Annotated in this window: 120 protein-coding genes and 5 tRNA genes (1 of these 125 cut by a window edge); 35 read left to right on the forward strand and 90 right to left on the reverse strand. The window is 62.0% G+C overall.

What is annotated here, in order from left to right:
• Nucleotides 1-131 precede the first annotated feature (131 nt).
• Entirely contained in the window at nt 132-1,721 is a 1,590-nt protein-coding gene (locus DXY03_RS10850) for a photosystem II high light acclimation radical SAM protein (protein ID WP_115010433.1), read from the forward strand.
• On the opposite strand, the gene DXY03_RS10855 is transcribed toward DXY03_RS10850, so the two are convergent.
• The 3 genes from DXY03_RS10855 to DXY03_RS10865 are packed head-to-tail and all read right to left on the reverse strand — an operon-like array spanning nt 1,661 to nt 4,132.
• Entirely contained in the window at nt 1,661-2,533 is an 873-nt protein-coding gene (locus DXY03_RS10855) for a CPBP family intramembrane glutamic endopeptidase (RefSeq protein WP_115010434.1), read from the reverse strand. The two genes, DXY03_RS10850 and DXY03_RS10855, sit on opposite strands and share 61 nt — an antisense overlap.
• 4 nt (nt 2,534-2,537) lie before the next feature.
• Complete coding sequence (clpS, locus tag DXY03_RS10860) at nt 2,538-2,858, reverse strand: ATP-dependent Clp protease adapter ClpS (protein WP_115010435.1); 321 nt, start codon at nt 2,856-2,858, stop codon at nt 2,538-2,540.
• A gap of 47 nt (nt 2,859-2,905) precedes the next feature.
• A complete protein-coding gene (locus DXY03_RS10865; protein ID WP_115010547.1) occupies nt 2,906-4,132 on the reverse strand; it encodes an LL-diaminopimelate aminotransferase in 1,227 nt (408 codons plus the stop codon).
• Between the two features lie 52 nt (nt 4,133-4,184).
• Here DXY03_RS10865 and DXY03_RS10870 point away from each other — a divergent pair, with 52 nt between their 5' ends.
• The 3 genes from DXY03_RS10870 (at nt 4,185) to DXY03_RS10880 (ending at nt 9,651) form a co-directional block, all read left to right on the forward strand.
• Nucleotides 4,185-6,848, forward strand: a complete 2,664-nt coding sequence (locus DXY03_RS10870; protein WP_115010436.1) for a TIGR03960 family B12-binding radical SAM protein — start codon at nt 4,185-4,187, stop codon at nt 6,846-6,848.
• A 257-nt stretch (nt 6,849-7,105) separates the two neighbouring features.
• On the forward strand, nt 7,106-9,046 hold the full coding sequence (locus DXY03_RS10875; RefSeq protein WP_115010437.1) for an Rne/Rng family ribonuclease: 1,941 nt from the start codon (nt 7,106-7,108) through the stop codon (nt 9,044-9,046).
• Between the two features lie 5 nt (nt 9,047-9,051).
• A complete protein-coding gene (locus DXY03_RS10880; RefSeq protein WP_115010438.1) occupies nt 9,052-9,651 on the forward strand; it encodes a ribonuclease HII in 600 nt (199 codons plus the stop codon).
• On the opposite strand, the gene DXY03_RS10885 is transcribed toward DXY03_RS10880, so the two are convergent.
• On the reverse strand, nt 9,598-10,194 hold the full coding sequence (locus DXY03_RS10885; RefSeq protein WP_115010439.1) for a DUF1997 domain-containing protein: 597 nt from the start codon (nt 10,192-10,194) through the stop codon (nt 9,598-9,600). The two genes, DXY03_RS10880 and DXY03_RS10885, sit on opposite strands and share 54 nt — an antisense overlap.
• Nucleotides 10,195-10,225: 31 nt before the next feature.
• Between DXY03_RS10885 and pheA the strand changes: the two genes are divergently transcribed.
• Nucleotides 10,226-11,068 (forward strand): prephenate dehydratase, encoded by an 843-nt coding sequence (gene pheA / locus DXY03_RS10890; protein ID WP_115010440.1) that lies wholly within the window; start codon nt 10,226-10,228, stop codon nt 11,066-11,068.
• A gap of 3 nt (nt 11,069-11,071) precedes the next feature.
• Here the strand turns inward: pheA and DXY03_RS10895 are convergent, their stop codons facing one another.
• From DXY03_RS10895 to DXY03_RS10935, 9 genes are all read right to left on the reverse strand, one after another.
• On the reverse strand, nt 11,072-12,004 hold the full coding sequence (locus DXY03_RS10895) for a methyltransferase domain-containing protein (protein ID WP_115010441.1): 933 nt from the start codon (nt 12,002-12,004) through the stop codon (nt 11,072-11,074).
• Nucleotides 12,004-12,639 (reverse strand): LON peptidase substrate-binding domain-containing protein, encoded by a 636-nt coding sequence (locus DXY03_RS10900; protein ID WP_115010442.1) that lies wholly within the window; start codon nt 12,637-12,639, stop codon nt 12,004-12,006. The genes DXY03_RS10895 and DXY03_RS10900 overlap by 1 nt, the downstream gene beginning before the upstream one ends.
• A 56-nt stretch (nt 12,640-12,695) precedes the next feature.
• Nucleotides 12,696-13,016, reverse strand: a complete 321-nt coding sequence (rpsJ, locus tag DXY03_RS10905) for a 30S ribosomal protein S10 (protein WP_011363346.1) — start codon at nt 13,014-13,016, stop codon at nt 12,696-12,698.
• Between the two features lie 121 nt (nt 13,017-13,137).
• Nucleotides 13,138-14,337: an elongation factor Tu gene (tuf, locus tag DXY03_RS10910; protein WP_115010443.1), complete on the reverse strand. Its 1,200-nt coding sequence runs from the start codon at nt 14,335-14,337 to the stop codon at nt 13,138-13,140.
• 44 nt (nt 14,338-14,381) lie between these two features.
• Nucleotides 14,382-16,457 carry an elongation factor G gene (gene fusA, locus DXY03_RS10915; RefSeq protein WP_114987193.1) on the reverse strand — a complete coding sequence of 692 codons (2,076 nt, stop codon included), beginning with the start codon at nt 16,455-16,457 and terminating at the stop codon, nt 14,382-14,384.
• An 89-nt stretch (nt 16,458-16,546) separates the two neighbouring features.
• Nucleotides 16,547-17,017, reverse strand: coding sequence for a 30S ribosomal protein S7 (rpsG, locus tag DXY03_RS10920; protein ID WP_006849937.1), 471 nt, complete (start codon nt 17,015-17,017; stop codon nt 16,547-16,549).
• 41 nt (nt 17,018-17,058) lie between these two features.
• Nucleotides 17,059-17,433, reverse strand: a complete 375-nt coding sequence (gene rpsL, locus DXY03_RS10925; RefSeq protein ID WP_006850614.1) for a 30S ribosomal protein S12 — start codon at nt 17,431-17,433, stop codon at nt 17,059-17,061.
• Between the two features lie 72 nt (nt 17,434-17,505).
• Entirely contained in the window at nt 17,506-17,832 is a 327-nt protein-coding gene (locus DXY03_RS10930) for an iron-sulfur cluster assembly accessory protein (protein WP_114987195.1), read from the reverse strand.
• A gap of 34 nt (nt 17,833-17,866) precedes the next feature.
• Complete coding sequence (locus DXY03_RS10935) at nt 17,867-19,552, reverse strand: phosphodiester glycosidase family protein (protein WP_115010444.1); 1,686 nt, start codon at nt 19,550-19,552, stop codon at nt 17,867-17,869.
• 102 nt (nt 19,553-19,654) lie between these two features.
• On the opposite strand from DXY03_RS10935, the gene gltB reads away from it, so the two are divergent.
• A complete protein-coding gene (gene gltB / locus DXY03_RS10940; protein WP_115010445.1) occupies nt 19,655-24,256 on the forward strand; it encodes a glutamate synthase large subunit in 4,602 nt (1,533 codons plus the stop codon).
• Nucleotides 24,257-24,271: 15 nt separating this feature from the next.
• Complete coding sequence (locus tag DXY03_RS10945) at nt 24,272-24,580, forward strand: YciI family protein (protein ID WP_115010446.1); 309 nt, start codon at nt 24,272-24,274, stop codon at nt 24,578-24,580.
• Here DXY03_RS10945 and lipA read toward each other — a convergent pair.
• Nucleotides 24,558-25,427, reverse strand: coding sequence for a lipoyl synthase (gene lipA / locus DXY03_RS10950; protein ID WP_115010447.1), 870 nt, complete (start codon nt 25,425-25,427; stop codon nt 24,558-24,560). The two genes, DXY03_RS10945 and lipA, sit on opposite strands and share 23 nt — an antisense overlap.
• A gap of 86 nt (nt 25,428-25,513) precedes the next feature.
• Here lipA and DXY03_RS10955 point away from each other — a divergent pair.
• Nucleotides 25,514-25,587: transfer RNA gene (locus tag DXY03_RS10955), tRNA-Pro, on the forward strand.
• A 67-nt stretch (nt 25,588-25,654) separates the two neighbouring features.
• On the opposite strand, the gene cobJ is transcribed toward DXY03_RS10955, so the two are convergent.
• Both cobJ and DXY03_RS10965 read right to left on the reverse strand, forming a co-directional pair.
• Nucleotides 25,655-27,394, reverse strand: a complete 1,740-nt coding sequence (gene cobJ / locus DXY03_RS10960; RefSeq protein WP_115010448.1) for a precorrin-3B C(17)-methyltransferase — start codon at nt 27,392-27,394, stop codon at nt 25,655-25,657.
• A 69-nt stretch (nt 27,395-27,463) separates the two neighbouring features.
• Entirely contained in the window at nt 27,464-28,807 is a 1,344-nt protein-coding gene (locus DXY03_RS10965; protein ID WP_115010449.1) for a hypothetical protein, read from the reverse strand.
• A gap of 404 nt (nt 28,808-29,211) precedes the next feature.
• Between DXY03_RS10965 and psaA the strand changes: the two genes are divergently transcribed.
• The 3 genes from psaA to DXY03_RS10980 all read left to right on the forward strand — a co-directional run bounded on the left by psaA (nt 29,212) and on the right by DXY03_RS10980 (nt 34,648).
• A complete protein-coding gene (gene psaA / locus DXY03_RS10970; protein WP_115010450.1) occupies nt 29,212-31,515 on the forward strand; it encodes a photosystem I core protein PsaA in 2,304 nt (767 codons plus the stop codon).
• A gap of 22 nt (nt 31,516-31,537) precedes the next feature.
• The gene (psaB, locus tag DXY03_RS10975; RefSeq protein WP_115010451.1) at nt 31,538-33,751 is read left to right on the forward strand and encodes a photosystem I core protein PsaB; all 2,214 of its coding nucleotides are present in this window, start codon (nt 31,538-31,540) and stop codon (nt 33,749-33,751) included.
• 177 nt (nt 33,752-33,928) lie between these two features.
• Nucleotides 33,929-34,648, forward strand: a complete 720-nt coding sequence (locus DXY03_RS10980) for a DUF3598 family protein (protein WP_244272446.1) — start codon at nt 33,929-33,931, stop codon at nt 34,646-34,648.
• An 11-nt stretch (nt 34,649-34,659) separates the two neighbouring features.
• On the opposite strand, the gene DXY03_RS10985 is transcribed toward DXY03_RS10980, so the two are convergent.
• From DXY03_RS10985 to DXY03_RS11000, 4 genes are all read right to left on the reverse strand, one after another.
• Nucleotides 34,660-35,616, reverse strand: coding sequence for a cupin (locus tag DXY03_RS10985; RefSeq protein ID WP_115010453.1), 957 nt, complete (start codon nt 35,614-35,616; stop codon nt 34,660-34,662).
• A 41-nt stretch (nt 35,617-35,657) separates the two neighbouring features.
• On the reverse strand, nt 35,658-38,774 hold the full coding sequence (locus DXY03_RS10990; RefSeq protein ID WP_115010454.1) for an efflux RND transporter permease subunit: 3,117 nt from the start codon (nt 38,772-38,774) through the stop codon (nt 35,658-35,660).
• Between the two features lie 108 nt (nt 38,775-38,882).
• Entirely contained in the window at nt 38,883-39,374 is a 492-nt protein-coding gene (locus DXY03_RS10995; protein WP_011363361.1) for a photosystem I reaction center protein subunit XI, read from the reverse strand.
• 43 nt (nt 39,375-39,417) lie between these two features.
• The gene (locus tag DXY03_RS11000; protein ID WP_006851672.1) at nt 39,418-39,534 is read right to left on the reverse strand and encodes a photosystem I reaction center subunit VIII; all 117 of its coding nucleotides are present in this window, start codon (nt 39,532-39,534) and stop codon (nt 39,418-39,420) included.
• 90 nt (nt 39,535-39,624) lie between these two features.
• Between DXY03_RS11000 and DXY03_RS11005 the strand changes: the two genes are divergently transcribed.
• Nucleotides 39,625-40,092, forward strand: a complete 468-nt coding sequence (locus DXY03_RS11005) for a HEAT repeat domain-containing protein (RefSeq protein ID WP_115010455.1) — start codon at nt 39,625-39,627, stop codon at nt 40,090-40,092.
• On the opposite strand, the gene DXY03_RS11010 is transcribed toward DXY03_RS11005, so the two are convergent.
• Both DXY03_RS11010 and DXY03_RS11015 read right to left on the reverse strand, forming a co-directional pair.
• Nucleotides 40,050-41,012 (reverse strand): glycosyltransferase family 2 protein, encoded by a 963-nt coding sequence (locus DXY03_RS11010; RefSeq protein ID WP_115010456.1) that lies wholly within the window; start codon nt 41,010-41,012, stop codon nt 40,050-40,052. The genes DXY03_RS11005 and DXY03_RS11010 overlap by 43 nt on opposite strands.
• 60 nt (nt 41,013-41,072) lie before the next feature.
• The gene (locus tag DXY03_RS11015; RefSeq protein WP_115010457.1) at nt 41,073-41,801 is read right to left on the reverse strand and encodes a C40 family peptidase; all 729 of its coding nucleotides are present in this window, start codon (nt 41,799-41,801) and stop codon (nt 41,073-41,075) included.
• A 17-nt stretch (nt 41,802-41,818) separates the two neighbouring features.
• Here DXY03_RS11015 and DXY03_RS11020 point away from each other — a divergent pair, with 17 nt between their 5' ends.
• Entirely contained in the window at nt 41,819-42,733 is a 915-nt protein-coding gene (locus tag DXY03_RS11020) for a serine hydrolase (protein ID WP_115010458.1), read from the forward strand.
• A gap of 16 nt (nt 42,734-42,749) precedes the next feature.
• Here DXY03_RS11020 and DXY03_RS11025 read toward each other — a convergent pair.
• Nucleotides 42,750-42,838 (reverse strand) — tRNA-Ser (locus DXY03_RS11025).
• Nucleotides 42,839-42,875: 37 nt separating this feature from the next.
• Nucleotides 42,876-44,006: an alanine racemase gene (gene alr / locus DXY03_RS11030; protein WP_170952054.1), complete on the reverse strand. Its 1,131-nt coding sequence runs from the start codon at nt 44,004-44,006 to the stop codon at nt 42,876-42,878.
• A 69-nt stretch (nt 44,007-44,075) separates the two neighbouring features.
• Here alr and DXY03_RS11035 point away from each other — a divergent pair, with 69 nt between their 5' ends.
• Nucleotides 44,076-44,576, forward strand: a complete 501-nt coding sequence (locus DXY03_RS11035) for an HNH endonuclease (RefSeq protein WP_115010459.1) — start codon at nt 44,076-44,078, stop codon at nt 44,574-44,576.
• Nucleotides 44,577-44,579: 3 nt separating this feature from the next.
• Here the strand turns inward: DXY03_RS11035 and prfA are convergent, their stop codons facing one another.
• From prfA to rplC, 30 genes are all read right to left on the reverse strand, one after another.
• The gene (gene prfA, locus DXY03_RS11040; protein ID WP_115010460.1) at nt 44,580-45,677 is read right to left on the reverse strand and encodes a peptide chain release factor 1; all 1,098 of its coding nucleotides are present in this window, start codon (nt 45,675-45,677) and stop codon (nt 44,580-44,582) included.
• Nucleotides 45,678-45,692: 15 nt separating this feature from the next.
• Complete coding sequence (rpmE, locus tag DXY03_RS11045; RefSeq protein ID WP_115010461.1) at nt 45,693-45,944, reverse strand: 50S ribosomal protein L31; 252 nt, start codon at nt 45,942-45,944, stop codon at nt 45,693-45,695.
• A gap of 11 nt (nt 45,945-45,955) precedes the next feature.
• Complete coding sequence (gene rpsI / locus DXY03_RS11050; RefSeq protein ID WP_115010462.1) at nt 45,956-46,357, reverse strand: 30S ribosomal protein S9; 402 nt, start codon at nt 46,355-46,357, stop codon at nt 45,956-45,958.
• A complete protein-coding gene (gene rplM / locus DXY03_RS11055) occupies nt 46,354-46,806 on the reverse strand; it encodes a 50S ribosomal protein L13 (RefSeq protein WP_114987243.1) in 453 nt (150 codons plus the stop codon). The genes rpsI and rplM overlap by 4 nt, the downstream gene beginning before the upstream one ends.
• 155 nt (nt 46,807-46,961) lie before the next feature.
• Nucleotides 46,962-47,843, reverse strand: a complete 882-nt coding sequence (gene truA, locus DXY03_RS11060) for a tRNA pseudouridine(38-40) synthase TruA (RefSeq protein WP_115010463.1) — start codon at nt 47,841-47,843, stop codon at nt 46,962-46,964.
• A gap of 25 nt (nt 47,844-47,868) precedes the next feature.
• Complete coding sequence (gene rplQ / locus DXY03_RS11065) at nt 47,869-48,219, reverse strand: 50S ribosomal protein L17 (RefSeq protein WP_006851925.1); 351 nt, start codon at nt 48,217-48,219, stop codon at nt 47,869-47,871.
• 49 nt (nt 48,220-48,268) lie between these two features.
• Complete coding sequence (locus DXY03_RS11070; RefSeq protein ID WP_115010464.1) at nt 48,269-49,207, reverse strand: DNA-directed RNA polymerase subunit alpha; 939 nt, start codon at nt 49,205-49,207, stop codon at nt 48,269-48,271.
• A gap of 47 nt (nt 49,208-49,254) precedes the next feature.
• Complete coding sequence (gene rpsK, locus DXY03_RS11075; protein WP_006850182.1) at nt 49,255-49,647, reverse strand: 30S ribosomal protein S11; 393 nt, start codon at nt 49,645-49,647, stop codon at nt 49,255-49,257.
• 35 nt (nt 49,648-49,682) lie between these two features.
• Nucleotides 49,683-50,048, reverse strand: coding sequence for a 30S ribosomal protein S13 (gene rpsM, locus DXY03_RS11080; RefSeq protein ID WP_006850466.1), 366 nt, complete (start codon nt 50,046-50,048; stop codon nt 49,683-49,685).
• Between the two features lie 71 nt (nt 50,049-50,119).
• The gene (gene rpmJ / locus DXY03_RS11085) at nt 50,120-50,233 is read right to left on the reverse strand and encodes a 50S ribosomal protein L36 (RefSeq protein WP_006850859.1); all 114 of its coding nucleotides are present in this window, start codon (nt 50,231-50,233) and stop codon (nt 50,120-50,122) included.
• Nucleotides 50,234-50,279: 46 nt separating this feature from the next.
• Nucleotides 50,280-50,831 carry an adenylate kinase gene (locus tag DXY03_RS11090; RefSeq protein WP_115010465.1) on the reverse strand — a complete coding sequence of 184 codons (552 nt, stop codon included), beginning with the start codon at nt 50,829-50,831 and terminating at the stop codon, nt 50,280-50,282.
• A 52-nt stretch (nt 50,832-50,883) separates the two neighbouring features.
• Entirely contained in the window at nt 50,884-52,203 is a 1,320-nt protein-coding gene (secY, locus tag DXY03_RS11095) for a preprotein translocase subunit SecY (protein ID WP_115010466.1), read from the reverse strand.
• 104 nt (nt 52,204-52,307) lie between these two features.
• A complete protein-coding gene (rplO, locus tag DXY03_RS11100; protein ID WP_115010467.1) occupies nt 52,308-52,763 on the reverse strand; it encodes a 50S ribosomal protein L15 in 456 nt (151 codons plus the stop codon).
• Nucleotides 52,764-52,769: 6 nt separating this feature from the next.
• Nucleotides 52,770-53,414: a 30S ribosomal protein S5 gene (gene rpsE, locus DXY03_RS11105; RefSeq protein WP_115010468.1), complete on the reverse strand. Its 645-nt coding sequence runs from the start codon at nt 53,412-53,414 to the stop codon at nt 52,770-52,772.
• A gap of 14 nt (nt 53,415-53,428) precedes the next feature.
• Entirely contained in the window at nt 53,429-53,797 is a 369-nt protein-coding gene (gene rplR / locus DXY03_RS11110) for a 50S ribosomal protein L18 (protein WP_114987264.1), read from the reverse strand.
• 33 nt (nt 53,798-53,830) lie between these two features.
• Entirely contained in the window at nt 53,831-54,370 is a 540-nt protein-coding gene (gene rplF / locus DXY03_RS11115) for a 50S ribosomal protein L6 (RefSeq protein WP_114987267.1), read from the reverse strand.
• 14 nt (nt 54,371-54,384) lie between these two features.
• Nucleotides 54,385-54,786 carry a 30S ribosomal protein S8 gene (gene rpsH / locus DXY03_RS11120; protein WP_006850769.1) on the reverse strand — a complete coding sequence of 134 codons (402 nt, stop codon included), beginning with the start codon at nt 54,784-54,786 and terminating at the stop codon, nt 54,385-54,387.
• A 19-nt stretch (nt 54,787-54,805) separates the two neighbouring features.
• The gene (gene rplE, locus DXY03_RS11125) at nt 54,806-55,345 is read right to left on the reverse strand and encodes a 50S ribosomal protein L5 (RefSeq protein WP_006851706.1); all 540 of its coding nucleotides are present in this window, start codon (nt 55,343-55,345) and stop codon (nt 54,806-54,808) included.
• A 40-nt stretch (nt 55,346-55,385) separates the two neighbouring features.
• A complete protein-coding gene (gene rplX, locus DXY03_RS11130) occupies nt 55,386-55,742 on the reverse strand; it encodes a 50S ribosomal protein L24 (RefSeq protein WP_006852039.1) in 357 nt (118 codons plus the stop codon).
• Between the two features lie 2 nt (nt 55,743-55,744).
• Entirely contained in the window at nt 55,745-56,110 is a 366-nt protein-coding gene (gene rplN, locus DXY03_RS11135) for a 50S ribosomal protein L14 (protein WP_006851211.1), read from the reverse strand.
• Nucleotides 56,107-56,403 carry a 30S ribosomal protein S17 gene (rpsQ, locus tag DXY03_RS11140; RefSeq protein WP_006850241.1) on the reverse strand — a complete coding sequence of 99 codons (297 nt, stop codon included), beginning with the start codon at nt 56,401-56,403 and terminating at the stop codon, nt 56,107-56,109. The genes rplN and rpsQ overlap by 4 nt, the downstream gene beginning before the upstream one ends.
• Nucleotides 56,404-56,420: 17 nt before the next feature.
• Nucleotides 56,421-56,630 carry a 50S ribosomal protein L29 gene (gene rpmC / locus DXY03_RS11145; RefSeq protein ID WP_115010469.1) on the reverse strand — a complete coding sequence of 70 codons (210 nt, stop codon included), beginning with the start codon at nt 56,628-56,630 and terminating at the stop codon, nt 56,421-56,423.
• A 2-nt stretch (nt 56,631-56,632) separates the two neighbouring features.
• Nucleotides 56,633-57,109, reverse strand: coding sequence for a 50S ribosomal protein L16 (gene rplP, locus DXY03_RS11150; protein ID WP_006851743.1), 477 nt, complete (start codon nt 57,107-57,109; stop codon nt 56,633-56,635).
• Between the two features lie 16 nt (nt 57,110-57,125).
• A complete protein-coding gene (gene rpsC / locus DXY03_RS11155) occupies nt 57,126-57,854 on the reverse strand; it encodes a 30S ribosomal protein S3 (protein WP_011363386.1) in 729 nt (242 codons plus the stop codon).
• Nucleotides 57,855-57,874: 20 nt separating this feature from the next.
• On the reverse strand, nt 57,875-58,240 hold the full coding sequence (gene rplV / locus DXY03_RS11160) for a 50S ribosomal protein L22 (protein ID WP_114987273.1): 366 nt from the start codon (nt 58,238-58,240) through the stop codon (nt 57,875-57,877).
• A gap of 3 nt (nt 58,241-58,243) precedes the next feature.
• Nucleotides 58,244-58,519: a 30S ribosomal protein S19 gene (rpsS, locus tag DXY03_RS11165; protein ID WP_006849645.1), complete on the reverse strand. Its 276-nt coding sequence runs from the start codon at nt 58,517-58,519 to the stop codon at nt 58,244-58,246.
• Nucleotides 58,520-58,554: 35 nt separating this feature from the next.
• Nucleotides 58,555-59,418 carry a 50S ribosomal protein L2 gene (gene rplB, locus DXY03_RS11170; protein ID WP_006851794.1) on the reverse strand — a complete coding sequence of 288 codons (864 nt, stop codon included), beginning with the start codon at nt 59,416-59,418 and terminating at the stop codon, nt 58,555-58,557.
• Nucleotides 59,419-59,433: 15 nt separating this feature from the next.
• Nucleotides 59,434-59,736 (reverse strand): 50S ribosomal protein L23, encoded by a 303-nt coding sequence (locus tag DXY03_RS11175; RefSeq protein WP_006850625.1) that lies wholly within the window; start codon nt 59,734-59,736, stop codon nt 59,434-59,436.
• Nucleotides 59,729-60,364: a 50S ribosomal protein L4 gene (rplD, locus tag DXY03_RS11180; protein ID WP_114987276.1), complete on the reverse strand. Its 636-nt coding sequence runs from the start codon at nt 60,362-60,364 to the stop codon at nt 59,729-59,731. Before rplD ends, DXY03_RS11175 begins: the two co-directional genes overlap by 8 nt.
• A complete protein-coding gene (gene rplC / locus DXY03_RS11185) occupies nt 60,364-61,020 on the reverse strand; it encodes a 50S ribosomal protein L3 (protein ID WP_115010470.1) in 657 nt (218 codons plus the stop codon). The genes rplD and rplC overlap by 1 nt, the downstream gene beginning before the upstream one ends.
• Before the next feature lie 381 nt (nt 61,021-61,401).
• On the opposite strand from rplC, the gene DXY03_RS11190 reads away from it, so the two are divergent.
• From DXY03_RS11190 to recA, 6 genes are all read left to right on the forward strand, one after another.
• The gene (locus tag DXY03_RS11190) at nt 61,402-61,863 is read left to right on the forward strand and encodes an NAD(P)H-quinone oxidoreductase subunit N (RefSeq protein WP_115010549.1); all 462 of its coding nucleotides are present in this window, start codon (nt 61,402-61,404) and stop codon (nt 61,861-61,863) included.
• The gene (locus DXY03_RS11195) at nt 61,830-62,861 is read left to right on the forward strand and encodes an LdpA C-terminal domain-containing domain (protein ID WP_115010471.1); all 1,032 of its coding nucleotides are present in this window, start codon (nt 61,830-61,832) and stop codon (nt 62,859-62,861) included. Before DXY03_RS11190 ends, DXY03_RS11195 begins: the two co-directional genes overlap by 34 nt.
• Before the next feature lie 22 nt (nt 62,862-62,883).
• Nucleotides 62,884-64,524 (forward strand): AAA family ATPase, encoded by a 1,641-nt coding sequence (locus tag DXY03_RS11200; RefSeq protein WP_115010472.1) that lies wholly within the window; start codon nt 62,884-62,886, stop codon nt 64,522-64,524.
• A 102-nt stretch (nt 64,525-64,626) separates the two neighbouring features.
• Nucleotides 64,627-64,698, forward strand: a tRNA-Gln gene (locus DXY03_RS11205).
• A gap of 9 nt (nt 64,699-64,707) precedes the next feature.
• Nucleotides 64,708-65,457, forward strand: a complete 750-nt coding sequence (locus DXY03_RS11210) for an HAD family hydrolase (protein ID WP_115010473.1) — start codon at nt 64,708-64,710, stop codon at nt 65,455-65,457.
• A gap of 86 nt (nt 65,458-65,543) precedes the next feature.
• Entirely contained in the window at nt 65,544-66,668 is a 1,125-nt protein-coding gene (gene recA / locus DXY03_RS11215; protein ID WP_115010474.1) for a recombinase RecA, read from the forward strand.
• A gap of 2 nt (nt 66,669-66,670) precedes the next feature.
• Here the strand turns inward: recA and DXY03_RS11220 are convergent, their stop codons facing one another.
• The 3 genes from DXY03_RS11220 to DXY03_RS11230 all read right to left on the reverse strand — a co-directional run bounded on the left by DXY03_RS11220 (nt 66,671) and on the right by DXY03_RS11230 (nt 68,814).
• A complete protein-coding gene (locus tag DXY03_RS11220) occupies nt 66,671-67,015 on the reverse strand; it encodes a DUF1815 family protein (protein WP_114987287.1) in 345 nt (114 codons plus the stop codon).
• Nucleotides 67,016-67,084: 69 nt separating this feature from the next.
• The gene (locus DXY03_RS11225) at nt 67,085-67,333 is read right to left on the reverse strand and encodes a DUF2839 domain-containing protein (protein ID WP_115010475.1); all 249 of its coding nucleotides are present in this window, start codon (nt 67,331-67,333) and stop codon (nt 67,085-67,087) included.
• A 35-nt stretch (nt 67,334-67,368) separates the two neighbouring features.
• Nucleotides 67,369-68,814, reverse strand: a complete 1,446-nt coding sequence (locus DXY03_RS11230; protein WP_115010476.1) for a helicase — start codon at nt 68,812-68,814, stop codon at nt 67,369-67,371.
• An 83-nt stretch (nt 68,815-68,897) separates the two neighbouring features.
• Between DXY03_RS11230 and DXY03_RS11235 the strand changes: the two genes are divergently transcribed.
• Entirely contained in the window at nt 68,898-69,779 is an 882-nt protein-coding gene (locus tag DXY03_RS11235) for a prephenate/arogenate dehydrogenase (protein WP_115010477.1), read from the forward strand.
• Here DXY03_RS11235 and crtD read toward each other — a convergent pair.
• Complete coding sequence (gene crtD, locus DXY03_RS11240) at nt 69,763-71,265, reverse strand: C-3',4' desaturase CrtD (protein WP_115010550.1); 1,503 nt, start codon at nt 71,263-71,265, stop codon at nt 69,763-69,765. The genes DXY03_RS11235 and crtD overlap by 17 nt on opposite strands.
• Before the next feature lie 51 nt (nt 71,266-71,316).
• Here crtD and DXY03_RS11245 point away from each other — a divergent pair, with 51 nt between their 5' ends.
• A complete protein-coding gene (locus DXY03_RS11245; protein WP_115010478.1) occupies nt 71,317-72,204 on the forward strand; it encodes a fructosamine kinase family protein in 888 nt (295 codons plus the stop codon).
• A gap of 3 nt (nt 72,205-72,207) precedes the next feature.
• On the opposite strand, the gene DXY03_RS11250 is transcribed toward DXY03_RS11245, so the two are convergent.
• Entirely contained in the window at nt 72,208-72,594 is a 387-nt protein-coding gene (locus DXY03_RS11250; RefSeq protein ID WP_114987298.1) for a CAAD domain-containing protein, read from the reverse strand.
• Between the two features lie 64 nt (nt 72,595-72,658).
• On the opposite strand from DXY03_RS11250, the gene DXY03_RS11255 reads away from it, so the two are divergent.
• Nucleotides 72,659-73,111 carry a M67 family metallopeptidase gene (locus DXY03_RS11255; protein WP_244272448.1) on the forward strand — a complete coding sequence of 151 codons (453 nt, stop codon included), beginning with the start codon at nt 72,659-72,661 and terminating at the stop codon, nt 73,109-73,111.
• On the forward strand, nt 73,104-74,240 hold the full coding sequence (moeB, locus tag DXY03_RS11260) for a molybdopterin-synthase adenylyltransferase MoeB (protein WP_115010480.1): 1,137 nt from the start codon (nt 73,104-73,106) through the stop codon (nt 74,238-74,240). Before DXY03_RS11255 ends, moeB begins: the two co-directional genes overlap by 8 nt.
• A gap of 9 nt (nt 74,241-74,249) precedes the next feature.
• Here the strand turns inward: moeB and DXY03_RS11265 are convergent, their stop codons facing one another.
• Complete coding sequence (locus tag DXY03_RS11265) at nt 74,250-75,398, reverse strand: cob(I)yrinic acid a,c-diamide adenosyltransferase (protein WP_115010481.1); 1,149 nt, start codon at nt 75,396-75,398, stop codon at nt 74,250-74,252.
• Between the two features lie 53 nt (nt 75,399-75,451).
• Between DXY03_RS11265 and larE the strand changes: the two genes are divergently transcribed.
• Nucleotides 75,452-76,279, forward strand: a complete 828-nt coding sequence (larE, locus tag DXY03_RS11270) for an ATP-dependent sacrificial sulfur transferase LarE (RefSeq protein WP_115010482.1) — start codon at nt 75,452-75,454, stop codon at nt 76,277-76,279.
• Nucleotides 76,280-76,295: 16 nt separating this feature from the next.
• On the opposite strand, the gene speD is transcribed toward larE, so the two are convergent.
• Nucleotides 76,296-76,763: an adenosylmethionine decarboxylase gene (gene speD, locus DXY03_RS11275; RefSeq protein WP_115010551.1), complete on the reverse strand. Its 468-nt coding sequence runs from the start codon at nt 76,761-76,763 to the stop codon at nt 76,296-76,298.
• Nucleotides 76,764-76,794: 31 nt separating this feature from the next.
• The gene (gene recF / locus DXY03_RS11280; protein WP_115010483.1) at nt 76,795-77,910 is read right to left on the reverse strand and encodes a DNA replication/repair protein RecF; all 1,116 of its coding nucleotides are present in this window, start codon (nt 77,908-77,910) and stop codon (nt 76,795-76,797) included.
• Nucleotides 77,911-77,992: 82 nt separating this feature from the next.
• Here recF and DXY03_RS11285 point away from each other — a divergent pair.
• Nucleotides 77,993-78,066, forward strand: a tRNA-Arg gene (locus tag DXY03_RS11285).
• A 17-nt stretch (nt 78,067-78,083) separates the two neighbouring features.
• Here DXY03_RS11285 and DXY03_RS11290 read toward each other — a convergent pair.
• From DXY03_RS11290 to DXY03_RS11325, 8 genes are all read right to left on the reverse strand, one after another.
• Nucleotides 78,084-78,539, reverse strand: a complete 456-nt coding sequence (locus tag DXY03_RS11290; protein ID WP_115010484.1) for an N-acetyltransferase — start codon at nt 78,537-78,539, stop codon at nt 78,084-78,086.
• A gap of 6 nt (nt 78,540-78,545) precedes the next feature.
• On the reverse strand, nt 78,546-81,575 hold the full coding sequence (gene ppc, locus DXY03_RS11295) for a phosphoenolpyruvate carboxylase (protein WP_371637742.1): 3,030 nt from the start codon (nt 81,573-81,575) through the stop codon (nt 78,546-78,548).
• Nucleotides 81,572-82,714 (reverse strand): glutamate--cysteine ligase, encoded by a 1,143-nt coding sequence (gene gshA / locus DXY03_RS11300; protein ID WP_115010552.1) that lies wholly within the window; start codon nt 82,712-82,714, stop codon nt 81,572-81,574. Before gshA ends, ppc begins: the two co-directional genes overlap by 4 nt.
• Nucleotides 82,711-84,228 carry an anthranilate synthase component I family protein gene (locus DXY03_RS11305; protein WP_115010486.1) on the reverse strand — a complete coding sequence of 506 codons (1,518 nt, stop codon included), beginning with the start codon at nt 84,226-84,228 and terminating at the stop codon, nt 82,711-82,713. Before DXY03_RS11305 ends, gshA begins: the two co-directional genes overlap by 4 nt.
• A gap of 60 nt (nt 84,229-84,288) precedes the next feature.
• Complete coding sequence (locus tag DXY03_RS11310; protein ID WP_011363412.1) at nt 84,289-84,720, reverse strand: photosystem I reaction center subunit II PsaD; 432 nt, start codon at nt 84,718-84,720, stop codon at nt 84,289-84,291.
• A 102-nt stretch (nt 84,721-84,822) separates the two neighbouring features.
• Nucleotides 84,823-86,172 carry a sensor histidine kinase KdpD gene (locus tag DXY03_RS11315; protein ID WP_115010487.1) on the reverse strand — a complete coding sequence of 450 codons (1,350 nt, stop codon included), beginning with the start codon at nt 86,170-86,172 and terminating at the stop codon, nt 84,823-84,825.
• Complete coding sequence (rodA, locus tag DXY03_RS11320; protein WP_115010488.1) at nt 86,169-87,407, reverse strand: rod shape-determining protein RodA; 1,239 nt, start codon at nt 87,405-87,407, stop codon at nt 86,169-86,171. Before rodA ends, DXY03_RS11315 begins: the two co-directional genes overlap by 4 nt.
• Nucleotides 87,408-87,409: 2 nt before the next feature.
• Nucleotides 87,410-88,486 carry an Mrp/NBP35 family ATP-binding protein gene (locus DXY03_RS11325; protein ID WP_115010489.1) on the reverse strand — a complete coding sequence of 359 codons (1,077 nt, stop codon included), beginning with the start codon at nt 88,484-88,486 and terminating at the stop codon, nt 87,410-87,412.
• Between the two features lie 115 nt (nt 88,487-88,601).
• Here DXY03_RS11325 and hemF point away from each other — a divergent pair, with 115 nt between their 5' ends.
• A complete protein-coding gene (gene hemF / locus DXY03_RS11330; protein WP_115010490.1) occupies nt 88,602-89,690 on the forward strand; it encodes an oxygen-dependent coproporphyrinogen oxidase in 1,089 nt (362 codons plus the stop codon).
• Here hemF and DXY03_RS11335 read toward each other — a convergent pair.
• From DXY03_RS11335 to DXY03_RS11345, 3 genes are read right to left on the reverse strand one after another with little or no spacing between them, the layout of a single operon-like run.
• Nucleotides 89,687-90,520 carry an N-acetylmuramoyl-L-alanine amidase gene (locus tag DXY03_RS11335; RefSeq protein ID WP_115010491.1) on the reverse strand — a complete coding sequence of 278 codons (834 nt, stop codon included), beginning with the start codon at nt 90,518-90,520 and terminating at the stop codon, nt 89,687-89,689. The genes hemF and DXY03_RS11335 overlap by 4 nt on opposite strands.
• Before the next feature lie 3 nt (nt 90,521-90,523).
• On the reverse strand, nt 90,524-91,078 hold the full coding sequence (locus DXY03_RS11340; RefSeq protein WP_115010492.1) for a cofactor assembly of complex C subunit B: 555 nt from the start codon (nt 91,076-91,078) through the stop codon (nt 90,524-90,526).
• A gap of 50 nt (nt 91,079-91,128) precedes the next feature.
• Nucleotides 91,129-91,512, reverse strand: a complete 384-nt coding sequence (locus tag DXY03_RS11345; RefSeq protein WP_115010493.1) for a helix-turn-helix transcriptional regulator — start codon at nt 91,510-91,512, stop codon at nt 91,129-91,131.
• 115 nt (nt 91,513-91,627) lie between these two features.
• Here DXY03_RS11345 and DXY03_RS11350 point away from each other — a divergent pair, with 115 nt between their 5' ends.
• On the forward strand, nt 91,628-92,272 hold the full coding sequence (locus DXY03_RS11350; protein ID WP_115010494.1) for a ribonuclease D: 645 nt from the start codon (nt 91,628-91,630) through the stop codon (nt 92,270-92,272).
• A 9-nt stretch (nt 92,273-92,281) separates the two neighbouring features.
• Here DXY03_RS11350 and DXY03_RS11355 read toward each other — a convergent pair whose 3' ends face one another.
• Together DXY03_RS11355 and DXY03_RS11360 are read right to left on the reverse strand one after the other, a co-directional pair.
• Nucleotides 92,282-92,539, reverse strand: a complete 258-nt coding sequence (locus DXY03_RS11355) for a hypothetical protein (protein WP_006850096.1) — start codon at nt 92,537-92,539, stop codon at nt 92,282-92,284.
• A 19-nt stretch (nt 92,540-92,558) separates the two neighbouring features.
• Nucleotides 92,559-93,779, reverse strand: a complete 1,221-nt coding sequence (locus tag DXY03_RS11360) for a lipid-A-disaccharide synthase-related protein (protein ID WP_115010495.1) — start codon at nt 93,777-93,779, stop codon at nt 92,559-92,561.
• Between the two features lie 54 nt (nt 93,780-93,833).
• Here DXY03_RS11360 and DXY03_RS11365 point away from each other — a divergent pair.
• Nucleotides 93,834-93,904: transfer RNA gene (locus DXY03_RS11365), tRNA-Cys, on the forward strand.
• 11 nt (nt 93,905-93,915) lie between these two features.
• Here the strand turns inward: DXY03_RS11365 and DXY03_RS11370 are convergent.
• Both DXY03_RS11370 and DXY03_RS12395 read right to left on the reverse strand, forming a co-directional pair.
• A complete protein-coding gene (locus DXY03_RS11370) occupies nt 93,916-94,362 on the reverse strand; it encodes a hypothetical protein (RefSeq protein ID WP_115010553.1) in 447 nt (148 codons plus the stop codon).
• A 14-nt stretch (nt 94,363-94,376) separates the two neighbouring features.
• A complete protein-coding gene (locus DXY03_RS12395; protein WP_170952055.1) occupies nt 94,377-94,535 on the reverse strand; it encodes a hypothetical protein in 159 nt (52 codons plus the stop codon).
• A 28-nt stretch (nt 94,536-94,563) separates the two neighbouring features.
• Between DXY03_RS12395 and DXY03_RS11375 the strand changes: the two genes are divergently transcribed.
• Entirely contained in the window at nt 94,564-95,550 is a 987-nt protein-coding gene (locus DXY03_RS11375) for an aldo/keto reductase (protein WP_170952058.1), read from the forward strand.
• A 9-nt stretch (nt 95,551-95,559) separates the two neighbouring features.
• Here DXY03_RS11375 and DXY03_RS11380 read toward each other — a convergent pair whose 3' ends face one another.
• Together DXY03_RS11380 and purM are read right to left on the reverse strand one after the other, a co-directional pair.
• Nucleotides 95,560-96,192: a histidine phosphotransferase gene (locus DXY03_RS11380; protein WP_115010496.1), complete on the reverse strand. Its 633-nt coding sequence runs from the start codon at nt 96,190-96,192 to the stop codon at nt 95,560-95,562.
• 118 nt (nt 96,193-96,310) lie between these two features.
• Complete coding sequence (gene purM / locus DXY03_RS11385; protein ID WP_115010497.1) at nt 96,311-97,348, reverse strand: phosphoribosylformylglycinamidine cyclo-ligase; 1,038 nt, start codon at nt 97,346-97,348, stop codon at nt 96,311-96,313.
• A 319-nt stretch (nt 97,349-97,667) separates the two neighbouring features.
• Here purM and DXY03_RS11390 point away from each other — a divergent pair, with 319 nt between their 5' ends.
• Entirely contained in the window at nt 97,668-98,207 is a 540-nt protein-coding gene (locus DXY03_RS11390) for a septal ring lytic transglycosylase RlpA family protein (protein ID WP_115010498.1), read from the forward strand.
• Entirely contained in the window at nt 98,204-99,721 is a 1,518-nt protein-coding gene (locus DXY03_RS11395; protein WP_115010499.1) for a bifunctional pantoate--beta-alanine ligase/(d)CMP kinase, read from the forward strand. Before DXY03_RS11390 ends, DXY03_RS11395 begins: the two co-directional genes overlap by 4 nt.
• On the opposite strand, the gene DXY03_RS11400 is transcribed toward DXY03_RS11395, so the two are convergent.
• From DXY03_RS11400 to DXY03_RS11445, 10 genes are all read right to left on the reverse strand, one after another.
• On the reverse strand, nt 99,705-100,184 hold the full coding sequence (locus DXY03_RS11400; RefSeq protein ID WP_115010500.1) for a low molecular weight protein-tyrosine-phosphatase: 480 nt from the start codon (nt 100,182-100,184) through the stop codon (nt 99,705-99,707). The genes DXY03_RS11395 and DXY03_RS11400 overlap by 17 nt on opposite strands.
• The gene (locus DXY03_RS11405; protein ID WP_115010501.1) at nt 100,181-100,813 is read right to left on the reverse strand and encodes a HEAT repeat domain-containing protein; all 633 of its coding nucleotides are present in this window, start codon (nt 100,811-100,813) and stop codon (nt 100,181-100,183) included. The genes DXY03_RS11400 and DXY03_RS11405 overlap by 4 nt, the downstream gene beginning before the upstream one ends.
• The gene (locus DXY03_RS11410; protein ID WP_115010502.1) at nt 100,813-101,586 is read right to left on the reverse strand and encodes a HEAT repeat domain-containing protein; all 774 of its coding nucleotides are present in this window, start codon (nt 101,584-101,586) and stop codon (nt 100,813-100,815) included. Before DXY03_RS11410 ends, DXY03_RS11405 begins: the two co-directional genes overlap by 1 nt.
• On the reverse strand, nt 101,586-102,179 hold the full coding sequence (locus DXY03_RS11415; RefSeq protein ID WP_114987327.1) for a chromophore lyase CpcT/CpeT: 594 nt from the start codon (nt 102,177-102,179) through the stop codon (nt 101,586-101,588). The genes DXY03_RS11410 and DXY03_RS11415 overlap by 1 nt, the downstream gene beginning before the upstream one ends.
• Before the next feature lie 74 nt (nt 102,180-102,253).
• On the reverse strand, nt 102,254-102,742 hold the full coding sequence (gene cpcA / locus DXY03_RS11420; protein ID WP_115010503.1) for a phycocyanin subunit alpha: 489 nt from the start codon (nt 102,740-102,742) through the stop codon (nt 102,254-102,256).
• Nucleotides 102,743-102,783: 41 nt separating this feature from the next.
• The gene (locus DXY03_RS11425) at nt 102,784-103,302 is read right to left on the reverse strand and encodes a phycocyanin subunit beta (RefSeq protein WP_115010504.1); all 519 of its coding nucleotides are present in this window, start codon (nt 103,300-103,302) and stop codon (nt 102,784-102,786) included.
• A gap of 134 nt (nt 103,303-103,436) precedes the next feature.
• Complete coding sequence (locus tag DXY03_RS11430) at nt 103,437-104,252, reverse strand: phycoerythrobilin:ferredoxin oxidoreductase (RefSeq protein WP_115010505.1); 816 nt, start codon at nt 104,250-104,252, stop codon at nt 103,437-103,439.
• Nucleotides 104,249-104,953: a 15,16-dihydrobiliverdin:ferredoxin oxidoreductase gene (locus DXY03_RS11435; protein WP_115010506.1), complete on the reverse strand. Its 705-nt coding sequence runs from the start codon at nt 104,951-104,953 to the stop codon at nt 104,249-104,251. Before DXY03_RS11435 ends, DXY03_RS11430 begins: the two co-directional genes overlap by 4 nt.
• A complete protein-coding gene (locus DXY03_RS11440; protein ID WP_115010507.1) occupies nt 104,953-105,564 on the reverse strand; it encodes a phycobiliprotein lyase in 612 nt (203 codons plus the stop codon). Before DXY03_RS11440 ends, DXY03_RS11435 begins: the two co-directional genes overlap by 1 nt.
• A gap of 3 nt (nt 105,565-105,567) precedes the next feature.
• Complete coding sequence (locus DXY03_RS11445; protein ID WP_114987342.1) at nt 105,568-105,783, reverse strand: hypothetical protein; 216 nt, start codon at nt 105,781-105,783, stop codon at nt 105,568-105,570.
• Nucleotides 105,784-106,153: 370 nt separating this feature from the next.
• Between DXY03_RS11445 and cpeB the strand changes: the two genes are divergently transcribed.
• The 3 genes from cpeB (at nt 106,154) to DXY03_RS11460 (ending at nt 108,050) form a co-directional block, all read left to right on the forward strand.
• Nucleotides 106,154-106,708: a class 1 C-phycoerythrin subunit beta gene (gene cpeB / locus DXY03_RS11450; RefSeq protein ID WP_114987344.1), complete on the forward strand. Its 555-nt coding sequence runs from the start codon at nt 106,154-106,156 to the stop codon at nt 106,706-106,708.
• Nucleotides 106,709-106,764: 56 nt separating this feature from the next.
• On the forward strand, nt 106,765-107,259 hold the full coding sequence (cpeA, locus tag DXY03_RS11455; RefSeq protein WP_114987347.1) for a class 1 C-phycoerythrin subunit alpha: 495 nt from the start codon (nt 106,765-106,767) through the stop codon (nt 107,257-107,259).
• A 173-nt stretch (nt 107,260-107,432) separates the two neighbouring features.
• Nucleotides 107,433-108,050, forward strand: a complete 618-nt coding sequence (locus DXY03_RS11460; RefSeq protein WP_115010508.1) for a HEAT repeat domain-containing protein — start codon at nt 107,433-107,435, stop codon at nt 108,048-108,050.
• Between the two features lie 111 nt (nt 108,051-108,161).
• On the opposite strand, the gene DXY03_RS11465 is transcribed toward DXY03_RS11460, so the two are convergent.
• On the reverse strand, nt 108,162-108,184 hold the 3' end of the coding sequence (locus tag DXY03_RS11465) for a HEAT repeat domain-containing protein (protein ID WP_244272450.1). It continues 862 nt past the right edge of the window; only the last 23 of its 885 coding nucleotides appear in the window; the start codon falls outside the window, past its right edge — the gene reads right to left on this strand; it ends in the stop codon at nt 108,162-108,164.

Genomic DNA, 108,184 nt, shown 5'->3' on the forward strand with positions numbered 1-108,184 from the left:
AGGGCAGGAGAGCCCTGCCTGATCGGGAGTGTAAAGGAAGTTTGCGCTGTGTGTCGCTGGCTTGATGAAGTTGTTGTGAAGAGGTCCTACGCCCCTTTGGCGGCAGCGCTTGTTAGCGTCCCGAAAGCCTCATGGCAGCTGACGTGGCACCACAACAAGAACGGGTGTTGCTGGTGCGGCTGCCCTGCAATCCGATCTTTCCGATCGGGCCGATCTATCTCGCCGACCATCTGCACAAATGCTTCCCGGAGATGCCTCAGCGCATCCTGGATCTCGCTGCTCTGCCGGTGCTGGATGTCCATCGCGTGCTGGACGCCACAGTTGACCAGTTCCAGCCGACGCTGCTGGTGTTCTCGTGGAGAGACATCCAGATCTATGCGCCGGTCGATGGGCGGGGGGGCAATCCTCTTCAGAATTCATTCGAGGTTTTTTACGCCCGCAATCCTCTGAAGCGCCTGCATGGAGCCTGGGGTGGGCTTCAGTTAATGAGCAGTCATTACGGCGAGCTGCGCAGGAACCAGCGTCTGGTGCGTCAGGGCTTGAAACGTGCGCGCTGCCACCAGCCGGCGGCCAGAGCAGTGCTTGGCGGTGGAGCTGTCAGTGTGTTCTACGAGCAACTCGGTAAGTCTCTTCCCAAGGGAACAGTCGTGTCCATTGGTGAGGGGGAGCCGCTGCTCGAGAAGTTGATTCAGGGTCACTCCCTGGAAGGCGAACGATGCTTCGTGGTGGGCGAAAAGCCACGTTCAGGCCTCATCCATGAGCAGCCGGAAAGTCGGCCCAAAACCGCCTGCAATTACGACTACATCGCTTCGATCTGGCCCCAACTCGACTGGTACCTCGAAGGCGGTGACTTTTACGTAGGAGTTCAGACCAAGCGCGGCTGTCCCCACAACTGTTGTTATTGCGTTTACACGGTGGTGGAAGGCAAGCAGGTGCGCCTCAACCCCGTGGATGAGGTGGTGAAAGAGATGCGCCAGCTGTACGACCGCGGGGTTCGTGGTTTCTGGTTCACCGATGCTCAGTTCATACCCGCGCGGCGCTACATCGAAGACGCCAAGGAACTGCTGCGGGCGATCAAAGCCGAAGGGCTGACCGGCATTCGTTGGGCCGCCTACATCCGCGCCGACAATCTGGACCCCGAATTGGCTCAGCTCATGGTGGAGACGGGCATGAGCTATTTCGAGATCGGCATTACATCCGGCTCACAGGAGCTGGTCCGCAAGATGCGCATGGGCTACAACCTCCGCACCGTCCTGGAGAGTTGCCGGATGTTGGCGAATGCGGGCTTCCGGGATCACGTGTCGGTGAACTACTCCTTCAACGTGATCGATGAACGACCGGAAACGATCCGCCAGACCGTGGCTTATCACCGAGAGCTGGAGGCCATTTTTGGCGCTGATTTGGTCGAGCCAGCGATCTTTTTCATTGGTTTGCAGCCCCACACCCACCTTGAGCAGTACGGGTTTGATCAGGGTCTGATCAAGCCGGGTTACAACCCGATGAGCATGATGCCTTGGACGGCACGCAAGCTGCTCTGGAACCCCGAGCCGATGGGGAGCACCTTTGGCCGGGTGTGTCTTGAGGCCTTTGATCGCAATCCTGCGGATTTCGGTCGCACGGTGATGTCACTCCTCGAAAGGGATTACGGAGTGGCTTCGCTTCAGGACGCTCTTCGTGCTCCGGTGGAGGGCCGCAAGGCCTTGGCAACGGCTGTTCGCTGAATCAGCAGAAGGATCAGCAAACTGAGGATTCCGATGAGTCCGCCCAGAGGATTCGGGGAATGGCCTCCTGGTCCCACTAAGCACGGGGGGGCATTGGGCGATAGCTGAAGCAAGCCGTTCTGAAGCAGAAACCATCCAGCGACAAGCCCGCCATGCAGACCGATGCAGCCCCAAAGTGACCCCCGGTCTGATTGACGCTGTCTGGCCAGCACCATGCCCAGTAGAAAAAGGCCGACCAGCACACCACTCATGGCTCCGAACCCCAGGTTGAAGCGTGTGTGCACAAGGCTGAAGATGCTTGCCTGAGCTAGTGCTGCACGACGCGAGCCAATCATTTCTTGCAGTTCCGTCCAGAGCCAGCTGCGGAAAATCAATTCTTCTGCGAAGCCAACGCCGAAGCAGAGCAACACGGCATTCGTCAGCTGAGTTGCATCCACTTCGCCCCGCCAATTTCCCGAGCCATCGATCAGAACAACACTCGTGATCACCATCAGCAGCCCTGCGGCAATGAACAGACCCTTGAGAAGAGCAGCTGCTGGGGCGGGTTGTTCCTGTGGTTTGGCTCCGCGGATGCCCAGGGCCGCCCAAGGCCGTGGTTCGGACCACCGCAAGGCTGCCCATCGGGGCATCACCAGGAGGAACAGCACAAAACTCAGCACCGTTCCGGTGAGTGAGAGCTGATCCGTTGGAAGGCCAAGCAGCGTTAGCGGAACAGCGGCAAGCCAGCCCAGTGCATAGAGCAGAGGGATGAACAGAACCGTGGGCAGCCAGACTGGCTGAAGCAGAAGGAACCTGTTCAGCGGTTGCTGCATCGCTCTAGTTCTCAGGCTCGATGGAGCTGGTCAAGCCTTTGGATTTCAGCGTCTCGCAATAGAACTCAGCCGGTTCGATGTCGCAGACGATCACCAAGCCCACTCCAGTGTTGTGGGCCTCCAGCATCACGGCCATGCAGTCCTGCTCGCTGAGTTGAGGCACAACCTGCTGCAGGGTGGCCACCACGTATTCCATGGAGTTCACCGGATCGTTGTGCAGCAGCACCTTGTAGCGAGGCGAGCGCTTGCGAACCAGTTCCGGCGCTTTGTCCAGAACAGCTGCACCACCTGGTTTTTGGCTGGGAGAGTCCACCGCCATGGCCATTGATCCGAAGCGATTGAAATCTAAAGGCAATGCGAACGGGGAGCGGCTCACAGGGCTTTGATGCGGGCCATGGCCTCATCCACATTGGCCCGGCTGTTGAAGGCCGACAAGCGGAAATACCCCTCGCCAGCGGCGCCGAAACCGCTGCCGGGTGTGCCCACCACGTTGGCTTTGTTGAGCAGATGGTCGAAGAATCCCCAGGAATCCATGCCCTCAGGGGTCTTGATCCAGACGTAGGGAGCGTGTTCGCCGCCATAGACGGTGAGGCCTGCAGCACTGAGTTCGCGACGAATGATCGCGGCGTTCTCCATGTAGAAGCTCACCAAGGCCTTCACTTCGGCCTGACCGGCTTCGGAGTAAACAGCCTCAGCTCCGCGCTGAATGATGTAGCTCACACCGTTGAACTTGGTGCTCTGGCGTCGGTTCCACAGTCCCCAGAGTTCCACCGCTTCGCCGTTGGCCGCTTTGCCTTTCAGCCCTTTGGGCACCACGGTGAAGGCACAGCGGGTGCCGGTGAAGCCAGCGTTTTTGGAGAAGGAACGGAATTCGATGGCACAGTCCCGTGCTCCTTCGATCTCGAAGATGGAGTGGGGGAGTTCAGGGTCCTGGATGAAGGCCTCATAGGCAGCATCGAAGAGGATCAGTGCGCCATTGGCGCGGGCGTAGTTCACCCAGGCCTGGAGTTGTTCCCGAGTGGCGACGGCACCGGTGGGGTTGTTGGGGAAGCAGAGGTAGATCAGGTCGACCGGTTCACTGGGAAGCTGCGCTGCAAAGCCGTTGTCTGCTCTGATCGGTAGGTAGGTCAGTCCCGCGTAGTGACCGATCTCTCCGGCTTCCCCGGTGCGGCCAGCCATCACGTTGCTGTCCACGTACACCGGGTAGACGGGGTCCGTGACAGCCACCTTGTTGCCCTCGCCGAGGATGTCGAGGATGTTGCTGCTGTCGCACTTGGAGCCGTCGGAAACAAAAATTTCCTCGGCACTGATGTCGCACCCTCGGGCTTGGAAGTCGTTTTTGGCGATGGCCTCCCGCAGCCAGCCGTAGCCCTGTTCCGGGCCATAGCCATGGAAGCCTTCGGCGGTGCCCATCGCATCGATGGCGGTTTTCATGGCTTCACGGCAGGCCAGCGGCAGGGGTTCCGTGACATCACCGATGCCCAGGCGGATCAGCGCTGCCTCGGGATTGGCGCTGCTGAATGCTTTGACGCGTCGACCGATCTCAGGGAACAGGTAGCCCGCTTTGAGCTTGAGGTAGTTGCCGTTGACCTGAACCACGGAATCGGGAGCTATTTCTGCGGGCATCCTGCCGTGTCGGCAGCTCCATACGATGACCTCAGGAGTCAGGACATACGACGTGGTCGTCTCATCCCTGGATCACCCGGTTGATTTTCATGCCCTGGTGGACAGCGGCATCAACAAACCGGCCCGCTACATGGGGCATGAGTTAGGGGTTGAACCACGGGACTGGCAGACAGCGTCGGTTCGCTGGGCGCTCACCTACCCCGAGATCTATGAGGTTGGCTCCAGCAACCTGGGCCACATCATTCTCTATTCGATCCTCAATGCCCTCCCCGGGCAGTTGTGTGATCGCGCCTATCTTCCAGCGGCTGATCTGGCAGGCCGCTTGCGGGAACGCTCCCAGGCGTTGTTTGCCGTGGAAAGCCGTCGGCCTTTGCCGGCCTTCGACATCCTGGGTTTCAGTCTCAGTTACGAACTCGGCGCCACCAACATCCTTGAGATGCTGGATCTGGCGCAGGTGCCCATCCGCGCCGCTGATCGGGGCGACTTGCCCCTGAGTGATCCTGCAGCACCTCCTCTGATTTTCGCTGGTGGGCCCACCGCCACCAGCAATCCAGAGCCCTATGCCCCGTTTTTCGACTTCATCGCTCTGGGTGACGGTGAGGAGCTGTTGCCCGAAATCGGTCTGGTGGTGGCGCAAGCCAAAGCGGATGGATTGACGCGATCGCAATTGTTGCGGGATCTGGCCCAGGTTCCCGGCGTTTACGTGCCTGCGCTTTATGGAACGGGCGCCGATGGGGTCGCCCTCAAGCCGCTTCATCCTGATGTCCCGGCACGGGTTCTTCGCCGTGTGGCGACGCCAATGCCCCACTACGCCATGGGTCTCGTTCCCCATGTGGAAACGGTGCATGACCGTCTCACGGTGGAGATTCGCCGCGGTTGCACCCGGGGTTGTCGCTTCTGCCAGCCCGGAATGTTGACGCGACCGGCTCGGGATGTGGAACCCGAAGCTGTGATCGAGGCAGTGGAGACCGGCATGAAACAAACCGGCTACAGCGATTTCTCGCTGCTCTCCTTGAGCTGCAGCGACTATCTGGCGCTGCCGGCGGTGGGGGTGGAGTTGCGCAACCGCCTGGCGGATCAGAACGTCACGCTTCAACTGCCCAGCCAGCGGGTGGATCGCTTCGATGAAGACATTGCCCACATCCTTGGCGGCACGCGGAAAGCGGGTCTCACCTTCGCCCCGGAGGCCGGGACACAGCGACTCCGCGACATCGTCAACAAGGGCCTCACCGATGACGACCTGCTGCATGGCATTCGCACGGCCATGCAGAACGGCTACCGCAAGGTGAAGCTGTACTTCATGATCGGCCTCCCCGGTGAGACGGATGCCGATGTTCTCGGCATTGCCGAGACCTGCGTGATGCTCCAGCAGCGCTGCCGTGACCTGGGTCGGCTGAACCTGAACATCACGATCAGCAATTTCACGCCCAAGCCTCACACCCCTTTTCAGTGGCACAGCGTCTCCACGGCTGAGTTTGAGCGGCGCCAGGTGCTGCTCAAGGAGGCCTTCAGGCGTTTGCGCGGCGTGAAGGTGAATTTCACCGATGTGCGGCTTTCGGCCATGGAGGATTTTGTGGGCCGCAGCGATCGGCGCCTTGCCCCGGTGATCGAGGCGGCCTGGCGAGCTGGTGCCGGCATGGATGCCTGGTTCGAGTCGCTGGATCGCACCTACGCCGCCTGGACCGGAGCCATCGCGGATGCCGGCCTGGAGGGGCGTTACCGGGAGATGGAGGTGGGGGGCTGGAGTGCTGTGGCTGCGCTGGATCGGGAGGATCTGGAAGCGTTCTGTGCTCAGCCGCTCCCCTGGGATCACATCGACACCGGCATCGACAAAGCCTGGTTGGCGGACGATCTGCAACGGGCTCTGGCGGCGGCGGTTGTGCCCGACTGCTCCTTTGATGGTTGCAGCAGTTGTGGGGTCTGCGGCCCGGATCTCGGGCACAACGTGGTGGTTCCCGCTCCTGAGGTGCCAACCCAGGTGCCGACCCAGGCGCCGCCCAGTGACCGGGTGTGCCGGATCCGGGTGCAATTCGCCAAAATGGGATCGATGGCCCTGCTCAGCCATCTTGATCTGATGCGCATGCTGGAGCGGGCCCTGCGTCGCAGTGCACTTCCGATCAGCTTCACCGGTGGGTTTCATCCACTGCCGCGGGTTCAGATCGCTTTGGCACTTCCCCTCGGTGCTGAGGCCCAGAGCGAGTGGATGGATCTGGAATTCACCGAGGCCTTGGATCCCAACCACTTCCGCAAGACGCTTCAGCCGTTGCTGCCGGAGGGCATTCAGCTGCTGGCGGCAGGCGAGGTTCCCGTCAGTGGCAAAAGCCTTTCGCAAGAACTGACGGGGGCCATTTGGTGTTTTGATCTCGTGCCGCAGGAGCAGGACCCAACGTCATTGGACTGGAATGCGGCGGTGGATAAGCTCCTGCAGGCCACAACCTTGGTGTGGCACGACACCGATAAGAAGGGCCGCCCTCGGGAACGGGATTGCCGCCCCGCGTTGAAGGCGCTGCAGGTGACGGATCAGAACGCCAATGGATCCGTTCGGCTTCGCTTGGAAACGGCGGTGGATGAGATGGGTCGAAGCTTGCGCCCTGCTCAGATTCAGCAATGGCTGGCTGAGACCGTTGGTCAGCCCTTGCAGGTGCAACGCTTGGCGCGAGAGGCCCTGCTCCTCAGTGCGCAGTGCTAATTTGGCTACAGAACAGGTGTTTCGTCCATCGGGACCAACCTTGTTCCGGTCTTGTCTGATCCAACACGGATATCGAGGTCCACATCACGGCTTGCACGGCGGTCTTTTTTGGAACCCCCAAGCCTGAGTTATAGGAGTTCTTGCTCCGCAACCTTTTGGTCTTGCTGACCAGCTCAGATCTTTCCATCAACCCGTGAGGGAGAACCGGCAGGTTCCTCAACGGATTTGGCCCTCAATCGGGCTCAACCAGTCCTGTTATGCCCCAGCAAATTGTCATCGCGGAGCAGCTGCGCATCGCAGCAGTGCTAACCGATGAACGCGTTGATGAACTCATCGTCGCGCAGGGTCGTTATCAGATCGGAGATGTCTATTTAGGAACGGTAGAAAATGTTCTGCCAGGTATTGATGCCGCCTTCGTCAATATCGGTGAGAGTGAGAAAAACGGGTTCATCCATGTCACCGATCTTGGGCCGCTGCGTCTGAAGAAAGGTTCAGCAGGAATCACTGAACTTCTGGAGCCTCGCCAGAAGGTTCTGGTTCAGGTGATGAAAGAACCGACCGGTACCAAAGGCCCACGGTTGACCGGAAATCTTGCTCTGCCAGGTCGCTACCTGGTGCTTCAGCCCCATGGCCAGGGGGTCAACATCTCCCGGCGCATCAGTTCTGATGCAGAACGGAACCGGCTGCGTGCCCTTGGTGTTCTGATCAAGCCGCCTGGAGCCGGTCTGCTGATCCGTACGGAAGCCGACGGCATCAGCGAAGAGCTGTTGATTGAGGATCTGGAATCCTTGCTGCGCCAGTGGGAGGCGATTCAGCAAGCCGCTGAAACCGCTACACCGCCGGTGCTGCTCAACCGCGATGAAGACTTCATCCATCGGATTCTGCGGGACCACATGGGCCCGGATCTGGCCCGGGTAGTGGTGGACGATGCCGCCGCTGTGAACCGTGTGAGCAGCTTCCTTGGTGCCGAAGCCGGCAATGTGCTGGTGGAAGCCCACAGTGAACCCAGCGAGTTGCTGGAGCACTACAAGGTCAATGCCGCCATCCGCGATGCGCTGAAGCCGCGGGTTGATTTGCCTTCCGGTGGCTACGTGATCATCGAGCCCACCGAAGCACTCACGGTGATCGATGTGAACTCGGGCTCGTTCACACGATCGGCCAATGCGCGAGAAACCGTTCTGTGGACCAACTGTGAGGCGGCGATCGAAATTGCTCGCCAGCTCAAGCTTCGCAACATCGGTGGGGTGATCATCATCGACTTCATCGATATGGATTCCCGTCGTGATCAGCTCCAGCTGCTGGAGCATTTCACGACAGCCGTCCGTGACGACTCAGCCCGCCCGCAGATCGCACAGCTCAGCGAACTGGGCCTGGTGGAACTCACCCGCAAGCGTCAAGGGCAGAACATCTATGAACTGTTCGGTCGGGCTTGCCCCAGCTGTGGTGGTCTGGGCCATGTGGCCGTTCTTCCCGGCAAAGACCTGCTTCAACCTCTGGCAACGGCCACAGGATTGGTTCGCTCGGCGGCCTCTGCCCGCGCCGAAGTTGTTGCGCCCGGAGAGAGCGTTGGCAATGGCCGGCGGCGGCGCGGTGGTCGAGGGCGAGGCAGTCAGGATGCCGTCCTTCCTGTCGAGACGACCGATACCACTGCCCCTGAGGTGTCGACCCAAGAGGCTCAGGAGCCAGCGACTGCCCGTCGTCAGGACCCTGAATTGGTTGCCGTCCCGATGACCGACGAGCAACAGCAGCTGTTTGGTTGGCTGGGATTGAACCCTGCCCTGTTGCTGGAGGAGCCCCCTGCATCCGACAACGTCGTGGTCCGGGTTGTGCGTCCTGGCGAGGACGAGCAGGAGGTGCTTGAGGCGGCGCGTCAGCAACTGGCGGCCAGTTCCGGACGCCGCCGTCGTCGTGGCGGACGGGGTGGTCGTTCAGGGTCCCGCAACGGGGCGAGTCAGCCCACTGCAACTCCTGCCTCTGAGACGCCTGTTGTCGTCACTTCATCTGCCCCGGATGAGTCGGCTCCCCTGATGGTGGAGATCACCCCCTTGGAGGCGGTGACCAACCTGACGATCACCGAACCAGAACCGGCCCCCATCAGCGAACCGGCTGAGCCCGAGCCTGTGGCCGTGGCGGAAACAGCTGAGCCTGATGAGCCTCGCCGTCGCCGTCGCCGCTCCTCGGCTGTTGCCACGGTCTGAGTCGGATGACCGCGCAGGACTCCCTCCCCCTCGGGCGGGACGTGGCTGGTGTGGATGAAGTTGGTCGCGGTTGCCTTTTCGGTCCTGTGTTTGCGGCTGCTGTTGTGCTCGAAGGCTCAGCAGCTGAAGAGCTGTTGAAGGCAGGGCTGACAGATAGCAAAAAACTGTCAGCCAAGCGTCGGGCTGCTCTGGTTCCGGTGATCCAGTCGCTGTGTGTGGCATCCGGTCTGGGCCAGGCATCAGCGCGCGAAATTGACGCCTGCGGCATCCGCGTTGCCACGGAACGCGCCATGTTGCGGGCGCTGCAGCGATTGCCACAGCGCCCTGGGCTCGTGCTGGTGGATGGCAACCTTCCCCTTCGGCTGTGGCAGGGCCCGCAGCGCACGGTGATCGCAGGGGACAGCCGATCAGCGGCCATTGCTGCGGCGAGTGTTCTGGCCAAGGAGGCCAGGGATGCACTCATCCGGCGCTTATCGGCTCGATTCCCTGGTTACGGCCTCGAGCGCCATGCGGGCTACGGCACGGCGCAACATCGTCAGAGCTTGATGGCCTCAGGCCCCACGCCCCTGCATCGGCACACGTTCTTGAGGCGTCTGCTCGGTTGAGCCATTACCGTCGGTTTCCCGGCACCAGCTTCGGTAGTCGTCGATCAGTTGCTGGCCAACCCGGGCTTTGATGCCAATGAGGATGCCACTCAAGATTGATTCGCCCGTTGATTCCAGCACCCGTTTGGGGATCAGCTTCAGCAGCGATGGCTGGCTGACGCTCACCGAAAGATGGGCATGTCCCTGAAGTCCGTCGGGTGTGGACGTCAGCCGTGCTTCCAGGTTCAGGGCGAAGTCATCAACAATCCCCAGACCCTCCAGTTCGCAGTCGAGGGCCTGCATCACCAAGGTGTCGCCTTCCATGTGGATCTGGAGGGACACCACGGGTTTCACGTGGAGCTGGAAGACCTGCAGGCTGGTCACCACATAGCGGTAGCGCCCTGACTGCAGGCGGGTGAGCTGTTTGGCATCCAGCAGGGCCCCAAGGACGCGCTCCTCCTCCAGCAGGTAAGTGGGAAGCCGCTCTGCTCCGGTTCGGACAGGCAGATCAAGCTTTTGACTGGCTTCGAAGGCCAGGGGCATGGTCTTCACCTGACGCGGCATGATCTTATCGAGTCCATCCAGTGCGGCTTCGATGCCTACACGTCTCGCATTCCTTGGCCCAGTCGGGACCTATGGCGAGCAGGCCGCCCGGGTGTTGATCGAACAGGACGCTCTCGAGGATGTCCAGCTCGTTCCCTGCGTGGGGCTCCGATCGGTGGTGGAACAGCTGGCCGGAGGGCAGTGTGATGCAGCCGTTGTCCCGATCGAGAACTCGGTTGAAGGTGGGGTGACAGCGACCCTCGATGCGCTGTGGTCCCATCCGGAGCTCTGTATCCGCAGGGCTTTGGTGCTGCCGATTCAGCACGCTCTGCTGGGGAGTGGGCCACTCAGCAAAGTCACCGAAGTGCTCTCCCATCCGCAGGCTCTGGCCCAGTGCAGTGGCTGGTTGGCCCAGCATCTGCCCGACGCCTTGCAACTGCCCACCTCATCCACGGCTGAAGCAGCTCGCATGGTGGCGGGCAGTCCCTTCCGTGCTGCGATCGCCTCCCAGACCGCTGCCCGTGACCACGGGTTGGATCAGCTGGCGTTCCCTGTGAACGATGTTGCGGGCAATCGCACCCGTTTTCTGCTGCTGCGCCGTGGGCAGCGCAGTGAGCATGGCGATGTGGCCAGTCTGGCGTTCTCGCTGCATCGCAATGCGCCGGGGGCTCTCCTGGAGGCTTTGGCCTGTCTGGCTGAGCGGGGCCTGAACATGAGTCGGATTGAATCGCGACCGTCCAAACGGGAGCTGGGGGAATACGTGTTCTTTGTGGATGTGGATCTGCCGCCGGCTCCGTCAACGGCTCTGCAGGATCTGATCGCCCAGTTGCAGCCTCTGTGTGAGCATCTCGCCCATTTCGGTGCTTACCCCAGCAGCGATTTGAGCGGCTGTTGAGGATCAGCCCTTTCTGATCCGGAAGACGCCGAATTGCATCAGACCAGTAGCGAAGGCCCAGTGCATCAGCAGCAAGGTCGGCGTTTCTCTCAGGCCTTGCAGGACCGCTTTCGGTCCCAGGCTGAGCACCGCCCAGGGACGGCGGACGCCCTCGATGATGGAGTCAATCCATGAGGGGAGCGTGGCCTGGGTCCAGTCACCGGTGACGATCTCGCCACGGTTGTGCACGCTGTTGTCGAGGTTCTGGCGGAACCCCTTGATGCTGGCGAATTCAGGGTGGGCCCATTGGTTGAGCAGCTGACGCATCACCCAGCGTTCGGTTCGCGTCATGCCGCCGTCAGATGGATCCCGGCGGTTCCAGTCAGCCACTGCAAGCAGACCCCCCGGTCGCATCACCCGCAGCAGCTCATCGGCATAACGCTGCTTGTCTGGCATGTGGGGCCCGGCCTCCACACTCCAAACCGCATCAAAGCTCTGATCGGGCAGTTGAAGATCCAAGGCGTCCATCACCTGGAAGCGGCAGCTCAGGCCTGATGGGGTGAGTTGTGTGGCTCGTTCCACTTGGGCAGGGCTGATGCTGATGCCGAGAACGTTCAATCCATAATCCCGCGCCAGGATTCGGGCACTGCCACCGATGCCGCATCCCACATCCAGCACCCGGCTACCGGCGGGGAGTTGGTCCAGACCGCTCCATCGCACCAGCTCGTGGACGAAGGCTTCCTTGGCTTCGCGGAAGTCGCAGGAGCCGGGCGGGGTCCCGTAATGACCGAGATGGACATGCTCTCCCCAGAGCTGCTCCAGCAAGCGGTCTTCCGTCCAGGCGTCGTAGGCGGAGGCGACACTCTCCGACGATTCGTAGCGCCGGTCGCGGCGAAGCCACAGCGCAACTCCGGTGGCTCCAATGGCCCCGGCCACCACTAACAGAGATCCCAACATCACTTCAGATCCATCAACACAGTGCGGGCTGCCAGTTGGCGTCGGGTGTGATCCAACATTTCAAATTGCTGACTCAACCGTTCGTGGGTGTCGGTTAGTTCGAGAAGACTCTGTTGCTCCGAAGCGGCCTGATCAAGATGGGCGCTGATCCAGAAGGAGAGTTCCCGCGGTAGATCAGGCAGATCGTCAGGCAGTTCCACCTCTCGGTTCTGCAGTTTGCTGGTCAGCTGAACGACGTCATTCAAGGCTTCGCTCACCTTGTCCCGCAGGCTGTTGAGCTGGTCGGTGTCGGCCACGGGCTCATCCTCCAGCCAGCTCACCATCCCTGTTCGGTAAGGCGTTTCCCGCGTGATGTTGAGCAGCCGGAACCGCTGTTGGCCCAGCGAAACGATGTAGCTGCGACCGTCTTCGGTTGTTTGGTGCTGAAGCACCTCAGCGCAACAACCGATTTCGGCCATTTCGCCGTTTTCGGGGTTGATGCGAACGATGCCGAATCGTTTGTCGGTCTCCAGAACCGTCTGGAGAAGCATCCGATAACGCGATTCAAAAATGTGCAGCGGCAGGAGCTGCTGCGGGAACAACACGACGTCCGGCAGGGGGAACAGGGGAAGCTCCCTCACAGAAAAATCGGACACGAACGCCGTGTTGTAGGCAACTGAATCCTAGGAAAATGAAGTTCTGATCGAACGGATCAGAGCTTCACTTCGATGTCCACACCACTGGGGAGATCAAGCTTCATCAGGGCATCGATGGTTTTGGCCGAGGGGCTGTAGATGTCGATGATCCGACGGTGGGTGCGGGTCTCGAAGTGCTCGCGGGAGTCCTTGTCCACGTGGGGAGAGCGCAGAACGCAGTAGATCTTGCGTTTCGTGGGCAGGGGGATCGGACCGATCGCGGTTGCAGCGGTGTTATCGGCCGTTTCAATGATTTTCTCGCAAGAAAGATCGAGCATGCGGCGGTCGAACGCCTTCAGGCGGATGCGGATCTTCTGCTGAGCGATGGCAGTGGACATAGGAAGGGAGCGAAAAAGCTTCGAGATCGAAGCAGGACTTCAGTTGTCGAGGTTCTGAGAAATGTAGGAGATGGGGGGCTGAGCCCCTCCATCTCCTGCTGTGTGGTTCAGCTTGCGCTGATCACTCGATGATCTTGGAGACCACGCCAGCACCGATGGTGCGGCCGCCTTCGCGAATAGCGAAGCGCATGCCTTGCTCGATGGCGACGGGGCAGATCAGCTCACCGGTCATTTGGATGTTGTCACCAGGCATCACCATTTCCACGTTGGAACCGTCTTCCGCGGTGAAGGCAGTGATTTGGCCGGTCACGTCCGTTGTACGGATGTAGAACTGCGGGCGGTAGCCAGCGAAGAAGGGAGTGTGGCGGCCGCCTTCTTCCTTCTTGAGCACGTACACCTGACCCTCGAACTTGGTGTGAGGGGTGATGGAACCGGGCTTCACGAGCACCATGCCGCGCTCGATCTCTTCCTTCTGGATGCCGCGCAGCAGCAGACCAACGTTATCGCCAGCCATGCCCTCATCGAGCAGCTTGCGGAACATTTCCACACCGGTGACGGTGGTCTTGCGGGTGTCCTTGATGCCGACGATTTCGATCTCTTCGCCGACCTTGACGATGCCGCGCTCAATACGGCCGGTGGCCACGGTGCCGCGACCGGTGATGGAGAAGACGTCTTCCACTGCCATCAGGAAGGGCTTGTCCACTTCCCGCTCAGGCTCAGGGATGCTGGCGTCAACAGCCGCCATCAGTTCCTCGATCTTGGCTTCCCACTCAGCCTCGCCCTCGATGGCCTTCAGGCCGGAGACCTGAATCACGGGGATGTCGTCGCCGGGGAAGTCGTAGCTGGAGAGCAGTTCGCGGATCTCCATCTCCACCAGTTCGATGATCTCTTCGTCATCGACCATGTCGCACTTGTTGAGTGCAACCACCAGAGCGGGAACGCCCACCTGCTTGGCCAGAAGGATGTGCTCTTTGGTCTGGGCCATGGGGCCGTCGGTGGCGGCACACACCAGGATGGCGCCGTCCATCTGAGCGGCACCGGTGATCATGTTCTTCACATAGTCCGCGTGGCCAGGGCAGTCCACGTGGGCGTAGTGACGAGTCTCGGTCTCGTACTCAACGTGAGCGGTGTTGATGGTGATGCCGCGCTCACGCTCTTCAGGGGCGCCGTCGATGTCGGCGTAGTTCTGAACTTCAGCCTGACCCTTCTTGGCGAGCACGTTGGTGATCGCAGCGGTGAGGGTGGTCTTGCCGTGGTCAACGTGGCCGATGGTGCCGATGTTGACGTGGGGCTTGTTCCTTTCGAACTTCTCGCGTGCCATGGGTGTTTAAAGAATCGAGGGTTGGATTTGGAGGAGTTTAGAGATCAGGAATTGCCCTGATTCTTGGAAATGATGGCCTCGGCCACATTGCGAGGAACTTCGGCGTAATTGTCGAATTCCATCGAGAAAATGCCCCGGCCCTGGGTCATGGAGCGGAGCTCGGTGGCGTAACCGAACATCTCGGCAAGGGGCACCTTGGCCGAGATTTTGGACGTGCCGTCTTCGACGGACTGGCCCTCAACCTGACCTCGACGGGAGGACAGGTCGCCGATGATCGAACCGAGGAAATCCTCGGGAGCTTCGACCTCGACCTTCATCATCGGCTCAAGCAGCACAGGGTTGCACTTCTTGACGCCGTCCTTGAAGGCCATGGATCCGGCGATCTTGAACGCCATCTCCGAGGAGTCGACGTCGTGATAGGAGCCATGCACCAGGGTGCATTTCACATCGATGAGGGGGTATCCGGCGATCACACCGGATTCGCAGGTCTCCTTCATGCCCTGCTCGGCGGGCTTGATGTATTCCTTCGGAACGACACCGCCCACGATCTTGTTGACGAATTCGAAGCCGGAGCCGGGCTCGCCCGGTTCCATCTCGATCACAACGTGGCCGTACTGGCCCTTACCACCGGTCTGACGGGAGAACTTGCCCTCGCCACCTGCGGAACCACGGATGGTTTCGCGGTAGGACACCTGAGGTGCGCCGATGTTGGCTTCCACCTTGAACTCACGCAGCATGCGGTCCACCAGGATTTCCAGGTGGAGTTCGCCCATGCCGGCAATCACGGTCTGGCCGGTCTCGGAGTCGGTGTTGACGCGGAAGGTTGGGTCCTCTTCAGCCAGAGCAACCAGGGCCTTGGAAAGCTTCTCCATGTCGCCCTTGGTCTTCGGCTCAACAGCCACGGAGATCACCGGTTCAGGGATGAACAGGGTCTCGAGAACGATCGGATCGTCCTGGGTGCAGAGGGTGTCACCCGTGGTGGTGTTCTTCAGTCCGAGCACCGCACCGAGGTCGCCGGCACGCAGTGCGTCGACCTCCTCACGGTCGTCAGCCTTGAGCACCACGAGGCGGGAGATGCGCTCCTTCTCGCCTTTGGTGGAGTTGAGCACGTAGCTGCCCTTCTCGAGGATGCCGGAATACATCCGAACGAAGGTGAGCTTGCCGTAGGGATCTGCCATCACCTTGAAGGCGAGGGCGCTGAAGGGGGCGTTGTCGTCGGACGGACGCACCGCTTCGCTGCCGTCGGGGAGCACACCCTGGATGGGGGGAACGTCGACGGGGGCAGGGAGGTAGTCGATCACAGCGTCGAGCACCAGCTGCACACCTTTGTTCTTGAAGGCGGAGCCGCAGAGCATGGGCACCAGGCCGTGCTTGAGCACGCCCTCACGGATGCCTTTCTTGAGCTCGTCAACGCTGAGTTCGCCGGTTTCGAGGAACTTCTCGATCAGCGCCTCATCGGTTTCGGCGACGGTCTCCATCAAGGTGTTCCGCCATTCGGCCACCTCATCGGCCATGTCGGCCGGCACCTCGGCTTCTTCGATGTCGGTGCCGAGATCGTTCTTATAGATGTAGGCCTTGTTGGCAACGAGATCGATGATGCCGCTCAGCTCACCTTCAGCACCGATCGGAAGCTGGATCGGAACAGCGTTGGCCTTGAGGCGATCCTTGATCTGGCCGTGAACCTTGAGGAAGTCCGCACCGGTTCGGTCCATTTTGTTCACGAACACCATCCGGGGAACCGAATAGCGATCGGCCTGACGCCAGACGGTTTCCGATTGGGGCTGAACGCCACCAACGGCGCAGAAGACGGCGATCACACCATCCAGCACACGCATGGAGCGCTCCACCTCAATGGTGAAGTCCACGTGGCCAGGCGTGTCGATGATGTTGATCCGATGGTCCTGCCAGGACGTCGAAATGGCAGCTGCGGTGATCGTGATGCCACGCTCCCGTTCCTGGGCCATCCAGTCGGTCACGGCGGCGCCGTCATGCACCTCGCCGATTTTGTGAACCACACCGGAATAGAACAGGATCCGTTCTGTCGTGGTGGTTTTGCCGGCATCAATGTGAGCAGCGATACCAATATTTCTGACGCGTTCCAGGGGGAAGTCGCGGGCCACAGGAAATTCTCCGGGGGTGGGGCGTGAAAAGGCGGGGAGACTCTACAGGCCAGCCATGAACATCTGTGTTGATGGCTGGCCTGCGAGGCTCAGTAGCGGTAGTGGGCGAAAGCCTTGTTGGCTTCGGCCATCTTGTGGGTTTCTTCGCGCTTGCGAACGGCGTTGCCAGCCTCGTTGGCGGCATCCATCAGTTCGCCAGCCAACTTCTGGGCCATGCTCCGGCCGTTGCGGGCACGGGAGAAGCTCACCAGCCAGCGCAGAGCCATAGCGGTGCCGCGCTCCTGGCGCACTTCCATGGGCACCTGATAGGTGGCACCGCCAACACGGCGGGCGCGCACTTCCACTAAGGGGGTGGCGTTCTTGACGGCTGTTTCGAACAGTTCGAGCGGATCTCCGCCGGTGCGCTCGTTGATCAGGCCGAACGCGTCGGACAGGATCCGTTGCGCTGTCGACTTCTTGCCGTGCTGCATCAAGCGCACCACCATCATCGTGGCGAGGCGGCTGTTGAACTGCGGGTCGGGAAGAATCGGGCGCTTCTCAGCGGCGTTGCGGCGTGACATTAGGGATCAGAACTTGATGGGGATGGGGAAGAAACCGGTGATCACTCCTTCGGAGCCTTGGCGCCGTACTTGGAGCGGGACTGACGCCGGTCTTTCACGCCAGCGGTATCCAGGGTTCCGCGGATGATGTGGTAGCGGACGCCCGGGAGGTCTTTGACACGACCGCCGCGGATCAACACCACCGAGTGCTCCTGCAGGTTGTGACCGACACCGCCGATGTATGCCGTGACCTCAAAGCCGGAGGTCAGGCGCACACGAGCCACCTTGCGCAGCGCCGAATTCGGCTTTTTGGGCGTTGAGGTGTAAACGCGAGTGCAAACACCGCGACGCTCAGGGCAGGACTTCAAAGCCGGGGACTTGGTCTTGGCCTTGAGGCGTGAGCGCTCAGTGCGGATCAGCTGTTGGATGGTTGGCATCGATGGTCGGTGAGCGGTCGGACTCCCGACCTGATTCGACAATCGACCACGATACCGGGTGACGGTCCCCCCTCAAAGGCGGCTGAAGGCACTGCCGCAGGCACAGGGTTCAACCCCATCGCTGTTGCGGATCAGAAAACCACCACCACTGAGGTCGCCGCGGTAGTCCAGGCAAAGGCCTTCAAGCAATTTGAGCTGTTCTGCAGGGGCGTGCAGGGTCACGCCATCGGCCCTTGCGATCGCAACGCCAGCCAGATGTCCTGCTCGGATGCGCAGCACATGTTGTGCGCACTCGCCGGGCGTGAGATCGAGATGCATTTGCCCCGGTGTTCCCGCAACGGCCGCCTGTCGCCCAAGCTCGGCAGCAGCGGCAGCGGTCAGCCGCAGATTGGCAGCCATGCTCAGTTCCTCGGGGCCCCCACTGTCGCAGGTCTCAGAGAGGGATGAGCCCTAGGCCGTTGTGGACTCTCGGGGTGCTGCTTCGCCCATTCATCACGGTGCGTCCGGCCACCACGAGGGTGGTGGAGCTGCCGCCATCCATGTTCAAGGCATCGCGCAGCCCCAGTTGCTGGGCTGCCAGGGCTGTTTCCACAAGGGTGGGATCACTGCCGGCGGCGCCACGCAAGGTCATCAGCCACTGACCGCTCGGCCCCTGGGCCACCACCGTTCTTGGTGCCGCCAAGCTCATGAAGCCCGGGCTGAATCCCTCCTGACGTCCATTCAGCACCACGTTGCCGTTCTGCATCAGCAGTGGACCGCCGCCCAGAACATTGGGTTGTTGCGCGAGGGGGGAGAGTGATCTTTCTGTTACCTGGATCCGATCACCAGGCCGTGCTGGCAGCGGCGTGCGTCCCCGGGCCACCACCAATTCAGCGTCTTTGGGGATGGCGATGCCGCGTTGCAGGCTGTTCTTGTCGACCGTTGCTTCGACGCGGCCGCCGCGAATCAACAGTGCTTCCTCCTCGCCGCTCAGGGCCCGGTAGCGGGGCCCCCATGCAGGTGTGTAGAGGCTCAGCCCCTTCTGGACGTAGCCGCTGTTGAGGGCCATGAGGCTCCAACGGCGACCGTTGTTCACCTGCAGCGTCTGATTCAGACGCAGCCGGCCGAACTGCAGATCCCCTGAGGATCCCCAAGCGATCACACCGCGGTTCAGGATCGGACCGGACAGCCAGACCCCCTGATGCCGCACGGCCCCCAAGGGGAGTTGGTTGATCCGGTTGAAAAAGCCTCCGTTCACTGCGACCAGTGCCCCGGCGGGTTGGGAGAGCTGAGGCAGAAAACGCAGACCCTGTTGCTGCTCGGCTTTGACTAGAGGCTGAAGGGTGATGCCGAGACGGCTCAGCCGTCCGCCGGCACGGAACACGTGAATGGGTTTCACCCCCACCTTGATGGTGCGTTGCTCCAGAACGAAGCCCCGCCTCAGCCATTCGGCCACGGCTGGGTTGCGGAGGGGGAGACGTGCGCGCTGGACCGGGCGGCGACCACCGGTCTGCACACCATCCAGCACCACCCGCCAAGGGGACGCCAGGCTCAGGCTCTTCAGCTTGGTGGCTTGTCCCTTCAGCACAAGGCCGCCGTGGCGATGCAGCTGTGGCGAGAGCCCCCATGCCTTGAGTTGACGTTGCTGGGTCCGCGACAGCTTGAGCTCCAGCAAAAGGTCGCCGTTCAAGCGCTGCACCAGGGCGGGACCGTTCAGGTCCAGCACCAACCGATCGGCTGTTGAACCCTTGCCGCGGCGCAGGTTGTTCACCTTTGGTAGGGGCAGCCGAAGCTCCAGAGTGTTTTCCCTCACTTGGGCGCGGACGCCAGTCGCGGCCAGCCAGTCGCTCACTTCGAGGCCGACTTCATCACCGAGTGAACGGGTCGCCAATGCGGTCAATGCGACCGTTCGACCAAACCATTCCAGTGCTTCTCCATCGAGACGAGACACCCGCCGGAACCCCAGACGGGATTCCAGAACCTCCAAGGGCAGCCAAAGTTCCTCCGGTTCTGCGTCGCTGCCCCGCCAGAGCCAAACCGCTTTGCTGCGCTCTCTCCCGATCAGCACCTCCTCACCGCTCTGGTTCGGAACAGGGCGAAGCTCAGGCGGTGGCGCGGGAAGTGGGGCAAAGGCCAGCATGAAATGCCTTGGCGGAGAGTCGCCTGCCTAGGATCGTCCCTCGAGATGGATTCTGCAGAGCTCGAAGCTGCAGGCCCATGCGATCGTCCGGTTGAGTTCCCTATGTCTGACGCCATCCGTTCCGCTGTCTGGCCTTACTGCGACAGCCCTGCACCCGAGGTTGTTGCGGGCGAGAAGGATGCGTGTGGCGTTGGTTTCCTGGCTCAGCTCCAGGGGCAGGCCAGTCACTGGGTGCTGAAGCAGGCCCTGCGTGGTCTGGGATGCATGGAGCACCGTGGCGGTTGCGGGGGAGATGGCGACTCCGGAGACGGCGCGGGGGTGTTGTGTGAAATTCCCTGGTCGTATCTGAAAGCCGTCTGGCCCGAGGCGGCTGCAGCACGGGGCCTCGGCATGATGTTCATGCCGACCGATGCCAGCCGTCGTGCTGAGGTTCGGGGCCTGTGTGATGAAGAGGCCAAAGCCCTTGGCTTGCAGCCTCTGGGGTGGCGAACGGTGCCTGTCGACCCTGCGGTTCTCGGGCCTTTGGCTCGTGCCACAGCCCCCGTGATCGAGCAGTGGGTGCTGAATGGTGATGCCGACGACGCAAGCTTTGATGGCCAGCTGCTGCGGTTGCGGCGCCGTATCGGTGCCCGTGTGCGGGCCGCTCTGGGTGCTGAGGTGGCCCAGGACGTTTATGTCGCCTCCCTGAGCAGCCGGACCGTTGTTTACAAGGGAATGGTGCGATCCGAGGTGCTGGCGCAGTTTTACGCCGACCTGCAGGACCCACGATTTGAGGTGAGTTTTGCGGTGTATCACCGCCGTTTCAGCACCAACACCCTGCCGCGTTGGCCCCTGGCTCAGCCGATGCGGCTTCTGGGGCACAACGGCGAAATCAACACGCTGCTGGGCAACCTCAACTGGGCCAAGGCTTCAGAAGCCAGCCTCGAGAACGTCTGGGGTGAGGCGGCTGATGACCTGATTCCGGTGGTGAACCCCGCCTTCAGCGATTCCGCCAACCTGGACGCCACTCTGGAATTGATGGTGCGCAGTGGGCGGTCGATCACCGACAGCCTGATCACACTGGTGCCCGAAGCGTTTCGCAATCAGCCCGATCTCGACAGCCGTCCCGATGTGACGGCGATGTATGAATTCAACGCGGGCATTCAGGAACCCTGGGACGGCCCGGCCTTGTTGGTGTTCGCCGACGGCAAGCGAGTGGGTGCAACGCTCGATCGCAACGGGCTGCGTCCGGCGCGTTGGTGCATCACCGCTGACGGCTTCGTGATCATGGGATCGGAGACCGGCGTGGTGGATCTCAGCGGCAAGACGATTGTTCAGAAAGGTCGTCTTGGCCCGGGTCAGATGGTGGCCGTTGATCTTGAACGCGGCGAGTTGCTCGACAACTGGTCGGTGAAGGAAGACGCGGCGCAGCGCTTCCCCTATGCCGATTGGCTGCAGAAGCATCGCCACGGCGTGGCCCCCCAGCCCTGGACCCAGGACCGGCAGGTGGGTGAACTCGATCTGCTGCGGTTGCAGACCGCGATGGGGTTCACCGCCGAAGACTTCGATTTGATCATCGAGGACATGGCTGCCCTCGGCAAGGAGCCGACCTACTGCATGGGCGATGACATCCCCCTGGCGGTGCTCTCCGACAAGCCCCACCTGCTTTACGACTACTTCAAGCAGCGTTTCGCCCAGGTCACCAACCCTCCGATCGATCCCCTGAGGGAAAAGCTGGTGATGAGCCTGGAGATGCACCTGGGTGAGCGCCGGCCCGCCCTGAAGCCCCAGCCGGAAGCTGCCTCCGTCATCCATCTGGAGACGCCCGTTTTGAACGAGGCGGAACTGGCGGCCATCGGTGAGCAGGGTTTGCCTGTCAAGACGGTCTCCACCCAGGTGGCTGTGGAGTCGTGTGCGGGAGGCCTGCAACAGGCCCTCGCGGCGCTGAGCAACGTTGCCGAACAGGCGGTGCGTGACGGTGCACAAGTTCTGGTGCTGTCCGACCGGGTCGATGGCACAGGGGCGGCTGCCCCGCTGACCCCCACAACGGTGGCGATGCCGGCCTTGCTGGCCGTGGGTGCTGTTCATCACCATCTGCTGCGTCAGAAGCTGCGGCTGCAGTGCTCTCTGGTGGTGGATACGGCCCAGTGCTGGAGCACCCATCACATGGCCTGCCTGATTGGTTATGGCGCCAGTGCCGTCTGCCCCTGGCTCACCTGGGAGACCACCCGCCACTGGCTGGATCACCCCAAGACCAAGAAGCGGATCGAACAGGGCAAGTTGCCCGCCCTGGATGCCAATCAAGCCCAGGCCAACGTTCGCGAGTCGCTGGAGAACGGCCTGCGCAAGATCCTCTCCAAGATCGGAATTTCATTGCTGGCCAGCTACCACGGCGCTCAGATCTTTGAAGCGATCGGCCTGGGAGCGGATGTGGTGGAGACCGCCTTCACCGGAACGACCAGCCGTGTTGCCGGGATGACCTTGGCTGAGCTGGCGAACGAAACCCTCTCGATGCACGCCAAGGCTTTCCCTGAGCTCAACCGCAGCAAGCTCGAATTCATGGGTTTTGTTCAGTACCGCAGTGGTGCTGAGTACCACCGCAACAATCCCGAGCTCTCGAAGGCGCTGCACAAGGCGGTGGCTCAGGGCCCTGGTTACGACCATTTCTCCACCTACCAGACCCTGTTGGAGAACCGACCGGTGATGGCCCTGCGGGACCTGCTGGAGTTCAAGTTGGCTCCCACCCCAGTGCCCCTGGATCAGGTGGAGAGCGTCGAGTGCATCTGCACCCGCTTCTGCACGGGTGGCATGAGCCTGGGCGCTTTGTCCCGCGAAGCCCATGAAGTGTTGGCCGTGGCGATGAATCGCATCGGGGGCAAGAGCAACAGCGGTGAAGGCGGCGAAGACCCTGCCCGCTTCCAGATCCTCAAGGATGTGGATGGCGAGGGCCGTTCCGCTTCATTCCCCAGCATTGGTGGTTTGCGCAATGGGGACACCGCCTGCTCGGCAATCAAGCAGGTGGCTTCAGGCCGTTTCGGTGTGACGGCGGAATACCTGCGCAGCGGTAAGCAGCTGGAGATCAAGGTGGCCCAGGGCGCCAAGCCCGGTGAAGGCGGTCAGCTGCCAGGGCCCAAGGTCGACAAGTACATCGCCTGGTTGCGCAACAGCAAGCCAGGTGTCGCCTTGATTTCACCGCCGCCACACCACGACATCTATTCGATTGAAGACCTGGCGCAGTTGATCCATGACCTGCATCAGGTGCACCCCGCTGCCCCCGTGAGCGTGAAGCTGGTGGCTGAGATCGGGATTGGCACCATCGCGGCGGGTGTGGCCAAGGCCAACGCCGATGTGATCCAGATCTCCGGTCACGACGGTGGCACCGGTGCATCCCCCCTGAGTTCGATCAAGCACGCCGGTAGCCCCTGGGAATTGGGCCTCACCGAGGTGCATCGTTCCCTGGTGGAGAACGGTCTGCGCGATCGGGTTCTGCTGCGCGCCGATGGAGGCCTGAAAACAGGCTGGGATGTGGTGATCGCTGCCTTGCTGGGGGCGGAGGAATACGGCTTTGGCTCGATCGCGATGATCGCCGAGGGCTGCGTCATGGCTCGCGTTTGTCACACCAACAATTGCCCTGTGGGTGTGGCCACGCAGAAGGAGAACCTGCGCAAGCGCTTCACCGGCATTCCTGAGCACGTCGTCAATTTCTTCTGGTACGTCGCCGAGGAAGTGCGTCAGCTGATGAGCCTGCTCGGCGTCACCCGCCTCGAGGAGCTGATCGGTCGCACCGATCTGCTCCAGGCCCGCTCGGTTGATCTGGCCAAGACCAAGGGTGTGGATCTCTCCAGCCTGCTGGCCCCGATCAGCGGTGCCGAAGATCGCTCCTGGCTGCGCCACAGCGACCAGGCCCATGGCAATGGACCGATCCTTGAGGATCAGCTCCTGGCTGACGCTGAGCTGATGGCTGCCTTGGAGAACCACGGTTCCATCAGCCGCAGCATCGAGATCATCAACACCGATCGCAGTGTCTGTGCCCGTCTGGCCGGTGAAATCGCCCAGCGCCATGGCAACCGCGGCTTCAAGGGACAGCTCGATCTCACCTTCCGGGGTGCTGCAGGCCAGAGCTTCGGGGCCTTCCTGGTGCAGGGCATGCAGGTTCGTCTGGAAGGCGAGGCCAACGACTATGTGGGCAAGGGAATGAACAGTGGTTGCATCACCCTGGTGCCATCAGACGGTTGTGCTTCTCCAGGGGATCAGGTGATCCTCGGCAACACCTGTCTCTACGGGGCCACCGGCGGTGAGTTGTTTGCCCATGGCCGGGCTGGCGAGCGCTTCGGTGTTCGCAACAGCGGTGCCCGCACGGTTGTGGAGGGAGCTGGTGACCACTGCTGTGAGTACATGACCGGTGGCGTCGTCGTTGTTCTTGGCAGCACCGGCCGCAATGTCGGCGCTGGCATGACCGGTGGTGTGACCTTCCTTCTCGATGAGGAGGGGCGTGTCGCTCCTCGGGTGAACCCGGAGATTGTGGAGGTCTGCACCATCACCACCCATGAGCAGGAGTCGCTGCTGAAGGGTCTGCTGGAACGGCATGTGGCGCTCACGGGAAGTGAGAAGGCTGCTGCTCTCCTGGCCGATTGGTCTGCGGCGAAGGGTCGCTTCAAGGTGTTGGTCCCCCCCAGTGAGCGGGAGGCGATGGGATTGGCTGACAAGCAGGCTGTGGCGGCCTAGCGCCGTCCCCAGTCCGTGGCCTGGTTCGTCAAGACCGAAACCTTCACGGCCGTCGCCGCTGCCCTCTCCGTTGAGCAGCGGCGACCCACCCTGGAGGCTCACCGCCATTGGGTTTTAGAGGAAGCTGCAGCAGGCCGCCGTCTACGCAGCGGCTACCTGGTGGATGGCGATCGGCGTCCGGGAGGCGGGGGTTTGTTGATCTTTGAAGCGTCGTCCTATGCCGATGCCCTGGCGTGGGTGCAGAACGACCCGATGATCCGCGATGGCCTCGTGGACTGGCAGGTGCAGGAATGGATCCCCGTCAGCGGGGATGGCTGGCCATGAGCCGTTGCACTTCGCCGGCGTGGTAACTGCTGCGGGTGAGTGGTGTGCTGACCACCTGGAGGAAGCCCAGCTCCTTTTCGCCCACGGTTCTGTAGGTCTCGAATTGCTCCGGGGTGACAAAGCGGTCGACGGCCAGGTGCTTGGGGCCAGGTGAGAGGTACTGACCGATGGTGACGATGTCGACCTTGTGTTTGCGCAGATCCCGGAGCGTCTCGATCACCTCTTCATCGGTTTCTCCGAGCCCCACCATCAGGCCCGACTTGCTGTAGGCCTTGGGCCATTGGTCCCGCACCCGTTGCAGTAGCTCGAGGGAGCGTTCATAGATGCCCTGGGGCCGGGCCAGGCGGTACATCCGCGGCACCGTTTCAATGTTGTGGTTCAGCACGTGGGGGGCGGCGGCCATCACCGTTGCCAGGGCATCCCAGTTGCCGCAGAAGTCGGGGATCAGCAGCTCAATCGTGGTGAGCGGTGAGCGTTGCTTCACCTGTTCGATGCAGGCCACGAACTGGGACGCTCCACCATCGGTGAGATCGTCGCGGTTCACTGAGGTGATCACCACGTGTTTCAGGCCGAGACGGGCCACTGCCTCCCCAAGCCGTTGCGGCTCGGTGGGATCGAGCTCGCGCACGCTCTTGTCGAAGTCGATGTCGCAGTAGGGGCAGGCGCGGGTGCAGCCGGGCCCCATGATCAAAAACGTGGCGGTGCCGCCTGCAAAGCATTCGCCGATGTTGGGGCAGCTGGCCTCCTGGCAGACCGTGTTCAGGTTCAAGTCCAGCAGCAGGTCGGCCACGGCGCCGATTCGCTCGCGCTGCGGAGCCTTAACGCGCAACCACTCCGGCTTGAGCACGGCGAAGCATCTTCAATCCATGACCCTAGTCGCTGCTGAGATCCGCCTGGATTTCGCTTCACTGCGATCTTTTAGGATTGCGGTGCCGGGATGTGGCGCAGTTTGGTAGCGCACTTCGTTCGGGACGAAGGGGCCGCAGGTTCGAATCCTGTCATCCCGATTCTTGGTTTGCATGGCACTGCCTGGACTTGATGGAGGCCTGAGCTAGGCCGAAAAAGATCTGGCGCTCATTGGAGACTCGCCCCGGGGTAGCCCCGCGGCGTCACCATCCAGCCATCCTCTGCACGGCTGCTGCTGTTCCCGATCAGAACCAGCGTGAGCATGTCCACGGACTCCGGCTTCAAGCGCTCAAGGCTCGTGAGCTCACGGGATTCCTCAGCGCGGCCCAGCTGCCGCGCGAGCGTCACCGGGGTTGTGGGGGGACGGTGTTTCAGCAGGATTCCCTTGGCCTGTCCCAGCTGCCAGTCCCGGCCCTTGGAGCGTGGGTTGTACAGAGCGAGCACAAAATCTCCAGCGGCGGCGGCCTCCAGTCGTTTTTCGATCACGGCCCATGGCGTGAGGCGATCGCTGAGGCTCACGCAGCAGAAGTCATGCATCAGTGGCGCTCCGGCCCGGGCGGCGGCCACCTGGAAAGCTGATATGCCGGGATGCACCGCGAAGCTGGGCCGCTCCTGCTCGGGTTGCTGGAGCAGCAGCTCCAGGGCCAATCCCGCCATGCCGTAGATCCCGCTGTCGCCGGAGGAGATCAGAGCAACCTTGGCCCCTTGTTGGGCCAAGCGCAGCGCTTCGGCACAGCGGTCCCATTCCCGGGTGAGCTGGCCATCGAATCGGATCTGATCCGGGCGGCGCAGGGGCTCCAGAAGATCGAGGTAGAGGCTGTAACCAACCCAGGCGCAGCAACGAGAAAGGGCTGCTTTGGCGTCTCCGCTGAGCAGGGACAGATCCCCTGGGCCGCTCCCCACCAGATGCAGCTCGCCCCTCTCTGGAGCGTGGGGGATGGCGGCCTCGGCAATGGCCACGGTCACGGCACCCTGCTCCCCTATTTCCGGATGGCTGATTCGCTTGGGCTGGATCAGATGACCTTGTTCACCCGCAGCCAGCAAGGCCGCTGCTTCCGCTACCGATGCGGTTCCCATTTCCATGCGCACGACTTCGGAGGGGTTTGGCACGTCGATGGATGCAAGAGCGTGCTCCGCAAAGGTTCGGAACGGCCATGCCCTGGTGCGGCTTAGCTCTTGCAGGGCCGGTTCATCGGCTTTCCGCGCTGCGCTGGCGATGCCGGCGACAGCCTCCTCCGCCAGTCCTGCTGTTGCCAAGGCATCCGCAATGGCCTTCTCCACCAGCGAAACACTGGTGTTGCGTTCACAGCCGATGCCGATCCAGAGCGTTGCTGGATGCCACTGGCAATCACCCTGACGGCGCGCTCCGATCACGAGATCAGCGGCGTCTGGCACATCCTTGGGATCGATGTTGTGCAGCAAGGGATGGCCTTCAGGGCCTTGCCAGGCGGTGGATCCACTGCTCTGGTGAATGCTGATGCTGGATCCCTGGGATTGCCGCACCATCAGATCGCGCCAATGGGCCACTGATCCGCTGCGTCTCCAGCCCCAGCCCTCCCCAAAGGCATCCAGGGGGAGACGTCCTTCATGGGCGCAGGCACCCGTGATCACCGCCTGCCCGCCGAGATCCATCGCGATTTCCCGGGCGCGTTGTTCGGCGCCTGCGGAATGGCCTCCCAACAGCGGAATGATGAATTCTCCTTTCGGGTCAAGCACCAGTACGGCCGGATCCTTCTCCTTGCCTTGGATCCGAGCTGCAATCAGGCGCGTCACTGCTCCCACGGCGCCCACGAACAAAACAACGTTCTCTGCCGTCCAGTGCCCATCAAGGGCGATGCTGAGGTCTTGATCGACTGGCTTGATCCGGTCGATGTGGCCGCGCAGCAGCAAACGCTCTAACAGCGGCATGGCGCTGGGGCTCAGTCCTAGGCCCAGAGCGGGAGCGGCAGATGTGGGGTTCAGGGCAGGAAATCCGGATCAGGGCTTGCGCAAGCGCCCATCGCTGTTGAGCAACTCACGGGCTGATCCTCCCAGGCTGCTGCTTGGCTTCAGCTTGGGTTCCTCGTCGGCTGGCTGCTGAGGCTCCGCTGGCTCACCCGGGGCGGGAGTGGGAGGAGTGGGCCGCGCAGCTTCTGATTTGGATGGGTGTTCAGCAGGTGGCCGCTCAGCAAGCTGCTGTTCAATGAGGGCTGGCTCAGGATCCTGCTCTTCGTTTTCCTCTGGTGCCGCGGGCTCGGGGGTGGCCTCGGGTTTGGTTTCAACCTCGTCCTTGACGACGACCTCTGCTTTGAGCTCAGCCTGAGGAAGGTCTCGGGGCTGTTCTGCCTTCTCTGGTTGTTTCTCCTCAGTCTTTTGAGGAGGCTCTGGCGAGGATTCGACCACCTCCAGAACGTCAGGCTCAGGGGAGCCGCTCAGGCGCGCGAGCTGGCTTTCGGTGAGGCGTGGGCGCATCCAGCCCGGCTTGGCACTGGATGCGGCTTTCAGATGAATCAGCTGGTTGTTGAAGACCGGTGTGATCGGCTCGCCCAGCCCATTCAGCAGTTCCATCTGAATGTCATGGCTGCCTGAGCCGTTCGATCCTTTGAGCCAAAGGGCTTCCTGGTGATCAACCAAAAAGCTGTCCCCATCAATGCTGATGCGGAGTCGCCAGCGTCCATCGCCCTCCCGCAGGTTTTGCAGCGGAGCATTCCAGATCAGCCAATCCACCAACAGGGGTTGCAGGCCCTGCTCTCCGGCTGGTGAGACAGGGACCAGCCAGGGGGCATCACGTTCGGGTTGTGTGCCCTGCAGTTTTTGCCAGAGGTGCACGCGTCCCTGGACTGAGGCCCCCGGTGCTTGAACGGCTTCTCCCCAGGGGTAAGCGGCCCAGGCGCTGAACCGGTGACTGCCCGCCTCCAGGTCACTGATGCGGACCTTCAGGCGGTTTCCATCGCTTTCGCTCAGACGTAGGGGAGCGCGGTTGTCGATTTGGAGCACCACATGGGGCCCCAGGCCCAATTCGGGGTCGCTGCTGAGGGGCCAGTCGTCGATTTCGAAACGCAGCTCAAGGGCGTCAGAAGAAACGATGCTGTCGTTGCTTGGATCGATCAGCCGCAGGGAGGGGCGGTGCTGTTGCAGGTTCTGGCGCAGCTGTTGCACTGCCCCTGGAGGAGCCACTTCCTGGAGCTTCCCGCTGGGGGCTGAACTCGGCAGCGGTTTGGCAGCGGACCCTGCATCGCGATTAAAGAATCCAGGGCGCGCATGAACAGGTAAGCCGGCACCAAGAAGCAGCACTGCTGCCAGCAGAACAGCCCATATCGACTTCAGGCCAGGGCGACGCATCGGGCATGAACAGATCCGATCATTCTGAACAATCCGCCCTTCAGCGGCAGAGTTTTAGTTATTTAGGAAGGAAATATGCGTGAAATTGTATTGCTTACTGCCTGAGATCTTTGTTGTTTCGCTGATTCTCAGCCTTCTGCAGACGCCTGTCGCTGACTGGCTCGCCACGGGATTGAACCTTTGTAACTCAGGGCCCTTTAACCCCCTTCTCCGCCCCTATGCTTCCGCCAGCGGTCCCCTCTTTGGGGCCCCAGCTTCAGTGCAGGCGAGGGGTTTCGACCCCTTTGCAGTACTGACGCCCGAACGCCGATTCCTTGCGAATCCTTGTTCGGGGCCCCGATTGGCTTCGGCCCTTCGGAGGGGTGGCCCACCACCTCGAAACCCGTCCCTCGAGGAACGACTCGATGACCATCAGCCCACCTGAGCGTGGGAGTGACGCGAAAAGCCAGGTCGAGAAGGTTGACAATCCAGCAACCTTCGAGCTGTTCGGCAAGCCCGGACACTTCGACCGAGCTCTCGCGAAAGGTCCCAAAACCACCACCTGGGTTTGGAACCTTCACGCCAACGCTCACGACTTCGACGCTCACACGAGCGACCTTCAAGAGGTCTCTCGGCGGATCTTCTCCGCCCATTTCGGCCATCTGGCCGTCATCTTCATCTGGCTCAGCGGTGCCTTCTTCCATGGCGCCCGCTTCTCCAACTATTCCGGTTGGCTTGCTGACCCCACCCATGTGAAGCCAAGCGCCCAGCAGGTCTGGGCCGTCTTCGGCCAAGAAGTCCTCAACGGCGACATGGGTGCCGGTTTCCAAGGCATCCAAATCACTTCAGGCCTCTTCCAGATGTGGCGGGCCTGGGGCATCACCAGCGAAACCCAGCTCATGGCTCTGGCCATCGGTGCCCTGGTGATGGCCGGCCTCATGCTCAACGCCGGTGTTTTCCACTACCACAAGGCTGCGCCGAAGCTGGAGTGGTTCCAGAACGTTGAGTCGATGCTGAACCACCACCTGGCAGGTCTGCTGGGTCTCGGTTCACTGTCCTGGGCTGGTCACGTCATCCACGTGTCTGCCCCTGTCACCAAGTTGATGGATGCCATCGACGCCGGCCAACCGCTGGTGCTGAATGGCAAGACCATCGCTTCGGCTGCAGACATTCCGCTGCCCCACGAGTTCTTCAATCAGGACCTGCTGGCGCAGCTGTATCCCGGCTTCAGTGCTGGTGTCGGTGCCTTCTTCTCCGGCAACTGGGCTGCCTACAGCGATTTCCTCACCTTCAAGGGTGGTTTGAATCCTGTTACGGGAAGCCTCTGGATGACCGACATCGCCCATCACCATGTGGCGATTGCCGTGATGTTCATCGTTGCCGGTCACATGTACCGGACCAACTGGGGCATCGGTCACTCCATCAAGGAGATCCACGAAGGTCAGAAGGGTGATCCCCTGCTGTTCCCTGCCACCAACGGTCACGACGGTCTTTACGACTTCATGACCAATTCCTGGCATGCCCAGCTGGCGGTCAACCTCGCCATCGGCGGTTCAGTGAGCATCATCGTTGCTCAGCACATGTACGCGATGCCTCCGTATCCGTACCAAGCGATCGATTACCCCACCCAGATCGGGCTCTTCACCCACCACATCTGGATCGGCGGCTTCCTGATCGTTGGTGCCGGCGCTCATGCCGCCATCGCCATGGTTCGCGATTACGACCCCGCCAAGCACATCGACAACGTGCTGGATCGGGTGCTCAAGGCTCGCGACGCCATCATTAGTCACCTCAACTGGGTCTGCATCTGGCTCGGAGCCCATAGCTTCGGCCTGTACATCCACAACGACACCATGCGTGCCCTGGGTCGTCCCCAGGACATGTTCAGCGATTCGGCGATCTCTATTCAGCCGATTTTTGCTCAGTGGATTCAGAACGTGCACGCCGCAGCTGCTGGCAGCACAGCTCCCAACGCCCTCGCGGGTGTGAGTGAAGTGTTCAACGGTTCTGTTGTCGCCGTCGGCGGCAAGGTTGCCGCTGCTCCCATGCCGCTCGGCACCGCCGACTTCATGGTTCACCACATCCACGCCTTCACGATTCACGTGACGGTGCTGATCCTGCTGAAGGGTGTCCTGTATGCCCGTAGCTCCCGCCTCATCCCTGATAAGGCCAACCTGGGCTTCCGCTTCTCCTGCGATGGTCCTGGTCGTGGTGGCACCTGCCAGGTTTCTGCTTGGGACCACGTGTTCCTGGGCCTGTTCTGGATGTACAACTCCCTGTCTGTTGTGATCTTCCACTTCTCCTGGAAGATGCAGAGCGACATCTGGGGAACGGTGAATGCCGACGGTTCCGTCGCGCACATCACCAACGGCAACTTTGCCCAAAGCGCCATCACCATCAATGGCTGGCTGCGTGACTTCCTGTGGGCTCAGGCCGTTCAGGTGATCAACAGCTATGGCTCGAACACGGCCGCCTACGGAATCATGTTCCTCGGCGCTCACTTCGTGTTCGCCTTCAGCCTGATGTTCCTCTTCAGTGGCCGCGGCTACTGGCAGGAACTGATCGAGTCCATCGTCTGGGCTCACAACAAGCTGAAGGTGGCTCCCGCCATCCAGCCCCGTGCTCTTTCCATCATCCAAGGCCGTGCCGTGGGTGTTGCCCATTACCTCTTGGGCGGAATTGCGACCACGTGGGCCTTCTTCCACGCCCACATTCTTGTGGTCGGCTGACCTCACCTGACCTCTCCCTCTAATGGCAACGAAATTCCCTTCGTTCAGCCAGGGTCTGGCCCAGGACCCGACAACCCGCCGTATTTGGTACGGGATCGCCACGGCTCACGACTTCGAGAGCCATGACGGAATGACGGAGGAGCGCCTCTACCAGAAGCTCTTCTCCACCCATTTCGGTCACCTCGCGATCATCGGCCTGTGGGTTTCGGGAAACCTGTTCCACATCGCCTGGCAGGGCAACTTCGAGCAGTGGGTCGCCGACCCCCTGCACGTGCGCCCTATCGCTCACGCAATCTGGGATCCCCACTTCGGTCAAGGCGCCATTGACGCCTTCACCCAAGCGGGTGCTTCCTCCCCGGTGAACATCGCCTACTCAGGCCTTTATCACTGGTTCTACACAATCGGCATGAAGACGAATGCCGAGCTGTATCAGGGTTCCATCTTCATGATGATCCTGTCGGCTTGGGCCCTCTTCGCCGGCTGGTTGCACCTGCAGCCCAAGTTCCGTCCCTCCCTTGCCTGGTTCAAAAACGCTGAATCGCGTCTGAACCACCACCTCGCTGTCCTCTTCGGCTTCAGCTCCATCGCCTGGACCGGTCACCTGGTTCACGTTGCGATCCCCGAAGCACGCGGCCAGCACGTTGGTTGGGACAACTTCCTCAACGTTCTGCCTCACCCCGCTGGTCTTGGCCCCTTCTTCACCGGCAACTGGGGTGTGTACGCCGAAAACCCCGATTCTCTGAATCAGGTCTTCGGTAGTTCCGAAGGTGCCGGCACCGCCATCCTCACCTTCCTCGGTGGTTTCCACCCTCAGACAGAAGCCCTCTGGCTGACGGACATCGCCCACCACCACTTGGCTATCGGTTGCCTCTTCGTGATCGCCGGCCACATGTACCGGACCAACTTCGGTATCGGTCACTCCATCAAGGAGATCCTCGAAACCCACAACCCCCCGCAGGGCACCCCCGGTGACCTCGGCGCTGGCCACAGGGGTCTCTACGACACCATCAACAACAGCCTGCATTTCCAGCTCGGTCTGGCTCTCGCCTCCCTCGGCGTGGTCACCAGCCTTGTGGCGCAGCACATGTACTCGATGCCGTCGTACGCCTTCATCGCGAAGGACTACACGACTCAGGCAGCCCTGTACACCCACCACCAGTACATCGCCATCGCGCTGATGTGTGGTGCCTTCGCCCACGGTGCGATCTTCTTCATCCGTGACTATGACCCCGAAGCCAACAAGGACAACGTCCTGGCCCGGATGCTCGAGCACAAGGAAGCGATCATCAGCCACCTGAGCTGGGTCTCCCTGTTCCTCGGTTTCCACACCCTCGGCCTCTACGTCCACAACGACGTGGTTGTTGCCTTCGGTACCCCCGAGAAGCAGATCCTGGTTGAGCCCGTCTTCGCCCAATTCGTTCAGGCCGCCTCTGGTAAGGCCATGTACGGAATGGACGTGCTGCTCTCCAACGCCTCCAGCTCCGCCAGCCTTGCTGCCCAGAACATTCCTGGTGAGCACTACTGGCTGGACGCGATCAATGGCAACACCGATGTGTTCCTGCCCATCGGCCCTGGTGACTTCCTGGTTCACCACGCCATTGCTCTGGGTCTGCACACCACCACCCTGATCCTTGTGAAGGGTGCCCTGGATGCTCGCGGCTCCAAGCTGATGCCCGACAAGAAGGACTTCGGCTATTCCTTCCCCTGCGATGGCCCCGGCCGTGGCGGCACCTGCGACATCTCTGCCTGGGACGCCTTCTACCTGGCTGTCTTCTGGGCTCTGAACACCGTGGGTTGGCTGACCTTCTACTGGCACTGGAAGCACCTGGCCATCTGGTCTGGCAACGTGGCCCAGTTCAACGAATCCAGCACCTACCTGATGGGCTGGTTCCGCGACTACCTGTGGCTCAACTCCTCCCAGTTGATCAACGGCTACAACCCGTTCGGCAGCAACAACCTCGCCGTCTGGGCTTGGATGTTCCTCTTCGGACACCTGGTTTGGGCCACCGGCTTCATGTTCCTGATCTCCTGGCGGGGTTACTGGCAGGAACTGATCGAGACCATCGTCTGGGCTCACCAGCGCAGCCCCATCGCCAACATGATGGGTTACCGCGACAAGCCTGTGGCACTGTCCATCGTTCAGGCCCGTGTCGTCGGCTTGGCTCACTTCACGGTTGGCTATGTCTTGACGTACGCCGCCTTCCTGATTGCCTCGACTTCAGGGAAATTCGGTTGATTCCTTCCTGAATTAACCCGCGACGAGTCGTTCCTCGTTTCAAACGTCCCCATCCGGTTCTCCGGGTGGGGATTTTTGTTGTCTGTGCTTCGCAGTGGTTCTGTTGGACCGCGTTGTTGTTCTCGTCTTGCTCTGGGCCTTCTCTAGCCTCAGGCCTCGATCGGGATCGGGCTGAACGTGGGCGAATGGGAGCACCTGCAGCGCAACGTTGGTGAGTGGCGCGGCTGGTTCGACAGCCTGGACCGGACACTTCAACGCACCAAGCGTCAGCCATCCCTGCTCACGCTTAAACCGGCTCCCTCCGGTGTGCCACTCAATCTGACCCTGCTGCTCTGGCCTGAGGGAGCGGGATCGAGTTCTCCCCATCAACCGCCTACCGGCGAGCCGGAAAAGCGGATCGTTCAATGCCTCACGCGGCTGGATCCCGACATGGGGGTCTTCGGCACCGGTAGTTTTTCAAGGGGGACGCTGCACCGCTCCACCTGGACCAAGCTCTATGCCGAGTTCGGGTTCCTGCATGAGCAACGCCGTCATCGCTTGGTTCTGCTTTGGGATGGTGCGGGGCAATTGGATCGGATTGTGCTGATCCGTGAGTTCCTCGCCGGAAGTTCAGCCCTGGAACGTCCGCCCCTCGAGCTAGATCAGCTGATTGGTGACTGGCGCTGCGACCACCCTTCGCCAGGGGACAACATCTTTTTTGCCGCAGGCGATCTTGATCGCTGGATCTTTTTGCCGGATGGAGGCGCTTTTCTGGCGCCGGCCCAGATTGATCCGCACCAGCCCTTCAACATCGAAGCGCTTTGGCTGTCGAGTGCAACGCGACTCGAGCGCATTTCACGTCGCTATTCAGAACACGGTGCCCTCAGCTCGGTGAACCATCAATTGCTCACCCGTTGAGGTTGGGTTGGCTACGGGGTGTTGCTTAAGTCAGCCCGGCTTCTGTTGCTGAAGGCAATGTCGAGAGTGCGCAGATAGGTGTGCAGGCCGGCATCTTGAATGGGCAGTACGTAGGCGTCGGCGCCGGATTCGTTGTGGTGGGAGTGCCAGTAGCCGGGCGGGGTCACGAAGGCTGCGCCGGCTGCCCAGTCTTCCCGGTGCCCATTGCGGATCATTCCGTTCTCATCCAGCTCGGTGCCGATCATCGTGTAGCAACCCGGTTGGCAGGCCACCGCAAAATCAAGGGCGATTGACTGGTGTCGGTGGGGCCGCTGCACCTGGCCTGCGGGGAGGATGCCCAACATGGCCCAGAGGGTGTGGGTGACGGTGCGCGTCTGAGGGAAGGCGTTGTTTCCCAACAGCACACTCACGCGATTGGCGTTGGCTCCGCGGGGATTGCTGGCGATGGCATCTAACTGCGCACGAGCATCCTCATGGCTGTAGAAGCAGGGTTCGAACACCGGTTTCACGGTGCTCACGCCCAGATAACGAAGCAAGGGGGCATCGTGCACCCAATACAGGCCTGCATGGGTGTCGCTGCTGTGAATGGCTTCACCGCCAGCCGGAAGCACGAACGTGTCTCCCTCGCTCCAGTGAAAAACTTGACTGCAGGCTTCAGTTTGTCCATGGCCTCGGGCCACGAAGAACAACTGACTGGTCGCATCCGCATGGGTGCGCAGGGATCCATGATCCAGTCGGATGAAGTTGCCGCATAGCGATGGACCGGTGGCCGGACCTTCGCAGTGCAAGTCGGCACTTAAATCAAGAGGTTCCAGGGCCGTTCCGGCTTGATCAAAAAAACTGGCCGAAAAGCTGCGGTAGGGGATCGTGCTGATCAGCCCCTGTTGCAGAGGATTGGCTGCTGAGGCGTAATCGAAGAACTGCGCCTGGGAACTGGTTGCCGTTGTCGCCCGTGGGGTGATGGTCATCGTTCCCTCCAGCAGCAGAACCTTTGGATCGAGATCGCACCCTACGCGGTGGGCCTTCGATCGCGTTTCAGCATCAGATAGACGGCAGGGACGGCAAACAGGGACAGCAACGAGGCCACCAGCAGTCCGCTGAACACCACGGTGCCAATGCTGACCCTGCTGGCGGCTCCCGTGCCCTGGGCAAACAGAAGGGGCAGGAAACCCGCCAGGGATGTGACTGCTGTCAGCAGGATGGGGCGCATCCGGTTCACGGCTGCATCCACAACGGCCTCGCGCAGGGCCAGGCCTGCTGCCATCCGCTGGTTGGCGAATTCCACGATCAGAATTCCGTTCTTGGCCGCCAGGCTCACCAGCACCAGGAGTCCCATCTGGCCGTAAACATCCAGTGGAAGGCCCCGCAATTTCAAGCCGATCAGAGCTCCGAGCAGGGCCATCGGCACCGTGAGCAGGATGATCAACGGGTCAATAAAACTCTCGTAAAGAGCGGCCAGCAGCAGATAGACCACCGTCACGCCAAGGGCGAACAGCACCCAGGTCACCTTCCCAGCCCGTTGTTCCTCCAAAGCCAGGCCCGTGAAGGCCAGGCCGATGTTGCTGCCTCCAATGCGATCGCCGGCCTGGGTGAGGGCATCGATGGCTTCACCGCTGCTCACCGTTGGCGCCGGGATGGCCGTGATCCGGATGGCCCGGTTGAGTCCGTAGTGGCGAATGTTGTTGACGCCCTCCTCGCGGGTCAGGCTGGCCACGCTGGCCACCGACACCAGCTCACCGCTGCGGTTGCGCACCATCAGCCCGGTGAGGTCTTCCGGCCGACGTCGCTCGCTGCCTTCCAGCTGCAGAACAATCGAGCGGATGCGACCGTCGTCGTAGGTGTCATCGATGTAGCGGCCGCCGAAGGCGGTGCCGATCTCCCGCAGGGTTGCGCCGTAGTCGAGATCGAGAGTAGCCAGTTGGTCGCGGTCGAGCTCCAGCCGCCAGCGGGGGAAGCTGGCATCAAAGCGGGTGCTCACCCGTTCAAACCGGTCTGTCGCCTTGGCCGTCTGGATGAAATCGTCGGCGACTTGGCCGAATTGCTCCAGGCTGAGTTGCCCTCCGCTGCGGTCCAGCAGTTCCAGCGAAAGTCCTGATTCACCGCTGAATCCCTGCACGGTTGGTGGGGTAATCAGCACGACCCTGGCCTCACCAACCCGTTGCTGAATCTTTCGGTTCAGACGTCGTTTGATGGCGTTGCTGCTCTGCTCTTTGCCAGGTCGATCCTTGCGTGGCTGGAGGCGCAGGTAAAACGAGCCACGGTCTTCTCCGCTTTGTCCGAAGGAGCTGCCGGCATAAAAGTTGCCGGTGCGCACCAGGGGCTCTTCGCTGACGACCCGTCGGATGTCGTCCATCACGGCCACGCTGCGCTCAAGGCTGGCGCCATCGGGGAGGGTGAAGTAGCCGCGGATCTGGCCTTGGTCGTCATCTGGGATGAACGCCGTTGGCATCACCGCCAAGCCTGAGGCCGTGATGAAAAGGCCGCTCAGCAGCACAAGGGCGATGCGTTGCTTGTGCTGCAGCCAGTGCTCGAGTTGTTTCGCGTATTGGGATTGCAGGGTTTGCATGCCCTGCCGAAGCCAACGGCTGAGCTTGCCGATGGCCCCCGGAAGACGGCCGCCCCCTGGGCCCAACACCCTGGCGTAAGCCATTGGGGTGAAGCTGAGCGCATTCAGGGTGGAGAACAGGATCGCTCCGCTGATGGCCAGGGCGATCGGTTGATAGAGGCGTCCGATCGATCCAGGAATGAGCAGCACGGGGAGGAACACGGCTGCCAGCACCAATGAGGTGGCCACAACGGCCGTCGCCAACTCAGCCATGGCGTCTTCGGCCGCCTGTTCGGGGGGTGTGCCCCGTTCGATGCGTCCGGCGATGTCTTCACTCACGACGATGGCGTCATCCACAACGATCCCGGTGGCCAGCACCAGGCCAAACAGGATCAGGCTGTTGAGATTGGAACCGCTCAGTTTCACCAGACTGAGGCTTCCCACCAACGCCACCGGCACGGCAAGGCCAGGGATCAGGGCGAGACGCCAACGGCCCAGAAACAGCACCAGCACCACCAGCACCAGCAGCACGGCATCGCGCAAGGTGATGAAGGTGCGATCGAGGTTGGCCTGAACCGTGTCGGCCACATCCACGATCATTGAGACCTCGATGCCCGGGGGAAAGCTCGCTTCCAACTGCTTCAGCTTGCGCTTAATCGCCCTGCTCACCTCCAGGGCATTGGCCCCATCGCGCTGGTAGATGCCCACGGCCACCGAACGCTCGCCAGCCAGATTCATGGCCTTGCGTCCGTAGTTGCGCTGTCCGAGGGCAACCCGTCCCACATCCTTGAGGCGCAGTAGCCCGCCGTTGTCGAGCCGGCGCAGGACGAGATTCTCGAAATCCGATTGGCTGCGAAGACGTCCTTCCGCTTCCACCGGAAGGCTCAGCACTTGGCCCTCTGGAACTGGGGCAGCCCCGATGCTGCCAACGGCAGCCAAAACGTTTTGTTCAGCCAGGGCTCGGCTGATATCGCCAAGGGTGAGGTTGGTCTGTTCGAGGCGTTGCGGATCCAACCAAAGGCGATAGGAGAGTTCACTGCTGCCGAAGATCCGCACATCTCCGATGCCTGGTGTGCTGAGCAGCGCGTCCCGAAGGGTCTGGTCCAGCCAGCCCGTGAGAAAGGTGGGGACGTATTGATCCGGCGGGTGGCTGAACCCCAGGATCATCAACAGGTCTTCCGAGGAGCGCCGCACCTGGAGCCCCTGGCGCGTCACGGCCTGGGGCAGCCGGCGGCTGGCCAGGTTCACCTCGTTCTGAACCTTGATCGCATTCAGCTCGGGATCACCCGCGTTGAAGCGCAACGAGATGCTGGCGCCGCCCTGCCTGCTGGTTGAGCTGATGCTTTCGACCCCTTCCAGGCCATTCAGCTGTTGTTCCAATACCCGGGTCACGCTCTGCTCCACCACCTCCGGTGAAGCCGCCGGGAAGCTGGCGCTCACACTCACGCGGGTGGGAGCGAGGGGCGGAAGATCCTCCAGTCCCATGCCGAACAACGCCGTGCAGCCCGCCAAAAGGATCAGCAGGCTGCAGACGACCGTCAGAACCGGCCGCCGAAGAAACGGCTGGGAGATCGACCGCACCGGGGCGTCTCAAATGTGAATGAATCCTGCCAGGAAAAATCCCCCGATCGCCTGGAATCAGGCAACCGGGGGATGAATGGTTTTTTTCAGAGGGTTCAGTGAACTGCTTCAGCCGACGCTCCAGACACCAGCAGCGATCTTGAACAGTTCCTGCACGTGAACGGTGTTGCAGAGGAACCAGGCGAAAACGGCACCGCCGCAACCACCCAGCCAGAACCCACTGGTGAAGTCAGCCCAGCCGGTGCGGGTGAACAGGTCGGCGGGGGGATTCTCAACCGTCACATCTGCAGGGGGGATGTTGGGTTGCTTGCCGGGCTGGTTGTAGAGCAGGAACAGCAGGCTGAGGATATGCACGGCGCCGATGGCAGCCAGCAGGCCAGCGGTTTGCTGGTATTCCGTGGCACGCAGGGGACCACAGATGGTGAAGGGGCCGTAGAGCAGATAACCGAAGGCTGCACCGGTTTCCAGGCCCCGGAAGTTCGGGGAAATTCCGGGGCGGTACAGAGGCAGGTTGTTGATTAGACCCTTGATGAAATAGCCGCTGTTGACGGGTGTCGCAAGGTTGCCGACGCAGGGATCAGCAGCAGGAGTGACGGTCATGAGGTACGAGTGCTGAGGGGTTGAAACGGTCCGCAGGTCGCGGTCACTCGGCAGCGGTGATCACTCGACCAACAAGGACGATGAACACTGCGGGGAACACGATTCCGGTGATGGGCACGAAAATCGCAGGCAGCCAGGCAGCAGCGAAATCTCCAGTCATGTCGAGGCCAAAAGCTTCGCAGCTACTGTAAGTAGGACCGTTCTGACGGCCTGCTTTAGGCCCCGACGGCGACATAAAAGTTCAATCCGCATGCAGAACGTTCTCCTCCCCGGTGCCGTCGTGCTGCTCACGGTGGTGCTCTGGTTGCGCAGGAAGCCGGTGAAGCCGATGCTTTCCAGCACGGATGCCAGCCGTGTCGCACAGATCAATCGTGCCCAGTTGGAACTGGTGATTGAGCCCGCTGCTGATGGGGAATCCGCCGATGCTTCCCTGGAGTCCTGGACGGCGCCGAGCAGTCCCTTGGAGCGTCTTGCCCTGGAGCGTCGTCTCAAGGCTGATATGGAGGCTGGACCCGAGGAGCGTTTGCGCGCCGTTCGTCTGGCCGCCCGATGGCGACACCGTTCGGCGCTGCCCCTGCTGCGACAGGCGCTGCGTGACAGCGATGCGCGTGTGGTGGAAGCAGCTGCTGCGGCGATCGCACCGTTCCGTGGCGCGCCGGCCGCTGCCCCGATCCGTCAGCCGGCTCGGCCGCCGCGCAATGTTTCGCGGATGCGATAAATCGGGCGATCCTGGCTTTCGTGGTAGGTGCGGATCAGCAGTTCGCCCAGCAGTCCGAAGCAGAACAATTGAATGCCAGCCAAGCCAAGCACCACCGCCAGGGTGAGCAGTGGGCGATTGGCAATGTCGCCTCCCATCACCTTGATCACAAGGAGATAGGTGCTGGTGATCAGGCTGGCGGCGATGGCCAGCAGCCCCCCGAAGCCGAACACGTACATCGGCCGGGTCAGAAAACGCTTCATGAACCAGACCGTGAGCAGATCCATCAGCACACGGAAGGTGCGATCGATCCCGTACTTGCTGCTGCCGAACTGACGCGCCCGGTGGTTCACCTTCACTTCGGTGATCCGTGCACCCTCGATGAAGGCCAGGGCGGGAAGAAAGCGATGCAGCTCCCCATAGAGCCGCATGTCTGAGAGCACCTCGCGGCGGTAGGCCTTGAGGGAGCAGCCGTAGTCATGCAGCCGCACACCGGTTACCCGGCCGATCAAGAGGTTGGCGATCCGGGAGGGAAGTTTGCGCTGGAGGGCGGCGTCCTGGCGCTGATGGCGCCAGCCACTGATGAGGTCGTACCCCTCTCGCAGTTTGGCCAGCAGCATGGGAATGTCGGCTGGATCGTTCTGCAGATCTCCATCGAGGCTGACGATCACCTCTCCGCCAGCCACATCAAACCCAGCCGCCATGGCTGCGGTCTGGCCATAGTTCTTGCGCAGCAGCACAGCCACCACTTCGGGCACTTCGGCGCTGAGCTGGGCCAGCACGTTCGCGGTGCGGTCGCTGGATCCGTCGTCGACCAGGACCAGTTCAAACGCCTCGTCGCTTGGACGCAGTGCTGAAAGGAGCTGCTCAACCAGATGAGGCAGGCTTTCCTCTTCGTTGTACAGCGGCACCACCACCGAGAGATTCAGGGGTGCACTCATGCCGGTCGCGCTGCGAGTCGCTCAACTTAAGCAGGGGCTCGATTCATCCGCCTGCCAGCGTCAGGAGAGATGCGATCCGTCATGGCAACGCACCACACGGCCTGCGCCGCGGAATTCAGCCCTGTAGTGGCAAGCCACAGGGTGTTGATCGCTGCTGTGCAAGCTGTCGATGCCGATCCCATTGCGCCCATGGTCCTGGCCTGAGCTGTGGCGGTAGCGGCCCTCGCCGAGATGGATCCCCACATGGGTGCAACGCTGCCGTGTGCCAAAAAACAGCAGATCTCCAGGGCGCAGCAGGCTGTGATCGTCGGGCAGAGCTGCAACAGGTTGGCAGAACCGCTCCTGTTGATAGGCATCTCGCGGAATCCAAATGTCCTGGCTGGCGAAGGCCATCTGCATCAGACCGGAACAATCCATGTCCGGTTCTGTGGTGCCTCCCCAGAGGTAGACATTGCGACGCTGCTGGGCGGTTTCGCTCCAGGCGAGGACGCCAGGCAGGCGTCGTTCAATCTCCGTCGCGCTCAGCGGCGACGGTCGCCAGGCTGCGCATCGCTCAGCTCGCCCCAGAACCGCCTCGAGTTCGAACCAGCAGCGGTAGCCATCCTCCAGCAGCTGAACAGCGATCCTCTTGGGCTGCCTCTCCAGAATGCGAAAACGGCGTCCACGACAGGCCTGAGTGGTCAGACTCGCGCCGTCAGATCGCGAATAACCATTCACGTCAGCGCACAGCTGCCAACTGGAGCCTGTCTGAATCAGGTCCGGGGCCAGCAGGGTGCCTAACGTCGCCATGGCCCAATCGAATCGCTATGGCGTTCTACCGTCCCGATCCCGCAATGGCGGCTCGGCTTGAGGCGGCCCTCGATGGGCTCGATGCCGACGGTCGCCCGGGGCTGCGCAACAGCCTGGCGATCACCTGGGTGCGGTACGACGAAGCTGCACCGGAGGCGGGTCAGGGCCGTGGTGCTTCCTGGAACCAAGACCGGATCCTCTATCCGGCCAGCGTGGTGAAGCTGTTCTATGCCGTCGCTGTTGAGCAGTGGCTGCAACGGGACCTGATCCCTGAGAGCGACGAATTGCGGCGCGCGATGCGCGACATGATCGCCGATTCCAGCAACGATGCCACGGGGCTTGTGGTGGATCTGCTCACAGGCACCACAAGCGGCCCTGCCATCCATGGCGAACGCTGGGAGCTTTGGACGCAGCAGCGTCGCTTGATCAATGGCTGGTTGCAGAGCCTGGCCTGGCCGGAACTTGAGGCGGTGAATTGCTGCCAGAAGACCTGGGGTGATGGTCCCTATGGCCGGGAGAAAATGTTCTATGGGGCCGACAACGGCAACCGCAATGGCTTGTCCACGGTTGCGACAGCCCGGATGCTGGAGGCGGTGATGACCGGTGCGGTGGTTTCGCCACCGGCCTGTCGTCGGCTGCAGGGTCTGTTGCGGCGCTCGCTCGATCAAAAGCAGCGTCGCGCTGATCCTGAAAACCAGGTGGATGGCTTCCTCGGCGAAGGCCTACCTGAGGACGCTCTGCTGTGGAGCAAGGCCGGCTGGATGAGTCAGGCCCGTCATGACGCCGCCTGGTTCCAGGCGTCTGAACAGCAGCCGCCCAGCTTGCTGGTGGTGTTCACCACGGGGCCTGATCGCGCCAGGGACGCATCGCTTTTGCCGGAGCTGGCACGGCAACTCAACCTGTTCACCAGCTCAGAGGAACCGGCGGATTGAGTTGATGGACTTGGAACGGAGAGGGAGGGATTCGAACCCTCGACAGAAGTTGCCTCCTGTAACTCCTTAGCAGGGAGCCGCTTTCAACCACTCAGCCACCTCTCCAGCGGCGCACCCAGAGTACCAAGTGCTGGGCAGGTAGTCAGACTTCAACGCGGGGCAGACGTCGTTTGAAACCACAGAGGATCTCCCAGGGAATCGAGCCGCAGTGGTTGCTCCAGCTTTGAGGGCTTAATTCCAGTTCGCCGTCCTGGCCCAGCAGAGTGACGATGTCGCCTTCCTCCAGCTCAGCTGCATCGGTGGCATCCAGCAGGAGCTGGTCCATGGTGATGGCTCCCACCTGAGGCAGCTGGCGATTGCGATGCAAGGCTTGGATGTGCCCGCTGAGGGACCGCAGAACACCATCGGCATAGCCGATCCCGACCACCGCAAGCCGCGTGGGGCGCTGGGTGATGAAGCGATGGCCGTAGCTGACTCCAGTGCCGGCGGGCACGTCGCGGATCAGGCTGACCCGGGCACGAACCGCCAGGGCGGGTTGCAGGGGAATGACGTTGCTCAGATGACTGGCGGGGGCATGGCCGTACAGGGCCAATCCAACGCGCACGAGGTCGTGGTGCAGCTCCCGGTTGAGCAGGGTCCCTGCCGAGTTGGCCAGATGGCGGGTGATGCCGGCACCCGCTTGGGGCAGGGCCGAGAGCATGCTCACGAAGCGCTCCTGCTGGAGGCTGGTCAAGGCATCGTTCGGCTCATCGGCACAGGCCAGATGGCTGTAGATGCCCTCCAGATTGAGGTGTTCCAGGCTGTTCAGCTCCGCCGCGGTCTGATGTCCCTCGCTGAGGGAGCAGCCCAGCCGTGCCATGCCGGTGTCGATCTTCAATTGCACGTCGAAACATCGACCGCTCTCGGCAGCCAGAGCGTTGCAGAGCTGGGCATCCCTAAGGCTGCTCAGGGTGGGCATCAACCGCCAGTGCAGGCAGGTGCGCAGGTCCTCCGGTTCATTGAGGTTGCTGAGTAACAGCACTGGTGCTTCCAGGCCGGCCCGCCGCAGCTCAAGGCCTTCCTGCAGCGTGGCCACGCCAAGGCTGGTGGCTCCCCCCTGAAGGGCAGCCCGTGCCACCGTCTCGGCGCCGTGGCCGTAGCCATCGGCCTTCACCACCGCCATCAGTTGGGTACGAGCACCGAGGTGTTGGCAGAGCGCCCTGGCGTTGGCCCGAATCGCTGCAGGTGAAACCTCCACCCAGGCGCGCTGACGTGGATTCAGCTCCGGAATCACAGGCGGTGCTCGGCGCTACCGAGACAGCTTCACATCGCAGATAGCATGACCATTATTGAGTGAGCTGGCATGGGCCAGGTTCTCGTTCTCAATGCGTCCTACGAGCCGCTCAATATCACCACCTGGAGACGGGCTGTGGTGATGATGCTGAAGGGCAAGGCCGAGAGTCTGGAACACGACCCCTGTCGGCAACTGCGTCATGGCACCCACCTGCCAACGGTGATCCGCCTGCGCCAGTACGTTCGCGTTCCCTTTCGTCAGTTGCCCCTGACGCGTCGCAACCTCTTCCAGCGGGACAACCACACCTGCCAGTACTGCGGCAGTCGTGACAATCAGTTGTCCATCGACCATGTGATGCCCCGCAGTCGGGGAGGTAGCGACACCTGGGAGAACGTGACCACGGCTTGCCTCAGCTGCAATGTGCGCAAAGGCAATCGAACTCCGAAGGAAGCCGCCATGCCTCTGCGCCATGTGCCGCGGCGACCGGCCAGCAGCCTCAGTTTTGAGGCCCGGCGCCAGATCCATTCCGGTCATCACCAGGAATGGGCGAAGTACGTGATCGGTGCTTGACCGTCAGGCCTCGGCCTGATCGCTCAGCGCTTCGAGTTTCTGACGTTGCTCTTCGGCGATGCAGGCACCGATCAGGTCCTCCAGCTGGCCCTCCAGCACAGGTTCAAGGGTGAAGTTTCGGCCCAGCCGGTGATCTGTGGTTCGGTTGTCCTTGTAGTTGTAGGTGCGGATTTTTTCGGAGCGGTCACCACTGCCCACTTGGGCGCGTCGGTCGCTGCTTTCGCGTTCTGCGGCAGCCGCCTGCTCCCGCTCCAACAATTTGGCGCGCAGGATCTCCAGGGCCCGTTCCCGGTTCTGCAGCTGGGAGCGTTCCTGGGTGCAGAACACGCGGATGCCCGTGGGTTTGTGGAGAAGGTCCACAGCTGTTTCCACCTTGTTGACGTTCTGCCCCCCAGCACCGCCTGAACGCGCTGTGCTGATATCGAGATCCTTCGGGTCGAGCTGAACTTCCACGGCATCGGCTTCGGGCATCACGGCCACTGTGGCTGTTGAGGTGTGGACCCGACCCTGGGATTCCGTGGCCGGGACCCGTTGCACCCGATGCACTCCCGCTTCAAATTTCAGTTGGCTGTAGACGCTGTCGCCACGCACCGACAGGATCAGTTCGCGAAACCCGCCCAGGTCGGCCTCTGTGCAGCTGATGGATTGCACGGCCCAGCCCACTTTTTGGCTGTACCGCTCATACATCCGTGCCAGATCACCGGCCCAGAGACAGGCCTCGTCGCCGCCTGCGCCGGCACGAATTTCCAGCATCACACTGCGCTCATCGCGGGGATCCCGCGGCAGCAGAGCCAGGGTGAGCCGCTCCGTCAGCGTTGCGTGCTGTTCCTGGAGGCTGGCCAACTCATCCTGCGCCAGTTCCTCCATTGCAGCGTCACCGCGACTGTCTTTCAGCAGCTGACGTGCGGAATCACGCTCGGATTCGAGCTTCTGGAGTTCCTCGAAGTCGAGCACGAGTGGCTCAAGTCTTGATCGCTCCCGTGCGATCGATTCAAGCCGCTTCGGATTAGCGGCCACATCAGGATCAGCCAGCTGCCGCTCGAGGTTGCGGAAGCTGGCTGTGGCTGTTTCCAGCCGTGTGAACAAGGTCGAGGCGTCCATGCCCCGTTCTCACCCTCAGGCCTTGGACTCGGCCTTGGCAGGGTCGGCACCTTTTTTCTTGGTGCCCATGCCGTACTTCTTCATGAAGCGGTCCACACGCCCCTCGGTGTCGAGGATCTTCTGGGTGCCGGTGAAGAAGGGGTGGTTGCCACTCCAGACGTCGACGTGGATCTCCGGCTGGGTGGCGCCTGTGGTCATGACCACTTCGCCGTTGCAGATCACCTTGGCGTCGGGATACCAGGTGGGATGAATGTCGGGCTTTGGCATCGGTAAAAAAATCAGCGCTTGGAGAACTGAGGAGCCTTACGGGCTTTCTTGAGGCCGTACTTGCGGCGTTCCTTGGCACGGGGGTCGCGGCTGAGATGACCTTCCGTCTTCAGCGGCTTGCGGTTGTCGGCAGACAATTCACACAGGGCGCGGGCTGCACCTTGCTTGATGGCGCCGGACTGACCGGTGAGTCCACCACCGTGAACGTTGACGAGGATGTCGTACTCGCTGCTGAGGCCGAGGGTCTCCAAGGGAGCCTTCACCGCTGCGATGTACGAGGGGTTGTAGTTCAGATAGTTGTCACCGGGACGACCATTGATGGTGATCGCTCCATTGCCGGGGACGAGACGAACACGGGCGACAGAGGTCTTGCGACGACCGGTGCCCCAGTAGACGACGGAGTTGTTGCTCATTGGGCGGATGCGGAGGGGTTGAGCTGAAGAGGCTGGGGCTTTTGAGCGGCGTGGGGATGCTCGGTGCCTTTGTAGACCTTGAGCTTGCGGAACATCTGGCGGCCCAGGGCGTTGTGGGGGAGCATGCCTTTGATGGCCTTCTCCACGATCCGCTCGGGGATCCGTTCCTGCAGAGCTTCGAAGGTTTCCACCTTCATGCCGCCGGGACGACCGGAGTGACGGCGGTACAGCTTCTGCTGGGGCTTACGGCCGGAGACTTTGATCTTCTCGGCGTTCACGACGACGACAAAATCACCGGTGTCCAGATGGGGGGTGAAGCTGGGGTTGTTCTTGCCACGCAGCACGGCGGCCACTTCAGTGGCCAGACGGCCGAGGGTTTGATTCTCAGCGTCCACCACGTACCACTGGCGGTCGATCGAATCAATCGGGGGGAGAGAGGTCTTGTTCATCGCGCCGGCATGCCGGTTCGGTTATGTCCCGCCTGAAGAAGCGGAACTGGGCAAAGGGGTCGGTCCAGAACTGGACCTGACGGGGCTAAAGATCGAGCTTACTCTTCGGCTCTCCAGCTCCAGTGAGTTGGGCAGCTTTCGAAGTAGAGGCCCGTTTATCCCGGCGTTGAGGGTGGATCCGGAGGCGGATCGCTCTCGGCCAGAAAAAACCACGGCTGACAATCGTACCAGCCGGCTTTGGTGAAGATGGGCTCGGCATAGCCAGCCCGAAGCAGGCAGAGGCCCGTGGCCGGCGCCGCCTCTTTCACCTCATGGCGTCGTCGTTCCCTCCAGCGCTGTTCAAAGGCGGCAACACTGAGACGGTGCTCGCCAACGGCCACCAACTGGGCCATCAGCAGGCGAACCATGCCGTACAGAAAACCACTGGCCTGAATCTCAACCCGCAGAAGATCGCCTTGGCGCTCCACGAGCACCTCCTGCACGGTGGTTCGGGCATGGGCGCGACGGCTGCCTGCCTTCATGAAGGCGCTGAAGTCGTGCAGACCAAGCATGCTGCTCAAAGCGTCCCGCATGCGGGACTCATCCAGTCTGTGTTGGTATCGGTGCCAGCTCCAGGGGCTTAAAAACAAATTGGGGCGGCGCCCGTTGTGAATCGTGTACCGGTATCGCCTGTAGGTGGCGGAGTAACAGGCATGCCAATCCAGGGGACGGGCGACGGATTCGCGCACACGAATGGTGCGCGGCAGGCGTCCGTTCAAAGCCGGGGCCCATTTGCGAGCTGGGATCGGGCCACTGCAGTCGAAGTGCACCACCTGACCGGCGGCATGAACGCCTGCATCGGTGCGACCGGCTGCAAAGGTCTGCACCGGTCGGTGCGGATCAAGCTGGGCGATGGCGTCCTCCAGCACGGCCTGAACACTGCGACCGTTGCGTTGGCGCTGCCACCCACAAAACGAAGAACCCTCGTACTGAAGGCTGAGCGCGATCCGCTGAAGGGACGCTGGCTCAGGACCTGCAGACGAGGGTTGGGTGTTCAAACGTCAGAACTGACGTGAGGTCTGATCAGACCAGTTCAATGATGGCCATCTCGGCGTTGTCGCCACGACGGGGAACGGTGCGGGTGATGCGGGTGTAGCCACCCTTGCGATCGCTGTAGCGGTTGGGAGCCTTGTCGAACAGGGCATGCACCAGCTGCTTGTCGTAGATGTAACCCATGGCCCGGCGACGGGAGGCGAGGCTGCCGTCCTTGGCCAGGGTGATCATGCGCTCGGCTTCGTCGCGAAGCGCTTTGGCCCGTGCCTTGGTGGTGGTGACCCGACCTTCGCGAATCAGCTGGGTGGTCAGGGCGCGCAGCATTGCCTTGCGCTGGTCAGCTGGACGTCCCAGCTGAGGAACTCGGCATTGATGACGCATGGTTCTGTCGGTGACGAAGACGAAAAAGGACGTTCAGGCCGTTCTGCAGTTATGCAGAAGTGCGGCTCTGGGGGATGGAGATGCCGATGCGCTCGAGGGCTTCGATCACTTCATCAGCGGATTTGGAACCGAAGTTCTTGATCTCCAGAAGATCCTCGTAGCTGAAGCCCATCAGGTCAGACACGGAGTTGACCTGGGCCCGCTTGAGGCAGTTGTAGGCGCGAACCGAAAGGTTCAGTTCCTCAAGAGGAATCTGTGCTTCCGCCGAGGGCTCGGGTTCAGCAGGAACTTCCTCCACGAGAGTGACCGTGGCCAGCGGCTGGAACAGCTCAATCAATTGATTGGCTGATTGAGCCAGGGCGTCGTCGGGGGTAATGGAGCCGTCGGTGACGATCTCCATCCGCAGGCGCTCGCGGGCCGAACCGCCTTCGGCAACGGCGGTTTCGTCGATGGTGAAGTTGACCCGGGTCACGGGCATGAACACGGCATCGATCTGGAGCAGATCGATGGCACTGGTTTCTTCGTTGTGACGATCCACCGGGCGATAGCCAACGCCGCGCTCGACGTGCACTTCCAGCTCGAGGCTGTGGCCGTCGGCCACGGTGGCGATCGGACGATCGACGTCCACCACCTGCACCTGAGAGGAGAACTGAAGATCTCCAGCCTTCACTTCAGCGGGACCAGCCACCACGAGACGACCGATCTCGAGTTCGGCCGAACGGCTGTTGACCGTGAGCTCCTTGCAGTTCAGCAGGATGTCGAGAACGTCTTCACGGACCCCAGGAACCGTGGCATATTCGTGATTGACACCGGCAATCCGGATGGCGGTGACAGCACTGCCTTCCAGTCCACCCATCAGCACGCGACGCAGCGCGTTGCCCAGGGTCGTGGCCTGGCCACGCTCGAGGGGACCGATCAGGAAAACGCCGGACTGGGCGCGATCCTCGGCCACCTGATGCTCAATGCGATCAATCTGGTACTGCAACACGGTCTGAATCGGGGTAAGGGGAGAAACCGGACGGAAATCAGCTCGGTTCAGACGCGGCGGCGCTTGGGCCGGCGGCAACCGTTATGGGGCAGGGGGGTGACGTCGCGAATCAGGGTGATTTCGAGGCCAGCAACCTGGAGAGCACGGATGGCGGTCTCACGGCCTGAGCCAGGACCCCTCACCAGCACTTCGATCTGACGCATGCCTTGGTCAAGGGCGCGACGTGCTGCTGCTTCTGCAGCTGTTTGAGCCGCGAAGGGGGTGCCTTTGCGAGCACCTTTGAAGCCACTGGCACCTGCAGACGACCAGGAAATCACCTCACCGGCGGTGTCGGTGATGGACACGATGGTGTTGTTGAAGGTGCTCTGGATGTGAGCGACGCCGTTCGGGACGTTGCGCTTGGCCTTCTTGGGGCCGGATTTTTTGACGGTTTTAGCCATGGCCGTATGCAGTCAGGGATAAGGATGTAGAGGACTTACTTCTTCTTGCCGGCCACAGTTTTCCGCGCGCCGCGGCGAGTGCGGGCGTTGGTGCGGGTGCGTTGGCCACGAACGGGAAGGCTCATGCGGTGGCGACGGCCACGGACGCAGCCGATGTCCTGCAGGCGCTTGAGGGCCATGCCCTCCTGACGGCGCAGATCGCCTTCGAGGGTGTACTCCTCCATGGCGTTGCGGAGCTTCTGAAGATCTCCGTCCTCCAGATCTTTCACCCGGATGTCGGGGTTCACGCCGGTTTTGGCCAGGATGGCCTGTGAGCGGGTGAGACCAACTCCGTAGATGTAAGTGAGGGACACTTCGATCCGCTTGTCGCGGGGAATGTCAACGCCGGCGATCCGTGCCACGTTCGTTTAGTTGAAAAGGACAGATGCCTCCGAAGTCCTGGAGGCGAGGAATGTTTCAGAACAGCGGGGGATCAGCCCTGGCGCTGTTTGTGCTTGGGGTTGGCGCAAATGACCATGACCTTGCCGTGGCGACGGATCACCCGGCACTTGTCACACATTTTCTTCACTGAGCTGCGCACCTTCATGAGGCGTGGCTCTCCAAATTTCCAAACGGCAACGTTACCATGCCGGTCAACCGAGAATGGTCTCGATCCGCTTGGTGATCTCCTCGACTCTGCCCTGGGCGGGGACGGAAACCAGGAGACCCTTGTCGCTGTAGAAGCGAATCAGGGGTGCGGTTTTCTCGCGGTAAACCTCCAGGCGATTGCGGATCACCGTTTCGTTGTCGTCGGCGCGACCGCGGGCCAACAGCCGTTCAATCAAAACGGCGTCATCCAGCTCCAGCAGAACCACGGCCTGGATGGGTTGCTGCAATTCGGCCAGCAGGGGTTCGAGGGCTTCAGCCTGGGGCACCGTGCGCGGGAACCCATCCAGCAGCCAGCCATCGGTGGTGAGAGCCTTCATCTGGCTTTCCACAATCGCCAGCACGAGGGCGTCGCTCACCAGTTCGCCGCGGTTCATCACCGCTTCAGCTTCTTTGCCCAGATCGCTGCCGGCTGCCACTTCAGAGCGCAGCAGATCGCCCGTGGACAGATGCTTCATGCCGTTGGAATCGCACAGCCGAGCGGCTTGGGTGCCTTTGCCGGCTCCGGGAGGGCCAAGAAAGAGCAAGCGATTTTTCATGGTTGCGTAAGCGTGAGGTGACGTGAATGGAGGGTGCGCTGCCCAGCAGCGCTCACTGGCGAACGAGGCCTTCGTAGCGTTGTGAGATCACATAGGTCTGCACCTGCTTGGCCGTGTCGATGGCCACACCGACAAGGATCAGCAGTGATGTGGCGCCAAGCCCCTGGAAGGTCTGCACATTCGTGGCGCGTTCGACGGCCGCGGGAATGATGGCGACGGCGCCGAGGAACAGACCACCCAGCAAGGTGAGGCGGTTCTGGACTCCTGAGAGATAAGTGGCCGTGGCGCTGCCGGGGCGAACGCCTGGAATCGCCACACCACCCCGTTTCAGGTTGGTGGCGATGTCAGCGGGATTCACCGTGAGAGAGGCATAGAAATAAGAGAAGCCCAGGATCAATGCAAAAAATGTGAGTGCGTAGGGCCAGGGGTTCGCTGCCCCAGGATTCAGGGCACTGGCCGCACGGATCAACCACTCACTCTTGGTGAGGTTGGCGATGGTGACCGGCAGGAAAATCAGGGCTGAAGCGAAAATGATCGGCATCACACCGCCGGCATTCAGCTTGAGCGGCAGATAGCTCTGACGCGTGGGGAGCACACCTGCTCCACCCACCTGGCGCTTGGCGCTGACGATGGGGATACGGCGCGCTCCCTCCTGCACGAAGATGATTCCAACGATCGTGGCCAGGAACACCAGCACCAGAACAATGATGCCCAGCACGGTGTCGCGGTCACCGGTTTGAGCGGCTTCGATCGTGGCGCCGAGGGTGCGCGGCAGGGTGGCGACGATGTTCAGAAAAATCACCAGGGAAGCCCCCTGGCCGATGCCCCGCTCCGTGATTACTTCACTCAGCCACATCACCACCATCGAGCCGGTGACCAGGGCCAGTGCCGTCTGCACCACAAAGGTCACTTCGCTCAGACCTTCCACGGCGTATTGGCGCAGGATCATGGCGAAGACGACGCTCTGGACGAGACCCCAACCGAGCGCCACATAACGGGTGATCTGGGCGATTTTGCGTCGGCCAGCCTCGCCCTCATTCTTCTGGAGGTCTTCCAGCTGCGGCAGTGCTGCGGTCAGCAACTGGAGGATGATCGAGGCGTTGATGAAAGGCAGGATCCCCAGGGCAAAGATGCCCAGGGTGGAGATCCCTCCGCCGGTGAAGATGTCGAGAAAACCGATCAGCTGTCCGCCTTGATCGATGAATTGCTTGAACGCTTCTCGATCGATTCCGGGCATTGGGATGTAAATCCCAAGACGCACCAACAACAGCAGGCCGAGTGTGGTGAGCACGCGACTGCGGAGCCCAGGGTTGGTGATCAGCTGGCCGATCACTTCGGAGGCGTTGGGGTTGCGACCCCGACTGACGAGCATGTCCGGAAGAAAGTGAAGTTGGGCGAAAAGCCAAGAAGCCGCCCGTGGATCGAAATCCAGCGGACGGCTCAGACCCTAGGGCTGACTTGGGGACGAGCCCTTGATTAGTCGAGGATTTCGCAGGTTCCGCCTGCGGCTTCGATCTTGGTGCGGGCCGAGGCGGTGAACGCCGCGGCTTGCACTGTCAGCTTTTTGGCTTTCAGTTCACCGTTGCCGAGCATCTTCAGAGGATGCTTGGGGCTGGTCACGATGCCGTCCTTGACCAGGGAATCCAAGTTGACGGTGCTGCCGTCCTTCAGGTCGTTCAACGCAGAAACGTTGAGCACGGTGAAGAACTTGGGATTCACCAGGGGGAAGTGCTTCAGCTTCGGTACCCGGCGGTACAGAGGCATTTGGCCACCCTCGAAGCCGGGGCGCGTGGGGCGACCCGAACGGGATTTCTGGCCGCGCATACCGAAGCCGCAGCTGGCACCCTGACCAGCGGCGATGCCGCGGCCCTTGCGCAATTTGCGGCGACGAGCGCCCTTGTTGGATTTGAGGGAATCGAGTCGGAGAGTCATCGCGAATCAGGAATAGATCTGTTCGAGGGAGATTCCCCGTTCCTTCGCCGTCTCCTTGTGGGTGCGGAGAAGCGACAGGGCCACCATGGCAGCCCGTGCATTGTTCAGGGGGGTCTTGCTGCCCAGGCGCTTGGCCAGGACATTCTTGATGCCGGCGAGTTCGAGCACTGTGCGGATGGAACCGCCAGCGATCACACCGGTACCTGGGGCTGCAGGGCGGATGAGCACGCTGGCAGCACCATCACGACCATTGGAGAGGGTCGGGATGGAGTTGTGGCGGGTCAACGGCACTTTGACGAGGTGCTTCTTGCCATCGGCAACACCCTTGCGGACGGCACCGATCACATCACTGGCCTTGCCGACGCCAACGCCGACCTGGCCTTTCTCGTTGCCGACAACCACGATGGCCCGGAAGCTCATCTTCTTACCGCCTTTCACGGTCTTGGAGACGCGGCGGATCTGAACCACGCGCTCTTGCCATTCGGAATCGCGTTCCTGGCCGCGACGGCCACCACGCCGGTCGCCACGACGACCATCACGGTCGCCACGGCCGCGGCGCTGTTCCTGTTGCTGCTGCCCTTCGGCTGCCGCTGGAACGTCGGCCGCACCCGGCACGGCGTTGGGATTGGATTGGGGGGAGGAATCTGTCATGGGTTGAGCAGGAATCAGAACTGAAGGCCCGCTTCCCGGGCGGCATCGGCGAGGGCTTTAATCCGGCCGTGGTACAGATTTCCGCCGCGGTCGAACACCACCTGCTGGATGCCTTTGGCGATGGCGCGCTTGGCGACCAGTTCGCCGACGGCGACAGAGGCGTCGCAGCTGCCAGCCGGAGCCTTGAGGCCGGCGCGCAGCTCCTTGTCAACGGTGGAGGCGGAGCAGAGTGTGCTCTGGGCCGCGTCGTCGATGACCTGGGCGTAGATGTGGTTGTTGGAGCGGAACACGGCCAGACGCGGACGGTCTGAGGTTCCGGTGATGTGACGACGCAGACGCCGGTGGCGTTTTTGCGTCTGCTGTTTGCGGGACAGTTGGGACATGGTGGGTGAAGGGAAGGAACGTCAGGACAAGGCTTATTTCTTGCCGGACTTGCCTGCCTTGCGCAGGATGCGCTCGCCCTCGTACTTGATGCCTTTGCCCTTGTAGGGCTCGGGCGGACGGATGGCGCGGACCTTGGCGGCTTCGTTGCCCACCAGCTCCTTGTCGATGCCGGAGACGATCACCTTGGTGTTGTTCTCCACCTTGAAGGTGATGCCTTCAGGGGCTTCCATCTCGACGGGGTGGCTGTAGCCAGCACTCACCACGAGAGTTTTGCCTTTGACCTGGGCACGGGAGCCCACACCAACGATCTCGAGGGCTTTGCTGTAGCCGTTGCTGACACCCTCGATCATGTTGGCGACGAGGGTGCGGCTCAGGCCGTGGCGCTCACGGGAGATGCGCTTGGTGCTCGTGGGGGAGACCACGATGGTGTTGTTGTCCTGGCTGACGCTGACGCCTTCAGGAAGGGTGCGCTCCAGTTCGCCTTTGGGTCCTTTCACCTTGACGGTGAGACCGTCGAGGGAAACTGTGACCTTTTCAGGGACGGGAACAGGGTTTTTGCCGATTCGTGACATGGTTCAGCTCCGGATCAGTAGACGTAACAGAGCACTTCGCCACCGACGCCCTCACGACGGGCGTCGCGGTCGCTCATCACACCTTTGGAGGTGGAGATGATCGCCACACCCAGTCCGCCGAGGACTTTGGGCAGGCCGCGAGTGTTCTTGTAGATGCGGAGACCGGGCTTGCTGACCCGCTGCATGGAGCGGATGGTGGGCAGCCTGTGCTTGCCGCTGTACTTGAGGGCGAGCACCAGTTCGGTGCGAACGCCTTCACCCTGCTCGCTGATCTCGGAGATGAAGCCCTCCTGCTGCAGCACCTTGGCGATGCTGCGGGTCATCCGCGAAGCGGGGATCTTGGTGGTTTCGTGACGTTTCTCACTCGCATTGCGAATGCGGGTGAGCATGTCGGAAATGGGGTCGTGGTTGGCCATAGGTGTCGACGGGGAGGGCTCAGTTGCTCTGGAACGGCATTCCCATCTCGCGGAGGAGGGCCCGGCCCTCTTCGTCCGAACGGGCAGTGGTCACGATGGTGATGTCCATGCCCCGGATCGCATCGATCTTGTCGAAGGAGATCTCAGGGAAAATGATCTGTTCGCGCACCCCAAGGGTGTAGTTGCCGCGGCCATCGAAACTCTTGGGGCTGACCCCGCGGAAGTCGCGGATGCGGGGCAGCGCCAGGTTGATCAGGCGCTCGAGGAAGGCATACATCCGATCACCACGGAGGGTGACGGCACAGCCGATCGGCATGCCCTGCCGAATCTTGAAGCCGGCGATGGCTTTTTTGGCACGGGTCACAACGACCTTCTGGCCGGTGATCTGCGCCAGCTCATTCACCGAAGCCTCGAGGGACTTGGCATTGGCGGCGGCTTCGCCGAGACCCCGGTTGACGGTGACTTTCACCACCTTGGGGACTTCATGGATGTTGGTGAGGGAGAGATCCTTCTGCAGCTTGGGCTGGATGGTCTCCCGGTAGCGCTTCTTGAGTGACATAACGGGTTGGGGTGCTTCTGGGCGTGGTCAGAAGTCGGGATCAGTCGAGGACTTCACCGGTTTTCTTCAGCCGGCGCTTCTTGGTGCCGTCCTTCTCGACGACGATTTCAACGCGGCTGGCCACCTTTTTGTCGGTGGAATACAGCATCACGTTGGAGGCATGCAGGGAAGCTTCCTCCGTCACGATGCGGCCGGTCTCGCCCTCCTGGGTGGGCTTTTCGTGGCGGGTGCGCATGTTCACGCCCTCCACGACGACACGGTTTTCGTTGGGCAGGGTGCGCAGAACGGCACCGGTCTTGCCCTTGTCCTTGCCGGCGATCACCTGAACGGTGTCGCCCTTGCGGATGCGCATCTTGATGCGCTCGGTGGCCTTGGCCTTGGTGGTTGCAGTCGCCATGGTCAGATCACCTCCGGAGCGAGGGACACGATTTTGGTGAAGCTGCGCTCACGCAGCTCACGGGCCACCGGTCCGAAGACGCGGGTGCCTTTCGGGTTTTTGTCGTCGTTGATGATGACGGCGGCGTTGTCGTCGAAACGGATCGAGTTTCCGGTTTCACGACGCATGGTGGCTTTGGTGCGCACCACAACGGCCTTCACCACGTCGGACTTTTTGACGCCCATGTTGGGGGCGGCATCCTTCACGGCGGCAACGATCACGTCGCCCACGTGGGCATAGCGACGGTTGGTGCCGAGGACGCGAATGCACTGAATGCGCTTGGCGCCGCTGTTGTCGGCAACGGTGAGATAGGACTCCTGCTGGATCACTGCTTCACCTCCTGAGCTTCAGCCTTGTTGGCTTCCTCAGCCGCAGCTTTCGGGCTGTGGCTGAGGACCTCGGCGATGGCCCACCGCTTTTGGCGGCTCATCGGACGGGTTTCAGTGATGCGAACGCGGTCACCGACGCGACAGGTGTTGTCTTCGTCGTGAGCCTTGTAACGGGTGGTACGGCTGACCGTCTTTTGATAGATGGGGTGTGGGAAGCGGCTTTCCACCGCGACCACCACCGTTTTTTCCATCTTGTCGCTGACGACGGTGCCGATCCTTTCCTTGACTGCCATGGTTACGGAGTGGGGGATCAGGAGGCGGTGGAGCGCTGGCGCTCCGACTGCACCGTCAGCAGCTGGGCCAGCTTGATGCGGACCTCTTTGAAACGGTGCGTGTTAGCGAGCTGGCGCGTGGCCTGCTGGAAACGGAGTTGGAACAGCTCGCGGCGCAGGCCGTCGATCTGTTCGTTGATGTCCGAATCGGACAGGCTGCGCACATCGGCGGCGTTGGGACGGGCCATGGTCAGGACTCCACGGTGACGGCTTCAGAAGCTGCCGGAGCCTTGGCACCAGCTGACTTCTCCTGCTCATCCAGTTGGATGAACTTGGTCTTCACGGGAAGCTTGTACTGCGCGAGGCGCATGGCTTCCTTGGCGATTTCGGGGGTGATTTCATCACCGCCCATCTCGAACAGGATCCTGCCGGGCTTGATCACCGCCACCCAGAATTCTGGGTTGCCCTTACCGGAACCCATCCGGGTTTCGGCAGCGCGCATGGTGACCGGCTTGTCGGGGAAGATCCGGATCCAGATTTTTCCGCCACGCTTGACGTAGCGGGTCATGGCACGACGGCTGGCCTCGATCTGGCGCGAGGTGATCCAGCCACATTCCTGTGCCTGCAGCGCGAATTGTCCGAAGGCAATGGTGTTGCCCCGGGTGGCGACGCCGCGCATGCGGCCTCGCTGCTGCTTACGGAATTTGACGCGTTTTGGACTCAGCATGGTTCAGGCCTCCTGTTCAACCCTCGTTTGAGCGGTCTTCGAACTGTTGGGGCCGACGGCTGGCCCGGCGCCGGGGGGCGGCACCCACCGGCATGGGCTGAGCCTGTTCGCTCAGCACTTCGCCCTTGAACACCCAAACCTTGATGCCGAGCACGCCGTAGGTCGTGCTGGCCACCTTGGTGGCGTAGTCGATGTCGGCACGCAGGGTGTGCAGGGGCACCCGACCCTCGCGGGTCCATTCCGTCCGGGCGATCTCAGCACCGTTAAGGCGACCGGACACCTGGATCTTCAGACCCAGAACGCCGGCACGCTGAGCGCGCTGCACAGCCATGCGAATGGTGCGGCGGAAGGCCACACGCTTCTCCAGCTGCTGGGCGATGTACTCGGCAAGGAGGAAGGCATCACCGTCGACGCGTTCGACCTCGACAACATTGATCCGCACCTGACGACTGGAGTCGCCGATGGTCTTCTGAATGCCGGAGCGAAGCTCTTCGATGCCGCTGCCTTGACGGCCGACCAGCACGCCGGGGCGTGCGGTCTTGAGTTCAACTTCCAGTTGATCGGCCTTACGGGCGATCAGCACATCGCTGATGCCGGCGGAGCCGTACTTCTTGTGGATGAACTTGCGAATCCGGTCGTCCTCCTGGAGGAGGGCCGGATAGTTCTTGCTGGAGGCGTACCAGCGTGACCGGTGTTCCTGGGTGATCCCCAGGCGCAGACCGGTTGGGTTGATTTTGTGTCCCATTGGGTCAGAGTCCTCGGGGGTCAGGAATCGGTCTGAGCCGCCACAGCAATGCTGATGTGGCAGGTCTGTTTCTTGATCTGGTAAGCCCGGCCCTGGGCGCGGGGGCGATAGCGCTTCATGGAGGGGCCCATGTCAGCGGTCGCGCTCGAGATCACCAGAGATGAGGGGTCGAGACCGAGGTTGTGCTCAGCGTTGGCCACCGCAGACCGGAGCACCTTGGTGATCGGGCCGGTGGAGCGGTAGGGCATGAACTCGAGCATGATCAGCGCGTCGCGATAGGTGCGGCCACGGATTTGGTCGAGCACACGGCGCACCTTCGACACGGAGCCTCGGATGAAGCGACCGTGAGCCTGGGCGGTGGGTGCCGTTTGGGTTGACGATGTCATGGTTTAGCGGCCTCCTTTCTTGTCTCTGATGTGGCCCTTGAAGGTGCGGGTGGGAGCGAACTCTCCCAGCTTGTGGCCCACCATCTGCTCGGTGATGAACACCGGCACATGCGTGCGGCCGTTGTGAACCGCGATCGTGTGGCCGATCATCATCGGCAGGATCGTGGAGGCCCGTGACCAGGTCTTGATCACAGACTTGTCGTCGTTGTCGTTCTGCTTTTCAACCTTGCGAAGCAGGCTGTCGGCAATAAACGGACCTTTTTTGAGTGAACGTCCCATAACGGTTTAAGCAAGCGGATAAGTGATGGTTTGCATCAGGAATCGCGTCCGCCACGGCTCCGCTTGGAGGTCTTGCGACGCTTCCGGAGCACGTATTGGTTGCTGGGTTTGTTCCGCTTGCGGGTCTTGAGACCGAGGGCGGGTTTGCCCCAGGGGGTCACCGGGCCGGAACGGCCGATCGGTGCACGACCCTCACCACCACCGTGGGGGTGATCGCAGGGGTTCATCACACTGCCTCGAACCTGAGGACGGCGACCGAGCCAGCGGCGACGACCGGCCTTACCCAGGCTGGTGTTGCGCATCTCGGAGTTACCGACCTCGCCGAGGGTGGCGTAGCACTCGCGGCGAACCAGGCGAACCTCGGTGGAGGGCAGCTTCAGAGCGACGTAGTCGCCTTCTTTTGCCATCACCTGGGCACTGGCACCGGCGGTACGGACCATCTGGCCACCACGACCGGCGTAGAGCTCAACGCAGTGAACCGCCGAACCGAGGGGCACCGAGGACAACGGCATGGCGTTGCCGTTTTCGATCGGGGCATCAGGGCCGGAGACCACGGTCTGGCCCACCTGAACTCCTGCAGGAGCAAGGATGTAGCGCTTCTCGCCATCGGCGTAGAAGAGCAGTGCCAGACGCGCGTTGCGGTGCGGGTCGTAGTGAATCGCGGCCACCTTGGCGGGGACACCGTGCTTGTTGCGACGGAAATCCACTACGCGATAGAGGCGCTTGTGGCCACCACCGCGGTGGCGGCAGGTGATCACACCGCGGTTGTTGCGGCCCTTGCGGCGGTGTTTGGCCACCACCAGGGTCCGCTCCGGCTTGCGGCTGGTGATCTCACTGAAATCAGTGACCACCCGGGTGCGGGTACCGGGGGTGTAGGGGCGGAAATTACGGATTGCCATGACGATTCAGACCCCTCAGGACTCAGGGAAGAGTTGGATCGAGTTGCCCTCCGCCAGTCGCACCACGGCTTTCTTCACCTGGGCACGTTTCCCGGCGAAGCGACCCATGCGACGGGAGCGTCGCGGGGGATTCATGGTGCTGATGCCGGTGACCTTCACATCGAAGAGCTGCTCAATGGCGGCCTTGATGTCGGGCTTTGCGGCGCGGTGGTCCACCTCGAAGGTGTACTGGTTGATTTCGAGGGCGCGGGTGGCCTTCTCGGTGATCAGGGGACGGCGGATCACATCCGCCAGGCGTCCTTGGAAACGTTCAGTCATCGCCGTAGACCTCCTGGATGGTTGCGAGAGCTTCCTCGCCCAGCACCAGAGCATTGGCGTGGAGCAGGTCGAAGACGTTCAGCTGATCTGCGGAGATCAACTTGACTTTCTCCAGGTTGCGCACGGAACGGCGCACAACATCGGAGGGGTTTGTCAGAACGATGAGCACCTTGGAGCCGGCAGCAACACCGAGGCGACCCAGAGCATCTGTGATCTCACGGGTCTTGGGGGCCTCCAGCGAAGCACCGAAGTCCTTCACGACGGTCACATCGTCAATGCGGGCCATCAGCGCGGTGCGCAGGGCCAGACGACGCTCCTTGCGGTTCATCGCAAGGTTGTACGTGCGGGGCTTGGGTCCAAAGATGATGCCGCCGCCGGGTTTCAGAGGAGTGCGGATCGATCCCTGACGGGCCCGACCAGTTCCTTTCTGCTTGTAGGGCTTGCGACCACCACCGCGCACTTCTGAGCGGGTGAGGGTGCTGGCGGTTCCTTGGCGTGCATGGGCCTGCTGACGCAGAACGGCCCGATGCATCAGGTCAACGGCGGTGGTCTCTTTGGCCACCTTCAGGTCCAGGGTTGCCTTGCCGGCTTCCTTGCCCTGCCAATCACGAACGACACAACTGGCCATCACTTACCTCCTTTGGCGGGCTTGGCGCCCACGCGCAAGGCCGGGCGGATGTTGAGCAGCGCACCAGGCTTGCCGGGCACGGATCCCTTCACCACCAGCAGGTTGTGCTCGCTGTCCACCTTGAGGATGGTCAGGCCGCGGGTGGTGATTTTCTTGCCGCCGTAGCGACCGGCCATCCGCTTTCCGGGATAGATGCGGCCCGGGGTCGTACCGGCACCGGTCGAACCGGGCTCGCGGTGGTTCTTCGAACCGTGGGTCATCGGACCCCGGCTGAAGCCGTGGCGCTTCTGGTAGCCAGCGAAGCCGCGGCCGACGGTGTCACCGCTGACGTCCACCTTCTGGCCGGCTTCGAAATCGCCGACGGTGATGGCGCCACCGAGTTCGAGACCTTCAACGCTGTCGACGCGGTATTCGCGCAGATGACGCAGAAGGCCCTCACCGGATTTGTTGAGGTGACCCTGGGCGGGCTTGTTGATCAGCTTCTCGCGGGTTTCGCCAAAGCCGATCTGCACTGCGGAATAACCGTCAGTGTCGTCGTTTTTGAGTTGGGTGATGCGGCAGGGGCCTGCTTCGATCAAGGTGACCGGAACAGCTCTGCCCTGCTCGTCGAAGAACTGGGACATACCCAGCTTCTTCCCGAGGATGCCGATGGACATGGATGGGGAGGAAGCGCCAGCGTGGACAACCACCAGGCGGAGAACCGCATGGGGTCAGGTGCTGATCGATTGGACGCAGACGTGGTTCGAAGCGGAACTCCCGAAGGAGTGGATTCGAATGGGCTAGCGAACGATTCAGCGAGGCTGGGACTTGCATCTGCACGATGTGCTGTTGCAGTTTCCCGACGGAGATCTCCGAAGAAAGCTTCCGTACTGGCCTGGGGATTCGACGCAATCGTCGAATCTGTTCTGCCGACTGGAGGCCCGGCTAGCGGACGGGCACAGAAACACAGAACAAACAACGAACCTACAACACCGACCTTCCCTCTCCCCTGATCCCTCTGCCTGCTGCCAGAATCTCCTTCAATCCCTGTAGCTGCCATGCCTCTGCTTCTCACCGGTCAGGCATTTCGCCGTGATCTCGAAGCCAATGGCTGTCTGGCGGTGCAGGCTCCGCTCGAAGGCGGTGCAGAAACCCGTCTATTAAGACGTCTGCGCGGTGCCGGTTACAGCACCCGCATGACTTCGGCCCGTGGTCTTGGTGATCCGGAGGTGTTTCTCACCCAGAAGCACGGCATTCGTCCGCCCCATCTCGGCCATCAAAGTGTTGGTCGTGGTGCTGCTGTGGGAGAAGTGCAGGAGGTGGCTCCCCAGCTCGGCGACCTGTTTGAAGGTGATGCTCCCGTGGCTCTCTGGCTGCTGGAAGGCCAGGTGCTCTCGCGCTCCGAACTTCTTTCGCTCTGCGATCTCTGCAAGCGCGAACCGCGTTTGCGCATCATCGTGGAGATGGGTGGTGCGCGCAGCCTGCAGTGGGAACCGATGACCACATATCTGAAGGTCTGACGCCTGACGACGCCCTCGTTCAGGGCCGCTGGGTCAAGCTGATCTGTGGAGCAAGCAACCAGGATCTTCCGGCCATTGCCGACCTGACCGCAGTCTTTTCGGCTGTTGGTGTTCATTGCGTTGATGTGGCGGCCGATCCAGCGGTTGCCCTGGCAGCGCGTCGCGGCCTGGACTGGGCTGAGGCGCAAACAGGGCGTCGCCCCTGGCTGATGGTGAGCCTCAGCGATGGCACCGATGCTCACTTCCGCAAGGCCTGGTTCGATCCTGGCCGCTGCCCTGTGGACTGTCCGCGGCCCTGCGAAAGGATTTGTCCGGCGTCAGCGATTCCGCCCGCTGCTGGCATCGACCAGCAGCGTTGTTATGGCTGCGGCCGCTGCCTGCCGGCTTGCCCCCATGGGCTGATTGAGGAGCGCGACCACCGCTTGGCGCCCGAACAGGTGATCTCCCTGCTCCAATCGATTCAGCCCGATGCTGTGGAGATTCACACCGCATCTGGGCATGACGAGGGCTTCGCAACGCTGATCCAAAGCCTTCAGCAGCACAAGGTTCCCTTGCGGCGCTTGGCTGTGAGCTCCGGCTTGGAGGGCCACGGCGTGAAGGCCGATCAGTTGGCTGATTTGCTTTGGCGTCGCTACTCCCGCCTGCGCCAAGCCGGTTACAGACCCCTCTGGCAGCTGGATGGGCGTCCGATGAGCGGCGATGTGGGGGCTGGCACCGCGCGGGCTGCAGTTCAGCTCTGGCGTGCCATGCGAAGTCTGGCCCCGCCGGGCCCGCTGCAGCTGGCCGGTGGTACCAACGCCGCAACGCTGGAGTTCCTGCGTCCGACGGAGCGGCCGGCTGGCATCGCCTTTGGTGGTGTGGCCCGTCGCTTGCTGATGCCTGTGCTGGATGAGGCGCAAACCCGTGGCCTTGCCCTGTGGCAATGGCCCGAGGGTTGGAAGCGTGCCCTCTCCCTCGCGCGTCCATTGGTTGCGCCATGGCTGCAGCGCTCTTGCTAGAAGGCTGAAACGCGCAGATCCCATGGGCACGCAACGGGTCACCGACGATCTGGATCGCCTTCTCGAGCTCCTGCCGGATGCGGTGCAGGAGCAGTTGCGGCCGGAAGAAGCGCGAGAGCAGTTGCTTGAGGTGGTGCTCGATCTGGGTCGGGTTCCAGAAGCTCGTTATCCGGGCCGTGCCCTGGCGTTGGGTTCCACGCCTTTGTCCCGCGAGGATCTAACGGCTGTGGTGGCCAGGCTCGGTCAGTTCGGTGGCGACAACCGGGCGGGAATTGAACGAACGCTTCACCGGATTAGTGCGATTCGCAACCGTCAGGGTGAGGTGGTCGGTTTGACCTGCCGGGTGGGCCGAGCCGTGTTCGGCACCGTTGCCATGGTGCGGGACCTCCTGGATGGAGGTCAGTCCCTGTTGTTGATGGGGCGCCCGGGTGTTGGCAAGACAACGGCGTTGCGCGAGATCGCCAGGGTGCTTGCCGATGAGCTGGAGCGGCGCGTTGTTGTGATCGACACGAGCAATGAGATCGCCGGTGATGGCGACATCCCCCACCCCGCGATTGGTCGGGCCCGCCGCATGCAGGTGGCCAGGCCTGAGCTGCAGCACCAAACCATGATCGAGGCGGTGGAAAACCACATGCCCGAAGTCATCGTGATCGATGAGATCGGCACGGAGCTGGAGGCGCAGGCCGCGCGCACCATCGCTGAACGTGGTGTGGTTCTCGTCGCCACAGCCCACGGCAATGCTTTGGCCAACCTGATCAAGAACCCCACCCTCAGCGATCTGGTGGGGGGCATTCAGGCGGTCACCCTCGGGGATGAGGAGGCCCGGCGGCGGCGTAGTCAGAAAACTGTGTTGGAGCGCGCCGCCGAACCAACGTTTCCGGTGGCGGTTGAAATGCACAGCCGGCAGCGCTGGGCTGTGCACACCGACGTTGCCGCCACCGTGGATCAACTGCTCCGGGGCATGAAGCCAAGGGTTCAGGAGCGCGAGCTGTCGCCTGAGGGGGGCGTTCAGCTGGTGGACCCGCCTCAGGCTTCCGGTTTGCTGCGGCCTCCGTCCCAGCGGTCGTTTGCGGATCAGCCGGTCTCTGCTCCCGTGCCCATGCCTGCAGCCAGTGCCCGAGGGGCCAGTGCGGCAGAGGAACCACCACCGCAGGAGACCAGCGCCGAGCATCTGCAGGTTCTCTGTTGCGGGGTTCCATCTCGTGTTGTGGAAGAGGCCATCCGTTCCCACGGTTGGAAGGCGCGGGTTGTGGAGGACTTGAGTGAGGCCGATGTGGTGTTGAGCGTTCGGCTGGGCCTCAGTCGTCAACCATCACTTCGCCGTCAGGTCAGGGATCTGGGGATCCCGATCCTGGTGATCAAGTCCGACACCCTGCCCCAGGTGACCCGTGCCATGGCCCGTCTTTTGCGCCGTCAGGCCACCGAAACAGCCGCAGAGGTCACTCCGCCGGATCGGGCGTCTCAGGACGATGAATTGGCTGCTCTCGAGGAATGCCGGCTTGCGGTGGAACAGGTGGTGATGCCGCAAGGCAGGCCGGTGGAGTTGCTGCCTCGCAGTGAGCGTGTTCTCCGGATGCAGGCCGACCTTGTGCGCCGTTACCGATTGCGCAGTGATGTCTTCGGTGAGGCTGAAATGTCACGCCTGAGGGTTTTCCCCCGCTGATCGACCGTCGGTTGGTTCGCCCGGTGGATTGACGAAGGGTTGGCTGCTGTGGGTAACTATGTGTACTCCGGTGATCCGCAGGTAGCGGTTCAAACGGATCAATGGGCCGTCGCCAAGTGGTAAGGCAGCGGGTTTTGGTCCCGCCATTCCTAGGTTCGAATCCTAGCGGCCCAGTTTTCGTCCATGAATGATCGCCCCCTCCTGGTCTTCGACTTCGACGGGGTCATCGTTGATGGCATGGCGGAGTACTGGTGGAGTGCCTGGCATGCCTGTCGTCGTCTTGAGGCTGCTCCAGAGGGCTTGACGCCTGATCAGGTGCCTGACGCCTTCCGACAGCTGCGGCCGTGGGTGCATCACGGTTGGGAGATGGTTCTGCTGGCCGCAGAGCTCCCGGTGCTGAACCTTCAGGTTTGGCTGGAGTCCTATGGGGACGCGCAGGCCTCGGCACTGCAACGGCGTGGATGGCGGCCGGAGCAGCTGCAGGCGGCCCTCGATGACGCCAGAGATCAAGCCGTTCGGCAGAGCCGTTCGGTTTGGTTGGCGCTGCATCGACCTTTCCCCGGTCTGGTGGAGCGGCTGCAGCAGTTGGAGGCTGAGGGGGTGGACTGGTCTGTTCTCACCACCAAAACTCAGGCCTTCACAGCTGAACTGCTGAACAGCCTTGGCCTGCACCCTTGGCGCCTGGATGGCCGTGAGGCTGGCGCCAAGCCTCAGGTTCTGCTTCAGCTTCAGCAGCAGCGAAGGCTGTGTGGCTTTGTGGAAGACCGCCGGGCGACGCTGGAGGCGGTGCGCTCAACACCAGGGTTAGAAAAGTTGCCCTGTTTTCTGGTGAGTTGGGGCTATCTTCGCCCGCAGGATCAGAGCGGTCTTCCCTCAAGGATTGCCCTGCTCCATCCAGATCGTTTTCGGGCCCCCCTGGCGCAGTGGCCCTGATTCGTTACGGTACGCTTGTACTACCTGAGACGATTCGGCGCTTCTGTGGCATTGGATCTCTCGTTCCTTAGTTTCAGGTCCTTCTCATGCCTGCAGATATGAAATCCGGCGCTTCCGATCCCCGTTCCTCCGGCGAGAGGGACAAGGCGCTGAATCTGGTGCTGGGTCAGATCGAGCGCAACTTCGGCAAGGGATCGATCATGCGGCTGGGCGATGCCTCCCGCATGCGGGTGGAGACGATTTCCACCGGTGCGCTGACCCTTGACCTCGCCTTGGGTGGTGGTTACCCGAAGGGTCGTGTGGTGGAGATCTACGGCCCGGAAAGTTCCGGTAAAACCACGCTCACGCTGCACGCGATTGCAGAAGTGCAGAAGCGTGGTGGTGTGGCGGCCTTCGTGGATGCGGAGCATGCCCTGGATCCCGTTTATGCCGCTTCTCTGGGCGTTGACGTCGAGAACCTGCTGGTCTCTCAGCCCGACACCGGCGAGATGGCGCTGGAGATCGTTGATCAACTGGTGCGATCAGCAGCGGTGGATCTGGTCGTTGTCGACTCGGTGGCGGCCCTCACCCCTCGCGCTGAGATCGAAGGTGAGATGGGAGACCTGGCGGTTGGCAGTCAGGCGCGTCTGATGAGCCAGGCGATGCGGAAGATCACCGGCAACATCGGCAAGTCGGGTTGCACCGTCATCTTCCTCAACCAGCTGCGCCTCAAGATTGGTGTGACCTACGGCAACCCGGAGACCACCACTGGAGGCAACGCGCTCAAGTTCTATGCCTCGGTTCGCCTCGACATCCGTCGGATTCAGACCCTCAAGAAGGGAACCGAAGAATTCGGCATCAGGGCCAAGGTGAAAGTGGCGAAGAACAAGGTGGCGCCACCCTTCCGCATTGCCGAATTCGACATCCTCTTCGGCCGCGGCATCAGCACCCTGGGCTGTCTGCTGGATCTGGCTGAAGAAACGGGCGTTGTTGTCCGCAAGGGCGCCTGGTACAGCTACGAGGGAGACAACATCGGTCAGGGTCGCGACAACACCATCTTCTGGATGGAGGAGAACCCGGACGCAACAGCCACCATCGAAACGTTGGTGCGTCAGAAGCTGACAGAAGGTTCTGAGGTGAAGGCGAATTCGATGCGCCCCCTCGCCGCCGCTGCGAAGACGGCTGCTGCCGATAAGTCGGCTCCGGCCAAGGCCTCAGAGGCGGCGGCCTGATTTCAGGCGGCCTGGGCTAGGGACTGCATGGCGCGGACCTGGCCTTCCTGGGCCAAATCGGCCATCCGCTGCAATTCCTGGATGGCTTCTGCACCCTCCAGCTTCACCAGTTCTCGGCCGTTGCGGGATTCCACCCAGCTGATGCCGAAGTCGGAGACAAGAAAGCGCACCATGTGGCCATCGCCGATGTCAGCCACAAAGGAAGCGCCATGGCCATCGCGGCCGTCGCCACAGGAATAACAAGTGGCTGTGAAGCCCGCGCTTTGAAGGCTGCTGGCAAGGGCCTGCAGGCTCATCACCAGGTCTTCAACAACGGATCGATAGTGTTCGGCGAGGCGCGGAAACATAACTGAGTCTCCATTGAGACCCAGTCTAAAGGTTTTCTTTTGTTTTCGTTTGTTGGTTGAGCCGGTTGCTCAGGGGGTATCCGCAAGCGTCCACCAACCGGCCGCTGGGCCGATGAAGCGCACCGTGACCCAGAGCACCACCATCCCCCCGATTCCAATCCAGGCGCCACGGGTGGTCACCGCCATGAATTGCTGCGTCTGGTTGCGGGTGAGCGGAAGCCAGGACACCACCCGTGGGGAGGTGTCCACAGCTTTGGTGCTGGCTTTGGGTTGACGAGGGGGTAAGCCTTGGGCAGCCCGGCGGCGTGCTTCTCCCATGCACTTCTAAGCGTTGCAGGGAGGCTAAGCGTTGTTCACTCCGGCAGCAGTCGCTGCAATGGAATCCAAGGTTCCAGTCGGTGCAGCACCTGATCACCCCAGCTGCGCCCTCGCAGGCGGCCATCGAGAATGGCCAGGCGACCACCGCTGCGGCGCAGCGGCGCAATGGCGGCAGGGATCAGGCTCAGAGCTTCCGGCAGCAGCAGGCTGCGGAACCAGTCCTCTCCCTGCTGTTTCAGTCGCTCCACTCGAGCCGAGGTGAGCGGATTGTCCAGACTGGCGATGGGGAGCATGCCGACAATCAGCTGTACTGGGGCCGGCAGCTGCTCCTGATGCTCCAGCCACCAGTCCCAGTTGCAGGTCACCACGCCATTGCTTTCGGGTGCTGTCGACTCATGCACCACACGGCGTCCGAATTCCGCAGCCAGGGAGCTGGTTAGCTGCCGACGCAGCTGGTCGTCATTGATCAGAACAAGGGTGAGCCCTGCTTGGCCAAGGATGAGCCTTCTGCTCTCCTCCAGGAGATGTTGGGCGTAGATCCGGGTGTTCGGCAGGGGCTGGCGACGCGGGGCATAGACGGGGAGCGGTTCATTCAGCTCCCGTTCCCGCAGTGTTGCCCGCACGTCGGGGACAACGCCGGCCTGTTCAAATTCCAGATCAAGCCTGGCGTTGTCTCCATTGCTGCTGAACATCAGGCAGGGGTGATCCAGCAGAACCCCCCGCAGCAGTTGGAGTGGTTCGAGGGGGGCCAGCTTCCAGTGCCACTGGAGCAGCCGGTGATCCAGTTCAGCCCATTGACTCCACTCAGCCGGGTTGATGCTGCGGAGGCTGTTCCACGGTTCAGGGCTGGCTGGCATCAGCTGGAGCAGGTCACGCAGGGCCTGCCCCGCTGAGCCTTCGAGTCGCACGGCGCCATCGGGCCTCGTGGCATCAGCAAACAGCTGCTGGCTCATCCGGTCATGCAGTTCCAGCAATCCGGATTCCGCCTGGGGACAGGCCTGGCGCAGCTCATCCCAGTGCTGATGCTCGATCTCCAAGGTGAGAGCGTTGCGCATGCGCCGGCTCAACTGATCCATCTCCGGGATCAGCAGTTGCCGTTGGCCCAAGTGCCCGTCGCGATGGGCCTGAATCAGCTCGCCAACATCCATCAGCCAGAGCTGTGGACCCTCCGGAGGGGTCGGTCCCTGCCAGCAGGGGAGCCTCAGGCCCTGGTGGCGGAGACGGGGCAATTCCAGCTGGAGCAGACGCCGGCGCTGGGGGGCCGTCAGTACCAGTGCCCCCGCTTCGGGTGCCAGGCACAGCGGCACCAGCAGACCGAGCCACCAGCGTTCGCTGCTGCTGGGGGGGAGCTGAACGAGTGTTGTGTCGCGACGCCTCAGGCTTCGTGCCACCAGCCGGCTCAGGGTCAGGTGGTGGGGCCAGTCCGACTCCTCCTGACGAAGAAGGGTTTTGATCTGGTGGTGGGCCTGGGCTTCCAACATCGTCAAACCCTAAGCAGGGTTCCCCTGGCGATTGGTTCATGGCAATCCATCCATCAACATGGCTTCACGACCCTGCGGGAGAGATGGCGGTGCAACCGGGACGTGTGGGGATCGTTGGCCTTGGCTTGATCGGGGGATCCCTTGGTCTGGATCTGCAGGCGCGGGGCTGGACGGTGCAGGGCCTTGTGCATCGTCAGGCCACGGCGGATCGCGCCATAGCCCGAGGGCTTGTGGGCGCGGTGTCGACCGACCCCAGCTGCCTCTCGGGTTGCGACCTGGTGATCCTGGCGTTGCCTATTCCCTTGCTGCTGAACCCACCGGATGAGCTCATTGCGGCCCTGCCTGAAGCAGCGGTGATCACCGATGTTGGTTCGGTCAAACAACCTGTGTTGGAGGCTTGGCGCCAGCGGCATCCCCGCTTTGTGGCCAGTCATCCCATGGCAGGCACAGCTCAGGCGGGCGTTGAGGCCGGTGTGCTGGATCTGTTCCGCGGCCGCCCTTGGATCGCGACTCCTGATGCGGCGACAGACCCCGCTGCCCTGGCTCAGGTTCGTGATCTGGCCGTCAGCGTGGGCGGCCATTGGCTGACGGCTACCGCGTCTCAGCATGACCAGGCTGTGGCTCTGATTTCCCACATGCCGGTGCTGGTGAGTGCTGCACTGCTGCGGGCAGTCGGCGATGAACGGGATCCGGAGATCCGTCAGTTGGCCATGGTGCTGGCGTCCAGTGGCTTTGCCGACACCAGTCGTGTGGGTGGTGGGAATCCCGATCTAGGCGTGGCGATGGCATCCACCAACAGGGATGCGGTGTTGCGCGGCTTGGCGGCCTACCGCTGGAGCCTGGAGCAGCTCGAAGATGCCGTGCTCCAGCAAAACTGGTCTCAGCTCGCGTTGGAACTGCGCCGAACGCAGACCCTGCGCCCGGATTTTTTGAGGGCACCTGGGGAGGTCAGCTCCGAAAACTGAGCGGTTGACCCCGTTCGGCCCTGAGCTGCCGGCAGGCATTGAGAGCTGACAGGCTCACCCCCGCCGTGCCCTCGCCCGGATGGAGGCTGTCGCCGCAGAGCCAAAGCCCCGGCATGGGCGTTCGTCCTGCCAGGCCGAAGGGGCCGAACCGGCTTGGATGCTGTCCAAGGCCCCCGACCATGCCGTTGGGACGACCCGTCCAGCCGGCGAAGCCCCGTGGTGTTGCCAGTTCAGCGTGCAACCAGGCGTCGTCTTCGAGCGAGAGCCAGCGGTTCAATTCGACTTGGATCAGGTTCAGCATCTCTGTTTTGCGCTGCTGGTACTCCGGCTCCGGCAAGCGGCACCAGTCACCTGTTGGGGTGAACACGCTGGCAATCAAGGTGGCCTGCCCCTGGGGCGCACGCCCATCGCCCTCGCGGCTGATGGAGACAAACAGAGGCCCTGGGGATGCGCAGCCCCGCTGGAGATGGCCTGGGCAGGAATGTGGCAGTGCATCACGCCGCACCGCTCCGTAAAGCACCAGCGCACCACTCGGTTCATGCAGGTTGTCCAGTCGCTTGCGGTACCCCTGGGGCAGGTGATCCGGTTCGATCAACTCCTGCAGGCATTGGGGAGGCAGGCTGCAGACCACATCACGGCTGCTGCGTTGGTGTTCCGTGCCCTTGCCGGTGCTGATCGTCACCTGCCAACCGGAGGAGCTGGGCTGCAGCTTGGTGACCCGATGCTTCATCAGCACCGTTCCGCCGTCGCGCTCAATGGCCGCCACCAGCTGATTGCTCAACACCTGCATCGATCCCTCCAGATGCCAGAGCCCGAGTGGTGCTTGGGCCATATGCAGGACGGTTGCGCCGTACAGCGCCGCCGTGCGATCGGCCGGTTCCTGGGAGTACAGCTTCAGCTGGAGGTCGAGAAAGCGCCGCAGCCGTTGATCGTCACCGCAACCGCACAGCTGCAACAGATCGGCAATGGTCAGACCTGTGAACAGTCCCGATGCCAGCGTTGCGGGCCGAAGGGCCCGCAGCAATGTGCCGAGATCCCAGAGGGAGCGCGGCGTCACCACAGGGTCCTGGCTGGCGAACTGCCAGTTGCTGGAATGCAACTGATGGCAAATGCTCCAGAAGCGCTGGCTGCCTGGGAATTGACGTTCACGCTCGGCGGCCCAGGCGTCCGGGTCATGCCAGAGCGAAATGGGAGGGGAACCATCGCCCAGGTCGACCACACAACCTGGGTCCAGAAGCTCTGCGCTGGGCAGAGGCATGTCCAGATGCTTCAGCAGTCGGGCATGACTTCCTCCGGGCTCCAATCCAGCCACCTGGGTCGCCCCAACATCGAACACCCATGGACCACGCCGGAATGTTCCCGCACATCCCCCCGGTTGTTGATGCGCTTCCAGCAGCGTGACCTTGACGCCATCGCGGGCCAGGAGTGCTGCTGCGGTTAAGCCAGCGATCCCACCGCCCACCACGATCACGCTGGACTCGCTCACGACGCCCTGAAGAATCGGGTCCATGCTGGCAAGACAGGGGGCCTGCTGAGAATGAACAGCGAACTGCGCCGGGATCTCACCGCGAAGGATGGGCCATTGGTTGGGGCTGTGATCACAGACGTCTCCCCCGTTGGTGGGGGCTGCATCCATCAGGCCTGGAAACTTCGCCTCCGTGATGGCCAGGTGTTGTTTGCCAAAAGTGGTGGCGCCAGCGCCCTACACCTGTTTGAGGTGGAGGCGGAGGCCCTCGAGGCCCTGCATGCCCAAGCTGATGCCTCGTTCCTGGTTGTGCCGCAGCCCATCGCTCTGGCAGCACTGCCCCACGGTGCGGTGCTTCTGTTGCCTTGGCTGGATTTTGGTGGCAGCGACCAAACAGCCCTTGGCAGGGGTTTGGCCTTGCTGCACCAGTCGTCGATGGCCTCCAGCCCAGCTCGTTTCGGCTGGCACCGGGATGGCTTCATCGGCGCTGGGTCTCAACCCGGTGGGTGGCGTGATGACTGGGGATCGGCCTTCGTGGAGCTCAGGCTGCGCCCGCAACTCGAGATCCTTGATGGGTTGCAGCTGGATTCAACGGACCTCAATCCGTTGTTGCTGCGCCTCGCCGAGCACTTGAACGAGCATCAACCGTGTCCTGCGTTGGTGCACGGCGATCTCTGGGGTGGGAATGCTGCCAGCCTCAGCGATGGACGGGGGAGCATTTTTGATCCCGCCAGCTGGTGGGCTGATCGGGAAGTTGATCTGGCCATGACCCGGCTGTTCGGCGGCTTCGGTGAAGCCTTCCGCTCGGGTTATCGGGAGGTCATCCCTGATGCTTCAGGCGCTAACGGTCGGGTGGAGATCTACAACCTGTACCACCTGCTCAACCACGCCAATTTGTTTGGGGGGAGTTATTTGAGCCAATGCCGAGCCAGTCTTAAGGACCTGGCTCGGCGGCTTTGAGGCTCAGCCCAGGTACTCCTTCCGGAGGGTTTGAACACGCTGAACCAGGGCATTGCGCTTGTCGCTGGTGGTGAGGTTCTTCCAGCTCCATTGGCCTACAACGACCACGCCGAGCAGTTCCAGCAGACCAGGAACGATCGGCAGCAGATTGATCGTGTCGAGGATTCCCTTGATCAGGATCTGGGCAATGATCACGGCGGCAAAGATGCCGACGATCTTGCCGATGCGTCCCATCTGGCTCCAGTCGACCTGATCGAGCGTGTCGTTCACCTTGCCCAGCACGTCGCTGTAGCGCTCAGCAAAGGAGGTGGTGTCCTCCTGCTCAGGGGTTTCGAGGGGTGTCGTCACGGTTGTGGCGGCATCCTTAACTTCAGTGGTGGCGTCACTCATGAGAACGACTAAATCCTTCACAATTTCAGCTGAGCGTATCGGTGCGACGGGGTCTACGCCATCCGTGCTGCAAATTGATCACCGATGCCACACGGATCTGGGCCGGATTTTGTTGGCGCCCCACCCCGAAGAAGGCTGCGCCTTGCTGCTGGGACAACGGACGAATTCAGGCTGTTTGAGGCTGACCACCACCTGGCCCTGTTGCAATGTCTGGGGACGGGGGGCGTCCGTTCAGCAGCCTGTCCACGACCGTCGCAGCAGGTTTCTGGTGGACCCGAGGGAGCAGTTGGCAGCCCAGCGATGGGCGCGGGATCGCCATCAACGTTGTCTTGGCGTGGCACATTCCCATCCGGCGTCCGCGCCCGTTCCCTCGCCCCAGGATCGGCGCTTGGGACAAGCGGAGAGTCTGATGTTGATCCTCTCTGCCTCGCTTGGCCTGCGGGCCTGGTGGCTGCATGGGGACCGCAGTGTGGATGAAATCCCGATTCAGCTCTGGGACACTCAAAACCATGCATGACCACGCGATGCTGAGTGCTGATGAGCGGGGGCGCTACGCCCGCCATCTGATCCTTCCCGAGGTTGGTGCTGCCGGTCAGCTCCGGTTGAAGTCTGCTTCTGTGCTTTGTGTTGGCAGCGGTGGGCTGGGATCCCCCCTGTTGCTGTATCTGGCCGCGGCAGGGGTTGGTCGTATTGGAATCGTGGATGGAGATGTGGTGGAGCTGTCCAATCTCCAGCGGCAGGTGATCCACAGCTCCAGCGGGGTTGGCGGCTCCAAGGCCCGCTCAGCCGCAGCGCGGATCCACGACCTCAATCCCCACTGCAAGGTGGAGTTGCATGAACACATGCTGGATGTGGGCAATGCTTTGGATCTCATCGGTGCCTATGACCTGGTCTGTGACGGCACCGACAACTTCCCCAGCCGGTATCTGATCAACGACGCCTGTGTGTTGCTCGGCAAGCCCCTCGTCTACGGCTCCGTGCAGCGCTTTGACGGCCAGGTCAGCGTGTTCAACCGCACGCCGACGAGCCCTAATTACCGCGATCTGCTGCCGGAACCCCCTCCCCCGGACGCTGTTCCGTCTTGCTCGGAGGCTGGGGTGATGGGTGTGATGCCGGGGTTGATCGGTCTGCTTCAGGCCACCGAGGCGATCAAACTGATCACCGGCATTGGCGAGTGCCTGGACGGTCGACTGTTGGTGGTTGATGCCCTGGCGATGCGATTTCGCGAACTCACCCTCCGCGTTGATCCCGACCGACCGAAGGTCGAGAGCCTGATTGACTACCGCCAGTTCTGCCGTCCGGCGTCATCGGAGATGGAAGCCATCACTGTCATGGAGCTGAAGGCCCTGCTCGACTCCGCTCCAGACGAGATTGCGCTGGTTGATGTGCGCAATCCTGCTGAAGCAGAGGTGGCTTCGATTGAAGGAAGCCACTTGGTTCCTTTGGCCTCGCTGGAGAGTGGAGAGGCGATCGATCGCGTTCGTGTATTGGCAGAGGGACGGCGCCTTTTGGTGCACTGCAAGCTGGGGGGGCGCTCTGCCAGGGCCGTTGAGCTGTTGGCTCAGCAGGGCATCGTGGCCACGAATGTGACCGGTGGAATTGATGCCTGGTCTCAGCAGGTGGATCCTGCAATCCCTCGTTACTGAACCCAGGGTTCAGTAATCCACTCCTCGCTTCAGGTCGACGCCCTGTTCGGCGTAGTGCTTGTGGCACACCATTTCGGAATGGATGCTGGCCAGATCGAAGTAGGCGGGAGGGTTTTTGCACCGCCCTGTGATGATCACTTCAGTTTCTGCTGGTTTGCGCAGCAAGGTTTGCAGGATCGGCTCAACCGGCAGCAACTCCAAATCCACCGTGGGGTTCAACTCATCGAGGATCACGGTCTTGTAGAGGCCGCTGGAGATAGCGGCCCGTGCGATCTCCCAGGCCCGCTCGGCCTCCACGTAATCGATCGGTTCCTGCTGGCCCCGCCAGACGATGGCATCGCGGCCGGAGCGGAGGTGGTCCACCAGATGGGGATAGCTCTCGCGCAGGGCAGCGATGGCCGCATCTTCGGTGTAACCGCTGCCGCCCTTGAGCCACTGCAGGATCAAGACCCGATGGCTCTTGTCTTGGCTGATGCCCCGCCCGATGGCCTGCAGGGCTTTCCCAAGTGCACTGGTTGATTTGCCTTTTCCTTCTCCGGTGTAGATCTCGATGCCGCTGCTCACATTGATAGGCACCACCCGGTTGTCGTTCATGCCAGGACGGCGATGGGCCCGCATCTCTGAGTGGAGGTCGGCCTCACGCACCAAGGGGGCCGGTGCGGCGCGACCGGTGACGATGATCTCCATCCCCTCCGGCCGGTTGCTGAGGGTGCGCACCACGTCCTCCAGATCCAGCAGGCCGAGATCCAGCACGGGATTGAGCTCGTCCAGAACCACCACCGAGTAGAGGGCACTGGCGATCGCGCCCTTGGCGATCACCCAGCCCCGCTGGGCTTCGTCGCGGTCGAACCGGGTGGCTTCATCAGCGGTGAAGTGATCGGCCCTTCCGGTGCGCAGATGGTCGATCAAATGGGGGAAGCCCTGCTGCAAAGCTTCGATGGCCGCATCCTCGTCGTAGGCCCGTCCTGGGCCCTTGAGAAAGCGCAACAGCAGCACCCGGGTCTGGCGCTGCTCGCAGATGCCGAGGCCGATGGTGCGCAGCACAACCCCTAGGGCTGCTTGGCTTTTGCCCTTGCCTTCGCCGTCATAGATGTGCAGCTGTCCATGGCTGCGCTCGCGGCTGTCCGCTGCGGTGACAATGCCGATGCTTCGAGGCATGGGGACAGCTCTTACCGTTGGAGCCTACCTAGCTCAACTGGTTTTCCCCGCTGATGTTTCGGTTGCAGGAGCCTTTGGCGGATCGAGAGCAGCAGCAGCTGGCGAACCTGCGGCAGTGGATGGCAGATCAATCTGCCCTTTGTGTGGCCTATTCCGGTGGAGTCGACAGCACCCTGGTGGCGGCGATGGCCTACGAAGCCCAGGGCGATGCCGCTCTGGCGGTAACGGGTGTCTCCCCGGCTCTGGCGCCGCATCTGTTGCGGGAAGCCCGGGATCAAGCCTCCTGGATCGGCATCCCGCATCGGGAGTGTGCGACGGCCGAATTGAACGACCCGGACTACAGCAGCAACCCCGTGGATCGCTGCTTTGCCTGCAAGCGTGAACTGCACCAGCACCTTCAGCCCATTGCCGCGGCGGCTGGAGACGCGTTGGTGATTGATGGGGTCAATCTCGATGACCTCGGTGATCATCGGCCCGGCATTGAAGCGGCCCGACAGGCGGGGGTTCGCTCCCCCCTTGCGGAATTGTCGATCGACAAATCCACGATTCGTTCGCTGTCACGGGCTCTTGGTTTTCCCTGGTGGGATAAGCCGGCGCAGCCCTGCCTGGCCTCCCGTTTCCCCTACGGCGAAAGCATCAGCGCTGAGCGGTTGAAGCGGGTGGGTCAGGCGGAAGCCTGGTTGATTGCCAGGGGATTCAGCTCCGTTCGTGTGCGCTCCCACGGATTGGCGGCACGGATTGAGGTGCCCAGCGAGCAGATCCGCGCTGTGCTCGCGCTGGCGGAAAGCGAGCCTCTGGTGGAGGCTTTTCGCTCCCTAGGCTTCACCTCCGTGAACCTGGATCTTGAAGGTCTGGTCAGCGGCAAGTTGAACCGCCGCTGATGTCGCCTGGGCCGGATCAGCTGGGGAGCTGGCTCGGCGTTTCCACAGGCTCTCTTACCCCAGTGGCAATGGCCGCCGGTGTTTCACGCAGAAAGCTCTTTAGCGCATGGCGTTTCGCTTGAAGCTCACTGCAGAGAATCGCGCAGGCCTGTTCCGGCATGGTGTGGTCACCACAGGTGAACACATCAACCGCGGCGTAGCCGGATTCCGGCCAGGTGTGGATGGAAATGTGGGATTCCGCCAGCAGGGCAAGGCCTGTGACGCCCTGGGGTTGAAATTGATGGGTGATCAGGTTCAGCAGCGTCGCACCAGCGCCTTTGGCTGCTGAGGTGATCGTTGTGCGGATGAATGCTTCGTCGTCGAGCCGGCTCGGATCGCAGTCGTAGAGCTCGAGAATGCAGTGTTTGCCGACCATGTCGGTGGCATGAATCTCAGGTGCCCCCCATCCCGGGTTGGGATGCAGTTCAGAGAGGGTCTGCTCCATCAGGCGATGAGAGAAAAACAGGTCCGCCACCCTATCCGATCTTCAGATCGGGTCTCAGGTCTCTTGCGCCGAGAATTTGGGCCTGCTGCTGCCATCCGCCGCCAAAGCCCTCGAGGTGGGTGGCGCTCACCAGGCATTGATGCGATTCGCCCACGGCCTCCAGGAGAAGCTGCTGGCGGGTTGGATCAAGTTCGGCCAGTACATCATCAAGAAGCAGCAGGGGTGGCTCCCCACAGAGCTGGGTCACCAGCTCCAGTTCGGCGAGCTTCAGGCCCAGCACCAGCGACCGCTGCTGGCCTGCCGAGCCAAACCGTCGTGCTGGGCTGCCCCCCAGCAGCAGGGCGATCTCATCGCGGTGCGGGCCCACGCGGCAGCTACCGAGCCGTTCCTCCTCTCCCCGCTGCTGGCGCAGTTGCTCCTCGATGGCGAGTCGCCAGGGTTCTTCGGCATCCTCCCCGTCAAGCTTGCTGCCGGGCTTGTAGTGCAGTTCCAGGGCTTCCGTGCCCCCGCTGAGGTGGGCCTGCCAGCGTTGGGCGATCGGTTCCAGCCGATGCAGGGCCCGTTGCCGTCGCCGGTGAATTCGGGTGCTCACCAGTGCCATCTGAACGTCAAAGGCATCGAGCAGTGCATGGCGTTCGCCACTGGAGACCTGTCTCTGGCGCCACAGCTGACTGCGCTGCCGCAACAACCGGTTCAGCCGTGCCATCAGATCGGCATACACCGGTTCGAGCTGCAGCACGACGCGGTCCAGCCACTGGCGGCGTAGGGCGGGTTCGCCCCGCACCAGATCAAGATCCAGGGCGCTGAAGCCGATGCAGCGCAACGGACCAATCAGGTCCAGCTGCCGATCCAGCAGCTTGCCGTTCCGTTTGGCCTGACGGCCTCCCTGGCGGCGCAGTTCCAGTTCCAGACGATCCCCATCCCCCACGTCGGCCCGGATCAGGGCCTGTGGAGCGTCCCACTGGATCAGATCGCGATCATTGCTGCAGCGATGGGAGCGCAGGCTGCCCAGCAGCTCAACCGCTTCGAGCAGGTTGGACTTGCCGATGCCATTGGGCCCGATCACCAAAAGGCGTGGCTGCGTCAGTTCCAGCTGCAGAACGGTGTGGTTCCGGAAGCCCTGCAGTTGGAGCCTGTGGAGCCGGATGGGTGCTGGAGCGACCAGTGAGTAAGGTACCTGTATCGGGACGGTTGCCGCTCGATATCACTGCGGCTTAACGCCGATCAGTGGGCATGTAGCTCAGTTGGATAGAGCATCAGATTCCGGTTCTGAGGGTCGGGGGTTCGAGTCCCTCCATGCTCGTGTTTGAATTCAATGTCTCAGCTCAGGCTGAGGCCCATGGCGCGAATGCCATTGGGATCAATCAGGAAACCCTGCTGTTTGAGAGCTTCCAGCGCATCCGCAGGGGCCGAGATTGAAAGGCTGCAGCCCTGCAGATCCCGGCGCAGAATCTGCAGGGCACGGTGCACCAGAACGGCGAAAAGGGCTCCTTGGTTCGGCCCTGGCTTGGCGGCGAGGTTCCAAAGATTGGCGTTGAGGGCCAGATCACTGGTGGCCCGCACAAATCCGACCAGTTCCCCGGTTGATTCCTCCAGGATGCTGATCTGCCACAGGCTGCGCTGAAGGGCGAGCTCCCAGCGTTCCTCGGGGTGGGTTGATTCCCCGCAGGACATCAGCAACGTGTTGAGCTGCTGGGAGGTGGGAGGTGTTGATGTTTCGAGTCGCGTTCCCTCGGGCAAGGGTGGAATCGATGGTTGTTGAAGGAACGACAGCACTGTGGATCAGCCGGTGTTGCGCATGCCGGCTGCAATGCCGTTGAGGGTGAGCAAGGCTCCCCGCAGCAGTTCACTGCGGCTATAGGTGCGGGTGTCTTCGGGGGCGCCTGGCGTTTCACTCATGGGCGGTTGCCTGTTCTGATCCCGCAGCCGCTTCAGCAGCGCAACCTGCAGGAAGCCCAGGGGAACGATGGTGCGGTTCCGCAGATCAACCGACAGCTGCAGCCCTTGATCAGCGCCCAGCAGTCTGTTTTGGCCCGTGATTTCAAGAACCAGTTTTCGGGTGAGTTCGTATTCCTTGGCGATCACCTCGAAAATTGCTTCAAAGGCCTCCCGCTGTTCCGGGTGCCCCAGGCTGTTCATGTAGTGATGGGCCAGGTCGAGATCCACCTTGGAGAGGGTCATTTCCACTTTGGAAATGAGCATCCGGAAGAACGGCCAACGTTGATGGAGGCGCCGCAGCAGGTCGAGCTGTTCAGAGTCGCCGCCCACTTCTTCCGACAGCGCCGTGCCGAAGCCAAACCAGCTCGGCAAAAGGAACCGACTCTGGGTCCAGCCGAAGACCCAGGGAATGGCCCGCAGGCTGGAGAGGTCCTTGGCACCGGTTTTGCGTCGGGCTGGTCGACTGGAGATCTGCAGCTTGCTGATTTCCTCGATAGGTGTGACCTGCTGGAAAAACGCCACCAGATCAGGATTGTCGTGAACCAGAGCCCGGTAATGGTCCCGTGAGCGGGTGGCTAGGCGACTCATCAGCTGGTTCCAGCTGGGTGTCGCATCAAGCTGGTTGGTCACCAGGCTGTTCTGCACCACGGCCGTGGTGACAGTCTCCAGGTTGTAGAGCGCCAACTCGGGCAGGCTGTACTTCGAGGCCAGCACCTCGCCCTGTTCGGTGATTTTGATTCGCCCCTGCAGTGTGCCGCTGGGTTGGGCCAGGATCGCCTGATAGGCCGGCCCACCACCACGACTAACGGATCCACCGCGGCCGTGGAAGAGGCGAAGTGCCACGTCTTGGCGGCTGGCGAGTTCCTGAAGGGCGATCTGGGCCTGATGAATCTCCCAGTTGCTGGAGAGGAAGCCGGAATCCTTGTTGCTGTCGGAGTAGCCCAGCATCAGCTCCTGCAGCGGCTGCTTTTGCTGCCCCACAACGGGGAGGAGTTCGCGGTAAAGCGGCGTCTTGAAAAGACCCTCCATCACCTCAGGGGCCCGTTGGAGATCCTCCACGGTTTCGAACAGCGGCACCACCAACAGGGAGGCCCGTTTGTTGGGCGGGTCTACAAGACCCGCCTCTTTGGCCAGCAACAGGACCTCCAATAGATCCGATGCCGTGTGGCTCATGGAGATCACGTAGGAGTTGCAGATCCGCGGACCGAACTCCTCCTGGAGGCGCTGCAGCATTCGGAACACCGCCAGCGTCTCGGCCGTCGCGGCCGACCAGCTGGCGGCAGGCGGGATCAGGGGCCGACGGGTCTGCAGTTCCTGGAGGAGCCATGCCATCCGTTCCGTCTCGTCCATGTCCCCATAGGCCTGGGGAAGTTCAAGGCTGCGGGTGAGCTCGTCGATGGCATCGCTGTGGCGGGTGCTCTCCTGACGGATGTCGAGGCTGGCCAGTGAGAACCCGAAGATGTGCACCTGGTGCAGCAGGGTGTCGAGCTGTTCGCAGCTCAGTTCGGTGCTCACGAGGCTGTTGCGCACCAACTCCAGATCACTGCGGAACTGGTCCACCGAGGTGTAGTGGAGAACCTCAGCGTCGCTCAGCCCGGCCTGGGGATCAGCCAGAGCTTCACAGGGCATCTGCCAGCCCGCCTCCGACAGTTGGTTGTTGCGGGCGAGGGTGCGCTCCAGTTTTTCGAGCACGTAGCAGAGCTTCAGCCGGTAGGGCTCCAGTCGGTATCGCGCTGCTCTGCGCTCGTAGATCTCAGGGAAGCGGAGCCGATCCATTTCGAGCGACTCCAGCAGTGATGGAGCCACCTGACTCCACTGCATGGAGATGCTCAGCTGCTGCCGGAGCGACTGCACAGAACTGATGTAGAGCTCCAGCATCAGCTGTCGCTGGTAACAGGCGGTTCGCCATGTGATCTCGGGTGTGACCGAAGGATTGCCGTCCCGATCGGAACCCACCCAGGAGCCGAAGGTGCAGAACGACGCCTGGGGGACCTGGACATCGGGGTAGTGGCGATGCAGGGCGGAGATCAGCCTTCGGCGCAGTTGCGGCATCGCGTCAAACAACACCTGCTGGAAGTAGTGCAGGGTTGAATCCACCTCGTCGATGACGGTGGGCTTGAACTGGTGGAGTTCATCGGTGCGCCACCACAGGCGGATTTCCTCCTCCAGTTGGTCGCGGCAGTCCTCCCGCAGCTGATGCGCCAGAGGGGCGTCGGATTGAAGTTGCTGGAGCAGGTTGGCCACCCGCCTCTGTTTGTGCCGCACCGTGTGCCGCACGATCTCCGTGGGGTGCGCGGTGAAGACCAGCCGGATGTCCAGTTCCCGCAGCAATTGTTCCACCTGCGCGGGGGGAACGTTCATCCGCCGCAGCCGCTCGAACACCTCTCCAAAGGTGGCTGGATCGGTCTGGTTGGCGAGGGGCGGGGCGAAGGGATCAAAGGCGTCCCGTTGGGCCGCATCAGCACTGGAATTGGGTCTCAGGCTGTCGAGATAACTATCTTCCTCGATCCGTTGCTCAAGGATGTTGATGAGCTGGAAATACAGCGAAAAGGCACGGGCGGCCGAGATGGCCTCCGAAAGGTCCATGGCCTTAATCAGCTCGACGATCGCCTCGCTCGTGCTGTCGCCATCTCGCCCTCCCATCGAAACGGGGTCGCTGAGTTGTTTGAGCCTCAGCAGGCGTTCGCTCTGCTCCGGTGGGCACTCGCTGCGCAGCACCGACTTCCAGAGGTCTTCAATCAGGTCCAGCCGGTGCTGAAGAAGCTGTCCTGCGCCGGATCCGCCACCGCTCAAGCGTGCAGTCTCTTGCTCGGAGACAGGGGTGGTGGACTCGGGCATGAAGTCTCCACGCTGCGACGAACTCGACATGATCATCCCAAACAGGCTTCCCCGGTGGAGATCCGTTCCTCCTCCTCCATCCGCTGGATACCTTCCTGAAGCAGGTTTTCGATGGATTGCCCCTGGCCATGGGCCGCTTCCCAGCGCATGGCCTGATTGCCATGAACCAGCAGGGAATCCAAGGGCTTCAAGCAGGCGCTGAGCTGAAGCGATTCGGCCAGGGGAGTGAGCTGATCAATCAGCTCCAGCAGCCAGTCTTTGCAGTTGATGGCACGGCCGTCCTGCCAATGCCTGAGTTCAGCATTCAGGCTGGATCGGGCCACGGCGGCGTCGTTGCTGTCGGCAAGCTGGACCAGTTCAGCGGCGCTTAGCGAACTGCTGCTGAGTGGATCGAGGCTTTCGATGTTGTTTTTGAGGGCCAGCAGCCGCAGCTCCAGCAGACAGGTGATCGCCAGCAGCTGATCGGGATTGGTGACCAGATCACAGATCCTTAATTCCAACCGGTTGAGGTCGTAGGGACGCCGCGGACCATTGGGCCGAACCGACGTCCACAGGTGACGCTCGTTGCGCATGGCACTCGTGGACAGCTGCTCCTCCACCCACTCGATGTAGTGCTGGTGATCCCTAAAGAGAGGAACTGCAGCGGGGGTGAGCGGGAATTGATGCCATCGCTGGGAGTGGTTGCTGGTGCTCTGCCCATCCAGGAAGGGAGAACTTGCACTCAGGGCAAGCAGCAGAGCCGCTTCGCAGCGCACGAGCCGCACTGCTGCAAACAACCAGTTGAGATCGGTGATCCCAAGGTTGATATGGATGCTGGCTGTCACGACCCTGGTGCCGTACAGCTGTTCAATCAGCGCGTGATAGGCGTTCTCGGGGTCGGAGCGTTCGAAGCGGCTGCTGTCACCCAGGCTCATGGTGCTGCCGGGGAGAAGCGTCAGCTCCCGCTTCTGCAGCCACTGCCGCAGCGTCCGCCGGGGAGCGAGCAGCGCCTCGGGCAGTTCGGCGTAATCCCGGATCGGGTCGGTGACGTATTCGAGGTTGCGACGGTCTGGTTCCGTCACGAAGCCAGGCAGGTCCCTGGCCACGTCGGGGGCGACGCCCACGTTGGCTCCGTTGCTTCGACCGGTGAACAGTTCAACCTCGAAGCCTTTCAGCAGAAGGGGGTGCGCTGTCATCCCGGCGGATTCAGGCACGCCAGTGCGGTCAGCATTCCCCGGGCTTTGTTGAGGGTCTCCTCAAACTCCGCCGTCGGTTGTGAATCGGCCACAACGCCGGCCCCGGCCTGCACTTTCACCCGGCATCCCCCGCCATTACGGGGTTGCACCACCATGGTGCGGATCGTGATCGCCGTGTTGAGGGCCCCTGCTAAATCAACGGATCCGTACACCCCCGAATAGGGGCCACGGGCATCGGGCTCCAGTTCGTGGATGAGTTGCATCGCCCGGATTTTCGGTGCGCCGCTGACGGTGCCGGCGGGGAACGCCGCCATCAGCAGATCCCACACGTCGTGAGTTGGGCCCAGGCGTCCTTCGACTTGGCTGACGATGTGCATCACGTGGGAGTAGCGCTCGATCACCATCAGGTCTTGCACGGCCACGCTTCCGGGCTGACAGACCCTGCCGAGGTCATTGCGGCCCAGATCCACCAGCATCACGTGCTCAGCCCTTTCCTTGGGGTCGGCCAGCAGGTCAGCTCCCAGTTCGCGGTCTTCCAGGGGCGTGGCGCCGCGGGGCCGTGTTCCGGCAATGGGGCGAAGGCTGGCGTGGATGCCATCAGCAGCGGGTTCGGCTTGCACCATCACCTCCGGACTGGAGCCAATCAGTTGCCAGTCCCCAAAGTCGAAGAACGCCATATATGGGGAAGGATTCACCATCCGCAAACTGCGGTACAGCTCCAGGGGCGATTGAGGCACCTCGGTTTCCAGGCGCTGACTGATCACCAGTTGGAACACATCGCCGGCTGCGATGTGTTCCTTGGCGGTGTCGACGGCGGCTTCGAATTCATCGCGGCTGCGGTTGGAGCGCACCGCGGGAAGCTCTTTGCTTCTCGCGTCCCAGGTGAGTGGTTTGACGGCCGGCAGAGGTGCGTCCATCCGCTGGCGCAGGGCCTCAATCCGTCCGATTGCAGTTTGCCAGGCCTGCTCCTCATCCGCTCCGTTGGAGAGGTCGCCAAAGGCGACAGCGGTGATCTGTCGTTTCACCTGATCAAAGATCAGGATCGCGTCCATCAACATCCAGATCCCATCCGGGGGATCGGCAGCGGCGCGGGGATGAACGGCGACGGTGGGTTCGATCCACTGGATCAGTTCGTAACCCCAAACGCCATAGAGCTGCCCAAGCGGAGGGAGGCCCGGCAGGTTGACGCAGGAGTAAGGCGCCAGACAGTCGCGCAGGGATTCGAATGGATTGCCGTTGAGGGTTTCTTCGCGACCATCTCGCCAGGTGCGCGTCAGAAGATCGTTGCGCGCTGACGCCGTCCAAAGCGGATCGCAGGCGATCACACTCCAACGCCCCAAGGTTTCACCACCCTCAACAGACTCCAGCAGCACGCCTGGAGGCCTTCCGTCACCCACCTTGATCCAGGTGGTGAGGGGTGTTTCAAGATCTGCGGGCCAACTCTGAGCCAGAGGAATCAGGTTGGCACCACTGCAAACAGCCTGATGAAAGGCGTCGCGATCGGGACTGAACATGACCTGATCATCGCAGCCGGGACCCGGAGATCATGACCTCCGGGCGTCGGTTTTAAGAGATCAGGCGTCGAAGGTGTTGCGGCCGCTGAACTTGATGTTGGCCGGGTTGACGTTCTGGCCAATGCGACGGGGGTTGTGGCCCACCATGGGACGACCCTCGTTCACCTTTTCGGAGAACACACCATCCTTGGGATGCAGGAACTCAGTGTCACCACCGGGGTAGATCCGGTAGATCTTGTAGTCCTCGATCCGGGGCTTGAATTTCGTGCGCAGCTGGGTGCCGAGGGCGAGGCACTGTTCCTTGCGAGCGAAATACATCAGGTTTTCACCTGAGTTCATCAGAGCGGCGCCACCGGTGGGCAGCTCAAAAGCCTGCTCTGTCTTGCTTGTCCAGGTGATTGCGTATTTCTCTTCAGTCTCCGCTGAATTCAGAAGGCCGCCAGTGCTGGCGATGTGCTGGGGAAGTTGACCGTTCAACGCCGTTGCTGCCATGGCTGAAAGAATCCACAAGAGCCGTTATGGCTGGAAAGTAGCACCGTCATTGGGGCCTGTTTTGAGCTCCGACAGCAAGCTTCACACCCGTCAACAAACCCATCACGCTTCGGGCCTATGCACCGGGAAAAAAACGGTGATGTCGCGGTCGCGCCTGGGCTGATAGCGGCCTCCCAGGCTGGCCATCATCTGGCGGGTCGCATCCTGGCTTAACTGCAGGCTCCCGGTGCTGGGATCCCAGCTCAGGACGGTGCCCACGTCCTCGCGTTGGGGAGACGGGCCGGCCTCCGCGGCCTGGCTCCTGTCGGGATGCTCCACATGCAGCTGAAGCTTCACCCGTGGACCGGCTGCCTGGAGGTGAAGCGTGAGCTGACTGCCGGAGGGGAGCCCCCTGGTGCTGCGGTCGATCAGACCCCCCAGCATCGGTTCCAGTCGACGGGAGTCACTGAGGATCGCCGGCAGGTCAGCGCTGAGATCCAGCTCCAGGGCGATCCCGCGACGGTTCAGCTGCTCCGTCCAGCTGGGTGCAAGGGCGCTCAGCATGGCCTGCAAATCCGTGCGGGCCAGATTGGCCTCGTTGGGCTCCCGTTGCAGTTCAGCGGCATGGAAGATCAGGCCAAATCGATCGATCTGCTCGCTGCATTCCACATCGATCTGCCGCAAGCGATTCACAACGACATCAGCCAGATCCTTGCGCCGCAGCAGAGAGCGGATCAGTGTTCGGATCGTGGCCAGCGGGGTACGCACCTCATGGGTGATCGCTTCCAGCAAATTCAGATCTCCATGGCTGGGCGCTTCCGGTGGGCGCTCAGCCTGGATGGGTTGCAGCATCAGCCCGGGGGCTGTGCCGGTGAGCCGCTCCGTGAGGCGGGGCCAGAACTGTTCTGACCAGGCTGCATTGCTCTGCAGGGAGCCGATCGATTCGAGCGCTTTGCGCAGCTGCTCGGCCTGCGCTGGTGACTGGTGCTCCAGCCGTCCCCCCAGCTGCACCAGCACATCACTGAGCGTGGCCGGGTCGCATCGCATCAGCAGCTGCCGCTTCTGGGGCGGCCCATGCAGGGCAAGGGCCACCTGGACCTCGGGTGTGATCACCAGCAGCAGTGGGTCATCTCCGTCGTCGGGGCCCAGGGACAAGCGTTGGAATCCCCGCAGGGAACCGGACTCATCGCTGCTGGACCGTCCAGGCAGTGCCGTTGGATGCGGACTCAGTTGATCCAGTTGATCTGGAGCCCACACCCATCCCTGCAGATGTTGCAGTAATTCCGGTTCGTAGAGGGCTGGTAGGGGGGCGGCCAGCCAGATGCCGCGTTCCAGGCCTCGCTCAAGCAGGTCCTGTTGCAGGGTTTCCAGGGCAGCCCACCAAAGCCGCCGCACACCAATCTCATCGCAGCGGCCCTGGGGCACGTCCTGTGCCAGCCGTTGCCGCAGGTCGGTGAAGGAGGGCCCGGTCAACGGAGGTGCGCCAAGGAGCGACGGCTTTGCCGGACCACCGACAGGCAGAGGCCAAGCGCGATGAAGTTCACCACCATGGCTGAGCGCCCATAACTGAGGAAGGGCAGGGGGATTCCTGTGACGGGGCCCAAGCCGATGGTCATGAAGATGTTGACCACCACCTGGAACATCAGCATCGTGCCGATCCCGATCACCACGAGTGATTCGAAGTCGGTGCGGGCATTGCGTGCGATCTGGAGCAACCGTGCCATCAACGCGGCAAAGCCAAGAACCACCAGAAGGCAGCCAATAAAGCCGGTTTCCTCCCCCAGGGCGCTGAAGATGAAATCGGTGTGTTGTTCAGGGATGAAACGAAGCTTGGTCAGTTGTCCTTGAAGAAGACCTGTGCCCAAGACGCCGCCTGAACCGATGCCAACGGTGCTCTGGAGCAGGTGATAGCCCCCGCCCAATGGATCCTGACTTGGGTCGAGGAACAGCACCAAACGGTCCCGTTGATAGTCCTTTAAACCATGCATCCAGAGCCATGGCGTCACAGCAGCCATGGCGCCGTGGATGGCCAGGGTTGCTGTGGCTGCCAGACGTTTCCAGGGCAGGGAGCGGTACGCGAGAACTCCCATCAGCGGGATCCAGAGGGCCATGGCCCAGGGGAGAAGGCCTGAGAGCAGGGCTGTCACCAGCGGTGACAACAACAGAATCACCCATTCGATCGGCATCCCCGACCAATAGAGCATCGTGAGCATCAGGGCGCCGAACACAAGCGATGTGCCGAGATCAGGCTGGATGAACACCAACAGCCAAGGCACTGCAATCACCCCGAGCGGGCGCATCAGATCAACCGGTCGTTCCACCGGGTGTCGCGACAAGACTGCTGCCACGAGCAGGATCGCCGCGATCTTGGCGAACTCCGATGGCTGAACATGAACCCCACCAATGCTGATCCAGCGTTGGGCGCCCAGCGCTGTGGTCCCAATCACGCGCACCGCCACCAGGCTGATCACGGTGAGGGCGTAGACGGGAACCAAAAGAGGCCGGAGACGCTGCAACGGCAGCCGTTCCAGTCCAAGCGCCAGCAGCACTCCGAAGGCCGCGGTGATCCAGTGGTGATACCAGTCGGCATAGTCCGCCTGGCGTTGGGTGCTGGCGATCAGCACCCCGGCGATGGTGATCATTCCGAGCGGAACACCCCAGAGCACCCACTCCCGGTGCGATCTGCGGCGGTCACGTCGGCTGAACATCGTCAGACGGGCTGGGTGACGGCCTTGAGCACCGCTTCAGCAAGGCCCTTGAACTCAGCGGCGCTGGCGGAGTCGCTTCGGTTGATCACGATCGGTCGCCCCGTGTCACCGCCCTCCTGCACGGGCATTTCCATGGGGATCTGAGCCAGCAGGGGTACGTCGTAATCCGCAGCGAGTTGGGCGCCGCCGCCACTGCCGAAGAGGGCGTAGCGGCAGTCGGGACGGTCCGGAGGAATGAAGGCGCTCATGTTCTCCACCACGCCCAGAACGGGAATGCCCATCTGCCGGAACATGGCCAACCCCCGTCGCGCATCCTGCAGCGACACCTGTTGTGGGGTGGTCACGATCACAACGCCCGCCATCGGCACTGCCTGGGCCAGGGAGAGCTGTGCATCACCGGTGCCCGGCGGCAGATCAACGATGAGAACGTCCCGCTCACCCCATTCGGCCTGATACAGGAACTGCCGAATGATGCCGTTGAGCATCGGGCCGCGCCAGATCACAGGCTGGTGATCATCGATCAGCAGACCCATCGACACCATGGCGATGCCGCAGGTCTCGATCGGGACAATCCGCTGCTGATCGCCGCTGCCCTGCACCTCAGGTGTTTGGTCAGCGACGCCCAGCATGGTGGGTGCGTTAGGCCCGTAAATATCGGCGTCCAGAAGTCCGACCCGCAGGCCGGTCTGGGCGAGGGCGCAGGCCAGATTGACCGCGACGGTGCTCTTGCCGACGCCGCCCTTGCCGCTGCTCACGGCAATCACCTGGCGCACGCCGGGGATCGACTGGCGTTCCGCCGGCTGACCATGGCCAGCCTGTCCAATGCCCCCTTGGCTTGGCGGTTGGCCGACCTCGATCTGCACGTCGTCAATGCCATCGAGCGCCATCAGAGCTCCCCGTGCTTCGGCCACGATGCGGTCTCGCTGGCTTTGGGCGAAGCCTGGAAGGCTGAGGCGAAACACAGCCCTCGGCGGGGTGATGCGGATTTGTTCGATCCAGCCAAGCTCCAGGGCCGTTTTGCCACTGCCGGCATCTTTGACTTGCTGGAGGGCTTGGTTGGCCTGCTCGACCGGGGTCATCCGTTTCATCAAGGCAAGCCGGATCCTAGGGGCGCCGCCCGTGACAGTCCCTGACGGATGCTTGTCCAGGCCTGGGGTGACCTGGTTAGGTTTCGATGTCTTCAGTCTCTGACACATGGTCCGCTCCCTGATTCGCCGCGTCCTCGGACGCCAGGACGTGGGTGTCAGCAACGCTCCCCTTGAGCTGCCCCCCAGCGATTCCAGAGAGCGGGCCCGGGCGATGGTGATGGGCCTGCAGGACGAAATCTGTGCGGGCCTGGAAGCCCTCGACGGTGAAGGTCGCTTCGTTGAAGAGAGTTGGGTCAGGCCTGAAGGGGGTGGTGGGCGCTCCCGGGTGATGCGTGAGGGGCGCGTCTTTGAACAGGGCGGCGTGAATTTCTCCGAGGTTCAAGGCGAAGAACTGCCCCCGTCGATCCTCAAGCAGCGTCCTGAGGCCAAGGGGCATCCCTGGTTCGCCACGGGAACCTCGATGGTTCTGCATCCGCGCAACCCCTACATCCCGACCGTTCACCTCAATTACCGCTACTTCGAGGCTGGCCCGGTGTGGTGGTTCGGCGGCGGTGCCGACCTGACGCCCTACTACCCGTTCCTCGACGACGCCCGTCATTTCCATCGCACCCACCAGGCGGCCTGTGATTCAGTTCACCCGGATCTGCACAAGGTGTTCAAGCCCTGGTGCGATGAATACTTCTATTTGAAGCACCGTGGTGAAACCCGCGGCGTTGGGGGCATCTTTTACGACTACCAAGACGCCAACGGCACCCTTTACAAGGGTCAGGATCCCTCCGGGCCTGCGGCTCAGGTGTCGGCTCGTTTGGGGGCTCGGCCTTTGAGCTGGGAGCAGCTGTTCTCCTTGGGGCAGGCCAATGGCAGAGCCTTCCTGCCCGCCTATGCCCCCATTGTGGAGAAGCGCCACCCGATGGCCTACGGCGATCGCGAAAGGGACTTTCAGCTCTATCGCCGGGGACGTTATGTGGAGTTCAACCTGGTGTGGGACCGCGGCACGATCTTCGGCCTGCAGACCAATGGACGCACGGAGTCGATCCTGATGTCTCTGCCCCCGCTGGTGCGTTGGGAGTACGGCTACACCGCCGAGGCCGGATCAAGGGAAGCCCTGCTGACCGAACTGTTCACCAAGCCGCAGGACTGGCTCGGTGATGCCTCGCTGGATGAGCGCTGCCGCCCCCATGGAGCGATCAACTAACTGACGCCTTGAACGAGCGCGTTCACCACGCGCTCGGCCAGGCAATTCACCGTGTGACCTCTGGAGCGTGGATCCCTCAGTTTCGTCTCGAGAGGGGGCTCCAGCATGGCGATTTCCAGAATTCCGATCCCGCGCCGCGGACCGCCAAGGCCTCCGCGGAATAGGCGTGGGTAGCGCCCAAATGCCTGGGCCAGGCTTTCATCGACGACATTCAGTTCGCGCACATTTGGGAGCACCGGAATCAGGCCGGAACCGAAGCCATGGGGCCGGTAGGCATCGAAATGGATCTCCAGGACATATTCACCACGCTCTGAAAAGACCTTGGCCTTCGACCAGTTGGTGCTGGGGTCGTCATCGTTCGCGATCCTGATGGACGGCGGGGTGTAGGCGCGGATGTTCAAGCCACGGGCCTGGCCTTGGGTCACCACAGCGGCCTGAACTTCGCGGTTCCAGAACAGCTCATCGCGAATGCCCGATTGCATCGGTGCTCGCTTCTGCTGATCCACGGCATATCCAGGGGTCCCTGGACTGGCAGTGCCCTGGGAGTCGGCGTGTCCTGCCATGACGACGATTGGCAGGTTGCTCTGCACAGGGCTTCTGCCAACCCAGCTCCCGGGTTTCTTTGTGCGTGGGCCGAGCAAGGGATCTGGCGTGGCGGGCTCAGGACAGGGGGTTGGCTGTTTCGGTGCTGTTTTTTTGCTGGGCTCGGCTGTGCCAAGCCAGTTGTGCTGTTCCGCAGCCTTGGTCATCGCCAGGGTTGCCAGTGACAGGCCTGCGATGGCAAGTCCTGAGGCAAAGCGACGCCGTCGCATCCAGGCCGGCAGACCCATGGTTCAGATGGGGGAGGAGAGCAGGGATCCGTCACTGGCGAGTTGCAGGGTCGCAGCCAATTCCAGTTCGATGGCGATCAATTCGTCCCGATGAGCCCGCAGACGAATGGCGCTGCCGTCTCCCTCGGGAGCAGGAAGGAGTTGCAGTTCAAGGGCTTCTGTGCGAGCGGCCCGCCGTGTGTAGACAGCTCCTGCCAGAGGGCCGAGGCCGATCAGCAGCAGAGGCCACCAGTGCAGTTGCGGTGCCAGCTGACGCAGGACCAGGCCGAAGCAGGCGGAGCCAATGGCCGCCAGCACTGACAGCAACACCGCAAGGGGTTGGCTGGAGGCCACTTTCCCCTTGAAGCGGAGCACCTGGCGCTCAGCATCGCCGCCATCCCGGCTCCAGCCGCGCTCTTCCAGCCAAGTGCTGAGCCCGTCAAGCACGGTGATGGGGGGTTGGGGGGACATCACGTCCACCACTGTGGTTCGGTCTTTGCTGGCTGCACGCAGAAAGAAGACCAGACCAATCGCCAGCAGAACAGTCAGCAGGAGGGTGGATTGGAATCCTGCAGGCATGGCATCCCGTTGATGTTCAACCTTTTTAAGCCTTGCGCCGGCTGAATCGCTTAGTTCAAGGCGAACCGGTGGGAGTCCAGCCAGCTGCGCCAGGGCTGCATCAGTCGCTCGGCTTCGCCGCGTGCATCGGATTCAAGGTGCAGCATGCGCCGTGGCCGTCCGCGGCTCGGGCAGCGTTGGGTGTAACTGCTGATTGAGCCCTGTTGCTCAAGGAACTCCAGGGCCTGTTGCAGCACGGTTTCAGAAAGCCGCAGTTGCGGCTCCTCCCGGATCAGTTTCTGCAGGAGTCCGGAGGGGTAGTTGTCGTCTTTGAGCAAGCACTCGAGGATCCAGCAGACAGCCAGCTCGAGATCGAGGAACTGCGGCGGCGGCTGATGGAAGTACTGCTCGATGTCTGCCAGACAGGTGCGCGAAGGCTTTCTGCGAGAGAACACAGGCGCGGGACGACTTCACCAATCAAAAGCGATCTCATTTCGAGATTCAAGAGGAGAGTCTTGAGACTTGCTGTGGAGGTGATTGGCCACACTGGACCTATCCCTTCCTGAAGTCATGGCTGAGAAGTCGTCATTCCCAGCGGAATTCGCCGTCTTTGATCGCGACCTCGATGCAGCTTGGACGGAGCGCTATCTGCATTCCCCGCGGCTTGCGGTTGATACCGAAGCGATGGGGCTGATCCATGGGCGTGATCGGCTTTGCCTGGTTCAGATCGCCGACGCCGAAGACCGTGTGGCCTGCGTCCGCATTGGCCTGGGCCAGACCGAGGCGCCGAATCTCAAGCGCCTGTTTGAGGCGCCCACGGTGGAGAAGGTGTTTCACTTCGCCCGTTTTGATGTGGCTGCGCTTGCCGCCGGTTTGGGGATCGACGTGAACCCCGTGTTCTGCACCAAGGTCGGCAGTCGGCTCGGCCGCACGTACACCCCTCGCCATGGCCTCAAGGATCTGGTGATGGAATTGGTCGGCGTTGAGCTGGACAAGGGCGCCCAGAGCAGTGACTGGGGCCGAGTGGACGAACTCACGGATGCCCAGCTGGCCTACGCCGCCAACGATGTGCGCTATCTGCTTACAGCCCGTGAGCGCCTGGAGCAGATGTTGCGGCGGGAAGGGCGCTGGGATCTGGCGCAACGCTGCTTCCAGTGCGTTCCGGTGGTGGCCGAGCTGGATCGGCTGCGCTTTCACCAGATCTTTGAGCACTGAGGTTGGGGCTCAGTCTTCCAGCATGAAATTGCCGTCGCCTTCGCTGTTCTCGAGCAACGCGTCCAGCTGACGGGCGTGGTCACCGTTGTCCTTATCGAGGGCGGCCAGCATGGATTCAGCCATGGCTCTCCGTCCCTCCACATCGCGATGTCCTTCTCGGGCCGCGGCTTGTTCCACCTGGCGCCGGGCACTGGCGAGGCTGATGCTCAGTCGACTCGCCAACTGGGCACAAAGTTTGACGAGGGTGGGGTCTTGAATCGCGGCCATCGCAACCAACCGAAGATCTTCAGTATCCGTTGAAGCGATCCAGGATCAGGCGTGCCAGCTGATCGCTTCCCCCTGCCGGCCCCATCCGCTGCGTGCCGATCCGTCCCAGGTGGGAGCGGAGTGTCGGGTCGTCCAGGAGAAATTCGAGCCGTCTCGTGAGCTCGGATTCATCAGAGCAGGGACGAACCGCACCCCCCAGCAGGCGGCTCTGACGACGAGCGAAGCCCGGCTTGAACTGCGGTCCTGGTCCCGGCAGGGACAGGGCCGGAATGCCCAGCCCCACCAGTTGTTCCGTCGCCGTTCCGGCGGTGGCGATGCCGGCTTCTGCCCAGCCGGCCCATTGGTCAAAGCAACTTCGCCCGATCAGCACCAGGCAGGCTCCTTTCACCCAGCAGGCTTCGGCACCCAGTTGGTCCGAAGGCGGAAGGCTGCGTCGAAACCCCAGTTGTTCAAGACTGTTGCTCAGGGCCTCTGCATCGGGTTGGGCGCCCACGGCCACGAGCAGTGCCATCGGCACACGGCCGGGAAGCGCCGTGGCACTGCGAACCAACCGCTGCAGGTTTCGCTGGGCCTCCGGCATGCGACTTCCGCATAGCAGGAGCACGCGGCGGCAGCGGTCTAGGGCCGATGGCAGCGGTTGGACCTGAAGGCCATCCATCATCGGATTGCCCGGCGCAAGGGCGCCCACGCCCTTGCGTTGCAAGCCTCGTGCTGTGAGCCGATCACGCATGGCCACCAGTTGGCAACGGCGCGAGCGCATCAGGCGCCATTCCCAGGGATCCCACTCACTGCCTTTGAGCCGGTGGTAGCAGTCGCTTTTGGCCCGTCCGGGACCGCTGAGCCAGGTGTAGTCGCTTTTGGGAGTGCCGATGAAGCCGAAGGGGGCACCACTGCTCCAGGCCATCAGCAGAGGCAGCAAATCACCCACGGCAACTATGGGTTGGCGCTCATGTCCCAGGCGGCGTACCAGCTGCCATTGACTCCAGCTCAGGCTGGGGAGTCCAGCCCTGACGTCTGCCAGCAGACCTCTCAGGCTTTGGTTGCTGAAGCCACCACTGGGCAAGGCCGCTTTTGGCCCCAGGCGCGTCAACCATCCCTGCTGAACAGCAGCATCAAACACCCGTCCGGCACCCACCAGAGGAAGCACGGTCAGAGGGCGTCGCGGAGCGCGCCGATGCACGGCCTGGATGATCCGCAGGGTGATCAGGTCTTCGCCGTGGCCGTTGCAGAGAAACAGCAGAGAGCCAGGGGCATGGCTGATACGATCCCCTGATGGGGACAGCTGTTCCCGGGCGGCGGCATGGCCAAGTGGTAAGGCAGAGGATTGCAAATCCTTTATCCCCAGTTCGAATCTGGGTGCCGCCTTTCAATCCTCATCACAGTTGAGCCTCCGCGCTTATGCCGGCAACGTTGCGTGAGTGACTCTCGCAGCTCACGGTGTTCGCATCAATCCAGCAACGCCCCTGGGCCATACGGGTTGCAGGGAGGCTTCTGGCATCAAAGCGAATCCATGACGTGCTGAGCAGGGTTGCGCTCCAGCGGCGTGAATTCACGCGGCAGCCTGAGTTATCGCAACTGAGCGGACTGCCTTGATCTCCATCCAGGCTGACGAAGCTCAACTGATAGCTGCCCCCCGTTTCTTGATCATCTCCGATGAATCGAAGCCGCAGGCCACGACTTCCGTTCGCGCTGATCTGCAGGCGCTCGCAGGCCAAAGAACGCCCACCGACGACGACGCGGCAATGCGCAGGCCTGTGCTCCAGACGGCCAAAAGCCTGGGCTGGATTGACCGTTGCTGGCACGGCAAGCAGCAGTGGTGCCATCCAGAGATAAATCATCAGTAATCGCTGTCGGCAACGCACATGCCCAGGCAGCGAATGCCATTGCTGGCGGTTCTGCGGCAGTGGTTGCAGAGGATGCGTTCCGCGTCCGCAGTCGATCCCTCCACGGCTTGATCGGTCGATCGTGCAGGTTCCTGCGCGGGGGAATCGGTCATAACGCAACGGGACGGGCTGGTGGCGATCATGGCTGGCAGCAGCATCGCCCCGTTGAACGGCATCGGTTTCGGCACCTGGGCTTGGGGCAACAAGGCGGTTTGGGGATACGACGCCCAGCGGGACGACGCTCGACTTCGTGCCACGTTTAGTCAGGCCCTCAGCTCTGGGCTCAACTTGATCGACACGGCGGATTCCTATGGAACGGGGAGCCTGAGTGGACGCAGTGAAGCGTTGCTTGGCGACTTCATGGCCGAGTTGCCAGCCCTGCGTCGATCCCAGTTGACGGTGGCCACGAAGTTGGCCCCATTCCCCTGGCGATGGGGGCGTCGGGGCTTTGATGCAGCCTTTGAGGCCAGTCGAACGAGGCTTAAGGGGCAGCTTCGGCGGGTGCAGCTGCACTGGAGCACAGCGCGCTACGCGCCCTGGCAGGAGACAGGCCTTCTTGATGGCTTGGCTGATCTTGTTCTGTCTGGCCGGGTTGAGGAGTTGGGCCTGTCCAACCTGGGCCCCCAACGCCTGCTGTTGATCCATCGCCGTCTGTTGGAGCGGGGCGTTTCCCTACGTAGCGTTCAGGTGCAGTGCTCGCTCTTGGCACCTGCGGATGATCAGCTGCGCGAGTTGATTGCCGTCAGCAGGGAGCTTGGCGTGGAGGTGTTGGCCTACAGCCCTCTGGCTTTCGGCGTGCTGGGTTGTGCTCCCGGGTCTGAGGAGAGGCGTCCTGTCACCTGGTTGAGACAACGCCTGTTCCAGCGCCTGCTTCCGGCAAGTCTTGAGTTGCGCAGTGCGATGCAGGCCATCGCGATCGATCGCGGGGTATCGATGGTTCAAGTCGCTTTGAACTGGTGCAGAGCTCTCGGCACAACGCCGATCCCGGGGCTGCGAACTCCAGAGCAGGCCAGGGATGTCGCCGCTGCGCTGCAGTGGTCATTGTCACCGCAGGAGTTTCAGCGGTTGGATGCGGCCCGGCTCCATTGCAGCGAGCGGATGCCCGCCAATCCCTTCCAGAGCCGCTGAGTGTTGTGCTCAGGCCTCCGAGGCGGATTCAGGGGCTGGACTCACCACCACCGGGAGGCTGTCGCCGTCATTGCGAATCGGAACGACTTTGTCTTGCGAGGGTTCCAGGCGTGTGGGGGCTGGGGCAGTGTCCTGTTGCTGGGCACAGGCGGCGAGGGCTTCCTGCAGCAAGGAATCAAAGGTTGCCCCAGGCAGTCGATGCCGGGCGACCTCCAGAAAGGTGCGCGGAAGCGATTCGCCAGCAGCGCTCCTCAGAGCGGGGTTGTTCTGGCGATGTTCCTGCTCGTCCTGAATGGCTCGGATGAACCTGCGTGTGACATCGCGCTTGGTGGACGCCTTGATCAGGGTGTCGCGCTCCTGAGGACCATGACTGAGCTCCTGCTCCATGTCTTGAATCCGCCGTTCGAGGCTTTCCAAAACCTCCTGGGCTTCCTTGCCGATGTGAGCCAGTTGCCCATCCGAAAGGTGGGGCATGTCGGCCACGAACACCTTGCCGTGATCCCGGAGCGTGAGAAAAGTTGGTCGTGGACCCTGCCTGTAGCCCTGTTGCCTGTCCTGGCTTGAAGGCAAAGGACGCCTCGGAGGAACAGGACCTGCAGACGATCGACGGCGCGTAATGCGCTGGGGCTTATCAAAAGGCATTGAAAAAAGATGTATTGACGCCGCTATCGGAAAAGGTTCCGATGTGCTTCATGGCAGCCTATTCGATCCCTCCTGAGGCGGTGCTCGACTGCATCAAACCCGTCTGAAACTGACGTAATCAGGCGGGAACACCGTCCAGAACAGCGGTGCTGCCAGGGGTGTTGGAGGTCACGTTGCCAATCACCCAAGCCTGATGGTTCTTGCTGCGGCAATGCTCGATCACAGCGGCCTCGCTCCCCGCTGGCACCACCAGGCAGAAGCCGACGCCGAGGTTAAAAGTGTGCCAAAGGTCTCTTTCGGGAATGTCTCCGGCCTCCTGCAGCCATCGGAACAGGGGTGGTCTTGTCCAGCTGGAGGCATCGATGCGCGCAGAGCAGCCATCCGGCAGGCAGCGCGGCAGGTTTTCCGGGAGTCCTCCGCCGGTGATATGGGCCATGCCGTGGAGCTCGCATCCGCTCTGCAGCAGGTGCTGCACCAGGTCGGCATACAGGGTTGTCGGCGCCAACAGGTCGCCGATGAGAGAGCGCTGGTCGTCGCCATAGAGGGTGTTCGCATTGGCGTTGGCCTTCTCCAGCACCTTGCGCACCAGGCTGAAGCCGTTGCTGTGCACGCCGCTGCTGGCCACACCGATCACGCTGTCGCCAGGTTGGATGCGCTGGCCGTCAATGAGCTCGTCTTCTTCGACGACGGCCACACAAAAGCCGGCGAGATCGTAGCGCCCCTTCGGGTAAAACCCCGGCATCTCTGCCGTTTCTCCGCCGAGTAGGGCGCAGCCGCTCTGCCTGCAGCCATCGGCGATTCCTTCAACGACCTCGGCCATTGCCGATGGCGCTAAGGCCCCGGTGGCCATGTAATCCAGGAAAAAGAGCGGCGCGGCTCCTGAGGTGATCACGTCGTTGACGCACATCGCCACCAGGTCGATGCCCACGCCGTGATGGCTGCCATGCTCCTGGGCCAGCTCAAGTTTGGTTCCGACGCCATCGGTGCCTGAGACCAGAAGGGGCTTGCGCAATCCGGCTGGAAGACGCATCAGCCCGCCAAAACCGCCAAGGCCGCCGATGACCTCCGGTCGGTGGGTGGCTTCCACAGACGCCTTGATGCGTTGCACGAACGCGCGCCCGGCCTCAACGTCAACTCCAGCGCTCTTGTAATCCATGGAACGAATCCGATGCATTGATCCTGCAATGCCACGGAACCTGTGCTGATCGGCTTGTCGGCACAGCAGCTGATTAGCTGTGTTTATCGGTTTTTCTCTCTCGGCTTATGCCCGGGGGCTTGCGTTCCGGCGTTGATCTGCCAGTCGGCACGCGGATTAGCGAAAGAGGCGGGTCTGGGTGGCTGTGCCGATCGCTCTGATGGCTCCCAGTTTCTTTCCAAGAGCACCCTTTTTAAGTTCACAACAATCTTTTTTGTGAGGCCTGCCAAAGGCCGAGAACTGCGCGCTCAGTTCCAAGACCTTGGCCACGCCGCTCTGCATGCGAGTCCTCCTGACGTTGGCCACGCTCTCCGGAGCGATCTCAGGCAGTGCGGCCCTCCTGCCGGTCGTGGCCAGTGATTTCCTTTCGGTCAACGGTGCAGAGCCCCTTGACCCTCTGGATCTGGTGGTCGAGCCCCAGGCCTCTGGGCTGCAGGCAACGCTTTCTCCGGCGGAGGTCAAACCAGTTCTTGCACCTCCTTCCCCTGAGCTCCCCAAGCCGAAGCTGAAGGTCGTGCCCGAGGTGGTGAAGGTCATCACTGGTGAGGCCAGTTGGTACGGCCCCGGTTTTTACGGCAACCTCACGGCCAACGGTGAGGTTTACAAGCGCGGCACGATGACGGCGGCCCACCGCACGCTTCCCTTTGGAACAAAAGTGCGGGTCACCAACCTCTGGAACGGGCGCACGGCCGTGATCCGCATCAACGATCGCGGACCTTTCATTGATCACCGGGTGATCGACCTGGGCCACGGCGCCGCCTCTGACCTGGGACTGACTGCCTCTGGAATTGCCCAGGTCAAGCTTGAGGTGCTCCGCTGAGCTGCGTCGTTCTCTCCACCCAGGTCGAGCTGGAACGCTTCCGGGCCAACCTCGGTGGACCTCTGCAATTCGTGCCCACCATGGGGGGGTTGCACCAGGGTCATGGTGAGCTGATCCGCCTCGCTGCGGCACAGGGTCCTGTGCTCGTGAGTGTCTTCGTTAATCCACTCCAATTCGGGCCAGCTGAAGACTTTGATCGCTACCCGCGAACCCTCGAAGCGGATCGGGTCTTGGCCGAATGCTCCGGCGCCCATGCCCTTTGGGCTCCGGCGGTCGACACGGTCTATCCCGGTGGAGCCCAGTCAGCGGTGTCGCGCTCAGCACCGGTAGACCTGCAGACCCATCTGTGTGGAGCCTCCCGTCCCGGTCACTTTGATGGGGTGGTCACGGTCGTGGCCCGACTGCTGCAGCTGGTGGAGCCGTCCTGCCTTTGGCTGGGTGAGAAGGACTGGCAGCAGCTGGTGATCCTGCGCCGGCTCGTGGCCGATCTTGACCTGGACGTCGCGGTCCAGGGCGTTCCCACCGTTCGTGAATCCGATGGTCTGGCGTTGAGTTCCCGAAACCAATACCTCTCCTCTGCTGATCGGGCTCGAGCTGCTGCTTTGCCGGAGGCACTGCGTCGTGCCGATCCCATTGATCCTGAGAGTTCGGTGCGTCAGAGCCTCGCTGAAGCAGGGCTTGAAGTGGAGTATGTAGAGAGGGTCGATCCCCGCACCCTTCAGCCCTGTGGCGCTGAAACGGCCATCTCACTGTTGGCCGCGGCGGTGCGTTGCGGGACGACCCGTTTGATTGATCACGTCTTCCTGATGACCCGCCAGCCTCTAGTTGCCATCGATGGCCCTGCCGGTGCTGGCAAAAGCACCGTGACCCGGGCCTTTGCTGAGCGGATGGGGCTGGTTTACCTCGACACCGGTGCGATGTATCGGTCGGTGACCTGGTTGGTGCAACAGAACGGTGTGGACCCCCAGGATGCGGCGTCGATTGCACCGCTGTTGAACGACCTCGACCTTCAGCTGCGGTCGCTGCCCGGTGGTGGCCAGCAGGTGTTGGTGAATGGGCAGGACGTGAGTGACGCGATTCGCTCGCCGGAGGTCACCGCGTCGGTTTCGGCCGTGGCCGCCCACCGTTGCGTCAGGCAAGCGCTGACCGCTCAACAGAAAGCGATGGGTGCCAAGGGTGGTTTGGTGGCAGAAGGCCGCGACATCGGCACCGCTGTTTTCCCGGATGCGGATCTGAAGGTGTTCCTCACGGCCACGGTGGGCGAACGGGCCCGGCGCCGGGCTCTGGATTTGGAGCAGCGGGGCTTCCCGGTGCCTGAGCGATCTGAGCTTGAAGCACAGATCGCCGAACGGGATCACCTCGACAGCACCCGTGAGGAGGCTCCTCTGGTGCAGGCGGACGATGCCGTTGAGCTCGTGACCGATGGCATGAGCATCGAGGCTGTGATCGATGCCCTGGTGGGGCAGTTCCGGTCTCGGGTGGCTGAAGAAGCCTGGCCTATGCCGGCGGGCTGAGCTCGTCGAGCAGGTTGGCGCAGGCATCCTCGAGCAGGTCGAGCACATGCTCGAAGCCCGCCTCGCCCCCGTAATAGGGATCGGGCACTTCCGTTTCAGAAAACCGGCCGGCGTAGCTGAGCATGGGCTTGATGCTGGCCGTTGCTCGGGGCCCGGCTTCGCGAGCCAGTCCCTGGACGGCCGCGAGATTGTCGTCGTCCATGGTCAGCACCAGATCGAAACTCGAAAAATCGTCGAGGCTGATCTGTCGTGCGCGGCTGGGGAGGTTGATGCCGCGGCGGTTGGCGGCAGCCTGCATGCGTCGGTCTGCCGGGTTGCCCACATGCCATCCGCCCGTTCCGGCGGAATCCACCACGAACTGATCACTGAGGCCACGCTCTTCAAGCAGATGCAGGAAGACGCCTTCGGCTGCCGGTGAGCGGCAGATGTTGCCGAGGCAGACGAACAACAGTTTCTGGGTCATCCGGCGTTGAGGCGTTGGAGGGCTTTCAGGGCCCGCAGCTGCACCACCCTGACACCTTCCGCATCGGATGCGAGCTGGTTCAGTGCGGCCCGGCCCTGTTCGGCGAGGTGCGCTGACACAGCTGCGCTGTTCAAGCGTTGCTCGAGTCCGTAGGCCGCTGCGTAACGCACCACCCACTCGTCGTCTCGCACGGCTTTGAGCAGTCCCTCGAAACAGCGCAAAAGCTGATCGTGCGCTGCATCTTCACTGAGCTCCAAGTCCGCCAGGCCACGGGTTGCGGAGCGCCGCACGCTCGGAGCGATGTCGGCCTGAAGGGCATGCTCCAGGAGGTCAAGACCCCGTGGATCTCGCAATGCGGCAATCACCTTCACCACCCAGGCCCGTGCGCCGTAATTGCGGGCATCCAGGCTCACCAGAAGGATGGGAATGGTGTCCCGTCCCAGTTGAATCAGCCCCTGTGTTGCCACGGCTGCCACCGCTGGATTGTTGAACCCCAGCACCTTCACGAGCGGCTTGGCGGCCTCAAGGTCGTTCAGTGCACAAAGGGCTTGCGTTGCTTTGATCAGCTCAGGAGTACTGGTGGCCCGCTCGAGCGTCTGAAGCGCCTGGTCCAATGCTGTTGTGGTCATCAGAGCAGTCTGTCCATTGCGTCGAGAACGTCATCGGGGTCGACGTTGCGTTCCGCCACCTCTCGGAGTGCAACCAACTTGAGGCTGGGTTCCACTGCAGCCGTGCGGATCGAGGGCACGGCGGCGAGCCAGCCGGTGGCGCCGAGGTCGAGCAGCGCGCCGCGGCGCACCAGGGGTTCTGGATGGTTCAGCAGCTTTTTCAGTTCCATCCCCCATTGATTAAGTCCGGTCAGCTGCAGCAATGCTCGGCAGGCCGCTGAACGGATCAAGGGCCGAGGGTGCTCCGTGAACGGATGAATCACAGCGAGATTGCTACTGCTGCCATCACCGATGTCACCCAGGGCTTCCAGCAACGCTTCACAGGGTTCATTGAGCAAGGGGGATGAGGGTTGCTCAGCTCCTGCTCCCTCCAATCCACTGGCAAGCAAGGCCCGGATGCCCTCAACAGCCCCACAGCTGCCCATGGCACCAAGCGTGCGGACCACCTCCTCTCGCACGGTGTAATCGTTGGAGTGCAGCAGCGCCAGAAGAGGTTGTTCCGCTCTCATGTCCCTGAGCAGACCGAGGGCACGGATTGCGTTGAGAGCGACACCGCGCTGCTCTGGATCAATCGGCGTGGCATCCAGTGCTTCAAGAGCCCTGAGCAGAAGAGGGATGGCATCGGGATGCTGGCTGCGCATTTTTCCGAGCCACCAGGCGGCGTAGTACTGCGCCGAAGGGTCCTCCGTCTGGCGGAGGTTTTTGATCACCTGCGTTTCACTCAGCGGTTCCATCACACCCAGGCCGATGCCATATCGGCTGTCCAGCTTTCAGTTCGTTTGAACCGGAACGGTCCCGCCACCGAGCCCCAGCAACGCTCATTGGTTTCCGGGTCATGACCGCGATCGAGGGTCGCAAGGGAGTCTCCCTGCAAATGAAAGCTGCTCACCAGCACGGTGTCTTTGCCATTCCGTTGCACGATGCATTTGCAGCCTGGTTCCATGGCGCCGTGGTAGCCGTCTGGCTGTTCGAGCACTTGGTAGTGGCACTGATCCAGGCTGATCAGGTCGCTGTCCTGAATGGCAAGGCGCAGTTGTGGATCAAACGTGGCTCCGGCGAAGCGTTCCGGATCACGGAAGGTGTGATTCCAGAGCTTGATGGCGCCGGAGGCCTGCTCTTCAGCGCGGATCATGCGCAACCGATAGGGATGCTTGGGATCAACGGCATAGGTCTGTTCAAGCAGAATCGACCCTGGATGGAGCTGTATGAGCGGGCGATACCTCAGAAAGATGTGGGCATAGAGGGGTGGATTGTCGAAGGCTTGCTGCTGGTTGCTGTATTCGCCGCAGAGCAGGTTGAGAAAACGCCGAACGTTTGGGGTGATCACAGCGCTCTGATGGGGCCGAAAAAGAACAATAAAAAAAGCCCCCCGAGGGGGGCTTGGAATGCAACGTCGGCTGATCAGATCAGGGCGTTGATGGCGTAATCGATGTAGCTGTTGGCTTCGGTAGCAGCGTCGCCGCTGAGGCCGTGGTTGGCCTTGATGTGCTTCAGAGCTTCCACGTACCAGGAGGGGGAGAGCTCGAAGGTGCGGTTGATCTCGTCGAGACCAGCGATCAGGTAGTCGTCCATGGGGCCGGTGCCACCTGCCACGAGGCAGTAGGTGATCATGCGCAGGTAGTAGCCCACGTCACGGGAGCACTTGGCCTTGCCTTCCGCAGTGGCGGAGTAGTTGGACCCCTCCATCTGGGTGGTGTAGGGGAACTTGGTGTACACGGCCTGGGCAGCGCCGTTCACCAGGGAATCAGCCTTGCTGGTGAGAGCCTTGGCAGCCTCGAGGCTGGCCTTGGCACGGTTGAAGCGACCGGAGGCAGCCTGAACTTCGGTGTTGCTCAGGAAGCGGCCCTGGGAATCAGCTGCTGCAACAGCTTCGGTGAGGGGGGTTTTCATTGATCGTTATGTGAATGAAAGACGTCGAATCCAGGCGCCGATCAGGCGACGGAGGCGGCGGCGCGGTCGAAGTAGGTGCCGATTTCGCTGCTCAGGGAGGCGCAGTCACCAGCGGAAATGCCAGCTTTGTCGTTGACGATGGCCAGAGCGGCGTCCTTCATCAGGTTCACGCCGGCGGCAACAGAAGCACCGGGGGTGCCGAGGGCCAGGTAGGTCTCACGCAGACCGTTCAGGCAGCGGTCTTCCATAACGGAAGCGTCGCCGGTGAAAGCGGAATAGGTGACGTAGCGAAGGATGATCTCCATGTCGCGCAGGCAAGCAGCCATGCGGCGGGAGGTGTAAGCGTTGCCGCCGGGGGCGATCAGGGCAGGCTGCTGAGCGAACAGCTGGCGGGCAGCGGAAGCAACGATGGTGGAAGCGTTGCTGGAGATGCGGTTAACGGCATCCAGACGCTTGTTGCTGTCGGAAACCATGGCAGCGAGAGCGTCGATCTCGCTGGTGCTGATGAATTGTCCCCGGGCGTCGGCCTGGGCGACAACCTTGGTGAAGGCGTCGAACATGGTTGTTGTTCCTGTGAACTACGTCTGGAAGGGAATTTCAGACTTGGAGGGATGGCAGAAGGCTATTGCCTCGATCCCGACGTCCGCGATTCTGACCAACTGCTCGGGAGCCTCCCGAAAGCTGTTCATAATGCTTAACTCCCTTGCGGCGACAAGGAAGTGGCGGCGGCTTCTTCGAGGTCAAACAGCACGCCGTGGATGTACGACTCCGTCCATTCGCTGCCGTAGAAGCGCGTCAACATGCCGCGGGCTGGATCTTTCTCGGCGCGATAGGCCGTGTAGCGCTTCTGGCCCGAGAGCAGGTGTCCCGCACGCTCATCGTCCACGGCCTGTGCCTCCTCCACCAAAGCCAGGTAGAGCTTGAGGTAGTCCGCAAAGGCCGGACGGATCACGCGGTCAATCAGCGCATCACCTTCTTCCCCCAGCGGGATCCGAGTCCAGAGAAAGGCAGGTGAGAAATAGGGCTGTGCCTCGTCAGGGATGGGGCCCCCGTCGGGCAGTTCGGCGCGCCAGCGCTCGAACAGGGGCATCAGTCGCTGCCAGACCGGTCCCGTGTGATCGGGATCTGTCTTGTCGACAGGCTGCAGGTCAAGAGCAAGCAAGTGCCCGTTGGGCAGCGTCACAAGATCGGCTCCGAAGAACGGAAGATCAAAACGGCTGCTGGGGTTGATCACGAAATTGAGCACCGATGCAGCGGCACCGGCTTCAACACAGGCACAGCGCACCTGGCGCAGCTTTTCGGTTGAGCAGGCCCAGGTGGCCGTGCTGACGGGGACGGGTTTCGCCTTGGATCCCGTGCTCCCCTCTTTCTGCAGGAATCGTTCTGCCACCGGATAAGGCTTCGGCTGCAGAGGGGCCAGAGCAGCGACGGCGGTGTCGAGAAAAGGCTGCCAGCGCCATCCAGGGATCTGGACGGGTTCAAGACTCGACGTGCGGAGGGGGAGGCTCATGCGGGCTGACTGGCGGGGAAGAGGAATTCGTGCAGGAATCGGTCGGACCAGTCCTTGCCGAAGTGACTGGTGAACAAGCCGTGGGCTGGATCGCGTTCAGCGCTGTAAACGTCGTAGGCGTTCTGGAGACGTTCCACCTCGGATGCCGCCAATCCTGACTGCCCCTTGGCTTGGTCATGCATCGACCAATAAGCCGAGAGAAAGGCATCGAAAGCTTGGGGAAGCGATCCCTCCGCTTCGTCGGCACCGCCGCGGCAGAACAGCAACCAAGGAGAGAAGTATTGGTTGGGATCGAAGGAGCGCATGGTTTCCTCACCGTTCAGCTCGGGGTACTGCTCGTGCAGAGCCCTGAGCCCTGTGAAGTGGCGCTCCAGGTATTCCTTGTCCTGAATCAGCGGCTGAAAGTCGAGAACGGCCACCAATTTCTGACGAGCGCCGAACCAGAGCAGGTCCACCCCCATGAGCGGGTGGTCCAGGCCGTGCTCGGGATAGGCCACTGAATTGAGAACCTGCAGGCTGTCGCCGGCATCGAGCCGGGTGACGCGCCAACGGCGGAAGCCTGGAACACTCCAGAGCCAGCTTTCGATCTTGCCGCCACTTTTGCTGGATTGGCAGTGTTGCAATCCCTCGGGTACAGCAGCGGGTTGGCCGCCCCGTTCCTGAATGCCCTGATGCAGTTGGTTGAGGAAAGAATCGAACATCAGTGTGTGGTCTCCAGCACGGGTGAGTCAGCGACCTGGCGGGCCTTGTCGGCCATGGCCTTGATGTCGTCGTCGCTGGGGCAGCGCAGTTCAGTGCAGTACGTCGTCATCGACACGCCATCGAGGCACTGCACGGAACTCACGCGCATGCGCACCTGATCGGTCACGAACCAGCAACGCTCTGTTCCCACGTTCGTGTCGTATCGGGTTGTGATGGTGAGAACGCCGTCCTCGGCGAAGGTGTAAGTGCTCACCACCGATTTCTTCTCGACGTAACCGACGTCTCGAAGCAAAAAGCCCTTGCGGGGATTGCCCTGTTCAGGCACATCGACAATGACGGCTGCGTAGTCATCGTTTCGAATCGCCTTTTTGAGGTTGCTTTCCCACCAGAAGCGGCCTCCACCGGCGGCGCGGTCTGTCGCCACCTGCAGTGCGTCGCAGACTCGCTGCACAACGGGGTCGGAGGCATCGAATGGCTCGATCACCAGATTGGAATCAGCTGCTTCATCGTCCTGATGGTCGAGGTGATGAATCGAGCGGCGGTTCAACCAGGTGCCGCGGCTGGCCTGGAGGAAGTCCGCCATGGTCATTGGCGGCACAAACGACGTCATCGCTCAGGCGTTGGTCATGATCTCTTGCTGCTTGAGCAGTTGCTCCAGCACCTCTTCGAGGCGTTGTAGTTCCGCATGCTCAGCAACAGTGGCGTCGATTCGCTTCTGCGGCAGCTTCAGCTTTTTCCCCATGGCGATCACGTCCTCTCGCAGGCGGTTGCGATACGCCTCGAGTTCGGCAATCGAATCGTTCAGTTCTTGCAGCGTGGGTTCGGCCATCGGTGCTCTGCGGTGGCACGAGGGTAAGCCGCATCAGGGATCTGCCGGTGATGCCTCTACGGCGACCCAATTATTAATAGATGTGGGTCGAAAAACCTGAATGCAAGCCGGAAAAGCCCTCTGATTCGTCGCCAGATGGCCCTATCGCCGCTGGGGAGTTCTGCATCAACTCGCAATATTTGTCGGCTAAGTGACGAACCGTTGCGTGAACAGCCCCCTTTCGCAGGGGTGGCCCGTTGACCCAGTTACTTTTTTAGGGCGCTTCGCAGGCCAAGCCTGAAACGTTCAGCTCGATTCTCTTTTGAGGAAAGTGCCGTCGTTTCTCACCTGGTAGTCGAGAAGCTTTCCCTCCCCCTTGTCTGGCTTTCCAATGCTCGACGCATTCTCCCGTTCCGTCGTCAGCGCTGACGCCAAAACTGCTGCTGTGGGTGCTGGCGATATCGCCGCCCTCCGTCAGTACGTTGCTGAAGGCAATAAGCGTCTGGACGCTGTCAACGCCATCACCTCCAATGCCTCCTGCATCGTGTCCGATGCAGTCACCGGCATGATCTGCGAGAACACCGGCCTGATCCAGGCAGGTGGTAACTGCTACCCCAACCGCCGCATGGCTGCTTGCCTGCGTGACGGTGAAATCGTTCTTCGTTACATCTCCTACGCCCTGCTGGCTGGCGATGCATCCGTGCTGGATGACCGCTGCCTGAACGGCCTCAAGGAGACCTACATCGCTCTGGGCGTTCCCACCCAGTCCGCTGCCCGCGCTGTGGCCATCATGAAGGCCTCCGCCACCGCTCACATCGGCGAGACCAACACCCCGGCCAACGGCGGTTCCAAGTTCCGCAAGATGGAGACCACCCAAGGCGATTGCTCCGCTCTTGTTGCTGAGGCTGCCTCTTATTTCGATCGCGTGATCAGCGCTGTCGCCTGAGTCAATCGGGTTTTCCCATTTCCTCAACATCACCCTCCATCTAAAGGATCTCCACGATGAAATCCGTCGTCACCACCATCGTGACCGCTGCTGACGCAGCCGGTCGCTTCCCCTCCCAGAACGACCTCGAGGCCGTCCAGGGCAACATCCAACGCGCCGCCGCTCGCCTCGAAGCCGCTGAAAAGCTGGCTGCTGGCCTCGACGCCGTCACCAAGGAAGCAGGCGATGCCTGCTTCAACAAGTACCCCTATCTCAAGCAGCCCGGTGAAGCTGGTGAGAACCAGACCAAGGTGGACAAGTGCTACCGCGATCTGGGCCACTACCTGCGCCTGATCAACTACTGCCTGGTTGTCGGCGGCACCGGCCCTCTGGACGAGTGGGGCATCGCCGGCGCTCGTGAGGTGTACCGCACCCTGGGTCTGCCCACCGGTCCTTACGTCGAAGCTCTCACCTACACCCGCGACCGCGCTTGCGCTCCTCGCGACATGAGCCCCCAGGCTCTGAACGAGTTCAAGTCCTACCTGGACTACGTGATCAATGCTCTTTCCTGAGCATCTGTTTCGCGTCACTCATTCATAGGAATCAGGAGGCCGAAAGGCCTCCTTTTTTTATGCTCATGTCGACGGATGTCGTTCAACTTGAATGATGTTCATTGGCAGCAGTGCTCCACTTAGGCTGCAAAGAACCCTGCTGTTCAGGGGGGCTTTGCAGTTTTTAAGTTCTGATGACTTCGCAGTCGCAGGTTGAACGTCCGGATCTGGATGCGTTGTTCGCGGATCTGGCCCATCCCAATCCCCATCTGCAGACCCAGGCCTATTTGGCGATGGTTGACCATTGGCCAAACGAGTCGATGCCACGCCTGATCTCGCTGTTGGATCAACCCGATGTGTCCTTGCGTCGCGCTGCTGTGCGCGGGCTTGGAGCTTTTGGTGCGACAGCACTGCAACCCCTGGCGGAGCTGTTTGAAGCCAGCACGGATGGCACGGTGCGCGCCAGCTGCGTGAAGGCCTACGCCCAGATTGCATCCAATTACCCGAATCAGACCTTCTCTCCTGCCGCGATGGCTGTGCTGGAGAAGGCACTGTCGGACGACTCCCCCGTGGTGTCGCAGTCGGCGGTGATGGCCCTTGGCCAGGTGGGTGTTCAAGCGCTTCCGTTGCTGATTCAGATCTGCAAGGGAGACAACATCGCCCATGTGCAGTCAGCTGCCATGGCGTTGGCTGAGATTCCTGATCCCAGTGCAGAAGCCTGTCTCAGAGAGGTGCTGGCTGATCCCTCCACCGATCCGCTGTGCCGGCAGATGGTGGAAGCTTCCCTCGGCCGGTTGGAGAGCAGCCGCTAGGCAAAAAATACGGGACGAAGGCCCCTCAGCCTTCGTCCCGTAGTTGCGCATGCAGTGCTCGACGCGAACACCACGGATGTGACATTACGTGAACGACGCACGTGTCTGGGTTCAATCGTCGCGGCTGAGCTGAT

Origin of the sequence: Synechococcus sp. N5, from assembly GCF_900473925.1 — a bacterium.
Classification (GTDB): Bacteria; Cyanobacteriota; Cyanobacteriia; order PCC-6307; family Cyanobiaceae; genus Parasynechococcus.

Excerpts from the sequence above, each read along its gene's own strand:
- DXY03_RS11230 (WP_115010476.1), bottom strand. The coding sequence starts at position 68,814 with ATGTTGGAAGCCCAGGCCCACCACCAGATCAAAACCCTTCTTCGTCAG.
- DXY03_RS11325 (WP_115010489.1), bottom strand. The coding sequence starts at position 88,486 with ATGACCCCGGTCGAGCAGGCCAACCAAGCCCTCCAGCAAGTCAAAGAT.
- DXY03_RS11305 (WP_115010486.1), bottom strand. The coding sequence starts at position 84,228 with ATGTTCAGTCCCGATCGCGACGCCTTTCATCAGGCTGTTTGCAGTGGT.
- rpsI (WP_115010462.1), bottom strand. The coding sequence starts at position 46,357 with ATGAGCAACAACTCCGTCGTCTACTGGGGCACCGGTCGTCGCAAGACC.
- DXY03_RS11410 (WP_115010502.1), bottom strand. The coding sequence starts at position 101,586 with ATGGAACCGCTGAGTGAAACGCAGGTGATCAAAAACCTCCGCCAGACG.
- rplV (WP_114987273.1), bottom strand. The coding sequence starts at position 58,240 with ATGACATCGTCAACCCAAACGGCACCCACCGCCCAGGCTCACGGTCGC.
- gltB (WP_115010445.1), top strand. The coding sequence starts at position 19,655 with ATGTCTGACGCCATCCGTTCCGCTGTCTGGCCTTACTGCGACAGCCCT.
- DXY03_RS11235 (WP_115010477.1), top strand. The coding sequence starts at position 68,898 with ATGGCGGTGCAACCGGGACGTGTGGGGATCGTTGGCCTTGGCTTGATC.
- DXY03_RS11425 (WP_115010504.1), bottom strand. The coding sequence starts at position 103,302 with ATGTTCGACGCCTTCACCAAGGTTGTCGCCCAGGCCGACGCCCGGGGA.
- pheA (WP_115010440.1), top strand. The coding sequence starts at position 10,226 with ATGCCTACACGTCTCGCATTCCTTGGCCCAGTCGGGACCTATGGCGAG.
- clpS (WP_115010435.1), bottom strand. The coding sequence starts at position 2,858 with ATGGCCATGGCGGTGGACTCTCCCAGCCAAAAACCAGGTGGTGCAGCT.
- rpmC (WP_115010469.1), bottom strand. The coding sequence starts at position 56,630 with ATGGCCCGTCCCAACGCCGCCGATGTGCGCAGCCTGTCCGATTCGGAC.
- cpeA (WP_114987347.1), top strand. The coding sequence starts at position 106,765 with ATGAAATCCGTCGTCACCACCATCGTGACCGCTGCTGACGCAGCCGGT.
- DXY03_RS11405 (WP_115010501.1), bottom strand. The coding sequence starts at position 100,813 with ATGACCACAACAGCATTGGACCAGGCGCTTCAGACGCTCGAGCGGGCC.
- DXY03_RS11220 (WP_114987287.1), bottom strand. The coding sequence starts at position 67,015 with ATGTTTCCGCGCCTCGCCGAACACTATCGATCCGTTGTTGAAGACCTG.
- prfA (WP_115010460.1), bottom strand. The coding sequence starts at position 45,677 with ATGGACGCCTCGACCTTGTTCACACGGCTGGAAACAGCCACAGCCAGC.
- DXY03_RS11175 (WP_006850625.1), bottom strand. The coding sequence starts at position 59,736 with ATGACTGAACGTTTCCAAGGACGCCTGGCGGATGTGATCCGCCGTCCC.
- gshA (WP_115010552.1), bottom strand. The coding sequence starts at position 82,714 with ATGACAGCGCACCCCCTTCTGCTGAAAGGCTTCGAGGTTGAACTGTTC.
- DXY03_RS10985 (WP_115010453.1), bottom strand. The coding sequence starts at position 35,616 with ATGACCATCACCCCACGGGCGACAACGGCAACCAGTTCCCAGGCGCAG.
- rplR (WP_114987264.1), bottom strand. The coding sequence starts at position 53,797 with ATGTCCCAACTGTCCCGCAAACAGCAGACGCAAAAACGCCACCGGCGT.
- hemF (WP_115010490.1), top strand. The coding sequence starts at position 88,602 with ATGGTCCGCTCCCTGATTCGCCGCGTCCTCGGACGCCAGGACGTGGGT.
- purM (WP_115010497.1), bottom strand. The coding sequence starts at position 97,348 with ATGGATTACAAGAGCGCTGGAGTTGACGTTGAGGCCGGGCGCGCGTTC.
- ppc (WP_371637742.1), bottom strand. The coding sequence starts at position 81,575 with ATGATCATGTCGAGTTCGTCGCAGCGTGGAGACTTCATGCCCGAGTCC.
- DXY03_RS10995 (WP_011363361.1), bottom strand. The coding sequence starts at position 39,374 with ATGACCGTCACTCCTGCTGCTGATCCCTGCGTCGGCAACCTTGCGACA.
- rpsK (WP_006850182.1), bottom strand. The coding sequence starts at position 49,647 with ATGGCTAAAACCGTCAAAAAATCCGGCCCCAAGAAGGCCAAGCGCAAC.
- DXY03_RS11265 (WP_115010481.1), bottom strand. The coding sequence starts at position 75,398 with ATGCCTCGAAGCATCGGCATTGTCACCGCAGCGGACAGCCGCGAGCGC.
- rplC (WP_115010470.1), bottom strand. The coding sequence starts at position 61,020 with ATGTCCATCGGCATCCTCGGGAAGAAGCTGGGTATGTCCCAGTTCTTC.
- moeB (WP_115010480.1), top strand. The coding sequence starts at position 73,104 with ATGCATGACCACGCGATGCTGAGTGCTGATGAGCGGGGGCGCTACGCC.
- DXY03_RS11335 (WP_115010491.1), bottom strand. The coding sequence starts at position 90,520 with ATGGGTCTGCCGGCCTGGATGCGACGGCGTCGCTTTGCCTCAGGACTT.
- rplP (WP_006851743.1), bottom strand. The coding sequence starts at position 57,109 with ATGCTGAGTCCAAAACGCGTCAAATTCCGTAAGCAGCAGCGAGGCCGC.
- DXY03_RS11190 (WP_115010549.1), top strand. The coding sequence starts at position 61,402 with ATGCCTCTGCTTCTCACCGGTCAGGCATTTCGCCGTGATCTCGAAGCC.
- DXY03_RS11380 (WP_115010496.1), bottom strand. The coding sequence starts at position 96,192 with ATGCCTTTTGATAAGCCCCAGCGCATTACGCGCCGTCGATCGTCTGCA.
- DXY03_RS11400 (WP_115010500.1), bottom strand. The coding sequence starts at position 100,184 with ATGACCCAGAAACTGTTGTTCGTCTGCCTCGGCAACATCTGCCGCTCA.
- DXY03_RS11350 (WP_115010494.1), top strand. The coding sequence starts at position 91,628 with ATGGCTGAGAAGTCGTCATTCCCAGCGGAATTCGCCGTCTTTGATCGC.
- DXY03_RS11370 (WP_115010553.1), bottom strand. The coding sequence starts at position 94,362 with ATGGCACCACTGCTGCTTGCCGTGCCAGCAACGGTCAATCCAGCCCAG.
- rplE (WP_006851706.1), bottom strand. The coding sequence starts at position 55,345 with ATGTCACTCAAGAAGCGCTACCGGGAGACCATCCAGCCCAAGCTGCAG.
- DXY03_RS11390 (WP_115010498.1), top strand. The coding sequence starts at position 97,668 with ATGCGAGTCCTCCTGACGTTGGCCACGCTCTCCGGAGCGATCTCAGGC.
- rpsC (WP_011363386.1), bottom strand. The coding sequence starts at position 57,854 with ATGGGACACAAAATCAACCCAACCGGTCTGCGCCTGGGGATCACCCAG.
- rplD (WP_114987276.1), bottom strand. The coding sequence starts at position 60,364 with ATGGCCAGTTGTGTCGTTCGTGATTGGCAGGGCAAGGAAGCCGGCAAG.
- DXY03_RS10930 (WP_114987195.1), bottom strand. The coding sequence starts at position 17,832 with ATGGCTGCCAATCTGCGGCTGACCGCTGCCGCTGCTGCCGAGCTTGGG.
- DXY03_RS11430 (WP_115010505.1), bottom strand. The coding sequence starts at position 104,252 with ATGAGCCTCCCCCTCCGCACGTCGAGTCTTGAACCCGTCCAGATCCCT.
- DXY03_RS10875 (WP_115010437.1), top strand. The coding sequence starts at position 7,106 with ATGCCCCAGCAAATTGTCATCGCGGAGCAGCTGCGCATCGCAGCAGTG.
- psaB (WP_115010451.1), top strand. The coding sequence starts at position 31,538 with ATGGCAACGAAATTCCCTTCGTTCAGCCAGGGTCTGGCCCAGGACCCG.
- rplF (WP_114987267.1), bottom strand. The coding sequence starts at position 54,370 with ATGTCACGAATCGGCAAAAACCCTGTTCCCGTCCCTGAAAAGGTCACA.
- DXY03_RS11010 (WP_115010456.1), bottom strand. The coding sequence starts at position 41,012 with ATGAGTGCACCCCTGAATCTCTCGGTGGTGGTGCCGCTGTACAACGAA.
- cobJ (WP_115010448.1), bottom strand. The coding sequence starts at position 27,394 with ATGCCGCTGTTAGAGCGTTTGCTGCTGCGCGGCCACATCGACCGGATC.
- psaA (WP_115010450.1), top strand. The coding sequence starts at position 29,212 with ATGACCATCAGCCCACCTGAGCGTGGGAGTGACGCGAAAAGCCAGGTC.
- DXY03_RS11445 (WP_114987342.1), bottom strand. The coding sequence starts at position 105,783 with ATGGCCGAACCCACGCTGCAAGAACTGAACGATTCGATTGCCGAACTC.
- rplM (WP_114987243.1), bottom strand. The coding sequence starts at position 46,806 with ATGAACAAGACCTCTCTCCCCCCGATTGATTCGATCGACCGCCAGTGG.
- DXY03_RS10965 (WP_115010449.1), bottom strand. The coding sequence starts at position 28,807 with ATGCGTCGCCCTGGCCTGAAGTCGATATGGGCTGTTCTGCTGGCAGCA.
- rpsE (WP_115010468.1), bottom strand. The coding sequence starts at position 53,414 with ATGACAGATTCCTCCCCCCAATCCAATCCCAACGCCGTGCCGGGTGCG.
- rplO (WP_115010467.1), bottom strand. The coding sequence starts at position 52,763 with ATGACTCTCCGACTCGATTCCCTCAAATCCAACAAGGGCGCTCGTCGC.
- rplX (WP_006852039.1), bottom strand. The coding sequence starts at position 55,742 with ATGGCGACTGCAACCACCAAGGCCAAGGCCACCGAGCGCATCAAGATG.
- cpcA (WP_115010503.1), bottom strand. The coding sequence starts at position 102,742 with ATGAAAACCCCCCTCACCGAAGCTGTTGCAGCAGCTGATTCCCAGGGC.
- DXY03_RS10850 (WP_115010433.1), top strand. The coding sequence starts at position 132 with ATGGCAGCTGACGTGGCACCACAACAAGAACGGGTGTTGCTGGTGCGG.
- DXY03_RS10870 (WP_115010436.1), top strand. The coding sequence starts at position 4,185 with ATGACCTCAGGAGTCAGGACATACGACGTGGTCGTCTCATCCCTGGAT.
- DXY03_RS11090 (WP_115010465.1), bottom strand. The coding sequence starts at position 50,831 with ATGAAAAATCGCTTGCTCTTTCTTGGCCCTCCCGGAGCCGGCAAAGGC.
- rpmJ (WP_006850859.1), bottom strand. The coding sequence starts at position 50,233 with ATGAAGGTGCGCAGCTCAGTGAAGAAAATGTGTGACAAGTGCCGGGTG.
- rpmE (WP_115010461.1), bottom strand. The coding sequence starts at position 45,944 with ATGCCAAAGCCCGACATTCATCCCACCTGGTATCCCGACGCCAAGGTG.
- rpsQ (WP_006850241.1), bottom strand. The coding sequence starts at position 56,403 with ATGGCAGTCAAGGAAAGGATCGGCACCGTCGTCAGCGACAAGATGGAA.
- DXY03_RS11005 (WP_115010455.1), top strand. The coding sequence starts at position 39,625 with ATGCAGAACGTTCTCCTCCCCGGTGCCGTCGTGCTGCTCACGGTGGTG.
- rpsH (WP_006850769.1), bottom strand. The coding sequence starts at position 54,786 with ATGGCCAACCACGACCCCATTTCCGACATGCTCACCCGCATTCGCAAT.
- secY (WP_115010466.1), bottom strand. The coding sequence starts at position 52,203 with ATGCTCGTCAGTCGGGGTCGCAACCCCAACGCCTCCGAAGTGATCGGC.
- DXY03_RS11375 (WP_170952058.1), top strand. The coding sequence starts at position 94,564 with ATGGCTGGCAGCAGCATCGCCCCGTTGAACGGCATCGGTTTCGGCACC.
- DXY03_RS10895 (WP_115010441.1), bottom strand. The coding sequence starts at position 12,004 with ATGTTGGGATCTCTGTTAGTGGTGGCCGGGGCCATTGGAGCCACCGGA.
- DXY03_RS10935 (WP_115010444.1), bottom strand. The coding sequence starts at position 19,552 with ATGCTGGCCTTTGCCCCACTTCCCGCGCCACCGCCTGAGCTTCGCCCT.
- DXY03_RS11250 (WP_114987298.1), bottom strand. The coding sequence starts at position 72,594 with ATGAGTGACGCCACCACTGAAGTTAAGGATGCCGCCACAACCGTGACG.
- tuf (WP_115010443.1), bottom strand. The coding sequence starts at position 14,337 with ATGGCACGCGAGAAGTTCGAAAGGAACAAGCCCCACGTCAACATCGGC.
- DXY03_RS11210 (WP_115010473.1), top strand. The coding sequence starts at position 64,708 with ATGAATGATCGCCCCCTCCTGGTCTTCGACTTCGACGGGGTCATCGTT.
- DXY03_RS11200 (WP_115010472.1), top strand. The coding sequence starts at position 62,884 with ATGGGCACGCAACGGGTCACCGACGATCTGGATCGCCTTCTCGAGCTC.
- larE (WP_115010482.1), top strand. The coding sequence starts at position 75,452 with ATGTTTCGGTTGCAGGAGCCTTTGGCGGATCGAGAGCAGCAGCAGCTG.
- DXY03_RS11015 (WP_115010457.1), bottom strand. The coding sequence starts at position 41,801 with ATGGCGACGTTAGGCACCCTGCTGGCCCCGGACCTGATTCAGACAGGC.
- DXY03_RS11035 (WP_115010459.1), top strand. The coding sequence starts at position 44,076 with ATGGGCCAGGTTCTCGTTCTCAATGCGTCCTACGAGCCGCTCAATATC.
- DXY03_RS11020 (WP_115010458.1), top strand. The coding sequence starts at position 41,819 with ATGGCGTTCTACCGTCCCGATCCCGCAATGGCGGCTCGGCTTGAGGCG.
- rplQ (WP_006851925.1), bottom strand. The coding sequence starts at position 48,219 with ATGCGTCATCAATGCCGAGTTCCTCAGCTGGGACGTCCAGCTGACCAG.
- DXY03_RS11460 (WP_115010508.1), top strand. The coding sequence starts at position 107,433 with ATGACTTCGCAGTCGCAGGTTGAACGTCCGGATCTGGATGCGTTGTTC.
- rpsL (WP_006850614.1), bottom strand. The coding sequence starts at position 17,433 with ATGCCAACCATCCAACAGCTGATCCGCACTGAGCGCTCACGCCTCAAG.
- DXY03_RS11310 (WP_011363412.1), bottom strand. The coding sequence starts at position 84,720 with ATGGCAGCAACGGCGTTGAACGGTCAACTTCCCCAGCACATCGCCAGC.
- DXY03_RS10885 (WP_115010439.1), bottom strand. The coding sequence starts at position 10,194 with ATGCCGCGTCAGGTGAAGACCATGCCCCTGGCCTTCGAAGCCAGTCAA.
- DXY03_RS11000 (WP_006851672.1), bottom strand. The coding sequence starts at position 39,534 with ATGACTGGAGATTTCGCTGCTGCCTGGCTGCCTGCGATTTTCGTGCCC.
- DXY03_RS11245 (WP_115010478.1), top strand. The coding sequence starts at position 71,317 with ATGAACAGCGAACTGCGCCGGGATCTCACCGCGAAGGATGGGCCATTG.
- DXY03_RS11355 (WP_006850096.1), bottom strand. The coding sequence starts at position 92,539 with ATGGCCGCGATTCAAGACCCCACCCTCGTCAAACTTTGTGCCCAGTTG.
- recA (WP_115010474.1), top strand. The coding sequence starts at position 65,544 with ATGCCTGCAGATATGAAATCCGGCGCTTCCGATCCCCGTTCCTCCGGC.
- DXY03_RS11340 (WP_115010492.1), bottom strand. The coding sequence starts at position 91,078 with ATGCCTGCAGGATTCCAATCCACCCTCCTGCTGACTGTTCTGCTGGCG.
- rpsG (WP_006849937.1), bottom strand. The coding sequence starts at position 17,017 with ATGTCACGCCGCAACGCCGCTGAGAAGCGCCCGATTCTTCCCGACCCG.
- rplB (WP_006851794.1), bottom strand. The coding sequence starts at position 59,418 with ATGGCAATCCGTAATTTCCGCCCCTACACCCCCGGTACCCGCACCCGG.
- DXY03_RS12395 (WP_170952055.1), bottom strand. The coding sequence starts at position 94,535 with ATGACCGATTCCCCCGCGCAGGAACCTGCACGATCGACCGATCAAGCC.
- cpeB (WP_114987344.1), top strand. The coding sequence starts at position 106,154 with ATGCTCGACGCATTCTCCCGTTCCGTCGTCAGCGCTGACGCCAAAACT.
- rpsS (WP_006849645.1), bottom strand. The coding sequence starts at position 58,519 with ATGGGACGTTCACTCAAAAAAGGTCCGTTTATTGCCGACAGCCTGCTT.
- DXY03_RS11225 (WP_115010475.1), bottom strand. The coding sequence starts at position 67,333 with ATGGGAGAAGCACGCCGCCGGGCTGCCCAAGGCTTACCCCCTCGTCAA.
- DXY03_RS11440 (WP_115010507.1), bottom strand. The coding sequence starts at position 105,564 with ATGACGTCGTTTGTGCCGCCAATGACCATGGCGGACTTCCTCCAGGCC.
- DXY03_RS10880 (WP_115010438.1), top strand. The coding sequence starts at position 9,052 with ATGACCGCGCAGGACTCCCTCCCCCTCGGGCGGGACGTGGCTGGTGTG.
- DXY03_RS11435 (WP_115010506.1), bottom strand. The coding sequence starts at position 104,953 with ATGTTCGATTCTTTCCTCAACCAACTGCATCAGGGCATTCAGGAACGG.
- rodA (WP_115010488.1), bottom strand. The coding sequence starts at position 87,407 with ATGTTCAGCCGACGTGACCGCCGCAGATCGCACCGGGAGTGGGTGCTC.
- speD (WP_115010551.1), bottom strand. The coding sequence starts at position 76,763 with ATGGAGCAGACCCTCTCTGAACTGCATCCCAACCCGGGATGGGGGGCA.
- rpsJ (WP_011363346.1), bottom strand. The coding sequence starts at position 13,016 with ATGTCCACTGCCATCGCTCAGCAGAAGATCCGCATCCGCCTGAAGGCG.
- DXY03_RS10855 (WP_115010434.1), bottom strand. The coding sequence starts at position 2,533 with ATGCAGCAACCGCTGAACAGGTTCCTTCTGCTTCAGCCAGTCTGGCTG.